General features: G+C 66.4%; 100 protein-coding genes, 9 tRNA genes and 1 other RNA gene (1 of these 110 cut by a window edge). 37 read left to right on the top strand and 73 right to left on the bottom strand.

The window, feature by feature from the left end; genetic code table 11:
* The 4 genes from FCE95_RS01190 to FCE95_RS01175 form a co-directional block, all read right to left on the bottom strand.
* Positions 1-6,383: the start of a cadherin domain-containing protein gene (locus FCE95_RS01190; protein ID WP_137265176.1), read on the bottom strand. The gene continues 6,955 nt to the left of window position 1, outside the view; 6,383 of the gene's 13,338 nt are visible here — the first part of the coding sequence; its start codon is at positions 6,381-6,383; its stop codon lies off the left edge, out of view.
* A gap of 3 nt (positions 6,384-6,386) precedes the next feature.
* Positions 6,387-7,055 (bottom strand): hypothetical protein, encoded by a 669-nt coding sequence (locus FCE95_RS01185; protein ID WP_137265175.1) that lies wholly within the window; start codon positions 7,053-7,055, stop codon positions 6,387-6,389.
* Positions 7,056-7,141: 86 nt separating this feature from the next.
* Positions 7,142-8,539, bottom strand: a complete 1,398-nt coding sequence (locus FCE95_RS01180) for an HlyD family type I secretion periplasmic adaptor subunit (protein WP_137265174.1) — start codon at positions 8,537-8,539, stop codon at positions 7,142-7,144.
* Positions 8,540-8,561: 22 nt separating this feature from the next.
* Positions 8,562-10,727, bottom strand: coding sequence for a type I secretion system permease/ATPase (locus FCE95_RS01175; RefSeq protein WP_137265173.1), 2,166 nt, complete (start codon positions 10,725-10,727; stop codon positions 8,562-8,564).
* 569 nt (positions 10,728-11,296) lie between these two features.
* On the opposite strand from FCE95_RS01175, the gene FCE95_RS01170 reads away from it, so the two are divergent.
* Positions 11,297-13,816 (top strand): TonB-dependent receptor plug domain-containing protein, encoded by a 2,520-nt coding sequence (locus FCE95_RS01170; RefSeq protein WP_137265172.1) that lies wholly within the window; start codon positions 11,297-11,299, stop codon positions 13,814-13,816.
* Positions 13,817-13,933: 117 nt separating this feature from the next.
* On the opposite strand, the gene FCE95_RS01165 is transcribed toward FCE95_RS01170, so the two are convergent.
* On the bottom strand, positions 13,934-16,837 hold the full coding sequence (locus tag FCE95_RS01165) for an EAL domain-containing protein (RefSeq protein ID WP_223266729.1): 2,904 nt from the start codon (positions 16,835-16,837) through the stop codon (positions 13,934-13,936).
* Between the two features lie 161 nt (positions 16,838-16,998).
* Between FCE95_RS01165 and FCE95_RS01160 the strand changes: the two genes are divergently transcribed.
* The 6 genes from FCE95_RS01160 to gnd all read left to right on the top strand — a co-directional run bounded on the left by FCE95_RS01160 (position 16,999) and on the right by gnd (position 22,568).
* Positions 16,999-17,553 carry an RNA polymerase sigma factor gene (locus FCE95_RS01160; protein WP_137265171.1) on the top strand — a complete coding sequence of 185 codons (555 nt, stop codon included), beginning with the start codon at positions 16,999-17,001 and terminating at the stop codon, positions 17,551-17,553.
* Positions 17,550-18,515, top strand: coding sequence for a hypothetical protein (locus tag FCE95_RS01155; RefSeq protein WP_137265170.1), 966 nt, complete (start codon positions 17,550-17,552; stop codon positions 18,513-18,515). Before FCE95_RS01160 ends, FCE95_RS01155 begins: the two co-directional genes overlap by 4 nt.
* On the top strand, positions 18,512-19,120 hold the full coding sequence (locus FCE95_RS01150; RefSeq protein WP_137265169.1) for an IMPACT family protein: 609 nt from the start codon (positions 18,512-18,514) through the stop codon (positions 19,118-19,120). The genes FCE95_RS01155 and FCE95_RS01150 overlap by 4 nt, the downstream gene beginning before the upstream one ends.
* A 185-nt stretch (positions 19,121-19,305) precedes the next feature.
* Entirely contained in the window at positions 19,306-21,078 is a 1,773-nt protein-coding gene (locus FCE95_RS01145; RefSeq protein WP_137265168.1) for an ABC transporter transmembrane domain-containing protein, read from the top strand.
* Between the two features lie 21 nt (positions 21,079-21,099).
* Positions 21,100-21,519 (top strand): VOC family protein, encoded by a 420-nt coding sequence (locus FCE95_RS01140; protein WP_137265167.1) that lies wholly within the window; start codon positions 21,100-21,102, stop codon positions 21,517-21,519.
* A 143-nt stretch (positions 21,520-21,662) separates the two neighbouring features.
* The gene (gene gnd / locus FCE95_RS01135) at positions 21,663-22,568 is read left to right on the top strand and encodes a phosphogluconate dehydrogenase (NAD(+)-dependent, decarboxylating) (RefSeq protein WP_137265166.1); all 906 of its coding nucleotides are present in this window, start codon (positions 21,663-21,665) and stop codon (positions 22,566-22,568) included.
* A 103-nt stretch (positions 22,569-22,671) separates the two neighbouring features.
* Here gnd and FCE95_RS01130 read toward each other — a convergent pair whose 3' ends face one another.
* The 9 genes from FCE95_RS01130 to FCE95_RS01090 form a co-directional block, all read right to left on the bottom strand.
* A complete protein-coding gene (locus tag FCE95_RS01130; protein WP_137265165.1) occupies positions 22,672-24,300 on the bottom strand; it encodes an isovaleryl-CoA dehydrogenase in 1,629 nt (542 codons plus the stop codon).
* A 116-nt stretch (positions 24,301-24,416) separates the two neighbouring features.
* Complete coding sequence (locus FCE95_RS01125; RefSeq protein ID WP_137265164.1) at positions 24,417-24,623, bottom strand: cold-shock protein; 207 nt, start codon at positions 24,621-24,623, stop codon at positions 24,417-24,419.
* A gap of 237 nt (positions 24,624-24,860) precedes the next feature.
* The gene (locus FCE95_RS01120) at positions 24,861-25,619 is read right to left on the bottom strand and encodes an S-methyl-5'-thioinosine phosphorylase (RefSeq protein ID WP_137265163.1); all 759 of its coding nucleotides are present in this window, start codon (positions 25,617-25,619) and stop codon (positions 24,861-24,863) included.
* Between the two features lie 113 nt (positions 25,620-25,732).
* Positions 25,733-26,290, bottom strand: a complete 558-nt coding sequence (locus tag FCE95_RS01115) for a hypoxanthine-guanine phosphoribosyltransferase (protein WP_137265162.1) — start codon at positions 26,288-26,290, stop codon at positions 25,733-25,735.
* Positions 26,287-27,303 (bottom strand): beta-N-acetylhexosaminidase, encoded by a 1,017-nt coding sequence (gene nagZ / locus FCE95_RS01110; RefSeq protein WP_425481288.1) that lies wholly within the window; start codon positions 27,301-27,303, stop codon positions 26,287-26,289. Before nagZ ends, FCE95_RS01115 begins: the two co-directional genes overlap by 4 nt.
* A gap of 36 nt (positions 27,304-27,339) precedes the next feature.
* Complete coding sequence (locus FCE95_RS01105; RefSeq protein WP_137265160.1) at positions 27,340-27,858, bottom strand: CYTH domain-containing protein; 519 nt, start codon at positions 27,856-27,858, stop codon at positions 27,340-27,342.
* Between the two features lie 114 nt (positions 27,859-27,972).
* Positions 27,973-29,304, bottom strand: a complete 1,332-nt coding sequence (gene rlmD, locus FCE95_RS01100; protein WP_137265159.1) for a 23S rRNA (uracil(1939)-C(5))-methyltransferase RlmD — start codon at positions 29,302-29,304, stop codon at positions 27,973-27,975.
* Between the two features lie 440 nt (positions 29,305-29,744).
* On the bottom strand, positions 29,745-30,353 hold the full coding sequence (locus tag FCE95_RS01095; RefSeq protein ID WP_223266728.1) for a DUF1318 domain-containing protein: 609 nt from the start codon (positions 30,351-30,353) through the stop codon (positions 29,745-29,747).
* Between the two features lie 35 nt (positions 30,354-30,388).
* The gene (locus FCE95_RS01090; RefSeq protein ID WP_137265158.1) at positions 30,389-32,407 is read right to left on the bottom strand and encodes a translocation/assembly module TamB domain-containing protein; all 2,019 of its coding nucleotides are present in this window, start codon (positions 32,405-32,407) and stop codon (positions 30,389-30,391) included.
* A gap of 15 nt (positions 32,408-32,422) precedes the next feature.
* Between FCE95_RS01090 and FCE95_RS01085 the strand changes: the two genes are divergently transcribed.
* The gene (locus FCE95_RS01085) at positions 32,423-33,151 is read left to right on the top strand and encodes a response regulator (RefSeq protein ID WP_137265157.1); all 729 of its coding nucleotides are present in this window, start codon (positions 32,423-32,425) and stop codon (positions 33,149-33,151) included.
* A 103-nt stretch (positions 33,152-33,254) separates the two neighbouring features.
* On the opposite strand, the gene recO is transcribed toward FCE95_RS01085, so the two are convergent.
* The 9 genes from recO to rpoE form a co-directional block, all read right to left on the bottom strand.
* Complete coding sequence (gene recO / locus FCE95_RS01080; protein WP_137265156.1) at positions 33,255-33,995, bottom strand: DNA repair protein RecO; 741 nt, start codon at positions 33,993-33,995, stop codon at positions 33,255-33,257.
* 164 nt (positions 33,996-34,159) lie between these two features.
* Positions 34,160-35,068 (bottom strand): GTPase Era, encoded by a 909-nt coding sequence (gene era / locus FCE95_RS01075; protein WP_137265155.1) that lies wholly within the window; start codon positions 35,066-35,068, stop codon positions 34,160-34,162.
* A gap of 77 nt (positions 35,069-35,145) precedes the next feature.
* Positions 35,146-35,832 (bottom strand): ribonuclease III, encoded by a 687-nt coding sequence (gene rnc, locus FCE95_RS01070; RefSeq protein WP_137266396.1) that lies wholly within the window; start codon positions 35,830-35,832, stop codon positions 35,146-35,148.
* The gene (locus FCE95_RS01065; protein WP_137265154.1) at positions 35,825-36,208 is read right to left on the bottom strand and encodes a DUF4845 domain-containing protein; all 384 of its coding nucleotides are present in this window, start codon (positions 36,206-36,208) and stop codon (positions 35,825-35,827) included. The genes rnc and FCE95_RS01065 overlap by 8 nt, the downstream gene beginning before the upstream one ends.
* Positions 36,209-36,231: 23 nt before the next feature.
* Positions 36,232-37,026 (bottom strand): signal peptidase I, encoded by a 795-nt coding sequence (gene lepB, locus FCE95_RS01060; protein WP_137265153.1) that lies wholly within the window; start codon positions 37,024-37,026, stop codon positions 36,232-36,234.
* A 143-nt stretch (positions 37,027-37,169) separates the two neighbouring features.
* Positions 37,170-38,963: a translation elongation factor 4 gene (lepA, locus tag FCE95_RS01055; protein ID WP_137266395.1), complete on the bottom strand. Its 1,794-nt coding sequence runs from the start codon at positions 38,961-38,963 to the stop codon at positions 37,170-37,172.
* Positions 38,964-39,207: 244 nt separating this feature from the next.
* Positions 39,208-40,758, bottom strand: a complete 1,551-nt coding sequence (locus FCE95_RS01050) for a DegQ family serine endoprotease (protein WP_189644601.1) — start codon at positions 40,756-40,758, stop codon at positions 39,208-39,210.
* A gap of 69 nt (positions 40,759-40,827) precedes the next feature.
* Complete coding sequence (locus FCE95_RS01045; RefSeq protein ID WP_137265152.1) at positions 40,828-41,706, bottom strand: sigma-E factor negative regulatory protein; 879 nt, start codon at positions 41,704-41,706, stop codon at positions 40,828-40,830.
* Entirely contained in the window at positions 41,703-42,320 is a 618-nt protein-coding gene (rpoE, locus tag FCE95_RS01040; RefSeq protein WP_137265151.1) for an RNA polymerase sigma factor RpoE, read from the bottom strand. The genes FCE95_RS01045 and rpoE overlap by 4 nt, the downstream gene beginning before the upstream one ends.
* 274 nt (positions 42,321-42,594) lie before the next feature.
* Here rpoE and FCE95_RS01035 point away from each other — a divergent pair, with 274 nt between their 5' ends.
* On the top strand, positions 42,595-44,646 hold the full coding sequence (locus FCE95_RS01035) for a 3-hydroxyacyl-CoA dehydrogenase NAD-binding domain-containing protein (protein WP_137265150.1): 2,052 nt from the start codon (positions 42,595-42,597) through the stop codon (positions 44,644-44,646).
* Positions 44,647-44,764: 118 nt separating this feature from the next.
* Here FCE95_RS01035 and FCE95_RS01030 read toward each other — a convergent pair whose 3' ends face one another.
* From FCE95_RS01030 to fabD, 10 genes are all read right to left on the bottom strand, one after another.
* A complete protein-coding gene (locus FCE95_RS01030; RefSeq protein ID WP_137265149.1) occupies positions 44,765-45,124 on the bottom strand; it encodes a PilZ domain-containing protein in 360 nt (119 codons plus the stop codon).
* Complete coding sequence (locus tag FCE95_RS01025) at positions 45,121-46,089, bottom strand: DNA polymerase III subunit delta' (protein ID WP_137265148.1); 969 nt, start codon at positions 46,087-46,089, stop codon at positions 45,121-45,123. Before FCE95_RS01025 ends, FCE95_RS01030 begins: the two co-directional genes overlap by 4 nt.
* Positions 46,086-46,730: a dTMP kinase gene (gene tmk, locus FCE95_RS01020; protein WP_137265147.1), complete on the bottom strand. Its 645-nt coding sequence runs from the start codon at positions 46,728-46,730 to the stop codon at positions 46,086-46,088. Before tmk ends, FCE95_RS01025 begins: the two co-directional genes overlap by 4 nt.
* Positions 46,727-47,791 carry an endolytic transglycosylase MltG gene (mltG, locus tag FCE95_RS01015; protein WP_137265146.1) on the bottom strand — a complete coding sequence of 355 codons (1,065 nt, stop codon included), beginning with the start codon at positions 47,789-47,791 and terminating at the stop codon, positions 46,727-46,729. Before mltG ends, tmk begins: the two co-directional genes overlap by 4 nt.
* Positions 47,788-48,630: an aminodeoxychorismate lyase gene (pabC, locus tag FCE95_RS01010; RefSeq protein WP_137265145.1), complete on the bottom strand. Its 843-nt coding sequence runs from the start codon at positions 48,628-48,630 to the stop codon at positions 47,788-47,790. The genes mltG and pabC overlap by 4 nt, the downstream gene beginning before the upstream one ends.
* A complete protein-coding gene (locus FCE95_RS01005) occupies positions 48,627-49,979 on the bottom strand; it encodes an aminodeoxychorismate synthase component I (protein WP_137265144.1) in 1,353 nt (450 codons plus the stop codon). Before FCE95_RS01005 ends, pabC begins: the two co-directional genes overlap by 4 nt.
* Before the next feature lie 151 nt (positions 49,980-50,130).
* Positions 50,131-51,369, bottom strand: a complete 1,239-nt coding sequence (gene fabF, locus FCE95_RS01000; RefSeq protein WP_137265143.1) for a beta-ketoacyl-ACP synthase II — start codon at positions 51,367-51,369, stop codon at positions 50,131-50,133.
* Between the two features lie 177 nt (positions 51,370-51,546).
* Positions 51,547-51,786 (bottom strand): acyl carrier protein, encoded by a 240-nt coding sequence (gene acpP / locus FCE95_RS00995; protein WP_137265142.1) that lies wholly within the window; start codon positions 51,784-51,786, stop codon positions 51,547-51,549.
* A 121-nt stretch (positions 51,787-51,907) separates the two neighbouring features.
* A complete protein-coding gene (gene fabG / locus FCE95_RS00990; protein ID WP_137265141.1) occupies positions 51,908-52,651 on the bottom strand; it encodes a 3-oxoacyl-ACP reductase FabG in 744 nt (247 codons plus the stop codon).
* A 116-nt stretch (positions 52,652-52,767) separates the two neighbouring features.
* Positions 52,768-53,724 carry an ACP S-malonyltransferase gene (fabD, locus tag FCE95_RS00985; protein ID WP_137265140.1) on the bottom strand — a complete coding sequence of 319 codons (957 nt, stop codon included), beginning with the start codon at positions 53,722-53,724 and terminating at the stop codon, positions 52,768-52,770.
* A gap of 139 nt (positions 53,725-53,863) precedes the next feature.
* Between fabD and FCE95_RS00980 the strand changes: the two genes are divergently transcribed.
* A complete protein-coding gene (locus FCE95_RS00980) occupies positions 53,864-54,016 on the top strand; it encodes a hypothetical protein (RefSeq protein WP_137265139.1) in 153 nt (50 codons plus the stop codon).
* 130 nt (positions 54,017-54,146) lie between these two features.
* Here the strand turns inward: FCE95_RS00980 and FCE95_RS00975 are convergent, their stop codons facing one another.
* The 3 genes from FCE95_RS00975 to FCE95_RS00965 all read right to left on the bottom strand — a co-directional run bounded on the left by FCE95_RS00975 (position 54,147) and on the right by FCE95_RS00965 (position 55,955).
* Positions 54,147-55,142: a beta-ketoacyl-ACP synthase III gene (locus tag FCE95_RS00975; protein ID WP_137265138.1), complete on the bottom strand. Its 996-nt coding sequence runs from the start codon at positions 55,140-55,142 to the stop codon at positions 54,147-54,149.
* Positions 55,143-55,217: 75 nt separating this feature from the next.
* Positions 55,218-55,412, bottom strand: a complete 195-nt coding sequence (gene rpmF, locus FCE95_RS00970; RefSeq protein ID WP_137265137.1) for a 50S ribosomal protein L32 — start codon at positions 55,410-55,412, stop codon at positions 55,218-55,220.
* 30 nt (positions 55,413-55,442) lie between these two features.
* Entirely contained in the window at positions 55,443-55,955 is a 513-nt protein-coding gene (locus tag FCE95_RS00965; RefSeq protein ID WP_137265136.1) for a YceD family protein, read from the bottom strand.
* A gap of 155 nt (positions 55,956-56,110) precedes the next feature.
* On the opposite strand from FCE95_RS00965, the gene FCE95_RS00960 reads away from it, so the two are divergent.
* Both FCE95_RS00960 and FCE95_RS00955 read left to right on the top strand, forming a co-directional pair.
* Positions 56,111-56,452, top strand: coding sequence for a hypothetical protein (locus FCE95_RS00960; protein WP_137265135.1), 342 nt, complete (start codon positions 56,111-56,113; stop codon positions 56,450-56,452).
* 3 nt (positions 56,453-56,455) lie between these two features.
* Entirely contained in the window at positions 56,456-57,025 is a 570-nt protein-coding gene (locus FCE95_RS00955) for a Maf family protein (protein ID WP_137265134.1), read from the top strand.
* Between the two features lie 83 nt (positions 57,026-57,108).
* Here FCE95_RS00955 and FCE95_RS00950 read toward each other — a convergent pair whose 3' ends face one another.
* Positions 57,109-58,968: an ArnT family glycosyltransferase gene (locus FCE95_RS00950; protein ID WP_137265133.1), complete on the bottom strand. Its 1,860-nt coding sequence runs from the start codon at positions 58,966-58,968 to the stop codon at positions 57,109-57,111.
* 44 nt (positions 58,969-59,012) lie between these two features.
* On the opposite strand from FCE95_RS00950, the gene FCE95_RS00945 reads away from it, so the two are divergent.
* From FCE95_RS00945 to FCE95_RS00930, 4 genes are read left to right on the top strand one after another with little or no spacing between them, the layout of a single operon-like run.
* Positions 59,013-59,966 (top strand): AAA family ATPase, encoded by a 954-nt coding sequence (locus tag FCE95_RS00945; RefSeq protein ID WP_223266727.1) that lies wholly within the window; start codon positions 59,013-59,015, stop codon positions 59,964-59,966.
* A 3-nt stretch (positions 59,967-59,969) separates the two neighbouring features.
* Positions 59,970-60,935 carry a DUF58 domain-containing protein gene (locus FCE95_RS00940; RefSeq protein WP_223266726.1) on the top strand — a complete coding sequence of 322 codons (966 nt, stop codon included), beginning with the start codon at positions 59,970-59,972 and terminating at the stop codon, positions 60,933-60,935.
* Complete coding sequence (locus FCE95_RS00935; protein WP_137265132.1) at positions 60,922-62,856, top strand: transglutaminase TgpA family protein; 1,935 nt, start codon at positions 60,922-60,924, stop codon at positions 62,854-62,856. Before FCE95_RS00940 ends, FCE95_RS00935 begins: the two co-directional genes overlap by 14 nt.
* On the top strand, positions 62,853-63,365 hold the full coding sequence (locus tag FCE95_RS00930; RefSeq protein ID WP_137265131.1) for a Slp family lipoprotein: 513 nt from the start codon (positions 62,853-62,855) through the stop codon (positions 63,363-63,365). The genes FCE95_RS00935 and FCE95_RS00930 overlap by 4 nt, the downstream gene beginning before the upstream one ends.
* Before the next feature lie 122 nt (positions 63,366-63,487).
* On the opposite strand, the gene FCE95_RS00925 is transcribed toward FCE95_RS00930, so the two are convergent.
* From FCE95_RS00925 to dnaX, 4 genes are all read right to left on the bottom strand, one after another.
* Positions 63,488-63,838 carry a histidine triad nucleotide-binding protein gene (locus FCE95_RS00925; RefSeq protein ID WP_137265130.1) on the bottom strand — a complete coding sequence of 117 codons (351 nt, stop codon included), beginning with the start codon at positions 63,836-63,838 and terminating at the stop codon, positions 63,488-63,490.
* A 107-nt stretch (positions 63,839-63,945) separates the two neighbouring features.
* A complete protein-coding gene (gene recR / locus FCE95_RS00920; RefSeq protein WP_137265129.1) occupies positions 63,946-64,542 on the bottom strand; it encodes a recombination mediator RecR in 597 nt (198 codons plus the stop codon).
* Positions 64,543-64,640: 98 nt separating this feature from the next.
* The gene (locus tag FCE95_RS00915; RefSeq protein WP_137265128.1) at positions 64,641-64,961 is read right to left on the bottom strand and encodes a YbaB/EbfC family nucleoid-associated protein; all 321 of its coding nucleotides are present in this window, start codon (positions 64,959-64,961) and stop codon (positions 64,641-64,643) included.
* A 5-nt stretch (positions 64,962-64,966) separates the two neighbouring features.
* The gene (gene dnaX / locus FCE95_RS00910) at positions 64,967-66,685 is read right to left on the bottom strand and encodes a DNA polymerase III subunit gamma/tau (protein WP_137265127.1); all 1,719 of its coding nucleotides are present in this window, start codon (positions 66,683-66,685) and stop codon (positions 64,967-64,969) included.
* A 125-nt stretch (positions 66,686-66,810) separates the two neighbouring features.
* Here dnaX and FCE95_RS00905 point away from each other — a divergent pair.
* Positions 66,811-66,903, top strand: a tRNA-Ser gene (locus FCE95_RS00905).
* A 107-nt stretch (positions 66,904-67,010) separates the two neighbouring features.
* Positions 67,011-67,107, top strand: an RNA gene (gene ffs / locus FCE95_RS00900) — signal recognition particle sRNA small type.
* A gap of 352 nt (positions 67,108-67,459) precedes the next feature.
* Here the strand turns inward: ffs and FCE95_RS00895 are convergent.
* The 6 genes from FCE95_RS00895 to FCE95_RS00870 form a co-directional block, all read right to left on the bottom strand.
* Positions 67,460-67,879 carry a molybdenum cofactor biosynthesis protein MoaE gene (locus tag FCE95_RS00895; protein ID WP_137265126.1) on the bottom strand — a complete coding sequence of 140 codons (420 nt, stop codon included), beginning with the start codon at positions 67,877-67,879 and terminating at the stop codon, positions 67,460-67,462.
* A 100-nt stretch (positions 67,880-67,979) separates the two neighbouring features.
* Positions 67,980-68,222 carry a MoaD/ThiS family protein gene (locus tag FCE95_RS00890; protein ID WP_137265125.1) on the bottom strand — a complete coding sequence of 81 codons (243 nt, stop codon included), beginning with the start codon at positions 68,220-68,222 and terminating at the stop codon, positions 67,980-67,982.
* Positions 68,219-68,710 (bottom strand): cyclic pyranopterin monophosphate synthase MoaC, encoded by a 492-nt coding sequence (moaC, locus tag FCE95_RS00885; RefSeq protein ID WP_137265124.1) that lies wholly within the window; start codon positions 68,708-68,710, stop codon positions 68,219-68,221. The genes FCE95_RS00890 and moaC overlap by 4 nt, the downstream gene beginning before the upstream one ends.
* Positions 68,711-68,864: 154 nt before the next feature.
* Entirely contained in the window at positions 68,865-69,887 is a 1,023-nt protein-coding gene (moaA, locus tag FCE95_RS00880; protein WP_137265123.1) for a GTP 3',8-cyclase MoaA, read from the bottom strand.
* The gene (locus tag FCE95_RS00875; protein WP_137265122.1) at positions 69,884-70,642 is read right to left on the bottom strand and encodes an MBL fold metallo-hydrolase; all 759 of its coding nucleotides are present in this window, start codon (positions 70,640-70,642) and stop codon (positions 69,884-69,886) included. The genes moaA and FCE95_RS00875 overlap by 4 nt, the downstream gene beginning before the upstream one ends.
* Positions 70,642-71,397: a 3-deoxy-D-manno-octulosonic acid kinase gene (locus tag FCE95_RS00870; protein WP_137265121.1), complete on the bottom strand. Its 756-nt coding sequence runs from the start codon at positions 71,395-71,397 to the stop codon at positions 70,642-70,644. Before FCE95_RS00870 ends, FCE95_RS00875 begins: the two co-directional genes overlap by 1 nt.
* Before the next feature lie 42 nt (positions 71,398-71,439).
* Between FCE95_RS00870 and FCE95_RS00865 the strand changes: the two genes are divergently transcribed.
* Positions 71,440-72,468, top strand: a complete 1,029-nt coding sequence (locus tag FCE95_RS00865) for a glycosyltransferase family 9 protein (RefSeq protein ID WP_137266391.1) — start codon at positions 71,440-71,442, stop codon at positions 72,466-72,468.
* A gap of 109 nt (positions 72,469-72,577) precedes the next feature.
* Positions 72,578-73,429 (top strand): DUF2306 domain-containing protein, encoded by an 852-nt coding sequence (locus FCE95_RS00860; protein WP_223266725.1) that lies wholly within the window; start codon positions 72,578-72,580, stop codon positions 73,427-73,429.
* 5 nt (positions 73,430-73,434) lie between these two features.
* On the opposite strand, the gene FCE95_RS00855 is transcribed toward FCE95_RS00860, so the two are convergent.
* A complete protein-coding gene (locus FCE95_RS00855) occupies positions 73,435-73,842 on the bottom strand; it encodes a DUF6165 family protein (protein WP_137265120.1) in 408 nt (135 codons plus the stop codon).
* A 109-nt stretch (positions 73,843-73,951) separates the two neighbouring features.
* Between FCE95_RS00855 and FCE95_RS00850 the strand changes: the two genes are divergently transcribed.
* Both FCE95_RS00850 and FCE95_RS00845 read left to right on the top strand, forming a co-directional pair.
* A tRNA-Ser gene (locus tag FCE95_RS00850) sits at positions 73,952-74,042 on the top strand.
* 375 nt (positions 74,043-74,417) lie between these two features.
* Positions 74,418-75,122: a PP2C family protein-serine/threonine phosphatase gene (locus FCE95_RS00845; RefSeq protein ID WP_137265119.1), complete on the top strand. Its 705-nt coding sequence runs from the start codon at positions 74,418-74,420 to the stop codon at positions 75,120-75,122.
* A 217-nt stretch (positions 75,123-75,339) separates the two neighbouring features.
* Here the strand turns inward: FCE95_RS00845 and dnaQ are convergent, their stop codons facing one another.
* The 3 genes from dnaQ to FCE95_RS00830 all read right to left on the bottom strand — a co-directional run bounded on the left by dnaQ (position 75,340) and on the right by FCE95_RS00830 (position 77,334).
* On the bottom strand, positions 75,340-76,071 hold the full coding sequence (gene dnaQ / locus FCE95_RS00840; protein WP_137265118.1) for a DNA polymerase III subunit epsilon: 732 nt from the start codon (positions 76,069-76,071) through the stop codon (positions 75,340-75,342).
* A gap of 133 nt (positions 76,072-76,204) precedes the next feature.
* Entirely contained in the window at positions 76,205-76,663 is a 459-nt protein-coding gene (gene rnhA, locus FCE95_RS00835) for a ribonuclease HI (protein WP_137265117.1), read from the bottom strand.
* 17 nt (positions 76,664-76,680) lie between these two features.
* Positions 76,681-77,334, bottom strand: a complete 654-nt coding sequence (locus FCE95_RS00830) for a methyltransferase domain-containing protein (RefSeq protein WP_137265116.1) — start codon at positions 77,332-77,334, stop codon at positions 76,681-76,683.
* Positions 77,335-77,374: 40 nt separating this feature from the next.
* Between FCE95_RS00830 and gloB the strand changes: the two genes are divergently transcribed.
* The 3 genes from gloB (at position 77,375) to FCE95_RS00815 (ending at position 80,255) form a co-directional block, all read left to right on the top strand.
* Entirely contained in the window at positions 77,375-78,148 is a 774-nt protein-coding gene (gene gloB / locus FCE95_RS00825; RefSeq protein WP_137265115.1) for a hydroxyacylglutathione hydrolase, read from the top strand.
* Positions 78,145-79,278 carry a lytic transglycosylase domain-containing protein gene (locus tag FCE95_RS00820; RefSeq protein WP_137265114.1) on the top strand — a complete coding sequence of 378 codons (1,134 nt, stop codon included), beginning with the start codon at positions 78,145-78,147 and terminating at the stop codon, positions 79,276-79,278. Before gloB ends, FCE95_RS00820 begins: the two co-directional genes overlap by 4 nt.
* Before the next feature lie 182 nt (positions 79,279-79,460).
* Positions 79,461-80,255, top strand: a complete 795-nt coding sequence (locus FCE95_RS00815) for an enoyl-ACP reductase FabI (RefSeq protein ID WP_137265113.1) — start codon at positions 79,461-79,463, stop codon at positions 80,253-80,255.
* Between the two features lie 159 nt (positions 80,256-80,414).
* Here FCE95_RS00815 and FCE95_RS00810 read toward each other — a convergent pair whose 3' ends face one another.
* From FCE95_RS00810 to FCE95_RS00760, 11 genes are all read right to left on the bottom strand, one after another.
* Positions 80,415-82,394 (bottom strand): SurA N-terminal domain-containing protein, encoded by a 1,980-nt coding sequence (locus tag FCE95_RS00810; protein ID WP_137265112.1) that lies wholly within the window; start codon positions 82,392-82,394, stop codon positions 80,415-80,417.
* A gap of 113 nt (positions 82,395-82,507) precedes the next feature.
* Positions 82,508-82,584 (bottom strand) — tRNA-Asp (locus tag FCE95_RS00805).
* 137 nt (positions 82,585-82,721) lie between these two features.
* Positions 82,722-82,796 (bottom strand) — tRNA-Val (locus FCE95_RS00800).
* 38 nt (positions 82,797-82,834) lie between these two features.
* A complete protein-coding gene (locus FCE95_RS00795) occupies positions 82,835-83,107 on the bottom strand; it encodes an HU family DNA-binding protein (RefSeq protein WP_137265111.1) in 273 nt (90 codons plus the stop codon).
* A gap of 402 nt (positions 83,108-83,509) precedes the next feature.
* On the bottom strand, positions 83,510-85,933 hold the full coding sequence (lon, locus tag FCE95_RS00790; RefSeq protein WP_137265110.1) for an endopeptidase La: 2,424 nt from the start codon (positions 85,931-85,933) through the stop codon (positions 83,510-83,512).
* A 430-nt stretch (positions 85,934-86,363) separates the two neighbouring features.
* Positions 86,364-87,650: an ATP-dependent Clp protease ATP-binding subunit ClpX gene (clpX, locus tag FCE95_RS00785; RefSeq protein WP_137265109.1), complete on the bottom strand. Its 1,287-nt coding sequence runs from the start codon at positions 87,648-87,650 to the stop codon at positions 86,364-86,366.
* 129 nt (positions 87,651-87,779) lie between these two features.
* Positions 87,780-88,415, bottom strand: coding sequence for an ATP-dependent Clp endopeptidase proteolytic subunit ClpP (gene clpP, locus FCE95_RS00780; protein ID WP_137265108.1), 636 nt, complete (start codon positions 88,413-88,415; stop codon positions 87,780-87,782).
* Between the two features lie 164 nt (positions 88,416-88,579).
* Complete coding sequence (clpP, locus tag FCE95_RS00775; RefSeq protein ID WP_137265107.1) at positions 88,580-89,206, bottom strand: ATP-dependent Clp endopeptidase proteolytic subunit ClpP; 627 nt, start codon at positions 89,204-89,206, stop codon at positions 88,580-88,582.
* Between the two features lie 244 nt (positions 89,207-89,450).
* A complete protein-coding gene (gene tig / locus FCE95_RS00770; RefSeq protein WP_137265106.1) occupies positions 89,451-90,743 on the bottom strand; it encodes a trigger factor in 1,293 nt (430 codons plus the stop codon).
* A gap of 178 nt (positions 90,744-90,921) precedes the next feature.
* Positions 90,922-91,006 (bottom strand) — tRNA-Leu (locus FCE95_RS00765).
* Between the two features lie 67 nt (positions 91,007-91,073).
* A complete protein-coding gene (locus tag FCE95_RS00760; protein ID WP_189644600.1) occupies positions 91,074-91,622 on the bottom strand; it encodes a tetratricopeptide repeat protein in 549 nt (182 codons plus the stop codon).
* A gap of 123 nt (positions 91,623-91,745) precedes the next feature.
* Between FCE95_RS00760 and pip the strand changes: the two genes are divergently transcribed.
* Positions 91,746-92,699 (top strand): prolyl aminopeptidase, encoded by a 954-nt coding sequence (gene pip / locus FCE95_RS00755; protein WP_137265104.1) that lies wholly within the window; start codon positions 91,746-91,748, stop codon positions 92,697-92,699.
* Positions 92,700-92,757: 58 nt separating this feature from the next.
* On the opposite strand, the gene arr is transcribed toward pip, so the two are convergent.
* The 3 genes from arr to FCE95_RS00740 form a co-directional block, all read right to left on the bottom strand.
* The gene (gene arr, locus FCE95_RS00750; RefSeq protein WP_137265103.1) at positions 92,758-93,159 is read right to left on the bottom strand and encodes an NAD(+)--rifampin ADP-ribosyltransferase; all 402 of its coding nucleotides are present in this window, start codon (positions 93,157-93,159) and stop codon (positions 92,758-92,760) included.
* Between the two features lie 192 nt (positions 93,160-93,351).
* A tRNA-Lys gene (locus FCE95_RS00745) sits at positions 93,352-93,427 on the bottom strand.
* A 21-nt stretch (positions 93,428-93,448) separates the two neighbouring features.
* Positions 93,449-93,525 (bottom strand) — tRNA-His (locus FCE95_RS00740).
* Positions 93,526-93,715: 190 nt separating this feature from the next.
* On the opposite strand from FCE95_RS00740, the gene FCE95_RS00735 reads away from it, so the two are divergent.
* Entirely contained in the window at positions 93,716-94,525 is an 810-nt protein-coding gene (locus FCE95_RS00735; RefSeq protein WP_137265102.1) for a helix-turn-helix domain-containing protein, read from the top strand.
* Between the two features lie 55 nt (positions 94,526-94,580).
* On the opposite strand, the gene FCE95_RS00730 is transcribed toward FCE95_RS00735, so the two are convergent.
* The 4 genes from FCE95_RS00730 to FCE95_RS00715 form a co-directional block, all read right to left on the bottom strand.
* The gene (locus FCE95_RS00730) at positions 94,581-95,537 is read right to left on the bottom strand and encodes an alpha/beta fold hydrolase (RefSeq protein WP_137265101.1); all 957 of its coding nucleotides are present in this window, start codon (positions 95,535-95,537) and stop codon (positions 94,581-94,583) included.
* 105 nt (positions 95,538-95,642) lie between these two features.
* Positions 95,643-96,737, bottom strand: coding sequence for an ABC transporter substrate-binding protein (locus FCE95_RS00725; RefSeq protein ID WP_223266724.1), 1,095 nt, complete (start codon positions 96,735-96,737; stop codon positions 95,643-95,645).
* Positions 96,738-96,814: transfer RNA gene (locus FCE95_RS00720), tRNA-Arg, on the bottom strand.
* Positions 96,815-96,846: 32 nt separating this feature from the next.
* Positions 96,847-96,923 (bottom strand) — tRNA-Pro (locus FCE95_RS00715).
* A 148-nt stretch (positions 96,924-97,071) separates the two neighbouring features.
* Here FCE95_RS00715 and FCE95_RS00710 point away from each other — a divergent pair.
* The gene (locus FCE95_RS00710) at positions 97,072-97,827 is read left to right on the top strand and encodes a Bax inhibitor-1/YccA family protein (protein WP_317616464.1); all 756 of its coding nucleotides are present in this window, start codon (positions 97,072-97,074) and stop codon (positions 97,825-97,827) included.
* 122 nt (positions 97,828-97,949) lie between these two features.
* On the opposite strand, the gene FCE95_RS00705 is transcribed toward FCE95_RS00710, so the two are convergent.
* Positions 97,950-99,275: a Na+/H+ antiporter NhaC family protein gene (locus FCE95_RS00705; RefSeq protein WP_137265099.1), complete on the bottom strand. Its 1,326-nt coding sequence runs from the start codon at positions 99,273-99,275 to the stop codon at positions 97,950-97,952.
* A 314-nt stretch (positions 99,276-99,589) separates the two neighbouring features.
* Between FCE95_RS00705 and FCE95_RS00700 the strand changes: the two genes are divergently transcribed.
* The gene (locus FCE95_RS00700; RefSeq protein ID WP_137265098.1) at positions 99,590-100,180 is read left to right on the top strand and encodes a hypothetical protein; all 591 of its coding nucleotides are present in this window, start codon (positions 99,590-99,592) and stop codon (positions 100,178-100,180) included.
* Positions 100,181-100,212: 32 nt separating this feature from the next.
* Positions 100,213-100,629: a DUF3574 domain-containing protein gene (locus FCE95_RS00695; protein ID WP_137265097.1), complete on the top strand. Its 417-nt coding sequence runs from the start codon at positions 100,213-100,215 to the stop codon at positions 100,627-100,629.
* A 104-nt stretch (positions 100,630-100,733) separates the two neighbouring features.
* Here FCE95_RS00695 and FCE95_RS00690 read toward each other — a convergent pair whose 3' ends face one another.
* The 3 genes from FCE95_RS00690 to grxC all read right to left on the bottom strand — a co-directional run bounded on the left by FCE95_RS00690 (position 100,734) and on the right by grxC (position 102,661).
* Entirely contained in the window at positions 100,734-101,747 is a 1,014-nt protein-coding gene (locus tag FCE95_RS00690) for an isocitrate dehydrogenase (protein ID WP_137265096.1), read from the bottom strand.
* 246 nt (positions 101,748-101,993) lie between these two features.
* The gene (locus FCE95_RS00685; RefSeq protein WP_137265095.1) at positions 101,994-102,392 is read right to left on the bottom strand and encodes a carboxymuconolactone decarboxylase family protein; all 399 of its coding nucleotides are present in this window, start codon (positions 102,390-102,392) and stop codon (positions 101,994-101,996) included.
* Positions 102,389-102,661: a glutaredoxin 3 gene (gene grxC / locus FCE95_RS00680; protein WP_137265094.1), complete on the bottom strand. Its 273-nt coding sequence runs from the start codon at positions 102,659-102,661 to the stop codon at positions 102,389-102,391. The genes FCE95_RS00685 and grxC overlap by 4 nt, the downstream gene beginning before the upstream one ends.
* A gap of 170 nt (positions 102,662-102,831) precedes the next feature.
* Here grxC and FCE95_RS00675 point away from each other — a divergent pair, with 170 nt between their 5' ends.
* The 7 genes from FCE95_RS00675 (at position 102,832) to FCE95_RS00645 (ending at position 112,361) form a co-directional block, all read left to right on the top strand.
* Positions 102,832-104,481, top strand: coding sequence for a M48 family metalloprotease (locus FCE95_RS00675; RefSeq protein ID WP_484496911.1), 1,650 nt, complete (start codon positions 102,832-102,834; stop codon positions 104,479-104,481).
* A 94-nt stretch (positions 104,482-104,575) separates the two neighbouring features.
* The gene (phoB, locus tag FCE95_RS00670) at positions 104,576-105,277 is read left to right on the top strand and encodes a phosphate regulon transcriptional regulator PhoB (RefSeq protein ID WP_137265092.1); all 702 of its coding nucleotides are present in this window, start codon (positions 104,576-104,578) and stop codon (positions 105,275-105,277) included.
* A 70-nt stretch (positions 105,278-105,347) separates the two neighbouring features.
* On the top strand, positions 105,348-106,682 hold the full coding sequence (gene phoR / locus FCE95_RS00665; protein ID WP_137265091.1) for a phosphate regulon sensor histidine kinase PhoR: 1,335 nt from the start codon (positions 105,348-105,350) through the stop codon (positions 106,680-106,682).
* On the top strand, positions 106,679-108,772 hold the full coding sequence (gene ppk1, locus FCE95_RS00660) for a polyphosphate kinase 1 (protein WP_137265090.1): 2,094 nt from the start codon (positions 106,679-106,681) through the stop codon (positions 108,770-108,772). Before phoR ends, ppk1 begins: the two co-directional genes overlap by 4 nt.
* A complete protein-coding gene (gene ppx, locus FCE95_RS00655; protein WP_137265089.1) occupies positions 108,769-110,301 on the top strand; it encodes an exopolyphosphatase in 1,533 nt (510 codons plus the stop codon). Before ppk1 ends, ppx begins: the two co-directional genes overlap by 4 nt.
* 367 nt (positions 110,302-110,668) lie before the next feature.
* Positions 110,669-111,820 (top strand): glycosyltransferase family 4 protein, encoded by a 1,152-nt coding sequence (locus FCE95_RS00650; RefSeq protein ID WP_137265088.1) that lies wholly within the window; start codon positions 110,669-110,671, stop codon positions 111,818-111,820.
* Positions 111,798-112,361: a phosphatase PAP2 family protein gene (locus FCE95_RS00645; RefSeq protein ID WP_137265087.1), complete on the top strand. Its 564-nt coding sequence runs from the start codon at positions 111,798-111,800 to the stop codon at positions 112,359-112,361. Before FCE95_RS00650 ends, FCE95_RS00645 begins: the two co-directional genes overlap by 23 nt.
* The last annotated feature ends 93 nt before the right edge of the window (positions 112,362-112,454 follow it).

Below are 112,454 nucleotides of genomic sequence, written 5' to 3'. Positions count from 1 at the left end.
AACAGCGTGTCCTCGCCCGCACCGCCCGACAGCACGTCGTCGCCGGCGCGGCCGTCGAGCACATCGTCGCCGCCCAGGCCCAAGAGGCGGTTGGCGCGCGCATCGCCGAACAGGATGTCGCCGAAACCGTCGGAACCGGTCACGTTTTCGATGGTGCTGACGCCGCCGGTGGGGATGACGATGACGTCGCCCGCCGCGTGGCCGCCCGATGCGGTGCCCGCGGCCAAATCGATGGTCACCGACGCATTCGAGCCGGCGTAACGGATGGTATCGCCGTAGGCCTTGCCCGCCTGGATCGGCGCGGCCAGGCTCAGGCTGTCGCTGCCGCCATCGAGCACATCCGCTCCGGCGCCGCCTTCCAGCGTGTCGTCGCCGTCGCCGCCGCTGAGGCTGTCGTCGCCATAGCCGCCGGACAGCACGTCGTCGCCAGCCAAGCCGTTCAACGTGTCGGCAACGGCACCCGAACCGCCGACCAGGAAATCGTCGGCGTCCGTGGCCGCTTCGCCTGCGAACTTGAGATGCGCGAGCTCGACGCTCAGGCCATCGCTCAATTGCAGCAGCTCGACGCTGCGGCCGTTCAAATAATGGCCGACGATTTGCGCACTGCCGACCGCTGCCGATCCGGAAGCGTTCAGCACAGCCACTTGCAGATCGTTGCCGATTTTTTGCAGCCTCAGGTCTGACAGGCTGAGGCCTTCGTCCATGAGCAGCGTGTCGATGCCGTCGGCGTCGCCTCCCAGCACGGCTTCTGCGCCGCTCCCGTCCAGTCCGTAGAAACCCTCGCTGATCGAGTCGTAGCCGCTGCCGCGTCCGAACAGGTAGGTGTCGCTGCCGCCGCCGCCGTACAAGGCGTCCATACCGGCGCCGCCGTCGAGCTGGTTGTCGCCGTCGTCGCCGCCCAAGCGATCGTCGCCGGCGCTGCCTTGCAGGCCTTCGATGCTGTCGTACGCGTCGTTCGTGGCATCGCCGGTATTCGCGCTTCTCGCCGAAGCGCTCAGATAGGCCCTGACGCCGATAGCGCTGGAAGCGTAGGAAGCGACGTCGTCGCCTTCCCCGCCGAACAGGATGTCGGCGCCGGCGCCGCCGTCGAGCGTGTCGTTGCCCGTTCCTCCGAACAGGATGTCGATGCCGGCGCCGCCGTTCAACGTGTCGAATCCGGCATTGCCCGCGAGGATGTCGACGTCGTCGCCGCCGCTGATGGTGTCGTTGCCACCGTTGCCGGTGATCCAATCCTGGCCTGCGGTGCCCGCGATCGTGTCGTCGCCGTCGCCGCCGCCGTCGAGATTCATGGCGCTCACGGCGTGCCGGCCCGTGGCCGCGAACACGAAGTTCTCGATCGGAGCGCCGAGCGAATACCAGTTCTTGATGGTGATCCTATCGGCGGTCTGGTCGAAGCCGAACGCGCTGCCGTTTTCGGACACGGCGATCTGCAGATCGTCGCCCGCCTTCTTCAGCATCAAGTCCTGGATGCCGATGCCGACGCCGAACTCGAGCGTATCGATGCCGGAGTTCGAAGCGATCGCGCCGCCCACCGCGCCGGCGTGGCGTTTGAGGATTTGGTTCTCGTCGTCCCAATCGTACTGGCCGAGCCACTTGGAGCCGTCGAAATACACCACTCCGTTCTTGGCGACGGTGCCGTTCGACTGCAGGACGTAACCGTTGACGTAGCTGCCGTTCTGCCAGACCTGGTCCCAGTTGGCGACGTAATCGTCCATGACCGTGTCCTGGCCGTCGCCGCGCGAATAGCGGAATACGTCGTCGCCGGCGCCGCCGACGATTTCGTCGTTGCCGCGGCCGCCGACGACGATGTCGGAGCCGGTGCCGCCGTAGACGCGATCGTCGCCGTCGTCGCCGAACGCGGTGTCGTGACCCGCGCCGCCGATGACTTGATCGTTGCCCGAGCCGCCGAGCACCCAGTCGTTGTCGCCGTCGCCGGCCACGAAATCGTTGCCGCCGCCGCCGATGCCGAAGTCGTTGCCGGCCAGGCCGCGGATCTGATCGTCGCCAGCGCCGCCGTAGAGGAAATCGGCGCCGTAACTGCCCAGGATCACGTCGGACTCGCCGGTGCCGATGACGAAGGACGTCATATCGCCCAGCCGGATTTCCTCGCCGTCGGCGAAGCGCAGCCATTCGATGCGGCGGGTGCTTTCGAACCAGTCCTTGACCGTCAAGCTGTCGCCGCTGGGAATTCCGTTGCCGTTCTGGTCGATGAACATCAGCGAGATGACCAGATCGTTGCCCGATCTGCGCATCTGCAGGTTCTGCATCGTGATGCCGGTGCCGAAGACGATCGCGTCCTCGCCGCCTTTGACAGAGCCGTCGACTTCGTATTCGCCGCCGCCGGCCCAATTGCGCGCCAGCGAACCGTTGTCGATCTGCTGCACGCGCCAGAAGATCGAGTCGCGGGAAATGCCGGCGGTGCCCGCCGGATCCGATTCGTCGAAGACCGCGTCCTGGCCGTCGCCGAAACCGAACAGGTATTGGTCCGAACCCGCGCCGCCGAGGATGGCCGCTTCGCCGCCGGCGCCGGAGTCGTTGCCCGCGCCCGCTTCGAGGATGTCGCCGCCCGCGCCGCCGACGAGCCGATCGTTGCCGTCGCCGCCGCGCAGCCAATCCGAGCCCGTACCGCCGTAAAGCCTGTCGTTGCCGTCGCCGCCGTCGAGGTAGTTGCCGCTGCCTCCTGCGACCGATGCCGCCGCGCCTTCCGCGGCGCGGTCGCTCGCGGCGAACGCGGGGGCCGCGACGTTGCCGGAGAAAAGAACGTCGTCGCCGGCCTGGCCGAACAACCAATCGTCCAGCGCGCCGCCCACCAAGGTGTCGTTGCCGTCGCCGCCGAGCACGTCGTTGCCCAAGTCTCCGGCGCGCACGAAGTCGTCGCCCGCCCCCGCATCGACCAATGCGGCGATCCTGATCTTGTGCGACCCCGTGGCGGCATGGCCGTCGATCGTCAATCCCGATGCGTTGGCGATCGTATCCTTCTGCACGACGATGCTGTCGGCGCCCGCCGTACCCAACACCAGCTCCTTGTCGGCGCCGAGGACGGTGTCGGCGACATCGCCGATCACCTTGCCCTGGCCGTCGACGAACAGGAACACGCGCTCGCGTTCTTCGTAGTTGATGTAGGCGATGAGATTGGCGGGCGTGGCGGCCACGCCGTTGATCGCACCGTCCACGGCTTCGTCCAAGAAGACCGCCCAGCCGCCGATCCAGTCGGCCGAACCGCGCTTGTTCAGGCCGAGCTCCTCGACGCGCGCAAAGGTCAGCACCCATCCCGCAGTAAAAGCCGATTCCGGCTGCGCGGCGATCAATTGATCGACTTGGTCTTTCGTCCTCAGGTACCTCGCGTAGTCCTGCGCGATGGCGATGTCGCCGAACAGAGCTTCGGTCGAGAAATGCGCGCCGTTGGACATGATCCCGTCGAATTGGCCGTCGGCCTGGTCCAGCGCCGCGGCGATCGCGCGCTTGACGTAGGTTTCTCCGCCCGCCAGCTGGTTGAGCAGGCTTCTTACGGAGAAATACGAGCCGTAGTTGATCAACGCCGCTGCATCGCGGGTCTTGAAGGTGATGTTGCCCGAATTCCGGTAGACGTAATCCTTGCCGTAGGTGCCGTAGCCGCCGAAGCCGGCCACGTAGCCGTTCACCACCTGCGATCCGGAAGCGGCGACGATCGAATTCAGGACGCCCGCCGCGCTGGCCGCGATCTGAGCCGCACCCGTCTTCGAACCATGGTGCCTGGACCAGATGTTGCCGACCGAGAACGTCTGCCGCTGCGCATCCCACACCACTTCGGCGCCGGATTTCGGCTTGCTGCCGAAAGATTCGCCCAGCAATCCGCCCAGCACGTAGCCGAGGAAGGCGCCGACCAGCGCGCCGATGGGTCCGCCGGCCCAGCCGTAGGTCGCGCCGATCTTGGCGCCCGCGGCGGCGCCGATGGCGGTGCCGAGTTGCGCGCCGATCTGGCCGCTGACCGTCTCCAGATCGATCACCTGCGAGGCGAGCTTGGTGCCTAGGTACGAGGCGATGATGGTGAGCGGGTTGATGTTCGACAACCCGTCGAACGCGTGCTCGATGCCGTTGGTGGCGATGTTGGTGATGATCTTCGAAAGATAGGCGTTGGCCACGTTTTGGCCGACGACCGCGAGCTCGCCTTCCAAATTCAACGCGTCGAAGATCTCCGCGGTCAATATCGAAGAGATCGCGCCTGCACCGGCGGAAATCAGGTTCGCCTTGAGTTCGGCGGGCAGATCCTGCACCGCTTCGTTGAATTTTTGCGAGGCGGTCAGATCCTGCCCGGGCGCCACGCCTTCCGGATCGCGCCAGAAGTTGTCGATGATTTCGCCGATGTTGCCGACGATCGTGCTGAGCAGAGCGCTGGCGCCGACGCGAGCGGCGATGTTGTCGCCGCCGATCTGGTTGCCGAGGATGGAGCCGAACATCGAACCGATCTGTTCGCCGGTGATGATCGCGTTCGGATACTCGATATTGATCTCCGGCTCCGTCAACAGCATGTCGAACGGCTGGCCCGGCGTGCTCCGGTACGTAGCGGTGACCACCGAGCCGGAGCCGGTCCGTTTGATCTCCACCCAGGCCGGATTGGCTGCGCCGCTACCCGGCGCCCAGAAGACGCGCGAAGTGACGTAGTCGCCGGCCGTGCCTTCGTGCCCGTCGTTGAGGAAATAGCTGGCTTCGTCGATGCGGCTGCCGTCGGCGTTGTAGATGTGCCGCTGCACCACCTTGCCGTCAGGGTCGATCAGACGGGCCATGAGCTCCTCGACGCTCATGCTGCCGGATACGTCCCCGATCGAAGCCATGCCGCGGGAAGGGTTGAACGTCAATGTCTCGCCCCAAGCGAGCAGAGCGTCGGAACTGATGGTGTTGGATACGCCTTTCGAGGTTTCGGTGATCTCCAGCGTGCGGTCCGCATGGATCTTGAATTGAGCCTCGCCGGTGTAAGTTTTGACCTCGCCCCCCTGCTCCACCACCACTTCCACGCGGCGCGCGAAGTTCTGGGTGTCGTCCGGGATCACCCGATAGGACACCGTCAGCTGGTGATTCAGATCGACGAGCACTTGGCCTGCTTGGGCGCCGCTGCCGATCCATATGTTGTTCTCGGGCGAAATTGCCACCGTGCCGACGGTCAATCCGGTCGGATCGACCAGCCGCATCTGCCCGGGACTGACCGCAGCGGTCTGGAACAGCATCGCCTTGCCGTTGAACATGCCCGCCACGTAACCGGAGGCGTTGGTGGCCAACTGGGTTTCGCCGTCGGCCAACAGATCGCGCGGATCGGAAATCGGCAGCAGCACGCGGGTGAACGCCGCGGCGTCGGTCGCGTTGCCGTACAGTTCCTGCAGATAGGCGGGATTGACGTTCTGGGCGGCGGCGATCGCGCTCAGCGATTCGTTCGCGTTGCCGACCAGGTGCACGCCTTCGCGGTGCAGACTGACGTTCACATCGTTGATGAGCGCCGTCAGCTCGCGGTCCATGTCGGCCAAACGAGAAAGCATGTTCTCACTTCGCAGGACGTTGCGCTTGTCGTCGATGTCGGCTTTGTACTTGAGCAGAGCGTCGGCGATCTTGAAAGCTTCGGCGGGGGTAATCGCGCTGCCGTCTTGGGTGTGGCTGCCGAATATCAGCGCACGGGTCAGCGCGCGGTTGTCGCGGAAAGGGCGGCCGCTGCCGCCGCCGTTGTCGGTGAAGCCCAAAATCACGAAAGCTTCTTCGTAGTCGCCCGCGCGGAAGGCCGACGCTGCGGCGTTCCTGCGGGTGTAGATGTTGAGCTGGCGGGTGCCGAAAACGCCCTGATACTGGGCATCCACGAGCATCGCCTTTTCGATCGAATCGGGGATGTTGGCGCCGGCGAAAGGCGCCAAACGCTGCTCGTAGCGCGGCAGGATCGCGCTATAGAGCCGGACCGCTTCGTCGTAAGTGATGGTGAAGCCGGCGGCATTCAGCCTGGTCGCGGCCGTCGGACCGGTGATTTCGTTGTTCTGCAGCTGGCGCAGGATCGCCAGGATCGCAGTATCGTCGGCGTCGACGATGCCCGCCGCCGTCAAGTCTGCGATGAGCGTGGTGCGGTTCTGGTAGAGATCGTAGCCGAAGCCTATCGCCGCGTAGCCTTCGCCGTCGATGTCTACGTGGCCGACATAGTTCAGGTTGACGAACAATCCCGCTTGTTCGTGGCCCAGCATGGCGAACATCAGCCGGTCGTAGTCCGTCAGCGAGGCATCGTTGTCCACTCGGGCCATCACCGCGTCGAATTGGGCGCCGGTCATCGCACGGGTCGACACGTAGCGTTCGCGCAATATGGCCAGCGCGCGATCGTAGGCCGCGGCATCCGTTCCCAACCCCGTGTGCTGATTGTTGCTTATGGTGCGCGGCATTTTCTATTCCTTAAATGTCGAAACGCGTTCAATGTCCAGCCCGTAGCTGCGTGGGCACTCGTGATAACTGATTCCCTGCTTTTCCAACATCGCGATCACGACGCGCGGCCTGGTCGTGACCACCGCCATTCCCCGTTCGAACGCGGCCAAACGCGCATAGCGAAGGTCCTGCGACAACGAATGGGTGAAAGCCGGCACCTCTTTCCTGCACGACTGGCAGGCGTACCAATAACGGATGTCCGAGCCGCGTATCCCGTAGCGCGGAAGGTGCCGGACGATGTCCTGGCCGCCCCGCGTCGAACGGAAGAAATCGTCGGCCGCCTTCCCGTATTCCAAATAAAAAAGCGCCGTCGACAACGCTTTCAGCTTCGGGTCGGCCTGCATCGGCGCGGACCTGGCGAGATTGCTGAAGCGGCGCGATTCTTTCCACGCGCCTTCGACGAAGTACTCGTGTTCTGACACGAAAAGGTCGCTTTGCCCCAGGCTCAGCTTGCCCGCGTCGTCGTACAGCGCGAATCCGGAACCGAGCACGTATCGGCTCTGTCCGCAGTCGAAGCAAAAATCGGTGTATTTGACCCAATGGGCGACGTAACGGCCGCCCTCGGCGTCTTCCTCCTGTTCGCCGGCGGCGGCACCGCGGCTCAATTTTTCGGGCAGCAGATGCGCGGCCACGATAGGACAGAGGGGGTCTTCCGCCGCATTGCACGCGAATGAAGCCAACGCGATCGCGAATGCGATCGACGCGATCGGCGACCGCCTCACCGCTCCCGCCCCGCTTCCTGTACGCGCCGGGCCAACGGCGACAGCAGGTATTCGATGATGCGGCGATCGCCGGTCTTGATCTCCGCGGTCGCGGCCAAACCCGGCGCGAGCGGCGTACGCTTGCCGCCGATCTCGATCCACGCTTGCTGCAGGCGCACGCGCGCCGGATAAAGCAGCCCTTCCTTCTCGGTCTGCACGGCGTCGCGGCCGATATGTTCAACCACGCCGTTGACCACGCCGTAGCGGGTGAACGGATACGCTTCGAGCTTCACTTCGACCGGCTGGCCGGCATGGATGAAGCCGGCGTCCTTGTTGGGCACCATCGCATCGACGATCAGCTCGCCGTCGTTGGGCACCACCACCATCAGCGGATCGGCGGGTTTGACCACGCCGCCGATCGTGTGCACCTGCAACTGCTGCACGACGCCGGCCACCGGCGCGGACAGCACCGTGCGACCGGCCTTTTCGTTCGCCTTCTTCAGTTCCTCGCTGCGCAGGGCGCGGGCCGCTTCGGCTTCGGTCAGCGCATCCAGCGCTTCGCGCGCGAATTCGCTTTCGGTCTTGCCCAATTGTTCGACCACGGCGCGCTCGCCGGCGCGCGATTTGGCGCTTTCTTCGCGCCGGATCGCCAGATCCTGGCGCATGCCCACCAGGCGCTCCTTCACTTCCGACACCTGCAGCTTGGGCACGTAGTCGTTCTTGCTCAGGGATTCGAGCTTGGCGTGCTGGTCGGTGACCAAGGGCAACTGCTCTTCGAGCTTGGCCACTTCGGCTGCGACCATGCCTGCGTCGCCGTGGCGCTGGGCGAGCTCCTGGCGCAAACCCGCGCGCGAGGTTTCGTATTCGCGGATCTTGGCTTGCACCAAAGCCGCTTGTATTTCGGCGATCGGCGCCGGCGCCTCCGGCGGCGCGCGGAAGGTATTGCCCTTGCCGGAGGCGTAGTCGACCAGGGCGCGGGTTCGGGCTACGTCGATCTCGGCGGTGATCAGCGCCTGGCGCGCCTGTTCGACCTCGGCCTTGCTGACCGTGGGATCCAGTTCGATCAAAGGCTGTCCGGCGACTACGCCTTGTCCTTCCACGACGTGGATCGCGCGCACCACGCCGTAGTCCGAAGGCTGGATGGTCTTCACGCTGCCGCGCGGCGTGACCTTGCCGCTGGCCGAAGCGACCATGTCGATCTTGCCCAGGCACGCCCAAATCAACGCAAGCGCCAGGAACGCGATCAGCGCCCACAGCACGGCGCGGCCGGCCGGATTGGGCGGCGTCTCCAGTATTTCCAAAGCCGCCGGCAGAAACTCGGTTTCCGCCGTGGCCGCGCGGCTGCCCGCCTGTTCGCGATCCAGCCGCAAACTTTCGCGCAGCACTCCCCAATGCCGTTTAACGCCTTCCCACATCCTTGCGCGCCTTATGCCGGTGTCAGGACAACTTTCCCATCGCCGGCGCGGGCGCCGGCAATCCCATTTGCTTGGTGTAGAGCGACGCATAGCGCCCGCCGCTGCGCAGCAGCTCCTCGTGCGTGCCGGCTTCGACGATGCGGCCGCGCTCCAAGGTGACGATCCGGTTCGCCAAGCGCACCGCCGAAAGCCGGTGCGCGATGATGATCACCGTGCGGCCCGCGGCCATCTGGCGCAGGTTCGTCTGCACGATCTCCTCGCTCTCCGCGTCCAGCGCCGAGGTCGCCTCGTCGAAGATGAGGATGCGCGGATCGGTCGCCAGCGCCCGCGCGATTGCGATGCGCTGGCGCTGCCCGCCGGACAGGTTGCCGCCGCGCTCGTCGATCGGCGTGTCGTAGGCTTCCGGCAATTCCAGGATGAAGTCGTGCGCGCCGGCCAGCTTCGCCGCTTCGATCACTTTCGGCATCGGCATCGCCGGATCGGCCAAAGCGATGTTTTCGCGCACGCTGCGGTTGAACAGCAGGCTTTCCTGCAACACCACGCCGACCTGGCGGCGCAGCCAGGACGGATCGACCATCGACAGATCGACGCCGTCCACCAGCACGCGTCCGCGCTCGGGCGTGTGCAAGCGCTGGATCAGTTTGGTCAGCGTGGATTTGCCCGAACCGGAAGGCCCGACCACGCCGATGATCTCGCCCGGAGTCACCTCCAGGCTGACGTCGCTGAGAATCTCGGGGCCGTCGGGCCGGTAACGGAAGCCGATCCGCTCCAGGCTGATCCTGCCTTCCATGTCGGGCAAGCTGGCGCGCGATGGCGACACCGTCGGTTCGGCGGGCGAATTGAGGATGTCGCCCAGCCGGTCCACCGCGATCCGCGCTTGCTGGAAATCTTGCGCCAATTGCGCCAAACGCAGCACCGGACCGGCCACCTGCCCCGCCAGCATGTTGAACGCGACCAATTCGCCGACGGTGAGCTTGCCGCCGATGACCAAGCGCGCGCCGAAGAACAGCAGCGCGACAGTGGCGAGTTTATGGATCAGCTGGATCGCCTGCGAGCCCCAATTGGCGATCATCCGCGCCTTGAAGCTGGACTGGATATAGCCCGCCAGCTGCCGCTCCCAGCGGTTCTGCATCTGCGGTTCGACCGCCATCGCCTTCAGCGTTTCCACGCCGGTGACGGCTTCCACCAGGAACGATTGGTTCTCGGCGCCGCGGATGAACTTCTCGTCCAACCGGCGCCGCAGCATCGGTCCGACCACCGCCACCACGATCGCGTACAACGGCAACGTGATCAGCACCACCAGCAGCAGCGCCGGGCTGTAGAGCCACATCACGGCGAGGAACACGATCGCGAAGAACAGGTCCAGCACCACCGTCTGCGCGGACGAGGTGAGGAATTCGCGGATGGTTTCCAGTTCGCGCACGCGCGCCACCGAATCGCCGACCCGGCGCGCCTGGAAATAGGCCAGCGGCAGATGGGTCAAGTGCGAGAACAGTTTCGAGCCGAGTTCGGCGTCGACGCGGCTGGTGGTGTGCGAGAACAGGTAGGTGCGCAAGCCGCCCATCATCACGTCGAACAGCGAAACGACGAGCAGGCCGATGGCCAGCACTTCGAGCGTGGTGATGCCCTTGTGCACCAGCACCTTGTCGATCACCACCTGGAAGAACAGCGGCGTGATCAGCGCCAATATCTGCAGGAAGAACGAAGCCAGCAGCACGTCGCGCAGCAGGCGCCGGTATTTGACCAGGGCCGGAATGAACCAGCTGATGTCGAAAGCGCGCGCGGCGCCGGCCACGCGCTCGCGGGTGGTCATCAAAATCAGCTTGCCGGCGTAGCCTTCGGCGAATTCCTCGCGCGCCATCGCGACCGGGCGTTCGTGCGAGGGGTCGAAAACCAGCACCTGCCGGTCGTCGGCTTTCAGCAGCAGCGTGTAGCGGCCGCTGGACAGCAAGGCGATCGCGGGCAGCGGATGGCGATCGAGCTTCGCGGGCGCAGCGTCGACCAGGCGCGCCTTGACGTCCAGCTTCTTGGCCAGGCGCAGCAAGTCCTGGGGCTCGGGAGCAGCGCCGCCCTTGCCCAACAAATAACGAAGTTGATCCGGATCGGCGGGCTTGCCCAAATAGCCCAGCAGCGCCACGAAACAGGCCAGCGCATCGTCTCCTGCGACGGCGGACTCTACGTCCGCCACCGTCCCTGGTTCTTGTTCCCCCTGCACAGCATCCCCCCGATGCCAAAGGCGCCTTCCTGATGGCGCACTAAAAAATCATACCCCTTTCGGGGAAACCGTAAACCCTGTTCGCACCGTGCTGCGTACCGTTCGACACATCCTGTCGCGCCCTGCCTCCATCGATCCGGCAGGCCGCCCATACGCAGACACGCGAGCGGACGAAATCCGGAACGCCGAATGCATGCCCGTCGGTTGCCGCCGTGCCCGACAGCCATCCGTCCTGTGAGTGCCGCCTCAGACCGGAGCCAGAACCGACCTCCGACCGCGTCCCTGACCTTCATCGGCCGGAACCACTCCTTCTTCTTGCGTACGGCTCGGCTGCATCGGCGAAGTGCTGCCGATTTCACATTTCATCGTTTCGGGGTGGGCGACAGGGGCTTGTAACCGTTTGCACCCGAGATTTCCGGTTTCCCACCCGTGGAACGGAGTGTTACAACCTGGTGACGGGGGATCCGGAAAAGCAGGCGTGGCCCGATGCATCGGATGCGGGCAGGGGCTGCGCTTTTCACGACCGACATGAGGATTCCCCGATGCCCAGCTCCCGCCATTTCGTTGCACCTACCCTCGCCGCCTTGCCGGTCGCCCTCGCGGCCGCGCTGGCGTTGCCGGCCTACGCTCAGGACACCCCCGAAACCGCCCGCACCAAACCGACCCAGCTCGAGGCCGTTACCGTCACCGGTTCGCGCGTGCAAGGCCGCACCGCGGAAGAGACCGCCGCACCCGTGGACATCATCGGCCAAGAGGAATTGGCCAATACCGGCGCGATGGAAGTCGGCCAAGCGCTGCAACTGCTGGAGCCGAGCTTCAACTTCTCGCGCACCACGGTCAGCGACGGCACCGACGTCATGCGTCCGGCCACGCTGCGCGCGCTGGGCCCCGACCAGGTGCTGGTGCTGGTGAACGGCAAGCGCCGCCACCAGCAGGCGCTGGTGAATGTGCAGCAGACCATCGCCCGCGGCTCCGCAGGCACCGACCTCAACGCCATTCCGGTCTCGGCGATCGAGCGCATCGAAGTGCTGCGCGACGGCGCCGCGGCGCAATACGGTTCCGACGCCATCGCCGGCGTCATCAACATCATCCTCAAGAACCAGACCGACCACACCGACGTGTCGATCATGGGCGGCGAAACCTTCAAGGGCGACGGGCGCGTGCTGCACGGCTCGGTCAACACCGGCTTCGCGCTCGGCGACAGCGGCTTCATCAACCTCACCGCCGAATACCGCGACCGCGGCGAGACCAACCGCGCCGGCAAGGCGACCACCAACCTGCTGGGCTGGTACGACCAGGCGCAGTTCGACGCCGGCCGCCGCGACGTCAAGCTGCACCTGGGCGACGCCGACACCAAAGACGCGTATTTATGGATGAACGGCGAATACCCGATCGGCGCCGGCGCGCTGTACTGGTTCGGCGGCCTGTCGCAGCGCGAAGGCGATTCGTTCGGCTTCTACCGCGGCCCGCACGACAATCGCACCATTCCGCAGATCTACCCCGACGGCTTCCTGCCCAACATCATCACCACGGTCGACGACGCTTCGCTCGCGGTCGGTTATCGCGGCCCGCTGAGCGACGACTGGGACTGGGACGTTTCGATCAACCACGGCCGCAACAAATTCGCCTTCGAGGAACGCAGCACCGCCAACGTGAGTTGGTACTACGAACCCAAGCCCGGCGGCGGCATCTACGCCGAAACGCCGACCTCGGCCGACACCGGCGCGCTCGAATTCCGGCAGACGACCTTCAACCTGGATTTCAGCGGGCAAGTGCCCGGCTTCAACGGCAATCCGCTGTACTTGGCCACCGGCTTCGAGTGGCGCAAGGACCAGTATTTGATGGAAGCGGGCGATCCGGTGTCCTACACCTACGGCCGCACCAACGATCCCAGCGTGCCGATCTTCGGCCAGACCGGCGATCCGGCGTCCTCGGGCACCCAAGGCTTCCCCGGCTTCACGCCGGCCACCGAAGTCGACGACGGACGCCGCAGCATGGCGGTCTATCTCGACGCCGAAACCAACCTGACCCAGAAGCTGTTGCTGGGCGCGGCCGTGCGCTACGAGGACTACTCCGACTTCGGCAATACCACCAAGGGCAAGCTCTCGCTGCGCTACGACGCCAACGACGTGTTCGCTTTCCGCGGCACGATCTCCACCGGCTTCCGCGCGCCCAGCGTGCAGCAGGCCTTCTTCAGCCAGGTGTCGACCAACCTCAACGGCGGCGTGCTGACCGAAGTGCTGACCGCGCGCAACAACAGCGACGTGGCCCGCGCGCTCGGCATTCCGGCGCTGAAGGAAGAAACCTCCTTCAGCAAATCGTTCGGCATCGTCTTCAAGCCGATCGAGAATTTCTCGATCACCGCAGACATCTTCCGGATCGATATCGAAGACCGCCTGGTCTATTCGGAAGGCATCACCCCCGAGTCCACCGGCACCGACGGCCTACCCTGCACGCCGACCAACACCAACTGCCCCATCGCCCGCGCCCTGGCTCCTTTCCGCGCCGGCGTGGTGCAGTTCTTCACCAACGCGATCGACACCAGCACCACCGGTTTGGACATCGTCGCCAACGCCAGCCACAAGCTGAAGAACGGCAGCAACCTCAACCTGACCGCCCTGTTCCACTTCAACAAGACCGAAGTCACCGACGTGCATTCCGAGTCGCCGATCATCCCCGAATCGTCGATTTTCGGCACCGTCCAGGAAACCCTGATCGAGAAGGGACAGCCGCGCGAGCACCACGTGCTGCAGGGCGTCTGGAGCGACGACAAGTGGGAAGTCACCGTCCGCGAAAACTATTTCGGCGAAGTCTCGGGCCTGGGCTTCGGGCCGTACGAGGCGGACGGCAAGTGGCTGGCCGATCTGGCGGTCGCCTACAAGTTCACCGACAAGATCAAGTTGACCGTCGGCGGAAACAATATTTTCGACGTCTATCCGAGCAAGTGGGATCCGAACGCCGGCTTCCCGTTCCCGCAGCTGGGCTTCGTCTACGGCTGGGAAACGATGCCGTTCGGCATGAACGGCGGCAGCTACTACGCCAGGCTGGATTTCCGGTTCTGAGCGCAGAGCGGCGCAGGTCCGCCTGCGCCGCTCTTGTAGAGTCGAGCCTGCTCGACTGTCTTTACACCGTGTGCGAGAAGCATAAGCAGTCGAGCAGGCTCGACTCTACAAAAACGATTAGCCGCGTTGCGTCGCCGGCACGGGATGGCCGAACAGGTAGCCCTGCCCGTATTCGCAACCCAAGTCGCGCAACGCTAAGCGTTGCGCATCGGTCTCGATGCCCTCGCCGATGGTCTCGATGCCCAATGCGCTGGCCAGGGCGAGGATCGCGCGCGTCACCGCCATGCTTTCCGGGCTGGATTCGCCGTGCAGCCCGGCGACGAAGCTGCGGTCGATCTTGAGCGTGGCGATCGGGAAATTGTGCAGGTAAGACAGCGCCGAAAAGCCGGTGCCGAAATCGTCCAGTTGGGCCAGCACGCCGTGGTCGCGCAAGGTGCGCAGCATGCGCAAGGCGCGCGGCGCGTCGTCGAGCAACGCGACTTCGGTGATTTCGATCCGCAAGCGGCGCGAATCGGCGCCGCATACGTCGAGCATGCGCAGCAGGCGGTCGGCGAAATCGGCGGAGCGGAAATGGCGCGGCGAGACGTTCACGGACACGTAGCCTTCGCCGCCGGCCGAAAGCTCCATCGCCACCTGCTGATAAAGCATCCAGTCGACCTGCTCGATCAGGCCGCTGTCCTCGCCCAGGCCCATGAAATCGCCGGGCGCCAGCACGCCGCGCTGTTCGTGGTTCCAGCGCAGCAGCGCCTCGTGGCCGATGACCTTGCTGTCGGACAAGCGCACGATCGGCTGGTACCAGGGCTCGAAATCGTCGCGGTTGATGGCGCGGCGCAGATCGGCTTCCAGATCGAGCAGGCGCATCGCGTGTTCGCGCATGTGCTCGTCGAACACCGCGCTGCGGCCGCGGCCGAGCGCCTTGGCGCGGTACATGGCGGCATCGGCGTCGCGCAGCAATTCCTCGCCGCTGCGGTAGCGCGGCTGCCACATGGCGATGCCCAAGCTGGCCGCGGGAAACAGTTCGCGCCCGGCGATCCACACCGGCGCGCCGAGCGCGCGCAGGATGCGTGCCGCCAGTTTCTCCGCGGCTTCTGCGCCTTCGACGCCTTCGACCAGCACCGCGAACTCGTCGCCGCCCAGCCGCGCCACCACGTCGTCGGGACGCACCGCGGAGACGATCCGGCTGCCGGCCTCGACCAGCATCTCGTCGCCGGAAGCGTGGCCCACGCTGTCGTTGACCAGTTTGAAGCGGTCCAGGTCGAGGAACAGCACCGCGAACTTGAAGGCGGGATCGTCGATCGCGCGCGCGATCGCCTCGTTCATCCGGTCGAGCAGATGCGCGCGGTTCGGCAAGCCGGTCAAGGCGTCGTGCAGGGCCTGGTGGGTCAGGCGCCGCTCCGCGCGCAAGCGCTCGCCGATCTGGGCGAGCAGCTTGTGGTTGCTCTCCTCCAGCTCGCGGGTGCGTTCGTCGACGCGCTGTTCTAATTCCAAATGCGCCGCTTTCAGGTCGTCCTGCGCCAGTTTGCGCTGCAGGCTGCTGCCGATCTGATGGGCGACGAAAGTCATCAGTTCTTGGTCGCGCAAGGTGAAGCCGACGCCTTCGTGGTAACTCTGCACGGTGATCACGCCGACCACGGTTTCTCCGCGAAACAACGGCACGCCGAGCCAGCAGTACGCCTGCTCGCCGAAACTGCGCACCTTGCCCTCCGCTTCCAGCGTGGCGATGTCGGCGCGATGCGCGAGCAAGGGCTGCCCTGTGGCGAGCACGTATTCGGTCAGGCCCGAGGACAGGCGCCGGGTCTTGCGCTGGCTTTCGCGCTCGTCGACCGAATACGGGAATTCCAGATGGCGGCCGTCGGCGGAGAGCATGGCGATGTAGAAATTGCGTGCGTACAGCAATTCGTCGACCACGGCATGGGCCTGGGCGTAGAAGCGCTCCAGGCTGTCGGCGTTCGCGGTGAACTCGGCGATCTTGTACAACGCCCGCTGCAGCTCCTCGCCGCGCTGCCTCTCGATGATCTCGGCTTGCAGCTCCTCGTTGGCGCGCTGCAGTTCGCGGGTGCGCTCGCCCACCCTCCGCTCCAGTTCGACTTGCGCGTACTTGCGGTCGAGCGCGGTTTGGATGTGCTGGGCGACGAATTCCAGCAGCACCCGGTCCTCGTCGCTGTAGCTGGCGGGATGGTCGTAGCTCTGCACCACGATCGCGCCGCTGACCCGGCCTTCGCGGCGCATCAGCACGCCGAGCCAGTCTTCGCTGTCGGGGCCGTGCTCGGGATCGCGCACGATGCCCAGCTTGTCGCGGATTTCTTCCGAAGGCCCGCGCAGCGGCTCGCCGTGCAGCAATAGGCCGACGGTGAGGCTGCTGGGCATGTCGCCGATCGGGATCGCGCGGTCGGGTTCGGACTTGAACGCGTCGATCTGGTCGGCGAAGTACAGGAAGCGCAGCGTGCGCGCCGCGTCGTCGTACAGCACGATGTAGAAGTTGCGCGCGTACATCAGGCGGCCGACCACGCTGTGGATCCGGCGCAGCATGTCCTGCATCTCCAGGCCCGAGCCGGCCAGGTCGGCGATTTCGTACAAAGCCTGCTGCAGACGTTCGGATTTCTGCAGCGATTCGATCCGCGCCTGCGCCCGGATCGACGCCAACGTCGCCGACACCGTGCGCCGGACCAAGGCGAGCCAAGCCTGTTGCGAGGCGACCGGCAAAGCTTCGGCCAGGGCCGCGGCGATCGCGATCCGGGTTTCGTCGTCGGCGGTCCAGGTTTCCAGGATTTCGTCGCTGGCCGCGGTGACGGCCTCCCCGGCCAGGAGCCGGGCCGAGCGGTCCATCAGATGGGCGGCGCCCGCCGTGGCGGCATTGCCCTCGCGGCCGCTGGCGTCGCGCCAGCGCACGACCAGCCGGGAGCCGGTCGGCAGGGTTTCGACCAGCATGCCCGCCAAGCCGGAACTCGGTACGCCCAGCTGCGCCAGTAGCCCTTCGTCGGCCATCCGTTCGACCCGCTGCGGTGTCAGGCCCCCTGCCATGCCACTAAGGATAACGTGCGCCGCCCCGGACGAACGGCCAACCCCATCCCTGTTTCGCAACCGTTCTTTTGTTCATGTACTGCCTTTCGCCCGCCGTCGCGGGGTGGGCCATGCCGTGCGCCGACTTCCCGGCAACGGCCTCTGCGCTTACCCTGCGCGTCATGGATGCAGCCACGGAACCCAGCGACGACGCGCTGATGCTCGCTTATGCGGGCGGCGACGTCGCCGCGTTCGAACGGCTGTACGCGCGCCATCGCGGCCGTTTGTATCGCTTTTTGCTGCGCCAGGCGCGCGATTCGGCGCTGGCGGACGAGATGTTCCAGGACGTGTGGCAACGGGTGATCGCCGCGCGCCAGCAATGGAAGCCGGATGCGGCGTTTTCGACCTGGCTGTTCCGGATCGCGCACAACCGCATGAACGACCACTGGCGCGCGCAGAAGCACCGGCCCGCCGCGCCCGACGATGCGGACGAACGCGCGGCGCGCGTACCCGACCCTCACACGCCGGAGCGCACGCTTTCCGAATTCGAACAGCGCCGGCGCCTGCAGTTGGCGTTGGACGAGCTGCCCGACGAGCAGCGCGAAGTGCTGACGTTGAGATTGGAGCAGGAACTGACTTTGGAGGAGATCGGCAGCATCACCGGCGTGGGCCGGGAAACCGTCAAGTCGCGGTTGCGCTACGCGATGGACAAGCTGCGCTCGAGATTGCACGAATGAACACCGGTCCCGGACAACCCGATCGCGAACCGCTGACGCCGGAAGAGCGCGAGTGGGCGCAGCGCCTGTCGCGGCTCGGCCCCAGCGCCGGGCCGCCGTCGGCGATCGACGCGCGCATCCTCGCGGCCGCGCACGACGCGGTCGCGAAGCGCCCGCCCGCGCGCGATCGCGGCCGGCGGCGTTGGCCGCTCGCGCTGGGCGTGGCCGCATCGCTGGCTTTGGCGGTGGGCATCGCCTGGCGTCTACGGCCCATGCCCGAACTGGCGCCTGCGCGCGACGAAGCCGAGGTCGCCGCCGCTCGCACGGTCGGCGGGCCGGCGCCGCCCGCGGAGCCGATGTACGGGCCGGCGCCGGCGACGGTCCGCATCGAGCCGCCGCCTCCACCGCAGGAAGCCAAGCGCGAGTCGAAGGAACAGGACAAGCCGGAAATCCCGGAGCAAGCACGGCCGACGCCGATCGTGCTCGACGACCTGCGCGCCAACGATGCGGCCATGGCTCCGCCGGCTCCCGCCGCGCCGCCTCCCCCGCCCGCGCCGGCGCCGATAGCCGCCGAAGCCGCGGCGGCCACTGCCGCCGCGAATGCCGACATGACGGCCGGCGCTGCGGCATCGGCCCAGGAAAGCGAGCGGATGCAGAAAGCCGCCGAGGCGGTTTCGGCGCAACGGGCGAAGACGATCGAATCGCCGGAAGTTTCTCGCCGCGAAGCCCAGGCGCAGAAACAAGCGGCCGACGCCGATATCGACATCGCCGGCAGCGACGACGGCGACGAACCGCCCGCTTACGCCAATTCGCCGCAGGTCCGCGAAGCGTGGTTGCGGCGCATCCGCGAGCTGATCGCCGAAGGCAATCTGCAGCAGGCCCACGACAGCCTGGACGAATTCCAACGGCGCTATCCGGATCAACCGTTGCCGGAAGACCTGAAGCAATTCGAGCAATCCAAGCACGGCTCATTGCTGCCGTGAGCCTGGATACGCTGGCCGCATCGGCCACGCATGCCATCGAGGTCAAACGCAGCCGTTTCCTGGCCCAAGCCGCGCCGGTCGAATCGCCCGCAGCGGCGCTGGCTTGGCTGGCCGAAATCGCCGACGCCGACGCCACCCATAATTGCTGGGCCTACCGAATCGACGCGGAATACCGTTCCAGTGACGACGGCGAGCCGGCCGGCACGGCCGGACGGCCGATCCTGGCCGCGATCGACGGACAAGGCTTCGACCGGGTGATGGTGGTGGTTACCCGCTGGTACGGCGGCACGAATTTGGGGGCGGGAGGCTTGGTCCGCGCTTACGGCGGCGTCGCGGCCGAATGCCTGCGCCGCGCGCCGCGGCGGCCGTTGATCGCGATGGGCGTTCTGGATTTGGCCTGCGGATTCGCCGACAGCGCGGAGGTTTATGCGGCCATCGCTGCGTTCGGCGCGGACAAGCAGGAAGAGCGGTTCGACGCCGAAGGCGTCTTTTTCCGGCTTTCGATGCCCGCAGATCGGATCGAAGCCTTGAAAGCGCGGTTGCGGGACGCCACTCGGGATAGGGTGCGGTTTGTGGCGATTGAATCGAGCGCACGTTCCCGTTAGCCGTCGTTTCCGCGAAGGCGGAAATCCAGTGACTTCGCTTTGCTCGCGTAATGGCGATTTTTAAGCACCCCCAATAAGAGCAAGGGCAAAATGGGTTCCAGCTTCCGCTGGAATGACGGCCAGGAGCGTAAGTCACCGGACCCGCCTTCGCGGAAATGACGACTGAAAAGGCGAAGCGAAAAGCAATGTCGGAAACGGACGCCAAAACCCCAACGAACAAACCCAAACCCCGCCTCGGCACGCTGCGCGCGCTGTGGCCGTTCGTCATGCGCCAACGCGGCTTGTTCGCCGCCTGGCTGGTGGCGTTGGCGGTGGCTTCGGCGGCGACGCTCAGCTTCCCGGTCGCGGTCAAGCGCATGGTCGATTTCGGTTTCCAGAGCGGAACCAACATCGACCGCGAATTCCTCTACCTGTTCGGCGTGGCGGTGGTGCTGGCGCTGGCCAGCGCAGCGCGCTTCTTCTTCGTCTCGCTGCTGGGCGAACGCGTGGTGGCGGACTTGCGTCAGCGGCTGTACGCGCACTTGATCGGCCTGGACGCGAGCTTCCACGACCGCAACCGCAGCGGCGAACTGATTTCGCGGCTGACCGCCGACGCCGAATTGCTGCGCGGCGTGGTCGGTTCGGCCATGTCGGTGGCCTTGCGCAGCAGCGTCACCGTGGTCGGCGCGTTGGCGATGATGTTCGTGACCCAACCGCGCTTGGCGGCCTATGCGCTGGTCGGGATTCCGCTGACGGTGCTGCCGGTCGTTCTCGGCGGGCGCCGCATCCAGAAAATATCGCGCACCAGCCAAGACCGCGTCGCCGACGCCAATGCGCTAGCCACCGAAACCTTGGGCGCGGTGCGCACCGTGCAGGCGCATGCGCGCGAGCCCTACGAACGCGGCCGTTTCGGCAACGCGATCGCGGTGGCGGTCGGCACCGCGCGCAAGCGCATCCGCTGGCAGGCCTTGATCACCGCGGTCGCGATCACTCTGTTCTTCGGCGCGATCATCCTGGTGCTGTGGTCCGGCGCGCACGACGTGATCGCCGGACGCATGACCGCCGGCACGCTCGGCCAGTTCGTGCTGTATGCGCTGATCGGCGGCGGTTCGGTCGGCGCATTGGCCGAAGTCTGGAACGATCTGCAGCGCGCGGCCGGCGGCATGGGCCGGATCAACGACTTGTTGGGCGAAAGCCCGGATATCGTCGCACCCGCCTCGCCGCAGGCGTTGCCGGCCACGGTGCGCGGCGAAATCGCCTTCGACGACGTCACTTTCCGCTACCCGATGCGGCCGGATCTGCCGGCGCTGGAGCATTTCGCGTTGCGCGTGGCGCCCGGCGAAACGGTCGCCTTGGTCGGGCCGTCCGGCGCCGGCAAGAGCACGGTGTTCTCACTGCTGCTGCGCTTCCACGATCCGCAATCGGGCACGGTGTCGGTGGACGGCGTCGACATCTGCGACGCCGATCCGGCCGCGCTGCGCGAACGGATCGCGCTCGTGCCGCAATCGCCGACCATCTTCGCCGCCAGCGCCCGCGACAACATCCGCTACGGCCGCCTGGACGCCGACGACGCGGCCGTCGAAGCCGCCGCGCGATCGGCCGAAGCACACGACTTCCTCTCCGAACTGCCCAAAGGCTACGACGAGGAACTCGGTGAACGCGGCGCGCGCCTGTCCGGCGGCCAGCAACAACGTGTCGCCATCGCCCGCGCCTTGCTGAAGGATGCGCCGATCCTGCTGCTGGACGAAGCGACTTCGGCCCTGGATGCGCAAAGCGAACGCGCCGTGCAGCACGCCTTGGAGCGGCTGATGGCCGGCCGCACCACGCTGGTGATCGCGCATCGCCTGGCCACGGTTTTGAAGGCGGATCGGATCGTGGTGATGGATCGCGGGCGGATCGTCGCGGAAGGCTCTCACGCGGAATTGATCGCGCAGGGCGGACTGTACGCGGAGTTGGCGAAGCTGCAGTTCCTTGATTGAAACTTGTCGGGGGAGCGGATCATGAAACCGCGCATCACAGTCCTCACCCTGGGCGTCGAAGACCTGGAAATATCGCTGCGTTTCTACCGGGACGGTTTGGGGTTGGCGACCGAAGGCATCGTCGGCACCGAATTCGAATACGGCGCCGTCGTGTTCATTCCTTTGCAGTCTGGCCTGCAGCTCGCGCTGTGGCCGCGCGAGAGCATCGCGCACGATTCCGGCGTCCCCGTCGGGGCCGGCGGCGATCCTACGCGCATGACGATCGGCCACAACGTCGCTTCGAAAAGCGAGGTCGACGCCGCAATGGTTGAAGCCGAAAAAGCCGGCGCCAGGATCGTCAAGGCCGCACAAGCTACTTTCTATGGCGGCTATTCAGGCTATTTCCAGGACCCGGATGGGCATCTCTGGGAAATCGTTTGGAATCCGCAGAGAGCGGAGTGAACGCGTAATGGCTGCAGCTGCAGCCCAGCGAAGCGCAGCGACCAGAAGGGTATCGCAGGTTCCGGACTGAACGTCCACCCCTGTGACCGCGGCTTTGTGCTGGGCGTGGGAGAATCCGCCTAATCCAGCGGACAGGACAGATGATGGACATCGGAATGATCGGCCTCGGCCGCATGGGCGCGAACATGGCCGAACGGCTGCTGCGCGGCGGCCATCGCGTGCATGGCTTCGATGCGGTGGAAGCGGCGCGCGACGCGGCCAAGGCCCGCGGCATCGCGCCGGCCGAATCCTTGCAAGCCCTGATCGCCGCCCTGCCCTCGCCGCGCGCGGTTTGGCTGATGGTGCCGGCCGGCGCCATCGTCGACGACACGATCGCCGCGCTGCGGCCTTTGCTGGCGCGAGGAGACATCGTGATCGACGGCGGCAATTCCCGTTACCAGGATTCGATGCGCCGCGCCGAATCGCTCGCCGCGGACGGCATCCGTTACGTCGATTGCGGGACCAGCGGCGGCGTGTGGGGCCTGCAGGAAGGCTATAGCCTGATGCTCGGCGGCGACGAGGCGGCGATCGAAGCGCTGCATCCCATCCTGAAAACGCTGGCGCCTTCCGCCGACCAAGGCTGGGGCCGGGTCGGCCCTTCCGGCGCCGGGCATTTCGCGAAGATGGTCCACAACGGCATCGAATACGGCCTGATGCAGGCCTATGCCGAAGGCTTCGCGATCCTGCAGCGCAAGCAGGATTTCGCCTTCGATCTGCACCAAGTCGCCGAGATCTGGCGCACCGGCAGCGTGGTGCGTTCGTGGCTGCTGGATTTGACCGCCGATGCGCTAGCCAAGAATCCGACGATGGAGGGCATCGCACCCTGGGTGTCCGATTCGGGCGAAGGCCGCTGGACCGTCGCCGAGGCGATCGCGCTCGACGTGCCGGCGCCGGTGATCACCTTGTCGCTGCTGGAGCGGCTACGCTCGCGCGACGACGATTCTTTCGCCGACAAGCTGCTGTCCGCGATGCGCAACCAGTTCGGCGGGCACGCGGTGAAGAAGGAATAGCGAGTCCGCCGCTTTTCGTAGAGTCGAGCTTGCTCGACTGGCTTCGATAAAATCCATAGCCGTCGAAAAGCAGTCGAGCAAGCTCGACTCTACAGAAGCGAGGTCAGGAGCCTATGCGGACCAGCACGGCTTCGAACGCGTCCGCCTGCGGCCGCAGCGTGCCGAAGGCCAAGCCGCGCTCGCCGTCGAGCCTGCTCGTGCAGAACAAATCCGCCATCGGACTGTCCGCCCGCAACAGCGTCGCGGCTTGCAACGCCAAAGCCAACTCTTCGACCAACAGCCGCGCGCCGGCTTCGGCGACGTCTCCGCTCGCGAGCGATGCGCGCAAGGCCTGGGTCGCGGCGTCCAGCGCGGGATGCCGGCCGCTCACGGCCGCCAATTCGGCCAACACCGCATCGCCGGTTTCCGGTTCCCGCGCCAACGCGCGCAGCACATCCAGGCATTGGATGTTGCCGCTGCCTTCCCAAATGGAATTCAACGGCGCCTGCCGGTACAGCCGCGGCAGGATCGATTCTTCGACATAGCCCGCGCCGCCCAAGCATTCCTGCGCTTCGTTGACGGAGGCCGGCGTGCGTTTGCAGATCCAATATTTCCCGACCGCGGTGGCGATGCGGGCGAACGCGGCTTCGCCCGCGTCGCCGGGCGCCGCATCGACCGCGCGGGCCACGCGCATCGACAAGGCCAGCGCCGCTTCGGATTCGATCGCCAGGTCGGCGAGCACGTTGCGCATCAGCGGCTGATCGACGAGCGGCTTGCCGAAAGCCTTGCGATGACGGACGTGGTGCATCGCCTGCGCCAAGGCCATGCGCATCTCCGCGGCCGAGCCGAGCATGCAATCCAAGCGCGTCAGCATCACCATCTCCAGGATCGTGGCGATGCCGCGGCCTTCGTCGCCCACCCGGTAGGCGACCGCCTCCTGGAATTCGACTTCGCTCGACGCGTTGGACCAATCGCCCAGCTTGTCCTTCAGCCGCATCAGGGCGAACGCGTTCTTGGCGCCGTCCGGCAGGCGGCGCGGCAACAGGAAACAGCTCAATCCGCCCGGCGCTTGCGCCAATACGAGGAACGCGTCCGACATGGGCGCTGAAAAGAACCACTTGTGCCCGACCAGCCCGTACTCGCCGTCCGCGGACAGCGGCGTCGCGACGGTCGTGTTGGCGCGCACGTCGCTGCCGCCCTGTTTTTCGGTCATGCCCATGCCGAGGGTGACGCCGGACTTCTGCGCCATCGGCACGTCGCGCGGGTCGTAGCGCGAAGCGGCGACCTTGTCGATCCATTCGCGCAAGACGGGCGCGCGCCGCAAGGCCGGCACCGCGGCGTGGGTCATCGTCAACGGGCAACTGGTGCCTGGTTCGATTTGATGATGCAGATACGACAACGCCGCTCGCGCGACATGCGCGCCGGGCTGCGGTTCGGCCCAGGACAAGCCGGCGACGCCGTGCTCGATCGCCGCCTGCATCAGCCGGTGGTAGTTCGGATGGAACTCGACCGTATCGATGCGATGGCCGAAACGGTCGTGAGTGCGCAGCCGAGGTTTGTCGCGATGCGCGTCGAAACTCAGCCGATAGAGTTCGTCGCCGGCCAGCGCGCCGTAGGCCGCGAGCCTGTTCTCGAAGGCCGCCGCGCCTTCGCGCACCGCGGCTTCGCGCAAGGCGGGATCGGTGGCCCACAAATCCCGCGGCGCGAACTCCGGCGGCTGGTTGTCCACGGTGTGCGTCTGGAACGGAGGCATCGGCGGCTCCGGCGGGTTTGCCCGGATTCTCGCGCATCCGACGTGACGCCGGCCGCATCGGCCGAAAAAAACCCCGCGACGTGCGCGGGGTCAGGAATGACTCGTTCGGCCGGCGATCACTGCGCCGGCACGACCCCGGCGGCTTGCGCGCCCTTGGGGCCCTGCACCACTTCGTAGCCGACGCGCTGGCCTTCTTGCAGGCTGCGGAAGCCCTGGGCGTTGATCGCCGAGAAGTGCACGAATACGTCGGAGCTGCCGTCCTCGGGCGCGATGAACCCGAAGCCTTTGGCGTCGTTGAACCATTTCACGGTGCCGTACTGCATAGCTTTCCTGACCTCATGATGGATACGGTTCGCGCGGCGGCGCGTGGGGCAGCCGGGCCGCGCGGCAGGAGTATGCAAACGGGCGGGCGTCCTGGCAATCGCCCCGCCGGGAGGGCTGGGGCACCCCAAGAGGCGCCGGCTTTTGTGGGAGCGGCTTAGCCGCGAGCTCTTCCTTTAGGTCAGAACGCCTTGCGGAAAGGGCTCGCGGCTAAAGCCGCTCCCACAAAAAGCGAAGGCTCAGGCCGCTTCGGCCAGGAGGGCGGCGACCAAAGCCGGCAGGTGCGCGGACGCGGCCGCCACATGGGCCAGCACGTCCTCGAAAGTGATGACTTCGTCCGGATTGGGGCCGGCGCCCGCCGCCCAGTTGGCGACGATCGCCAGGCAGGCGTAGTCCAAGCCGAGCTCGCGCGCCAAGCCCGCTTCGGGCATGCCGGTCATGCCAACCAGATCGCAGCCGTCGCGCTTCATCCGCGCGATTTCGGCCTTGGTTTCCAGGCGCGGGCCTTGGGTCGCGCCGTAGCAGCCGCGCCCGACCACCGTGACGCCCGCGCGTCCCGCCGCGGACAGCACGCGTTCGCGCAGCGAGAGCGTGTACGGATCGCCGAAATCCACGTGCAGCACTTCGCTGCCCGGCTCTTCGCTCAAGGTCGAGACGCGGCCCCAGGTGTAATCGATCAGCTGATCCGGGCAAGCCAGCACGCGCGGACCGAAGGCTTCGGTGATGCCTCCGACGGTGTTGATCGCCAGCACTTTCGTCGCGCCCAACGCTTTCAGCGCGGCGAGGTTGGCGCGGTAGTTGATCTTGTGCGGCGGCAGCGAATGGCCCTCGCCGTGACGGGCCAAGAAGGCGACGCGCTTGCCGGACAGCGTGCCGACGCGGATCGGGCCCGAAGGCGGGCCGTAAGCGGTCACCGGCTGGTGCGCTTCGGCGTCTTCGAGTTGGGCCAGCGAGTAGACGCCGGTGCCGCCGATGATGGCGAGGGAAAGGTCGATCATGTCGTTCTCGTGTATTTCTTGTTTTTAGACACGGATCAATTCCGATGAATTCGGATAAAAATCAAATCCGTTGAATCGGTTTTCGATCCGTTCTGATCCGCTTCGATCCGCGTCTAGGCTTTTAACGCGTAGATCGCAGGCAGGTTGCGGCCCTGCTCCTGGAAATCCATGCCGTAGCCGAACACGTAGCGATCGGGCACTTCGACGCCGACGTATTCGGCCTCGATCCCCTCCACGCAGCGGTCGTGCACCTTCACCGCGAGCACCGCGACGCGCACGTCGCCCGCGCCCTGGTCTTCGCACCATTGCTTGATCGCCAGCAAGGTGTGGCCTTCGTCGAGGATGTCGTCGGCCAGCAGCACGCGGCGGCCGCGCATCGGCGTGGCCGGACGGTGCAGCCAGGCCAAGCGTGCGCCGGTGGTTTGGCCGCGGTAGCGGGTCGCGTGCAGATAGTCGAATTCCAGATCCAAGCCGCGCTCGCCCAAGGCGAAGGCCAACTGCGAAGCGAACGGCATGCCGCCGTGCATCACGGTGATGTAGAGCGGCGGCAGGCCGCCGTCGTAATCGGCGCGGATCTCGTCGGCGATGCGTTCGATCGCGTTTTCCAGGGTTTCGCGGCTGTGGATCAGTTCCGCTTCGGGCAGCACGTCGGCCAGTCGTATCGGAGTCATGCCACGCCCCCGGCGTCGCCGGCGAGGCGCGATTGCGCCTGGCCGTAGCGGGTTTCGGCCAGCAAGCCGTCCCAGCCCATCGCGCCGCGGCCGATCAGGCCGATCAAGGCCATCGTGTTGAGCCGGCGCCCCTGCACCGCCGCCAGCGATTCTTCGACCAATTCGGGATGGCAGACCAGCACCACGTCGCAGCCCGCGTCCAGGTGCGCATCGACGCGTGCCTTGATGCCGCCGGCGGAATAAGCGGCCTTCATGCCGATGTCGTCGGAGAACACCACGCCGCGGAAGCCCATTTCCCTGCGCAGGACGTCCTGGATCCAAATCGACGAGTATCCCGCCGGCTCCGGCGCCACTTGCGGATAGGCGATGTGCGCCATCATCACCGCGTCGGCGCCGGCTTCGATGCCGGCGACGAAAGGCACTAGGTCGCGGCGGCGCATTTCGTCGAGCGAACGGTCGTCGCTCGCGTTGTCGTAATGCGTGTCCTCGCGCACCGTGCCGTGGCCCGGGAAATGCTTGAGCGTGGCGGCCATGCCGGCCGCGTGCATGCCGCGCACGTAGGCGCGGGTGAATTCGGCGACCACCGCCGGATCTTCCGAGAAGGAACGGTTGCCGATGGCCAGGTTGCCGTGGCCGACGTCGACCACCGGCGCGAAGCTCAAATCTACGCCGCTGGCGCGCACTTCGCTGGCCATCAGCCAAGCGTGCTCCTGGGCCAGTTCGAGCGCGGCGACCGGATCGGCGGCGTACATCCGCCCGACTTCTTCCAGCGGCGGCAGCGCGCTGTAGCCTTCGCGGAAACGCTGCACGCGCCCGCCTTCCTGATCCACGCAGATCAACTGCGGCCGCGGCGCGGCCTCACGGATCGCGGCGGACAGCTCGGCCACCTGCGCGCGCGAAGCGAAATTGCGCTTGAACAGGATTACGCCGGCGCAGGCGTCGTGCTGCAGCCAGTCGCGTTCCTGCGGTTTGAGTTCGGTGCCGGCGACGCCGATCACGAGCATTGCGGAAATCTCCTTGCCACGGTCTCGCAGCGTACGCCTCGCACGCTACACGATATCGGCGGCCGAGCGCTCGGTTTCGCTCCATTGCGAATACGGCCGGGACGCCAGGGCCAGATTGTAATAGCGCGCGAGCTCGGTGACCTCCGCGCCGGCCCAGACCGGCTTTTCGAAGGCTTCGCCGACCGATTCCAGCTCCAATTCGGCCACGACCAGGCCCGCGTTGTCGCCCAGGAATTCGTCGACTTCCCAAACGTGGCCGGCGTGGTTCACGTAATGCCGGCGTTTTTCGACGGTGCCGCCGACGCACAGCGCCAGCAGCGCGCGGGCGTCGCCGGCCGGGATCGGATAGTCGAATTCCTGGCGGCTGGCGCCCAAATCGCGCGATTTCAGGTTCAGGAAAGCGCCGTCGCCCGATATCCGGACCCGCACCGAGGCCTTCTGCGCGCCGCTGTCCATCGCCGCCTGGTCGTTGATATAGCCCTGCGCCATCGGCACGGACTTGTAGGCGGCCTGGCGCCAGCCGTCGCCGGTCACCAGGAATTTGCGTTCGATTTCGATGGGCATGATCTTGATTCTTGTAGGAGCGGCTTCAGCCGCGAGCTCTTGACGTCAGATCGCGCATGCTTGCGGGAAGAGCTCGCGGCTGAAGCCGCTCCCACAAGAGCATCGTATGCGCCGCTATTTGGGCTCGAACATCGCGATCGATTCGACGTGCGCGGTGTGCGGAAACATGTCCATCACGCCCGCGCTGCGCAGCTTCCAGCCGCGTTCGTTCACCAGATAGCCCGCATCGCGCGCCAGAGAAGCGGGATGGCAGCTGACGTATACGATCCGCTTCAATCCTTTCAGCGGCAATTGCTTGAGCACCGCGTCCGCACCCGAGCGCGGCGGATCGAGCAGCAGGCGGTCGAAACCGGCGCGCATCCAGGCGTGTCCGCTCAAATCCTGGGCCAGATCGGCGGCGTGGAATTGAGCGTTCGCCAGACCGTTGCGCGCGGCGTTTTCTTTGGCTCTGGCCACCAGACCGGCCTCGCCTTCGACGCCGACGACTTCGCGCACGGCGCGCGCCAGCGGCAAGGTGAAATTGCCCAATCCGCAGAACAGATCGAGCACCCGCTCGTCGGCGCGCGCATCGAGCAATTGCAGCGCCAACGCGATCATCTTCCGATTCAGGCCCGCGTTGACTTGGATGAAATCCAGCGGCTTGAACGCGAATTCCACATCCCAGTCCGGCAAACGGAAAGACAATTGCGGCGCTTCGGGCCACAAGGCGTGCACCGAATCCACGCCGCCCGGCTGCAGGAAGACGGCGAAGCCATGTTCTCGTCCGAATGCGACCAAAGCGTTGCGATCGGCTTCCGACAGCGGCAGCAGATGGCGGAAAACGAGCGCGATGCCGCTGTAGTCGGGCGTGGGATCGCCGGCGATGAATTCGATCTGCGGAATGTCGCGGCGGCCGTCCATGCCGTCGATCAGCGCCGAGAGCGCGGCGATGCGCTGGCCGATTTGCGGGATCACGGTGTGGCAGATCGACAGATCGGCGACGAAGCGCGGATCGGCTTCGCGGAAGCCGACCAGGGTCTTGTCCTTCTTTTCAACGCGGCGCACCGAGAAGCGCCCCTTGCGGCGATAACCCCAAGCCGCATCGGTGAGCGGCGGCAGCAAGGTTTCCGGCGTCACGTGGCCGATCCGTTCGAAGTTCTCCAGCAGCACGCGCTGCTTGGCCAGGATCTGCTTGGCCTCGTCCAAATGCTGCAGCGCGCAGCCGCCGCAGGTGCCGAAATGCGGACAACGCGGTTCGACGCGATCGGGCGAGCGTTCCAGCACTTCCAGCGTCGTCGCCTCGTCGAAACTGCGCGAGCGTGCGGTCTGCTTGGCCATCACTTTTTCGCCGGGCAGCGCGCCGGCGACGAACACGGCCTTGCCGTTCTCGCGGCGGGCGACGCCGCGGCCGTCGTGGCTCAGGTCGAGGATGTCGACGGGGAAAGGGGTCTGATCGATCTTGGCCACGTGGCGAAACTGCGCGCGCGAAAACCGGCATTCTCGCAGAATTCAGGCGAAAACCGGCCCAGACCGACCGACCACACGCAGCGACACGCAAAAAACTGGCCGTTTTGCGCAACCATCACCCCAGGCCCGCCAGCGACCAAACAGCGAAGCGATGCCAATACGAACGGCCCGCCATCGAACTACGGACCGAGACCGAGAATCGGCGTGCTGTCCAGCTACAGCGCCCGGCAGATCAAGACGCGCGACTTCACGCACCGCCGTTGAATTTAGGCACTTTCTTTGGTTACTTTCTTTATGCCAGTAAAGAAAGTGACCCGGGCAAAAGCCCGAAAACCTTTATCCATGCGATGAGTCGCATCGCAACCGACCAGTTCGTCGGATAGCCTGGATCCCGGCTTGCGCCGGGATGACGAGCAAAAAAAGTGTCGACTCTACGGAGCTTATTTCTGCTTCCAGGCACCGCCTGAGTCCTGATACCACCAGCCACCGCGCGCACTGTCGGCCCACTGCCGGGCGAACACGCTGCGGATCTGCGCTTCCCATTCCGGGTGCTTGTTGGCCACGGCGATTTCGCGATACACCGCCTTGGCGTCGCGGTTCTGCTCGGCCACGGCCTGGTTCACCGCGACCCGCTCGCCGAGCGCGATCTTGGACGCGTCGCGCACTTCGATCTCGCCGTCGTTGCCGAACCCCAGCGCGCCGGAATCGAAATGGGCGCGCAGGCTGCCGTCGAAGCGCGAAGCCATGCGCGATTGGATCGCCTGGATCGCCGGCGTCTTGATCGTGATGTCCGGCGAGGATTGCGCGTACGCCGGCGAAATGCCCAACAGCGTCAGCGGATCGAACCCCGGCGACGGACCGTGCGCATCGGCCATGCCGCCGCCGTCCGGCTTCGCGGGCGCGCTTTGCGGCGCATCCTCGCCGATCACTTTTTCGACGAATTCCTTGGCCGCTTCTTTCGCTTCGGCCGCGGGGAAATAGACATTGATGGTCACGCAGGCGCTGAGCGCGAGCGCGGCGGCCACCGGCATTCCGAACCAACGACGCATAGCTGTTCTCCTGCTGAAACGAAAAGAAGTCGCGATCATTCGAAAACGGGTTTGACGTCGCCTTTGCCGACCGCCGCCAGGCGTTCGACCAGGGTCGGCCAATCCACCCGCCGATTGAAGCCGACCACGTCCAGGCGCGGAACCCCCGCCCCTTCGACGATAGTAAATCCGTCGCCGGCTGAACGCAGACCGCCCATTTCGCAGACTTCGTTCTGCAGGCGGCAGGAAATGCCGATCCGGGCGTAGCCGAAATCGTCGAAGAAGCCGATCAAGCGGCCCTGCAGGCTGCCGACGAAGGAGGCGTCGCCGACGCTGGAGATGTTCTGCACGGCGCGCTGGCTGATCCGCTGGCGCACGCCCGCCGCGGGCACGGTGCGGAATTCCGCGTCGAATTCCGCCGGACTCCAATCGACCAGGCGCAAACCGGCGATGCGACCGTCGAGGCGGCCGCTGATGCTGCCGAAATCGAATACGCCGGTCAGCGCCTGCAGGTCCAAGCCCTGCAATGCGATGTCGGCCGACAGCGTCGGCGCGACGCCGAACGGCCGCTCCATCGACAGCGACGTGGCGCGCACCGTGCCGCCGAACAATTGCAGGTCCAGGCCGCCGTCGAAATCGATGCGGTCGTCGGCGTAGCGGGCGCGCGGCAGATTGCCGCTGAGCTCGCCGCTGAAGGCCGGCAGCCCCAGCGCGGCGGAGACTTTGCCGAAATCGATGCGCGCCAGGTTCATGCCGAATTCGATCCGCATCCCGGCGCCGCCCGCGGGCGGGCGCAATTCCATCGCTTCGAAACCGACCCTGCCGCCGAGCATCGGCATCGCCGCCGGCTGCCGCAGGCGCAGCACGCCGTCGCGGCTTTCGAACGGCAGCGCGATCGCCCCGAAATCCAACCCCTGCAATTGCCCGCTGCGCCAACGCAATTCGCTGGCCGTGGGCGGGCCGGCCGAGAAGCGCACATCGCCGTCCAATCCGTCGAAAGCGAAACGCTGCTGCGCATCGCGCAAAGCGACGCCGTGCAAGCGCGCATCGGCGGCGCTCAATTCCGCGCCGGCGATGCGCAAGCGCGCGTCGATCGCGCCGCTCATCCCCAACTCGCTCAAACCGACCAGGCCGAGCCAGCCGGACAAATAGCGTTGCCGCAGCGGCGCGATGTCGCGGCTGGATATTTCCAGCGCCAAATCGCCGATGCCGCCGTCGACCGTCAAGGCGCCGCCGCCGGCGAGCCGCAAGACGTCGCCGTCGCGCCACTCGATCCGCGGCAAGCGCCAAGGGCCTGCGCCGGAACGCGCCGCTTCGATGCGCAGCTCCACCGGCGAGGCCGGCAAAGCGACGTAGGCGTTGCCGGCCAGGAATTCGCCCTTGCGAAGCTTGCCGTGGACGGCGATGCGGGTGTCCGGCGCCTGCGTCCGATAATCGATGTCGAGATCGCCGGACACGTTTTCGGCGGCGATCGTGCCGTCCGGCGTGTCCAAGCCGAGGTTCGAAACCGCGATCCTGCCGGCGATGCGCAGCGGTTTGCGCTCGGGCGCCTCTACGGTCAATTTGCCGTCGAGCCGCCCCTGCTTCAGGCGCCCGCCGCTCCAGGCCTGGCTCGACAGGGCTTGCACCCAGGCGACCGGGACCCGGGTCAGGTCGAGCGCCGTCGCGTCCGGAGCCGCCGCCTGCCGGCGCAGCGCGAAACGGGCCTCGCCTTGGCTCAAGGCGACGTCGGTCGTGGCCACGCCTAGGTCCACGGCTAGCCGCATCGGCCGCGACCGGCCAGCACGCAGCGTGCCGTCGCAACGCCAGCCGCCCTGCCCGTCGCGCGTCAGCGGGCAGCGCCAGGTCACGTCGGCATAACGGTAGCCCAGGTCCGGCGCGGCGATGCGCCGGGCCGTCAAGGTCAGCTCGCCCTGCGCCGCTTGCGCCGGCCAATCCAGCCGGACCGTCACGCCCTCCAAGGTCGCCACGGGCGTGCCGACCCGCGCTATGTTGGCCGTCAAGATGCGCGCCGGCGTCGGCCCGATACAGGCCAGCAACAGCCAAGGCAGCAGGCGTAACATCGGTTTCGGCATGGAGGGAGCATAACGATGCAGGATGCGAATGCGATGAAGCCGCGCTTGCTGCTGGTCGAAGACGACCCGGCCAGCCGGGCGTTCATGGCCGCGGTCATCGCCCAGTTCCCGGCCGATGTGGACACCGCCGGTTCGGTCGGCGCCGCCGCGACCTTGGCGACCACACGCTCCTACGCTTTGTGGCTGTTCGATTCGCGCCTGCCCGACGGGAGCGGCATCGATCTGCTGATCCGCCTGCGCAAGCAAGGCGACACAACCCCGGCGGTGGCGCACACCGCCTCGCGCGATCCCGACGAGCACGCGGCGCTGGCGCAAGCCGGTTTTCTCGCCACCCTGATCAAACCCTTCGCGGCCGTGGAATTGCGCGACGCGATCGCCGCGGCGATCGGCCCCGCGCCCGTCGCGCTGGCGCCGGCGGCGGAACCGGATCCCGGATCGTCGGTGTGGGACGACGAAAGCGCGCTCGCTGCGATGAACGGCAGCCAGGAGCACGTGACGATCCTGCGCGAATTGTTCCTGTCCGAACTGCCGGCGCAGCGCGATGCGGTGCTGGGCGCGCTCGACCGCGGCGACAACGACGCCGCCCGCGATACCTTGCATCGATTGAAGGCGAGTTGCGGGTTCGTCGGCGCGTCGCGGCTGAAGGCCGCAGTGGAGCGGCTGGACGCGGCTGCAGCGGATGCCGCCGCAGCGGAATTTTTCGCGGATGCCGTGCGGCGTACGCTTGCGACGAGCGCTTCTTGATTTTGTGGGAGCGGCTTTAGCCGCGAGCTCTTCCCGCAGGATCGCTGCCAAATGATCGGGACGCTCGCGGCTAAAGCCGCTCCCCCAAAAAGCAGAATCTCGCTCAGGATTCGGCGATGCGCGGCTTGGTCCGCGCCAATTGCGCGATCAGTTCCCAGGATTTCAACCCCCGCCCGCCCAGATGGTGCGCCAGCACCGCGCGCATCGGCCGGCGCAGGCTGGCGAGGTCGTCGGCGGAAGGCTGCAGATCCTGGGCCAAGGCGAGCAAGGCGCGGCCGGTGGCGGCTTCATCGCGGTCGCGCTGGCCGCGATCGCTGAGCAGTCGGCGCGGCCCCTGCTCGGGGTCGATCCGGTAGCGCGCCGCCGGGTCGATCGGCTCGCCGTCGCCGTCTTCGCCGAAAGCGAAACCGAAGCCGAGCGCTTCCAGCAGTTCGCGTTCGAAGCGGCGCAACGTCCAGGCCAAGGGGTCGCTGCCGGCCAATCGTCCGCGCGCCGTTCCGTAAGCCCGGTACAACTCGGGATGCGGATCGTTGCGCGGCGCCAAACGCAGCACGAGTTCGCTGACGTAGAAGCCGGCCAAGGCCGCGTCGCCGGCCAGCCGCGGCGCGGCGTCGAGCGCTTCGGCGGAATTCAAGCGCGCCAACTCGCCGCGCTGCACCGCATCGATGCGGATGTGCTGCAACGGCTGCAGCGCCGCCCGCAGCGGGTGCCGCTTCGGCCCTTGCACGCCGCGCGCGACCAGGCCGATGCGGCCGTGCTTCTCGCACAACAACTCGACCAGTAGGCTGGTTTCGCGCCAAGCGCGCGCGTGCAGCACGTAGGCCGGTTCGTTGTCGATGCGCATGAACGCCGTGCCTCGCCTTTTAAGCCGTCATACCCGCGAAAGCGGGAATCCAATGGCTTGGCTTTTCTCCCCGCACACAGAAACGATGGCGAGAGCAAGAGCGAAAGTCACTGGATTCCCGCCTTCGCGGGAATGACGGCTTAAAGCGGCCGGAGGACTCCGGGTCAATCGTGATAACCCAAGGTACGCAACGCCGCCTCGTCGTCCGACCAGCCCTCGCGGACGCGCACCCAGGTTTCGAGGAAAACCTTGCGGCCGAACAAAGATTCCATATGCGAACGCGCCTGCGTCCCGACTTCGCGCAAGCGCGCGCCGCCTTTGCCGATCACGATCGCCTTTTGGCTGTCGCGTTCCACCCAGATCACCGCTCCGATCCGCAGCAATTCGCCTTCTTCGACGAAGCGCTCGATCTCCACCGTGGCCGCGTACGGCAATTCGGCGCCGAGCTGGCGCATCAGCTGCTCGCGGACCATTTCGCCGGCCAGGAAACGTTCGCTCTTGTCGGTGATCTCGTCTTCGCCGTACATCGGAGGCGCTTCGGGCAGCAGCTTCAGCAAGTCCGCGACCAATGCGTCCAGGCCGCTGCGCTTCAGCGCGGAGATCGGATGCACGCTGGCGAAGTCCCGGCCTTGCGCCGCTTTCGCCAGATAAGGCAGCAGCGCGGTCTTGTCGCGCAATTTATCGACCTGGTTGACCGCCAGCACCACCGGCACCTTCGCTTGCTTCAAGGCGTCGAACGCGAGCGCGTCCTCTTCGTCCCAGCGCCCGGCTTCGACCACCAAAATCGCCGCGTCGACGCCTTCCAGCGCACCGCGCGCGGCGCGGTTCATCCAACGATGCATCGCCGAGGCGGTGGACTTGCCTTGTTCGCGATGCAGGCCCGGCGTATCGACCAAGGCGATCTGGCCTTGCGGGAACGTGGCGATGCCCAGCAAGCGATGGCGGGTGGTCTGCGGCCGCTTGGAGGTGATGCTGACCTTGGCGCCGACCAGCGCGTTGACCAGGGTCGATTTGCCGACGTTCGGGCGGCCGATGACGGCGACGCTGCCGGCGCGATGAAAAGTGGGATCCATGCGCGGATTGTCCGCCGCGCCGGGCGGCGGAGCAAATCTTGTGGGAGCGGCTTTAGCCGCTCCCACAAAAACCGCGCCTACGGCGCAGACAGCAGATGCTGCAAAACGCCCTCGGCGGCGGCCTGCTCGGCGGCGCGGCGGGAACCGCCCTCGCCCTCCGCCGACAGTTCCGCGTCGCTGAGCCGGCAGCGCACGCGGAACACCTTGGCGTGATCGTCGCCGCTTTCGGACACGGCCTCGTACACCGGCAGCGCGCGTTGCCGCGCTTGCAGCCATTCCTGCAAACGGGTCTTGGCGTCCTTCTCCACTTTGCCGGCCGGGAGTTCTTCGATCGCATGCGCGAACCACGGCATCACCGCCGACCGGCAGGCTTCGTAACCGGCGTCGAGATAGATCGCGCCGACCAGGGCTTCGAGCGCATCGGACAAAATAGAGTCGCGGCGATGGCCGCCGGATTTCATCTCGCCCGGCCCCAGGATCAAGGCGCCGCCCAGGTCCATGCCGCGCGCGATGCCCGCCAGCGAGGATTCGCGCACCAGTTCCGAACGCGCCCGGGTCAGCGCGCCTTCGTCGGCTTTGGGCCAACGCGCGTACAGCGCTTCGGCAATGAACAAGCCGATCAGCGCGTCGCCCAGGAATTCGAGCCTTTCGTTGTGCGGCGCGCCGGCGCTGCGGTGGGTGAGGGCCTGCTTGAGCAGGCCGGCGTCCCGGAAGGCGTGGCCCGCGAAGAGCTCGCCTCCGGGATCGCGGTCCGGATCAGGAATCGGCGTCACCGGCGCGGGTCAGTTCTTGCACGGCGTCGAATTTGCCGACCACGTCGAGGTTGTAGATCATCGACTTGCGGACTTCGTAATTCACTTCCATCTTCCAGCCGCGTTCGCCGCGCGTCAGCTTGACGTTCTCCGGCTTCACGTTGTCCGAATAGTTGATGTACAGCCGGCGGAAGAACAGATCCTGGATCTTGGCCGGATCGGCGGTGGCGATGCCCGGTTCGTTGGCCAAGCCTTTCAGCGCGGACTTGACGCTGTAGTACTCCTGGTACATCGGGAAGAGCTTCATGCCGATATAGGCGAAGAAGCCGGCCACCGCCAGAACGACGAGGAACCCGATGAAGGTGATGCCGCTTTGCGTGCGTTTCATGCCTTCCCCTTGTCTGATGACGCTTACGGAATGTTCGAGCCGATCCGCGAGAAATCGACGCCGCCGGCGCTCTTGTCGAAGTTCATCCAGACCAGGAACGCCTTGCCGCGCAGGTTGGACTCCGGCAGGAACCCCCAGAACCGGCTGTCCTCGCTATTATCACGATTGTCGCCCATGACGAAATACTGGCCGGGCGGCACGGTCCATTCTCCCTCGCCTTGGACCGCAAAAAACGGCAAGTCCTCACGTTCCAGCACCGGATGCGGCCGGCCGGGGAGCTCCTCGGTCAGCAGGGTCGCCCCGGTCATGTCGCTGCCCTGGCCCTTGCCGATGTAACGGCCCACCGGGCGGTAGGCGAAAGGCTTCCCGTTCACGTAAACGGTGTTTTCGCGGTAGGCCACCGTGTCGCCGGGCAGGCCGATCACGCGCTTGATCCAGTCCTGCTCGGGGTGATGCGGCGGCTTGAACACCACCACGTCGCCGCGCTGCGGTTCGTTCAAGGCGAGGAATTTCTTGTTGGTGATCGGCAGACGCAGGCCGTAGGTGAACTTGTTGACCAGGATGAAGTCGCCGATTAGCAGGCTGGGCATCATCGAACTGGACGGGATCCTGAACGGCTCGGCGACGAAGCTGCGCAGCATCAGCACGATCAGCAATACCGGGAAGAAGGCTCGCGAATAGTCGACGACCACCGGCTCCTTGGCTTCCAGCAAGCCTTCGTTGCGGAGCCGCGCCTTGGCGAAGAACAGTTTGTCCAGCAGCCAAATGATGCCGGTGGCGAAGGTCAGCACCACCAAACCGATTTCGAACCAACGCATGCCTGCTCCTGCTGATGCTAAAGCCCCTCTCCAGGGAGAGGGGGCCGGGGCCACCTTCTCCCGAAGGGGCGAGGAAAATCAAGGGCTGACCGTCATTCCGTACGCATTCCGCGGACCATTTCGGCCCTGGAATGCGGCCGGATTCACTTGTTGTCCACCTGCAGCACCGCCAGGAACGCTTCCTGCGGGATCTCCACCCGCCCCACCTGCTTCATCCGCTTCTTGCCTTCCTTCTGCTTCTCCAGCAGCTTCTTCTTGCGCGTCGCGTCGCCGCCGTAGCATTTGGCCAGCACGTTCTTGCGCAGCGCCTTGACCGTGGTGCGGGCGATGATCTGCGAGCCGATCGCGGCTTGGATCGCCACGTCGAACATCTGCCGCGGAATCAACTCGCGCATCCGCTCGGTCAGATCGCGGCCGCGGCGATCGGCGTGCTGGCGGTGGGTGATGATGCTCAGCGCGTCGACCTTGTCGCCGTTGATCAGCGTGTCCACGCGCACGAACGGGCCGGCGTCGAAGCGCAGGAAATGGTAGTCCAGCGAAGCGTAGCCGCGAGACACCGACTTCAGCCGGTCGAAGAAATCCAGCACCACTTCGGCCATCGGCAGCTCGTAGCTGATCTGCACCTGGCTGCCGAGATAATTGATGCCGACCTGGCTGCCGCGCTTCTCCTCGCACAGCGTGATCACGTTGCCGACGTAATCGGGAGGGGTCAGGATGTTGGCGCGGATGATCGGCTCGCGGATCTCCTCGACCAGATTCATCTGCGGCAGCTTGGCCGGGTTGTCGAGCGGCATCACCGTGCCGTCGGTCTTCAGCACTTCGTAGATCACTGTCGGCGCGGTGGTGATCAGGTTCAGATCGTATTCGCGTTCGAGGCGCTCCTGCACGATCTCCATGTGCAGCATGCCCAGGAAGCCGCAGCGGAAGCCGAAACCCATCGCTTCCGAGCTTTCCGGCTCGAAACGCAGCGCGGCGTCGTTCAAGCGCAGTTTTTCCAGCGCCTCGCGCAGCGCCGGATAGTCCTCGGCGTCGACCGGGAACAGGCCGGCGAATACGCGCGGCTGCATTTCCTGGAAGCCGGGCAGCGGCTTGGGCGCTGGATCGGCGGCTAGGGTCAAGGTGTCGCCGACCGGCGCGCCGTGCACGTCCTTGATGCTGGCGTGGATCCAACCCACTTCGCCCGCGCCGAGCTTGGGCAGGTCCTTGCGCTTGGGCGTGAACACGCCGACTTTGTCGACCAGGTGGGTGCGCCCGGTCGACATCACCAATATCTTGGTGCCGGGCACGATCTCGCCCTGCATCACCCGCACCAGCGAGACCACGCCGAGATAATTGTCGAACCAGGAATCGATGATCAGCGCTTGCAGTTTGTCGGTATCGCGCGGCTTGGGCGGTGGAATGCGGTGGACGATCGCTTCCAGCACGTCGCCGACGTTGAGGCCAGTTTTTGCGCTGATCGCGACGGCATCTTCGGCGTCGATGCCGATCACCGCTTCGATTTCCTTCTTCACCCGGTCGACGTCGGCCGTGGGCAGGTCGATCTTGTTGAGGATCGGCACCACTTCCAGCCCCTGCTCCACCGCGGTGTAGCAGTTGGCCACCGACTGGGCTTCCACGCCCTGGGCGGCGTCCACCACCAGCAGCGCGCCCTCGCAGGCGGCCAGCGAGCGGCTGACTTCGTAGCTGAAGTCGACGTGGCCGGGGGTGTCGATGAAATTGAGCTGGTAGGTCTGCCCGTCTTTCGCCTTGTACGGCAGCGACACGGACTGGGCCTTGATAGTGATGCCGCGCTCGCGCTCGATCGGGTTCGAGTCGAGCACCTGCGCCTCCATCTCGCGGGCTTCGAGCCCGCCGCAGAGCTGGATGATGCGGTCGGCCAGGGTCGATTTGCCGTGGTCGACGTGGGCGATGATGGAGAAGTTGCGGATATTCCGCATCGGATCGGACATGGGGGCGGCGGCTACGGCCGACTCGCGGCCCTTCTGAGAGACAACGCGGCATTATCGCATGCCGCATGCCTTTACCCTCTCCCCTTGCGGGAGAGGGACAGGCCCAAAGGGCCAGGGAGAGGGTTCGGCTGGTGGATCGCCTCAAGCCAACGTCAAAAGCACGCTCGCTACGCTTCGCGTCCCCCTCTCCTGCCCTTCGGGCATCCTCCCCCACGAGGGGGAGGAAACAGCATCACTCTTCGTCGCTATCGTCGCCCGCACCCGCCCGCGGCGTCACCGCCACGAACTGCGTCGCCTGCCCGCGCCGGACCAGCAGCATCACCGTCTGGCCCTGCTTCACGTCGCGCAATTGCTGGTTGAGCCCCGCAGCGCTGGCTACTTTGTTGCGGCCCACCGCCAGGATCACATCGCCCGGGCGCAAGCCCGCGCTGCGCGCGGCCAAGCCTTCGACGCGGGCGATGCCTACGCCTTCGCCGGATTGCAGGCCCAACTGGCGGCGGTCGTCGGCGTCGAGATCCTGGCCGACGATGCCGAGCGGATTGCTAGACGAGGCGGAAGGCGCCCTGCTCGGCGACGCATCCAGACCGGCATTCGCGCCAGCCTGGGCATTGCTCTTCAACGCGGTCAGCGTCACCGGAATTTCGACGGTCTTGCCGTCGCGGTAGACGCCCACTTGGATCCGCGTGCCGGGCGCGATAGAGCCGACGATCAGCGGCACGTCGCTGGCCTCGTTGATAACGGTGCCATTCACCGTGCGGATCACGTCGCCCGGCTGCAAGCCGGCTTTTTCGGCCGCGCTGCCGGTTTGGATGTCGCTGACCAGCGCGCCGCGCGTATCCGGCAGGTTGAAGCCCTTCTTCGCATCGTCGGTGACCGGACCGATCACGACGCCGATCTGGCCTCGCGTGACCTTGCCCGTCGTCTTCAGCTGCTGCACCGCGTTCATCGCGGTATCGATCGGAATGGCGAAACTGACGCCCATGTAGCCGCCGGAATTGCTGAAGATCTGCGAATTGATGCCGACGACTTCGCCGCGGGTGTTCAATAGCGGACCGCCCGAATTGCCGCGGTTGATCGCCACGTCGGTCTGGATGAAAGGCACGTACTGCTGGCCCGCGTAAGGGTTGGCGCGCTGCACGGCGCTGACGATGCCGGCGGTGACCGAATGATCCAAGCCGAACGGCGAACCGATCGCGACCACCCACTGCCCCGGCTTCAACAGCTTGGAATCGCCGGTTCGGAGGAACGGCAACGACGACGCATTGATCTTCAACAACGCGACATCGGACTCCTGATCGCTGCCGACGACCTTCGCCGTGAACTCGCGCCGATCCGACAATTTCACCTTGACGTCGTCCGACCCTTCCACGACGTGATGGTTGGTCAATACGTAACCGTCGGCCGAGATGATGAAGCCGGTGCCCATCGACACGCCGCCGCGGCCTTGCGGACCGGGGCTCGGCATGCCGGGCATGCCTGGGCCGAAGAAACGGCGGAAGATTTCCGGAATGTCCTCGTCGTCGTACGGCGCTTGTTGCTGCATCGCCGTGCGGCGCGGCTTCACCCCCGCTTCGATGTTCACCACCGCGGGACCGACCTGTTCGACCAACTGAGTGAAATCCGGCAATCCGGAAACCAGTTGCGGCGACGAAGGCGGCGTGACGGCAGTCGGCTGCGCGGCGCTATTGGACTGCGCGGTGGCATTGGGCAATGCGACGACGACGGCGGTGGCGACGGCGGCGCCGAGCGACATCGCGGCGAGCGGACGTAGCGAACGGATCATCGGGGACTCATCCTCGACAAGGAGTGGAAAGATGGGGATTGGAACCGCAAGCGGACGAAACGTTCCCGATCAGCGCTGCGGCGCTTCCTCGGCGCCCTGCACCGCGTCGCCCGACGGCTGCGGCGCATGCACCGGAACGCGCGGCTGGAACGGGTAATAAGCGCCGTTGGTTCCGTAGTCGACGCTCAAAGCGCTGCTGCCGGACAGTTGCGGCAAGGTCGCGCTGGGCCAAGGCCGGCTGGGCGCAGCGGCCTGGGAAGCGAACGGGTCTTTGGAAGCGACCAAAGCCGATGACGAAACGGCGGACGAAGCCGTCGCATCGTTCACCGCGACCGCGACGATGGGCGGATCGGCGTTCTCGCGCGCTGCGCGCAAAGCGGCGCGCTGGCTTTGCGAGCGCGTCGATGCGCGACGGTTGGCGACGCGGCGCGGCACTTCGGCCACGGCCACGGTCGCCGCTGCGAGCGTGGCGGCCGGCGTCGGATCGGGCACCGACGGCGCGGCGGGTTCCGGCGCTTGCGCGGGCGGCATCGAAGCGGCGGCGACGATCGGCGCGGACTCGGTATCGGGAATCGCTCCCGACGGCGTCTGCTGGCGCGCCATGAACAAAGCGATCAGGGCCACCGAAGCGGCGAGCGCGCCGCCACCCCAGCGCGCCCAACGCGGCGACTGCGTTGCGGGCGGGCGTGCGGCGGCCGGTTCTGCGGCGATCGCGGCCGCGACGCGCTGCGAGAAATCGGAAGGCAACGGCGCCGCCGCGCGGCCGCGCAAGCTCTCGCCGATCATCTGCCAGCGTTCCCAGCAACCGCCCAGCTCGGCATCGTGCTGCAGCCGCCGCAACAGGAAACGCGCTTCCTCGGGCGGCAGGTCGCCGTCCATCAGCGCGCACAATTGCTGGCGGTAGTGGATTTCCATCCTATCGATGCCGCGGGAGTTGTTTTCGGTCATTGGCGGGCACTTCGCTTGGGTTCGTTGTCCAGCAGCGGCTGCAATTCCGCATCGATCGCTTCGCGCGCGCGGAAGATCCGCGAACGCACCGTGCCGATGGGGCAATCCATCCGCTGCGCGATCTCTTCGTAACTCAGGCCATCCACCTCGCGCAGGGTGATGGCGGTACGCAATTCTTCCGGCAATCCATCGACCACGCGCATCACCGTTCGTTCAATTTCCTGGCGCATCAGTTCGCGCTCGGGCGTATCGGTGTCGCGCAACCGGATGCCGGACTCGAACTGCTCGGCGTCGGCCGCGTCGATGTCGTCGGTCGGCGGCCGGCGGTTGTGCGATACCAGGTGGTTCTTGGCGGTATTCACTGCAATACGGTGCAACCAGGTATAGAACTGCGCGTCGCCACGAAAGCTCGCGATCGCCCGGTAGGCGCGCAGGAAGGTTTCCTGCGCCACGTCCTGGGTTTCGCTCCAGTCGGAGATGTAGCGCCCGATCAATGCGCCGATCCGATGCTGGTATTTGCGTACCAGCAAATCGAACGCCGCGCTGTCGCCGCGCTGCACGCGCCTGACCAGCTCGTGGTCCAACAACTCTTGCGATGAATCCTTATCGGCCATCGGGCCGGCGCTCCTTAAAGCCCGGCTCTATGGCTGGGCGGTATGACCTTTGGCATGGGGAAAAGTTCCACGACAACGGAAACGGGGGTTCGAGCATGGGGCAATCGATCCGATCCGGCCATGGGTCCGCAGGGCCTGCGAGGGCTCTAGATGGCGTCGAAACGGGCTTTTTCCATTCCCGACGACCGATTCCCCAAAACCGCCGCGTGTTGACGCCGTCGGAACATCCTCTGGATGATAACGGTTCCATACCTGACTGAATGGCCCTATCCCCATGATCGAAGGGTTAGCTGGACTGCGCTTCAGCCACTGGCAAGCCGAGGCCCGCCCGGACGGCGTGCTGGTGCTGTCGTTCGACCGCGCGGGCGAATCGGTCAATACCTTCGCCCAGGACGTGCTGATCGAACTGGACGCCTTCCTGGAGCGGATCGCGCTGGACCCGCCCAAGGGCCTGGTGATCCGCTCGGCCAAGGCCAAGGGCTTCATCGCCGGCGCCGACATCCGCGAATTCCAGGAATTCGACGAGAAAGGCACCATCGGCGACTCGATCCGTCGCGGCCAGCAAGCCTTCCAACGCCTGGCCGAGCTGCCCTGCCCCACGGTCGCCGCGATCCACGGCTTCTGCATGGGCGGCGGCACCGAAATCTCGCTGGCCTGCCGTTACCGCGTGGCTTCGAACGATCCCTCGACCCGGATCGGCCTGCCCGAAGTGAAGCTGGGCATCTATCCCGGCTGGGGCGGCAGCGTGCGCCTGCCGCGCTTGGTCGGCGCGCCGGCGGCGATGGATATGATGCTGACCGGCCGCACTCTGTCGGCTTCGGCGGCGAGAGCGATCGGACTGGTCGACAAAGTCGTCGATGCGTCGGCACTGGTCGACGCCGCGGCCGAACTGGCGCTGCGCGGCACCCAGCGGCCGTTCAAGCAGCGTTTCCTCGCCTGGATCACCAACACCTGGCCGGCGCGGCAATTGCTGGCGCCGATGCTGGTCAAGCAAGTCGCGCGCAAGGCGCGCAAGGAACACTACCCGGCGCCGTACGCGCTGATCGAAACCTGGCGCCGCAGCAGCGGCGGTATCCAGGCGCGGCTAGCCGCCGAGCGCAAATCGGTGGTGAAGCTGGCCGGCACGCCGACCGCGCGCAACCTGACTCGCGTGTTTTTCCTGCAGGAACGCCTGAAAGGCATCGGCGGAAAAGATTCGGGCATCCGCAACGTGCATGTGGTCGGCGCCGGCGTGATGGGCGGAGACATCGCCGCATGGTCAGCCTACAAAGGCTTCGAAGTGACGCTGCAGGACCGCGAGCAGCGTTTCATCGACGGTGCGATGGCGCGCGCCCAGGAATTGTTCGCCAAGAAAGTGAAGGACGATGCGAAGCGGCCGGAAGTCGCGGCGCGGTTGAAGTCCGACTTGAACGGCGACGGCGTGCCGAACGCGGACCTGGTGATCGAAGCGATCATCGAACAAGCCGAAGCCAAGCGCGATCTGTACGCGACCGTCGAACCGCGGCTCAAGCCCGATGCGTTGCTGACGACGAACACTTCGTCGATCCCCTTGGTCGAGCTGCGCGAACACATCCAGCGGCCCGCGCAATTCGCCGGCCTGCACTACTTCAATCCGGTGGCGCTGATGCCGCTGGTGGAGATCATCCACCACGACGCGATGGCGCCGGAAACCGAAAAGCGCCTGGCCGCGTTCTGCAAGGCGCTGGACAAACTGCCGGTGCCGGTCGCGGGCACGCCGGGTTTCCTGGTGAACCGCGTGCTGTTCCCGTACATGCTGGAAGCGGTCACCGCTTATTCGGAAGGCATCCCGGGACCGGCCATCGACAAGGCCGCGGTGAAGTTCGGCATGCCGATGGGGCCGATCGAATTGATCGACACCGTGGGCCTGGACGTCGCTTCCGGCGTTGGCCGGGAATTGGCGCCCTTCCTCGGCCTCGCCATTCCCGCCGCACTGGCCGCGCCGCCCGAACAAGGCAAGCGCGGCAAGAAGGATGGGCAAGGCCTGTACGCGTGGGAAAACGGCAAGCCGAAGAAGCCGGAATTGCCGAAGGACTACAAAGCGCCGGAAGATCTGGAAGACCGTTTGATCCTGCCGCTGCTCAACGAAGCGGTCGCCGCATTGCACGATGGCGTGGTCGCCGACGCCGACCTGCTCGACGCCGGCGTCATCTTCGGCACCGGCTTCGCGCCGTTCCGCGGCGGCCCGATCCAATACGTCCGCGAAGCCGGCGCCGATGCGCTGCTGGCCAAGCTGCAAGCGTTGCAGGCGAAATACGGCGAACGTTTCGCGCCGCGGCCGGGGTGGGATTCGCCGAGGTTGCGGTGACCCCTGCTTTTGTAGGAGCGGCTTTAGCCGCGAGCTCTTCGCTTCAGACCATTGCGACCCGACCGTAGAGCTCGCGGCTAAAGCCGTTCCTACAAAAAGCCTGCGAATCGGGCGGAGATCACATCGTGTGCGTCGGCTTGTCCGCGTTGAGCGTGCCGGCGAGCAGCGCTTCGATCTTGCCTTTCACCGCATCGCCCTCGGCGGTCTCGGCGAATTGCACGCCGATGCCGGCGGTGCGGTTGCCTTGCGCGCCCGGCGGAGTGACCCAAACGACCTTGCCGGCGACCGGCAGGCGCTCGCTGGATTCGGGTAGGGTCAGCAGCAGGAACACCTCGTCGCCCAGGAAATAGCGCTTGGGCGTCGGCACGAAGATCCCGCCTTGTTTGATGTACGGCATGTACGCGTGGTACAGCGCCGCCTTGTCCTTCACCGCCAGCGACAGGATGCCCTGCCGCGCGCCCGCGCCCGTCGAACTCATCTTCCGCTCCCCGCCGTCCGTGCGGCGTCGCCGCGCCACGACAACAATAGATCCGCGACCGCCAAGTCCGCACGCACCGTCGTTCGCAACAGGTCGCGGGTGCGGTTGGCCGCATCGAACCACGCGGCCAGACTGCGCGTTCGGGCCGGATCGGTCAAGCCGGCCGCCTCGGCCAGGACCAGGTCCGCGGCGAAGCGCAGGCGCAAGCCGGCGTCTTCGTCGGCGGTCCAACGCTGGGCGGTTTCCAGCGCAGCGATTTCGCCCCGGCGCAGACGCGTCAAGTCGTTGGCGACCTCGCGCCGCAGCTTCAGCGCGCCGTCGCGCAGCCAGGCGTCGGCCAAACCGGGATGGCCGCGCGCAGCGTCGAGAGCTTCGGCCGCCGAGGTTTGCGGGTGCCCTTGCGCCGCAAGCCACGCGGTCGCTTCGGCTTGCGGCGGCAAACGGAACTCGAGCTTCTGGCAGCGGCTGCGGATGGTCGCCGGCAAGCGCGCCGGATGCGCGCTGACCAGCCACAGATAACGGCCCGGCACCGGCTCTTCCAGCGTCTTCAGCAAAGCGTTGCAGGCGGCGTGGTTGACGGCGTCGGCCGGATCGATGATCGCGACCTGCGCTTCGCCGTACTGCGGCGTGAGCGTGAGCTTTTCCGATAGCTCGCGGATCTGCTCGATCACGATCTCGGTGCGCATCCGCGTGCCTTCGCGATTGGGCACGAACGAGACGACGGCGAAATCCGGATGCGTGCCCGCGGACAGCAGCTGGCAGGCGCGGCATCGTCCGCACGGCTCGCCGTCGGCGCCGCGATCGCGGCACAGCAAGCGCCGGGCCAGGCGTTCGGCCACGGCGCGCTTGCCCAGATTGGCCGGGCCGCAGAACAGCAACCCATGCGCCAGGCGGCCGGCGTCGATCGACTCGCAAGCCTGGTCGTAGATGCGCTGTTGCCAGGGCGCGAAACCCGAAACCCTCATCGCGACGATTCCCGCAAACGCAACAGATGCGCCACGGCCTCGGCCGCGACCCGCTCGCGCGGCCGCGCGGCGTCGATCACCCGGAAACGTCCGGGATCGGCTTCGGCCCGCATCAAGAACACGCCGCGCGCGCGCGCGAAGAAATCCTCCTGCTCGCGCTCGATCCGGTCGGGCCACAAATCGCGACTGCTGGTGCGCACGCGGCCTTCGTGCACGTCGATGTCCAACAACAAGGTCATCGCCGGCAAGATGCCGACCGCGCGGCGTTCGAGTTCGGCGATGAATTGCGCATCCAGGCCGCGGCCGCCGCCCTGATAGGCGTAACTGGAATCGGTGAAGCGGTCGCAGATCACCCAAGCGCCGCGCTGCAGCGCCGGCAGGATGGTCCGCTTCACGTGCTGCGCGCGCGCGGCGAAAACCAGCAGCAGTTCGGCTTGCGGCACCGCCGCCTCGTGCTGCGGGTCGAGCAGCAAGCCGCGGATCTCTTCGGCCAGCGGCGTACCGCCGGGTTCGCGGGTGCAGACCACGTCTTCGCCCGCGGCTTCGAGCGCATCGCGCAACGCGGCGATCACCGTGGATTTGCCGGCGCCCTCGCCGCCTTCCAAGGTGATGAAGCGTTCCTGCACGGCCAATCCGGTCATTTCGGCGTCGCCGTCGGCGCAGCCTGTTGCCGTTGCCGGTAACGCTGCACGTATTGCCGCACCGCGACTTGATGCTCGTCCAGCGTGCGCGAAAACGCGTGCCGGCCGCTGCCGTCGCCGAGCGCGACGAAATACAGAGCGTCGCCCGGCGCCGGATTCGTGGTGGCGCGCAAGGCCGCCACGCCCGGCATCGCGATCGGGGTGGGCGGCAACCCGGCGCGGGTGTAAGTGTTGTAAGGCGTGTCGGTGGTCAGGTCCTGGCGGCGGATGTTGCCGGCATAGCTGCTGCCCATGCCGTAGATCACCGCCGGGTCGGTCTGCAGCAGCATGCCCAGCTTCAAGCGGCGCGCGAACAAGCCGGCGATCTGCGGACGCTCTTCGGCGATGCCCGTTTCCTTCTCCACGATCGAAGCCAAGATCAGCGCCTCGTCGGCGCTGCGCAAGGGCACGTCGGCGGCGCGGCCGTTCCAGGCTTCGGTCAAGGCCTTGTCCATCGCGGCGTAGGCGCGCTTGAGCACCTGCAAATCGCTGTCGCCGCGGTTGTATTGGTAGGTTTCCGGCAGGAAGCGGCCTTCCGGATGCTGGCCGGCGTGGCCCAGAGCCTTCATCAGCGCCGCATCGTCGAGTTGCGCGGTTTCCTGTTTCAAAGGCTGCGCCTTGGCCAGCGCCGCGCGCAGTTCGCGGATGTTCCAGCCTTCGACGATGGTGAAGCGGTAGCCGATCACTTTGCCGTCGCGCATCGCCGCGAGCAGCTGGCGCGGCGTAGCGCCGGGCTGCAAAGCGTATTCGCCGACCTGGAGCCGGCCCGCCGCGCCGATTTGCTTCGCCAGCAACTGCCATTCGACGTCCTGCCCGTCGCTCACGCCGGCCGCGCGCAGTTTGCGCAGCACTTGCGGGAACGAGTCGCCGCGTTCGACCGACAAGGTCTCGCCCGCATCGATCCCCGACACCGGCGCATCGGCGAAGCCGGTATAGCGCTGCCACAACCCGTAAGCAGCGAAGCCGGCCAGCAGAGCCGTGATGACGAACAGCAGGCCGAAGCGGCTTTTTTTCTTGCTCAAGCGAGGATTCCTCGTTGCGGGTCCGCGAACATGGGCGCGGCGGCGGCCAGGCGTCCGCGCAACGCCGACACTTGCGGATGGGGCGCCCAGGCGCGTTCGCCGAGCCGGGCGACGGTGAGGATACCGCGCACCGCATTGCAGAGGAAAATCGTCTCGGCTGACTCCAGTTGCGCCGGCAGCAGGCGGATCTCTTCGGCGCGCAGATCGGACAGGGCCCAATCGCGGCAGATGCCGGCCACGCCGCAGCGGTCGAGCCGCGGGGTGGCCCAGCGCCCGTCGATCAGCGCGAATACGTTGGCCGCCGTCGCGCTCACCGCATGGCCTTCGGTATCCAGCATCAGGCCCTCGTCCGCATCGCGATCCGCGGCGGCGTCGTCCTGCCATTCGGCGCGTGCCAGGACTTGTTCGAGCCGGTTGCAATGCTTCAGCCCGGCCAGCGCAGGCTGGATCGCGAGCCGCGTCGCGCACCAGCGCAGCGTCAGACCTTGCATGGGGGAAGACGGCAATGGATGCAGCGAAAGTATCCAGGACGGCTCGGCGTCCATCGGCGGCGAATACCCGCGCCCTCCGCTGCCGCGGGTAACGATCAGTTTCAACACGCCGGCGTCCGCGCCTTCGAGCAGCGCTGCGGCTTGGCTGCGGACGAAATTTCGGTCCGGCAGCGCCAGGCGCAAACGCGCCGCGCCTTTCGCCAATCTCGTCCAATGCGCGTCCCACCACGGCACGCCGCCGCGATGCGCGCGCATCGTTTCGAACAAGCCGTCGCCGTACGCCAGGCCGCGATCGTCCGCGGCGATGGCTTCGGCCCGGCGCTCGCCGACGAAGACGCGAGCGTTCATGGCGCCGCCTCCAGCGCGCGGAGCATGCCGCGCGCCTTGGCGCGGGTTTCGTCGAGTTCGCGCTGCGGGTCCGAGTCGGCGACGATACCGGCGCCGGTGCGGAAGCGCAGCTCGCCGCCTTCGATCTCGCCGCTGCGGATCAGGATGTTCAGATCCATGTCGCCGTCGCGGTTCAGCCAGCCCATCGCGCCGGTGTAGGCGCCGCGACCGACGGCTTCCAACTCGGCGATGATCTGCATGCAACGCACTTTCGGACAGCCGGTGATGGTGCCGCCCGGAAATACGGCGCGGATCGTTTCGCCCGGCGTCGTATCGGCGCGCAAACGGCCGCGCACGTTGCTGACGATATGGTGGACGTGGGCGTAGCTTTCCACGCTCATCAATTCGTCGACTTCGACGCTGCCGGGCACGCAGACCCGGCCCAGGTCGTTGCGCTCCAAGTCGATCAGCATCACGTGCTCGGCGCGTTCTTTCGGATGGCCGACCAGCTCGCGGATCCGCGCCGCGTCGTCGTCGCCGTCGAAGCGCGGACGGGTGCCGGCGATGGGTCGGGTTTCGACGATGTCGCCACGCACCGACACCAGCCGCTCCGGCGACGAGCTCGCCACCGCCCAGCCGTCGCCCGCGAACAAACCGGCGAAAGGAGAAGGATTGGCGCGGCGCAGTTGCGCGTACAGCGCGGCCGGATCGAGCGCGCCGTCGAACTTCGCCCGCCACGCGCGGGACAGGTTCACTTGGAATACGTCGCCGGCGGCGAGATATTCGAGGATGCGTTCGACGCCCGCGGTGAACCGCTGCGGCTCGTCCTCGATCAATTCGGCGGGAGGGCGCCAGCGGATATCCGACGTGAACGCTGCGGCCGCGATGTCCGATGAGATGCGGTCCAGCATCGCCCCCCGCCCGCTTTCGGCGAGCGCGATGCAATCGCCGGTCGCGCGGTCGCGCAACACGGCGGCGGGGCAGCGCAATGCGAGCGCGACCGGAAGCGCGCCGGGTGCGGCGGGCAGGCGCAGCACCGGTTCGACCTGTGCGGCGAGTTCGTAGGAGAGGAACAGCGCCCAACCGCCGTGGAAGGGCCAGCGCGGCTCTTCGCGCGAGATCCGTTCGCGGCGCCAGGCTTCGTCCAGTGCCGCCAGGAAATCCTCGCCCGCGGCGCTGCCGTCGCCGCAACGCGTTTTGCCGTCGCGGTGCAGCGTCAGCGATTCGCCGCTCGCGGCCAGCAACAAATCCCAGCGGCCTTGCGCGGTGCCGCTGGCGGCGGATTCGAGCAATAGCGGATAGCGCGACGGCGCGTGCCGGTGCAGGGCCAGCAGGTCGGTATCCGGAGGGAGTGCGCGGGTGACCAGCATTCGCTTTTTAGCCGATGTCCCCGTCGGGGCTGGAATTGTAGAGTCGAGCCTGCTCGACTGCTTTGCTTTGTCTGCCGAAAGATACGAAGCGATCGGAGGCGACGCGCGCCCTCACCCAACCCTCTCCCGCAAGCGGGAGAGGGCTTCAAGATCAAACGCGCTTGAACACCAGGGTGCCGTTGGTGCCGCCGAAGCCGAACGAATTCGACATAGCGATATCGACCTTCTTCTCGCGCGCCTCGTTCGGCACGTAGTCCAGGTCGCAGCCCTCGGACGGATTCTCCAAGTTGATCGTCGGCGGAATCACGCCGGCATGGATCGCCATCGCCGAGAACACCGCTTCCACGCCGCCGGCGGCGCCGAGCAAGTGGCCGGTCATCGACTTGGTCGAGCTGACCATGGTCTTGTAGGCGTGTTCGCCGAGCGCGGCCTTCACCGCCATCGTCTCGGCCAAGTCGCCGGCCGGCGTCGAGGTGCCGTGCGCGTTGATGTAGCCGATCGCCGAAGCGTTCAAACCGGCGTCCTTGATCGCGTTGCGCATGCAACGCGCGGCGCCGTCGCCGTTCTCGCTGGGCGCGGTCATGTGGTAAGCGTCGCCGCTCATGCCGAAGCCGACCAGCTCGCAATAGATCTTCGCGCCGCGGGCCTTGGCGCGTTCGTATTCCTCCAGCACCAGGATGCCGGCGCCGTCGCCCATCACGAAGCCGTCGCGGTCCTTGTCCCAGGGACGCGAGGCTCGGTGCGGATCGTCGTTGCGGGTGGACAGCGCCTTCATCGAGCAGAAGCCGCCGACCGACGTGGGCGTGGTCGCGTATTCGGCGCCGCCGGCGATCATCGCGTCGGCCTCGCCGTACTGGATCATGCGGAACGCGAGGCCGATGTTGTGCGTGGCCGTGGTGCAGGCGGTGACCGCGGCGATGTTCGGGCCCTTGGCGCCGGTCATGATCGACACTTGTCCGGCGATCATGTTGATGATGGTGCTGGGCACATAGAACGGCGAGATCTTGCGCGGCCCGCCCTCGGCCCACTTCAGCGTGGTCTCTTCGATGCCCTTCAGGCCGCCGATGCCGGCGCCGATCGCCACGCCGATGCGTTCGGCGTCGGCTTCGTTGATGTCCAGTCCGGCGTCGGCGATGGCCATCATCGAAGCGGCCACGCCGTAGTGCACGAACGGATCCATCTTCTTGATGTCCTTCGGCGCGATCCAGGCCGCGGCGTCGAAATCCTTCACTTGGCCGGCGATGCGGGTGGAGAACGCGGAGGCGTCGAAATGGGTGATCGGGCCGATGCCCGAACGGCCGTTGACGATGCCGTCCCAGCTCGACTTCAGGTCGTTGCCCAGCGGGGACAGGATGCCCAGACCGGTGACGACGACGCGACGCTTGCTCATAACCTGCTCCTGACGGATTCGTTGCTGCTTGCCCGTACGGCGGCGGATGCGCCGCCGCAAACGCACAGGGCCGCGTTCGCGGCCCCGTGGCTTGTCACGGCCGGCCCGCGGTTCGGAAACTGCGGACGCGGTTCTGCATTGGGTGGCTGGCCGGAATCCGGCCCGCTCGGCCGGACATCAGGCCTTGACGTGGGCCTTGATGTAATCGATGGCCTGCTGCACCGAAGTGATCTTCTCGGCCTCTTCGTCCGGGATCTCGCACTCGAACTCTTCTTCGAGCGCCATCACCAGCTCCACGGTGTCGAGCGAGTCGGCGCCGAGATCGTCGACGAACGAAGCGCTGTTGGTGACTTCCTCTTCCTTGACGCCGAGCTGTTCGACCACGATTTTCTTGACGCGTTCTTCGATGCTGCTCATGGGTGCTTGCTCCTCCCGGGAGACTGTTTCAGGGCATAGTGTAGTGGAAAGGCGGCCGCCGCGCGCTAGGTCCCGCGGCCAGCCGATTCAATGATTTACGGCCGGATTTTATGTCCCGGCGTCAGGGCATGTACATGCCGCCGTTGACGTGCAGGGTCTCGCCGGTGATGTAGCTCGCGCCCGGGCCGGCGAGGAAGGCCACGGCGCGGGCGATGTCGGCCGGCTCGCCCAGGCGGCCGAGCGCGATCTGCTTGGTCAACGCATCCTTGGCGTCTTCGGGCAGATCGCGGGTCATGTCGGTGGCGATGAAGCCCGGCGCGACCACGTTGACGGTGACGCCGCGCGAACCGATTTCCTTGGCCAGCGACTTGCTGAACGCGATGATGCCGGCCTTCGCGGCGGCGTAGTTCGCCTGGCCCGCGTTGCCGGTGACACCGACCACCGAAGCGATATTGATGATGCGGCCCTTGCGCGCCTTCATCATGCCGCGCATCACCGCCTTCGAGGTGCGGAACACGCTGCTCAGGTTGGTGTCGAGGATCGCCTGCCAGTCTTCGTCCTTCATCCGCATCAGCAGATTGTCGCGGGTGATGCCGGCGTTGTTGACCAGGATGGAGACCGGGCCGAATTCCTTGCCGATGCCTTCGATCAGCGCCTCGATCGCGGCGCCGTCGACGACGTCGAGCTTGCGGCCGTGGCCGCCCGCGGTCTTCAGCCGCTCGCCGATCGCCTGCGCGCCGGAGTCGGTGGTGGCGGTGCCGATCACGGTCGCGCCCAATGCGGCCAACTCGTCGGCGATGGCCGCGCCGATGCCGCGGCTGGCGCCGGTGACCAGTGCGATTTCGCCTTGCAATGTCGTAGTCATGCCGTCTCCAAAAGCGGTTTTAGACGCGGATCAAATCGGATAAAAACGGATAAAGCATTTCCATATTCAAAAGCTTTATCCGCGGTTATCCGATTTGATCCGTGTCTAAAAAAGATTTATTTCCAATCCGCCCACGCGGTCTCGAATTCGCCGGGCGTACCCAGCGGCCGCGCGTCCAGCGACTTGTCGATGCGCTTGACCAAACCGGTCAGCACCTTGCCCGGACCGCATTCGCCGACGCGGGTCGCGCCGCGCGCGGCCAGCGCCTGCACGCAATCGGTCCAGCGCACCGGCAAGTACAGCTGGCGCACCAAAGCGTCGCGGATCGACTGCGTGTTGTCGCGCGCTTCGGCATCCACGTTCTGCACGACCGGAATCGACGGCGCCTGCCAGGCGAGTCCGGCCATCGTTTCGGAAAGCCGGTTCGCCGCCTCGCGCATCATCGGCGTATGCGAAGGCACGCTCACCGCCAGCTTGACGGCTTTGCGCACGCCGCGCTCGGCGAGCATCGACAGCGCGCGCTCGACCGCTTCGGCGTCGCCGCCGATCACGATCTGGCCCGGCGAGTTGTAGTTGGCGGGCACCACCACTTGGCTGCCGGAAGCCTTTTCGCAGACTTCCTTCACCAACGCGTCTTCGGCGCCGATGACGGCGGCCATCGCGCCGGTGCCGGGCGGCGCCGCTTCCTGCATCAGTTGTCCGCGGATGCGCACCAGATGCGCGCCGTCGCGCAGCGACAGCGCGCCGGCGGCGACCAGCGCGGCGTATTCGCCCAAACTGTGGCCGGCCAACGCGGCCGGTTGAGCGCCGCCCTGCTCCTGCCACACGCGCCAAACCGCGACGCCTGCGGCGAGCAACGCCGGTTGCGTGTATTCGGTGCGGTTGAGCATGTCTTCCGGGCCGCCTTGCGACAGCGCCCACAGATCGACGCCTGCGCCGTCGGAAGCCTCGCGGAAGGTCCCGTGGACGGTCGGATGCATTTCCGCCAATTCGGCGAGCATAGCCAGCGATTGCGAGCCTTGGCCCGGGAATACGAAAGCCAGCGATGGGTCGGTGCGGTGCTGAGCGGTCACGGGAGCATCCGTGGAGGGCCGGCGCGCATGATAAGGGCGAAAGCGGGGCCTCGTCTGTACCCGTGCGTATCGTGCGATCACGCCATCGTCACCGCGCGCTTACCGCAGCTCTGTTGGCATATGCGCAGGAGGCGACGTCATGATCCGCAAACTGGCATCCGGCGAATACCGTTTGTATTCGCGCAAGACCGATCCGCGCACCGGCAAGCGGCGCAATCTGGGTACGTTCAAGACGCGCGCCGCGGCTGAGAAGCATGAGCGCGAAGTGCAGTATTTCAAGCGGCAGGGATAATTGCTGTTGCCCCCTTTGAAAAGGGGGGCGAATCGCCCGAAGGGCGATGGGGGATTTGCTTTTGCCGTTGCTCTGCATCAAGAACAACAGCAAATCCCCTTTGATCCCCTTTTTCAAAGGGGGAAACAGCTTAGTAGCGCAGCAGCGCGCTGCCCCAAGTGAAGCCGCCGCCGAAGGCTTCCAGCAGCACCAGCTGGCCGCGCTGGATCTTGCCCGAGCGCACCGCTTCGTCCAGCGCCAGCGGCACCGAACCCGAAGACGTATTGCCGTGCTTGTCGACGGTGACGACGACGCGATCCATCGGCATGTCCAAGCGCTTGGCGGTGGCTTCGATGATGCGCAGGTTGGCTTGGTGCGGAATCAGCCAATCCAATTCGTGGCGGTCGATGCCGTTGGCTTCCAAGGCTTCGTCGACCACCGAATCCAAGGCTTTGACCGCGTGCTTGAACACTTCGCTGCCGGCCATGTTGATGCGCACGCCGGCGCGCGGCTCTTCCGGCTTGAAGCCGACGGATACGCCGACCGGGCCCCACAACAACTCTTTCTTGCCGCCGTCGGCGTGCAGATGGGTGCTGAGGATGCCGGTTTCGGTGTCGGCCTTCAGGACCACGGCGCCTGCGCCGTCGCCGAACAGCACGCACGTGGCGCGTTCGGTCCAATCCACCATCCGGGTGAGCGTTTCCGAGCCGACCACCAGCACCGTTTTCGCGGCGCCGGAGCGGATGAACTTGTCGGCGACGGTCAGCGCGTACAAGAAGCCGGAGCATGCCGCATTGACGTCGAACGCAGGACAGCCGTTCGCGCCCAAGCGGTGCTGGATCAAGCAGGCGGTGGACGGGAAGACGAGGTCCGGCGTGGTCGTGCCGAGCACGATCAAGTCCAGTTCCTGCGCCGAAACGCCGGCCGCTTCCAATGCGCGGACCGAAGCGTGATAGGCCAAATCGCCGGTGGTCTCGCCCTCGGCGGCGATGTGGCGCTCGCGGATGCCGCTGCGCGAGACGATCCATTCGTCGCTGGTGTCGACCATCTTGGCGAGGTCGTCGTTGGTCAGCACCTTCTCCGGAAGGTAGCTGCCCGTACCGGCGATACGCGCATAGACGCGGCCGTTCGGATCAGGATCGCTCATCAGGTTCCCCGCAAATCGTCGGCCCAGCTTGGCCGGAAGTGAAGCGATGCGTCGTGACCGGGGTCACGGCGGCGATCAATCTTCTTCGACGACCTTGGTCTTGCTCTCCACGACTTTCTTGCCGCGGTAGTAACCGTCGGCGGTGACGTGGTGGCGCAGGTGGGTTTCGCCGCTGGTCGGATCGGTGGCGAGCTGCTTGGCGCTCAGCGCGTCGTGCGAACGGCGCTGGCCGCGGCGGGAAGGGGAGACTCGGGATTTCTGCACAGCCATGGGAACGCTCCAGCTACAAATCGTTGAATATCAGTTGTTCTTGCCTTTCAGGGCCGCCAACGCCGCGAACGGGTTGGCCTGCGCCTTCTCTTCTTCTTGCGGCGCCCAGTCGCGTTCGACCGACTCCGACTGCGGATCCACCGGCACCAAGGGCACTGCCAGGATCAGCTCGTCCTCGATCAGCTCCGCCGGCCGCAGCTCGCCGTCTTCGGGCACCAGCCACGGTTCGTAACCCGGCGGCATCGCCGCTTCGTCCGCCTCGTCCCTGATCAAGCCCAGCCGCTGCACGATCTTCACCGGATGCAGGAACCGATGCAGGCCGCGCTGGCATTCCAGCGGCAGCTCCGCATCGATCCGCAATTCGACGTAGGGCACTTGCAGCGCGTCGCGATCGAACTCGAGGACGTAACCGACCTCGCCTTCGGCGTCGACCAGACCGTCCTTGAGCCGACCGAACGACGCCAAGGGCAACCGGCCTTCGAAACTCCGCCGCGCCGCCACCATGCGCCATGCGTCCAGCACTTCGGGCAAACTCGCGGACATAAGCCGCGGAATTTTAGGGGTCGCCCCCTGCTCTGTCAAACCCAAGCCCGTGTTTGGACAGGGAATTTGCCCTGCCCGGGCGGGCGCGGCAGACTGGCCGCCCACTTCAGCCCGCCCGGCCCGCCGTGACCCTCATCCTCCTTATAGCGGCGGCTGTGGCCATCGCCTCCGGCGCGGTCTACCTGATCCGCCGCCGGCCCAGCCCGGGCGGCCGCCGCCAGCAGGCGGTCGGCAAGGTCCTGGACGCTGCGGACGCGCTCGAGGCGCGGCTGCGCGACGCCCGTTCCGAGATCGAGGCGGTCGCCGGCGACGAAGAGGCCGAACCGGTCCGCGAGGCTCTGCGCGAAATGCTGCGCCAGCGCCTGTGGCTGCAGCAGCACGGCGAAGCGGCCAGCCTGGACGAGCTGGACGCGGTGCGCGACTCGATCGACGCCGCCCGGGTCAAGATCGAGCAGCAATTGCTGCGAATCGAACGCGCCCGCGCCCCGCTGCACTGAGCCATGAGACTGATCCTGGCATCCACCTCGCCCTACCGGCGCGAGCTGCTGGCGCGGCTGGACCTGCCTTTCGAAACCCTGTCGCCGCAAGTCGACGAAACTGCCATCCCTGGCGAAGCCCCGCCGGAAACCGCGCGCCGGCTCGCGGCGGCCAAAGCCGCGGCGGTAGCGCGGCGCGAACCCGATGCCTGGGTGATCGGCTCCGATCAGGTCGCCGAGCTCGACGGTGCGGCGCTCGGCAAACCGGGCGGACGCGAGGCGGCGGTCGGGCAATTGTCGGCGATGTCGGCGCGGGCGGTGCGTTTCGCCACCGCTGTCACCTTGCAGCGCGACGAAGAACGTTTCCACGCGCTCGATTCCACTTTGGTGCGGTTTCGGCCGTTGTCGCTCGAAGAGATCTCGCGCTACGTCGATGCCGAAAAGCCGTTCGATTGCGCAGGCAGCTTCAAGTCGGAAGGCTTGGGGATCGCCCTGTTCGACGCGATCGAGTCGCGCGATCCGACTGCCTTGATCGGGTTGCCGTTGATCGCCGTCGCGGGTTTGTTGCGCAAAGCAGGATTTGCTCTGCCTTAGCCGTTCGTAGAGTCGAGCCTGCTCGACTGCTTGTGATCTTCGGCCAGAAAGAGCAGTCGAGCAGGCTCGACTCTACAAGAGCCTCAGCGGGCGATCTGGATAGGCTGATCGCGCCACGCCTCGACGCTGCCGTCGCGTCCGTGCAGGCGCAAGCCCAGCCAGTGCCGGCCCGGCGCGAAACCCGACGCGTCGACGCTCGCCTTGAACCCGACGTTCGGATGCTGCGGGTCGTTGGATATCCGCCAGAACTGCGCGACGCCGGGATTGGCGGCGCCGTAGTCCGCTTGCGCCACCGGCTTGCCGTCGAGCGTGATTTCCACGCGCGCCAGACCGACGCCGTCTTTGAAGGCCCAACCGGCGACTTCGAAACGGTTTCCGACTCGTGCGCCGCTCGCGGGCGCATCGAACCAAGCCATCGCAGGCGCCGTGCACGGCGCCGAAGCGGCCGGGCGTTGCGCGGGCAAGTCGAACAGAAGGAAGCGTTGCGCGCCATGGTCGACTTTCACCGTCGCCGACGGCGGCGGCAACGGACCGACTTGCACGCACAGCGAGTGGTAGTGATCGAGCAAGCGCTTGTATTGGACTTCCGAAGCGGCGACCACCAGCAGCGCGGGCGTCGGTTTCGCGCCGGGCGCGACGGCATACGCCAGACTCCACAGCCGCAATTGCGGAGCGCGGCCGTGGCGATGGTTGAGCGGGTGATCCAGCACGCGGATGTCCGGGTCGTTCAAGGCGAAACCCAGTTCGGCGCCGAGTTTGAAATTGTCGGCGACGACCCGCGTGCCGGGCGGCATCGCCTTCAACCGGCGGCGCACCGCCTCGCGCACTTCGTCCCAACCGGCGAAATTGGCCGGATACCATTTCTCCGCAGCGGCGTGCGCGCGCAGCGCCGGCAGCGAAACGGCCGCGTAGTACGACAAGCCCAAGGCCAATCCCGCCGCGAGCAACATCCACGCGGCGCGGCGCCAAAACCGCGGCCACGCCGCCAGCACCGCCGGCGTCAGCGGCAACAGCGCGAGATAACCCGACAGCGGCCAATGGAAACTCACCCGTTCGTTGTCGGCGAAAAATCCCAGCACGAAAAAACCCGCCACCGACGCCGCGCCGCAAAACGCGAAATACCGCACGGCCGGCGATGCGTCGCGCAGGCCGCGCCGCGCGGCGAGCGCCATCGCGACGAACAGCAGCGGCGTCGCCAACAGCAGCTGGATCGCGATGAACCACATCCCGTCCCAGTGCACGGTCCAGGGATGCCGATCGACCAATTGGAAACGCAGCCCCGCATCGGCGTTGTCGACGTTCCAAGCCACCAGCGGCCACCAGGCCAGCGCGCCGATGGTCAGCGCCACCCACACCCGCGCATCGCGCAGCGCGCGCCGGCCTTCGGGCAGCCACAGCAGGGCTAAGGCGCCGACGCCGACGACCGCGGCGAAGCGGTAATGGCTCAACGCGCCTATCGCCAAACCCAAGGCGAGCTGCAAGGCCGTGCCCGCGTCCACGCCGCGCAACAAGCGCGCGCCGGCATCCAGGCATACGACCGATGCGAGCGCCAACGGCACGTCCGGCAGCGCGAGCACGCCCAGTGTGCCCGCCAGCGGCAGCAGCACGGCGAGACTGGCGGCTTGCCAGCCGCGCGTTTCGCCGAATTCGCGCGCGGCGATCTTGCCGATGCACCAAGGCAACAGCGCGGCGATCGCCAAAAACGGCCAACGCAAAGCCCAGGCATGCTGGCCGCCCGTCTCCACGCCGATCCGCGTCAGCCACGCGGTCAGGCCGGGCAGATCGGAATAGGCCGCGGCGAGGTGGCGCCCTTCCTGCCAATAGAAGGCTTCGTCGACGAACAACGGCAAGCGCGCGGCCAAGGCGCACTTGAGCGCCGTCGCGCCGATCCACAGCGCGATGAAGACGTTCCGTGACCGTCGTCCGTACTCGTCTTCCCGCATTCGCCCGCGCCCCGCTACACTGGCCAAAATCGCTCGAGGCGCGCATGTCGGCACTGCCCCAACCCGCGAACATGCTAACCGACGCGCTGCGCGACTCGCTCAAGCGCGCGCAGGCCCAAGTCAACGACCTGGTGCTCGGCAAACCGCAGGAAGTGCGCCTGGCCTTCGTCGCGCTGCTGTCCGACGGGCATTTGCTGATCGAAGACTTGCCCGGGCTGGGCAAGACCACCCTGGCGCACGCACTGGCGGCGACGCTGGGTTTGGGTTTCCAGCGCCTGCAGTTCACCTCCGATTTGCTGCCGGCGGACATCGTCGGCGTGTCGGTCTACGACGCCCAAGCGCGGCGCTTCGAATTCCACGCCGGGCCGGTGTTCGCCAACATCGTGCTGGCCGACGAAATCAACCGCGCGCCGCCGCGAACGCAGAGCGCGCTGCTCGAGGCGATGGCCGAACACCAGGTCACCGTCGACGGCAGCACGCACCTTCTGCCGCAGCCGTTCTTCGTGATCGCGACGCAGAATCCGGTCGACTTGGCCGGCACCTACCCGTTGCCGGATTCGCAGTTGGATCGTTTTCTGCTGCGCCTGACCTTGGGCTACCCGGGCGCCGAAGCCGAACGCGCCCTGCTGACCGGCGCCGACCGGCGCGATTTGATCGCCAAAACCCTGCCGGTGCTTTCGGCGGACGACGTGCTGCAGCTGCGGCGCGCGGTGGAAGAGATCCACGCCAGCGACGCGCTGATCGGCTACGTGCAGGCGCTGCTCGCGCGCAGCCGCCAGCACCCGGGCGTGCGGGTCGGCTTGTCGCCGCGCGCCGGCTTGGCGCTGCTGCGCGCCGCGCGCGCCTATGCGCTGCTGCTGGGACGCGGCCATGTGTTGCCGGAAGACGTGCAAGCGCTGTTCGCGGCGATCGCCGCGCATCGGCTGGTGGCCGAAGCCGAGGCCGGCAACGGCGCGGCGTTGGCCAAATCGATCCTGCTCGCCGTGCCCGTGGACTGAAACGTGATCGGAGCTTGGCGCCAAAGGCTTTGGCGGCGCCTGCAAGCCTGGGCGCGGCCGCGTACGCACGAATCGCTGCCGGTGGCGATCGACCGCAAGCGCGTGTATGTGCTGCCGACGCCGTTCGGCTTGTTCTTCGCGCTGCTGCTCGCCGCGATGGGCTTGGGCGCGCTGAACTACAACAATAATCCGGCGCTTCTGCTCGCGCTGCTGCTGGCCGGCACGGCGATGGCCAGCCTGATCACCGCGCATCTGCAATTGTCCGGCTTGCGCATCGACGCCCTGTCCGCCGAACCGGTCGCCGCGGGCGAACCGCTGCTGCTCAAACTCAGCGCCAGCGCTCGCGACGGACGCCGGCGCCGCGGTTTGAGTTTGCGCCACGGCGAAGCCGCCTCCGCGTTGTCGCTGGACGATCTGGGCGAAGCGCTGTTGCCTCTGCCGACCGAACGCCGCGGCTGGCTCGACCTGGAACGCATCCGCATCTCTACGCAGCGCCCGTTGGGCCTGGCCATCGCTTGGAGCTGGATCTGGCCCGAACAAGCCTTGCTGGTCTATCCGGCTCCCGAAACGCAGGGCCCGCCGCTGCCCACCCAAATCAGCGACACCGGCGCGGCGCGGCTGAATCCCGCCGGCGACGACGTGCACCATCTGCGCAACTACCGCCGCGGCGATCCGCAACGCGCCGTCGCCTGGAAACCGTCGGCGCGGCGCGACACCTTGCTGGTGCGCGAATACGAACAGCCGCGCAGCGCGGAAGTGATCCTGGATTGGCAAAGCCTGGCGCCGCTCGCCTACGAGCACCGCATCCGCCGCTTGGCGCACTGGGTGGACCAGGCCGAACGCGAAAACCGCCGTTATCAACTGCGCCTGCCCGGCCAGCCCGCATTGGGTCCCGGACAAGGTCCCGCGCATCGGCACGCTTGTCTGCGCGCGCTCGCTTTGTTGCCGCACGCCGATGGCGCTCGATAACGCCAGCCGACGCTGGGCGCTGCTGGCGATGGCCGCCTGCCTGCTGCCGCTGTTGCTGCAGTTGCCGGGACAAGTCGGAGCGGCGATCGCAGGGTTGGCGGTCGTCGTCGCCGCGCTTTCTTGGCGGCGGCCGATGCCGGGTTGGTTGCGTTTTCTGCTGGCGCTGGCGGTGGTCGCGCTGGTGCTGAAAATGTCGCGTTTTTCGATCGGACGCGATACCGGCTGCGCTCTGCTGGCGGCGATGCTCGCGATCAAGCCCTCCGAAACCGCAGCGCTGCGCGATGCGCGCAGTCTGGTCGGGTTCGCGCTGTTCGGTCCGTTCGCGACCTTCCTGCTCGATCAAGGGCCGGCTTCGATGGGCCTGGGGCTGATCGGCGTCACCCTGGCCTTGCTCGCGCTACGGCGTTTCGCCGATGCCGAAGCGGATCTGCCGGCGAGCGCTGGCTCGGCCTGGCGCGAATTGCTGTCGGTCTGGCGTTTGATCGCCATCGGCCTGCCGCTCGCGCTGGCCGCTTTCTGGCTGTTTCCGCGCATCGGTTCGCCCTTGTGGGGCGTGCCCGAACGCGCTTTGGCCCGGCCCGGCCTTTCAGAGCGGATGAGTCCGGGCGAATGGATCGATCTGCTCGCCGACGATGCCCCGGCGCTGCGCGTGCATTTTTTCGGCCCCATGCCGCCGGCCGAACAAATGTACTGGCGCGGCCCGGTGCTGTGGGACTTCGACGGCCGCACCTGGACGCAACCGCAATGGCTGCGCGGACTGCCCGCCGCGGAAACGCGGCGCAGCGGCGCCGCTTGGGATTACGAACTCGAATTCGAACCGACCGACCGCAGGCAATTGGTCGCGCTGGAACTGCCGAACGCCGCGCCCGAGGGCGCGCGCCTGTCCGGCGACTACGGCCTGTACGCCGAGCGCGTTTTGAGCACCGTCACGCGCTGGCGGATGCGCTCGACCCCGCCGGCGGCGTTCGAACCCGAATTGAAAGCGCTGCTGCGCCAGGCCGCCTTGCGTCTGCCGCAGGGCTACAACCCGCGCACGGTGGCGCTGGCCCGGCAATGGCGCGCCGAAGCGGGTTCTAACGACGCCGCCATCGTGCAGCGGGCGCTGGACTGGATCCGCAAGGACTTCGCCTACACGCTGGACACGCCGTTGCTGGGCCGGCATTCGGTCGACGAATTCCTGTTCGATCAACGCGCCGGCTTCTGCGAACATTTCAGTTCTTCGTTCGTCGTGCTGATGCGCGCGGCCGGCATACCGGCACGGGTGGTCACCGGTTATGTCGGCGGATACCGCAATCCTTTCGGCGATTACTGGGTCGTGCGGCGGATGGATGCCCACGCCTGGGCCGAAGTCTGGCTGCCGCAGCGCGGCTGGGTGCGCGTGGACCCTACCGCCGCGGTCGCGCCCGAGCGCATTTACGACACGCTGGAAGACCGCGCTGCGGGCGACTTCGCCGGACTGAGACAGGTGCTGGACGCGGGCGACTGGCTGCGCCGCGGCTGGAACGAACTGGTCTTGGGCTTCGACGCGACGCGCCAGCAGCGAATGCTGCAGCCGCTGGGCATCGACAAACTCGATGCGGGCGACTTGATCGCATTGTTCGCAGCGCTGGCCGCGCTGGCGCTGGGTTGGATGGTATGGCTGATCGCGCACAGCGAGCGCGAACGCGATCCGCTGCTGCGCGCTTGGCGCCGGCTGGGCGCGCGCTATGCGCGATTCGGCCTGCAGCGCGAACCGCACGAACCCGCGCTCGACTGGGCCGAACGCGTCTTCCGCCGGCGGCCGCAGGAAGGCGCTCTGCGCACGCTCGCACAACGTTTCGCCGAATCGCGCTACGCTGTAGCCGACGCCGCCGGGCGCCGCGAACTGATCCGCGCGCTGCGGGCGCATCGCCCCGCGTCTCTTCGAGGGAACGACCGATGAAAACCGCCCTGTTCTTCCTCGCCGTCGCCGCCGCCGGATTGACGGGAGGCTGCGCTACGGTCCCTGCTCCGCTGCACGGCGACGTCGTCGACATCAGCCCCGCGCAGGCGCGCGACGTGGGCCGTCCGGGCTTGCCGGTGCGCTGGGGCGGCCGCATCGTGTCGGCGCGCGCGCAAGGCGACCGGACTTGCTTCGAATTGATCGGCAGCCAGTTATCGGTTTACGGAAGGCCCAAGCACATGTACGACGACGGCAGCGGCCGCTTCGTCGCCTGCGGCCCGGGCTACTACGATCCGGCGGTGTATCTGAAGAACCGCGAATTGACCGTGGTCGGCCACCTCGACGGTTTCGAAGCGCCATGGGCCGGCAGCCACGGCTATTCGCGGCCGCGCGTGGCGGCCGACAGCGTGCATCTGTGGCCGGAAGCGCCGCATCAGGATCCGCGTTACCCCTACAGCAAGCGTCCGTGGCCGTGGGCCGGCTGGGGCTGGGGCGACAGCCGCTATTGATTCCGCCTTTTGTTGCGCTTTTGTGGGAGCGGCTTCAGCCGCGAGCTCTTCAGGATCGCTGCACGCCAGCAAAAAGAGCTCGCGGCTGAAGCCGCTCCCACAAAAAGCCGTCTCGCAAAAAACTAGACAGGCGTGCCGAAACGCCCCAACGCCGCGCCGGCCAGCAGATGCAGATGCAGTTGGAACACGGTCTGGCCGGCATCCGCATTGCAGTTCATGACGATCCGATAGCCGTCCTGGTCGAAGCCTTCCCGCTTGGCGTATTCGGCCGCCGCGAACGCCAGCCGGCCGATCGTTTCGGCCTGATCGGCGCGCAGATCGTTCAACGTGGCGATCGAAACCTTGGGCACGAACAGCACGTGCACCGGCGCCTGCGGCGCGATGTCGCGGAAAGCGATCAGGTGCTCGTCTTCGTAGACGATGTCGGCGGGGATTTCGCGATGGATGATTTTGTGGAAGATCGTGTCGGACATTTTTCGCTCCTCTTTGCTTTGCGGGAGCGGCTTCAGCCGCGAGCTCTTTCCTCAAGATTGCCGCAATCCGCACGAAAAAGCTCGCGGCTGAAGCCGCTCCCACAAAATCAGGACGGCATCTCGGTACGGCTGCCGAACGCGTGCGACAGCGTGCCGCGGTCCACGTATTCCAACTCGCCGCCCAGCGGCACGCCGTGCGCCAGCCGGCTCGGCCGCACGCCGTGCTTGCGCGCGAGCTGCGCCAGATAGTGCGCGGTCGCCTCGCCTTCCACGGTAGGATTGGTGGCGATGATCAATTCCTTGACTTCGCCTTCGGCGAGCCTCGCCGCCAGCTTGTCCAGGCCCAGTTCGTTCGGGCCGACGCCGTCCAACGGACTGAGCCGTCCCTGCAGCACGAAATACAGGCCGCGATAGCCGGTGGCCTGCTCGATCGCCAGCCGATCGGCCGGGGATTCGACCGCGCACAACTGATGCGCGTCGCGCGCCGCGCTGGCGCAGATCGGGCAGATTTCGGTTTCGGCGAAGTCGCGGCAACGCGCGCAATGGCCGATGCGTTCGATCGACTCGGCCAGGGTTTCGGCCAAGCGCTTGCCGCCTTCGCGCTCGCGTTCCAGCACATGGTAGGCCATGCGCTGCGCGCTCTTCTGGCCGACGCCGGGCAGGACGCGGAGGGCTTCGATCAGTTGTTCGAGAAGCGAAGACATATGTTTTAGCCGTCATTCCCGCATAGGCGGGAATCCAGCGACTTCTTTAGGTTCCGCAGAAGCAAAATGGATCCCAGCTTTCGCTGGGATGACGATTGCTAGAACGGCAACTTCATGCCGGGCGGCACCGGCATGCCCGCCGTCGCCGCGCCCATGCGCTGCTGCGATTCGGCATTGACCTTGTTGACCGCGTCGTTGAATGCGGCGGCGATCAGGTCTTCGGCCATCTCCGGATCCGACAGTACGCTCGGATCGATCCGCACCTTGCGGCATTCCATGCGGCCGCTCAGGGTCACGCTGACCATGCCTCCGCCGGCGTTGCCGGTCACTTCCAGCTTGGCCAGCTCTTCCTGGGCGCGCTGCAGGTTTTCCTGCATCTTCTGCGCCTGCTGCATCAATTGGGCGATGTTTCCACGCATGTCGTTCACTCGTCGTAAGGTCGGATGGAATCGGGCACCACTTGCGCGCCCTTCTGGATCAGATGCTGCACGGCGGGATCGGCCATGAACGTCTCTTCGGCCGCCGCCTGGCGCGCGTCGCGTTGGCGCGCGTTGCGCTGGTGCAGGGTTTCGCCTTGGCCGGCTTCGGCTTCGAAGCGGATTTGCGGCACGGCGCCCAACTGCGGAGCCAAGGCATCGGCCAATTGCTTGACCAGCAGCGGCGAGCGCAGGTGCTCGTCGCTCGCGGGCAGCGAAAGCCGCAGCACTTCGTCCGCATAGCCGACGAAAGAGGCGTGCGAAGCCAACTCCCGGGCTGGGCCTTTCAACGCGAGCGAAGCCACCAATTCCAGCCAGCGTTCGCTGTCGACTTCGACGCCGCGCGTAGCTGCGGGAGGTGCGGCTTTCGGCGGTTCGACGGGCGGCGCCGGGCGCGGGGCCGCGACAGGAGCTGCCGGCGCTGGCGAAGGCGGCGCCACGGGCGGCGCAGCGACGGCTTCGCGCTTGGCGTCTTGCATCGACAACGCGGCCTTCGCCGCAGCGGCGGCGGAGGTCTTCGGCGCAGGCGTTGCGGATGCGGCGCCGCCGCCGGAAACCGCGGCGGCGCCCGCCTCGGCCGGACGGAACGCCAGCATGCGTAGCAGGCTCATCTCGAAGCCGGCGCGCGGACTGGGCGCCAACGGCAGATCGCGGCGCCCGTTCAAGGCCATCTGGTACCAAAGCTGCACCAACTCCGGACGCAGGCCGCCGGCCAGCGCTTCGACGTCGACCGCATCGGTCTCGATGCCGGCGCCGGGCACCAATTGCTTCACTTGGATCCGATGCAGGCCGTCGGCCAGCGCATCGAGGAGGCTGCCCCAGTCGGGCGAGAATTCGGCCAGCGCCGCGGCTTCGGCCAGCAAGCGTTCGCCGTCGCCGGCGGCCAGCGCCGCGAGCAATGCGCCGACGCGAGTGCGGTCGACCGTGCCGAGCATCGTCGCCACCGCCGCATCGGCCAATACGCCGCCGGCGTCGTTCGCGCCGCTATAGGCGATGGCCTGGTCGAGCAGCGACAAACCGTCGCGCAGGCTGCCGTCGGCGGCCTTGGCCAATTGCCGGATCGCGCCCGGTTCGGCGCCAATGCCTTCGGCCGCGAGGATCTTCGCGATCTGCCCGGCGATCTGCTGCTCGTCCAAGCGCTTCAGATTGAACTGCAGGCAGCGCGACAGCACCGTCACCGGCAATTTCTGCGGATCGGTGGTGGCCAGCAGGAATTTCACGTGCTCCGGCGGCTCTTCCAGCGTCTTCAGCAGCGCGTTGAAGGCCGACTTGGACAGCATGTGGACTTCGTCGATCAGATAGACCTTCACCCGGCCGCGCGAAGGCATGTACTGGGCGTTGTCGATCACCTCGCGGACGTCGTCCACGCCGGTGTTGGAGGCCGCGTCGATTTCCAGCAGGTCGATGAAGCGGCCGGCGTCGATCGCCTGGCAGGTCGGGCATTCCCCGCAGGGTTCGGCCGAGGTGCCGCGCTCGCAGTTCAGCGATTTGGCGAAGATGCGGGCGATGGTCGTTTTGCCGACGCCGCGAGTGCCGGTGAACAGGAAAGCGTGGTGGACGCGGCCGGTATCCAACGCATTGGTGAGCGCACGGACCACATGCTCCTGCCCGACCAGTTCGGCGAAACGTTTGGGACGCCACTTGCGGGCGAGGACGAGGTAGGACATGGCGTCCATTCTGCCATGCGGCCATCGCAGCGGCCGCGACGGCCCGGGCTCGCTTGTCCCAAATGCCCGCCACGGCTAGAATTTGCGCCCCTGAGCGTCGCCCCTGGCTTCCTTCAGGTTCCAGCGGAGAGGTGTCCGAGTGGTTGAAGGAGCACGCCTGGAAAGTGTGTAAGCGTCTAAACCGCGCTTCGGGGGTTCGAATCCCCCTCTCTCCGCCATATGCGAGTCCTTTCGCAAGAGCCTGGCCACCCATGGCCAGACTTTTCAATGCAAAAGCCGACACACATCGGTGATCGCAGCGGAAGGGCCGTTTTCTATGGTGGCCCCGTCGGCCCCTCGCGACGCTAGGTCGAAAATCCCGCCAGGGCCGGAAGGCAGCAACGGTATCGATCGACGCGGGTGCCGAGGTCAGCCGGCGGGGTCATCGCCATTTGATCTTCTCGAAAACCGTTGCCATCCGTGGCGCGACGTTCCTATCTCCATAGCGTCCGGCCCGGCCATCCATGGCCGGGCGTTCGCATCGGCGCGCGCCAGTGGCGCGCAAACGCCGATGCTCACCCCGCCAGGGCCGGAGGGCAACAACGGATCGACGCGGGTGCCGATGTCAGCCGGCGGGGTCATCGCCATTTTGGCTCTCTCGCTTGCTTGAGCCCTCTCCCGCTTGCGGGAGAGGGTTGGGTGAGGGCAGCCCGCCGCGACGAATTTTCGAAGCGATTTGCGACTCCGCGCGCCTCATCCGGCGCTTCGCGCCACCTTCTCCCGCGAGCGGGAAAGTCAGCCGTCTGGATGCAACCACCCCGCATCCCCTCCCGCGTACCGCTCGTGCTTCCAGATCGGTACGCGCGCCTTCACCTCGTCGATGATGTAACGGGATGCGGCGAAGGCCGCGTCGCGGTGCGCGGCGGACACGCCGACCCAGACCGCCAGGTCGCCGATGGCCAGATCGCCGATGCGATGCACGCAACGGGCGTCGACGATTTCGAACTTGGCCAACGCTTCGTCGATCACGCGCTCGCCCTCGGCCTCCGCGAGAGCGGCATAGGCTTCGTAGCGAAGTCCGAGTACGGCGCGCCCTTCGTTGTGATCACGCACCCAACCTTCGAAGCTCGAGAAGGCGCCCGCTCGTGCGCCGAGCAGCGCCGAACGCAGAGGTTCGATATCGAAGGGCGCATCGGACAATCGGAAGCGCGGCATGCTCTTGAGCCGTCATCCCCGCGAAGGCGGGGATCCAGTGGCTTGGATTCTGCCTTTTCTCGCGCGCGGGCAAAAGCGAAAGTCGCCCGATGGCGGGAAATCAACCGCCGCTGACAGGGGGAATGAACGCGACTTCGCTGCCTTCGCGCAAACCGTCGTTCCAATCGGCGAAGGCGCCGTCGACGGCCACCCTCAAGCGAGCGATGGGAAGAACGAAGCCATGCCGGCCACGCAACTCCTCGTACAGGCTGCGCAAGTCCGCGGCATCGGATTCGACCGCCTCGGCAGAGCGTCCGGCGGCATCGCGCAAACTGGCGAAATAGAGCACCGTCGCCCGCGTCATCGCCCCGCCTTCCCGAAATCGCGCTTGCCGCCGCGTTTGCCGAGCAGCTTGGCCGGGCCGAGCACGATCGCGTGCGACAAGGCCTTGCACATGTCGTACACGGTCAACGCCGCGACCGTGGCGCCGGTCAGCGCTTCCATTTCGACGCCGGTGCGATCGGTGGTTTTCACCAGGCATTCGATAGCGAGTTCCCGCTCGCCGCTCCAATCGATGGCGATGCGGCAGCCGTCGATCGGCAGCGGATGGCAGAACGGGATCAGTTCGTGGGTGCGCTTGGCCGCCATCGTGCCGGCGACGATCGCGGTTTCGGCGATGGCGCCTTTCGCGCTTTTCAGGCCGTTCTTACGCAGTTGCGCAGCGACGTCGGCCGGAAAGCGGACGCGGCACTCGGCGACGGCTTCGCGGGACGTGACGGCTTTGCCGGACACGTCGACCATGGCGGGCATGCCGTCTTTGTCGAGGTGGGTCAGTTTACCCTTGCGTTTCATGCGTTCGCTTTGCAGCCGTCATTCCCGCGAAGGCGGGAATCCAGTGATTTTGATTTTCGCGTTAATCCGATCGAAGAGCAAAACACCTCTTGCTTAGGGGCGAAGGCCTAAGTCGCTGGATTCCAGCCTTCGCGGGAATGACGGCATAAAGCGACTAACCCCCGATCAGATACATCTCGACGTGCTTGCGCGAAGCGCCCGCCTCGCCGCGCAATTCGCTGTAGCGATCCGCACGCCGCGACCAAAGATCGCCCACCTGCTCCGCGAACGCCGTCTCGCCGAGCTTCAGCCACGGTCGCAAATCCCTGCCCTCGCCCGCGAACAAACAGGTGTAGAGCTTGCCGTCCGCCGAAATGCGCGCGCGATGGCAATCGCCGCAGAACGGCGCGCTGACCGAGCTGACGAAACCGACCTCGCCCTGCACGTCCTCGAAGGCGTAGCGCGAAGCGACTTCGCCGCGGTAATTCGGATCCAGCGGCCGCAACGGCCAGCGCGCGTGGATCCGATCGCGCAGTTCCGCCGAAGGCACGACGCGCGCCCGGTCCCAACCGTTGCAGGTGCCCACGTCCATGTATTCGATGAAGCGGACGATGTGGCCGCTGCCGCGGAAGCGTTCGACCAAGGCCAAGGCTTCGCCGTCGTTGACGCCGCGCTGGACGACGCAGTTGAGCTTGATCGGCGCGAAGCCGGCGCGTTCGGCCGCTTCGATTCCCGCGAGCACGTCGGCCACTTCGCCGCGCCCGCCGGACAAAGCGCGGAACAGGTCCGGATCCAGCGCATCCAAACTCACCGTCAGCCGCCGCAAACCGGCATCGCGCAATGCGGCCGCCTGTTTGGCCAACAACGAGCCGTTGGTGGTCAGCGCCAGATCGTCGATGCCCTCGATCGCCGCCAAGCGCTCGATCAACCGCGGCAGATGCTTGCGCAGCAGCGGCTCGCCGCCGGTCAGGCGCAGCTTGCTCACGCCCAATCGGACGAAGCCGCGCACCAAAGTCTCGATCTCGTCGAAATCCAACCGCGAAGCGGCATCCAGGCCATGGTCCTCGGCGATGCGGTCGGCGGGCATGCAGTACGGGCAGCGGAAGTTGCAGGCGTCGATCACCGACAAACGCAGGTCGCGCAGCGGCCGGCCGAACGCATCGACCGGAGATACCGCATTGCGCAACACCGCATTCATGCCGATTCCGACCTCGGTGCCGTGGGTTCGTCCAGCGCCAGCGTTTCGCCCGGACGGGCGACCCGATAGCCGCGCGCGGCCAGCGCATCGCCGTCGTCGCGGCTGGCGTAATGATAGAGCACGCAGCGTTCGAGCAGCTCGCGCGGGTATTCGCGCTCCAGATCGTCGATGCCGCTGTGCGAGGGGTTGCCGTGCAGTGCGCAGTCGTGGGCGATACGCTCGCCGGCGTCGGCGAACTTGGCCAACGCCTCCGGGATCGGCCGCGTGTCGCCGGTCCAGACCAGGCTGCCGCGCAAGCGCAGGCCGAAAGCGGTCTCCGGCCAATGATGGCGGGTGGCGAACGTTTCCAAGCGCAGGCCGTCATGCCAGAACGCGGCACCGACCGGGATCACTTGAAACGCGTCCCAGAAGTTGGCGCCGCCTTCGGCCAGCGCGTTCGGATAGTCGCCCACGCGCTGGTGCAGCAGCGGCACCACGCTCGCCGGCACGTACAGGCGCATGCGGCCGCGGCGCGACGGGTCGAAATAATTGGCCACGAACAAGCGTTCGAACCCGGCGATGTGGTCCAAGTGGGTATGCGTCACGAACAGCGCGCGCGGCGAGTCGCCGTAGTGCGCTTGGTAGGCGGTCAAGCCTTCGCCGCCGCAATCGATGGTGAGCCACGGCGCGCCGTCGCGTTCGATGGTGGCCATCGGCGAACCGAGCTCGACCGCCGAGGCATTGCCCACGCCGTGGAAACGCAAAGTCCAACCCATCAGTAACCCCGGCTCCAGGTGTTGTCGTAGGCTCGGCGCAGGCGCGCGAAATCGGCATCGACGTCGGTTTCGGCGCGTTCGCCGCGCAATTTCATCAACGAGCGGCGCAAGCGCGACAGATTGCCTTCGCGCCAACCGGTGGCCGGTATGCGCAATCGGCTGCGGTCGAGATCGATCGCCCAGCCGTTGCCGCGGCTGTCGAACAGCAAGTTGGTGGCGTTCAAATCGGCGTGGTCCAAGCCCGCGCGGTGGAAGCGCGCGATCAGCCGCCCGGTCTCTTCCCAAGGCGCATCGTGTCCGGCGGTGGCGGCGCGCTCGGCCAGCGAGCGCGCGCCTTCGATCCGATCCAGCAATATCGCCGCGCGATACCCCCAGCCTTCGCGCACGTATTGCGCGGCGATCGGGCGCGGCACCGGCAAGCCGTGGCGGATGAGTTCGCGCAGCAAGCGGAATTCGGCGAAGCTGCGCGCCCGCTCGCTGCCGCGCCAGAGGTGGCGATCGCGGCTGAAGGCCGCCGCCCAGCCGCCGCGCAGATAGTGGCGCAGCACCGCCGGGCCGAACGGCGTATCGGCGAACCAGGCGCCGCCGCGGCCGCCGCTGCTCACCGGCCGGGCCTTTTCGCCCCAATGCGAAGGCGCGAACCAATCGGGGTCGGCTTGCCGCATGCGCGTGCCGTCGAACAGAATCGCGCCATAGCCCTGTCCGCGCTCGTCGCGGAACGGCGTCAGGCCTTCGGTGGCGTCGAACCCGGTCACCCAACGAGTCTAACAATCCCAGTGCCCCCATCGCCGTCGCCGCTGCGTTCCATCTGCCTCTTGCGCCTGTCCGCGCTGGGCGACGCCACCCACGTGGTGCCGCTGGTGCGCACCCTGCGCCGCGCCTGGCCGGAGGCGGACCTGACCTGGATCATCGGCAAAGGCGAATTCAAGCTGCTGGAAGGTCTGGACGGCGTCCGCTTCGAGGTCTACGACAAGAACGCCGGCCTGAAGGGCATGTTCGACCTGCGCAAGCGCTTCGCCGGCCGCCGTTTCGATGCCTTGCTGCAGATGCAGGTCGCGGCGCGCGCCAATCTGTTGTCCGCTTTCGTCCCCGCCGTGCGCCGCATCGGCTACGACCGCTCGCGTTCGAAGGATCTGCACGGCCTTTTCATCGACGAACGCATTCCCGACCGGCCCGGCATCCACGTGCTGGATGCGATCGGCAGCTTCTGCGAGCCGCTCGGACTGAAGCAGACCGAGGTGGTCTGGGATCTGCCGGTACCGGACGAGGCGCGGGCTTGGGCGCAGGCGCAATGGCCGGAAGACGGCCGCCCTTCCCTGCTGATCTCGCCTTGCTCCAGCCACACGCTGCGCAATTGGCGCGCGGACCGCTATGCCGCGGTCGCCGACCACGCGGCCGCGCAAGGCTGGCGCATCGTCCTGTGCGGCGGGCGCAGCGCGCTGGAGCGCGACACCGCCGACGCGATCGTGGCCGCCATGCGCGCGCCGGCGCTCGACCTGGTCGGCAAAGACACGCTGAAGCAATTGCCGGCGCTGCTGGAGCGCGCCGATCTGGTCATGGCTCCGGACTCGGGGCCCATGCACATCGCCAACGCGATGGGCACGAAGGTGCTGGGCCTGCACGCCGCCAGCAATCCGCCGCGCAGCGGGCCGTATTCGGACCGGACGTTCTGCGTCGACCGTTACGACGACGCCGCGCGCAAATACCTGGGCAAACCGGCGTCGGCGCTGAAGTGGGGCACGAAGATCGAATACGAGGGCGTGATGGATCTGGTGACCGTGGACGATGCGGTCGCAGCCTTCGAGCGCTACCGCCAAAGCCGATAGCGGAACGTCCATCCCCGCCTTCCGGCACCCCTGGCCGATAACCAACGCCGGTTCCGGCAGCGCCGCAGTTTCCGTAGCGTTTTCCGATTGCCCGACACGGAAGCCGCTCGTGAACGAAACCGTCGCCTTTCTCGCCCAACGCCCGATGACGTTGCCCGCCTGGCATGCCGCCGTGCGCTGGACCGGCGCGTCGCTGGCCGCGATCGCCTGGGCCAGCGGAGCGTTGTTCGCGCTTTACATCCTGGCTTTCTACGGCGGCGCATTGCTCGACGGCGCGACCGGGCAAGGGAATGCGAGCGAGCAAGCGCCGCGGATATGGGATCCCGCCACGCTGCGCGCCAGCATCGGGATCGGCATGCATCTGCTGGCCGGCACCGTGCTGCTATTGCTGGGCCCGATCCAACTGATCGCGCCGTTGCGCGCGCGCTGGCCGAAGCTGCATCGCTGGAGCGGGCGCATCTACGCATCGGCCGCGATCCTCGCCGGCGCCGGCGGGCTCGTCTTCATCGTGGCCAAGGGTACGATCGGCGGCACCGCGATGGACATCGCCTTCGCGATCTACGGGCTCGCCCTGATCCTGGCCGCCGGCAATGCCGTGCGGCATGCGCGCGCGCGGCGTTTCGACGCGCACCGCGCCTGGGCGATCCGGCTGTTCGCGCTGGTGATCGGTTCGTGGCTGTACCGGATCGAATACACCGCATGGCGCGTATTCGCCGGCGGCCTGGGCCACACCGCGACCTTCGACGGTCCGTTCGACACGGCGATGCTCTACTTTTTCTTCGTGCCGAACTTGCTGCTGGCCGAAGCCTTCCTGCGCGCCAGAAAGAGCGGCGCGGGTTGGGCGCAGGCGACGGCCGTTTTGGCGATGGCGGGCACGGCCGTCGCGCTGGCCGTGCTCACCTATCTCCTGACGCTGCGCGCCTGGGGTCCGCCGATCGCGGCGCGGCTATTCGGCGCTTGAACCGGTCAGGGCGCCGCGCCGGTCTTGTAGTCCTGGTAGGACTTCTCTTCGACGTAGCTGGAACCCAACGCCAGGTTGATATCCTTCTTGATCCGCGCGCGTTCGTCGTTCTCGAAGTAGACGCTGCGCGCCAGGCGGACGAACTCGGCGTCGAAAGCCTGCGCCTTTTCCTTGATGCGGATGTCGTCCTCGATCTCCCACAGGCGCTCGTTCACCGCCTTCAGCTGGGCGCGCAACTCGACGATGTCCTGCCCGGCGGCCGGATGCGCCATCCAGGTCTTTTCCAGCGCCGACAGCTCGTTGCGCACGTTGGCCAGCTTGGCGGGATCGGACATGCGCTCGGACTTGATCTGCAGGATCGCGATCTTGTCGAGCAACTCGCCGAAAGAGACGGGAACGAGGATTTCGGACATGGCTCGGACTCGGATGAGAGGCCGCCAGTTTAACCGCCCGCCTTGTCCGGCCAGGCGCGGCCCCGTATCATTGCGCCCCCGGCCGCGTCACGCCTGCTGTCGGGCCACCGGAGAGGTGGCAGAGTGGTCGATTGTACCTGACTCGAAATCAGGCGTACGTTCATAGCGTACCGTGGGTTCGAATCCCACCCTCTCCGCCAGACATAAAAAAAGCGCCCCTCGCGGGCGCTTTTTTATGTCTGGCGGAGGGTGGAACTTAATGAGGGCCCGGTTCGACAAATCGGCAGGATTGCCGATTTGCACGGCGAAGCCGCCCGAAGAGTGAGGGCCATGGATGGCCCGAATGCATCCACCCTCTTCCTTCTCAACGCCCGGAACCTTCACTGCATTCGACAAATTTATCCGGAACGAACCAGACCGAGCGATCCCTACTTACCCTATTTTCCGACCGCCCATACCCTCCGTTTCAGTCCGTTACATCCGCCTAGGGTCCGGCCCGCCTTGCTTCGCGTCCTGCCTGCCGCGATTATTCCGTTACCCGTCTGAAAGGCCCCCCTCACCAACATGACCGGCTCATGATCGAGTTTGGACACCTCACGCATGTCGGCCTGCGGCGCGAGCTGAACGAAGACACTTATTACGGCGACAGCGAGCTCGGCCTGTGGCTGGTCGCCGACGGCATGGGCGGCCATCAGTACGGCGAAGTCGCCAGCGCGCTGGCGCGCGAGACCATCGTTCGCGAGGTGCGCGAGGGCACGCCGCTGGCGCAAGCCATCCGCATCGCCGACGAAGAGATCATCCGCGCCTCCAAGCGCCGCAACGAAGCCTTGCCGATGGGCACGACGGTCGTGGCCGCGCGCGTGTCGGGCAGCCGCTTCGAGGTCGCCTGGGTCGGCGACAGTCGGGTCTATCTGTGGCGCGACGGCCAGCTGGCCCAACTGTCGCAGGACCACAGTTACGTGCAGGAACTGATCGCGCAGGGCGCCATCACCAACGAGCAGGCGCGCAGCCACCCGCACCGCAACGTGGTCACCCAGGCGCTGGGCGTGACCGACCCGCAGCAGCTCAACGTCGAAACCATGACCGGCGAACTGCGGCCGGGCATGCAGCTGCTGCTGTGCAGCGACGGGCTGACCGAAGAAGTCGACGATCGCGGCATCGCCCGCATCCTCTCGCACGGCGAATGCAGCGCGCAGGAATGCGTGGACGGCTTGGTCGCCGCGGCGCTGGACGGCGGCGGGTCGGACAACGTCACTGTGATCCTCGTCCGCCGCCATTGAGCGGTACGCCGCCGGGCTCGCTTTGCTTTGTAGAGCGGAACTTGCTCCGCTGCTATTGTCCTTCGTAGGAGCGGCTTTAGCCGCGAGCTTTCTCTCCGAAATCGCGACGATGCTGCGATTGAAGGAAAGAGCTCGCGGCTAAAGCCGCTCCTACAAGAACAAAGCAACGGCAGCGAAGCAAGCCCCGCTCTATAAGGCGAAGGGCGATGGGCCGGCCTCAGGCTGGAGCGAGTTCGGCCACAGGTTCGATTTCGAAAAGATCCCACACGCAACGCCCGCCCTTGCTTCGGATCTTGGCCAGGCGGGCTTCGTGCGCGACGATATCCGCTTCTTCGACATGCACGCGCGGCCGCGGGCCGGCGGTTTCGAAACGCCGTTCGACGACGGTTTGCGACATGGCCGCTGACGGGCTGTCGAAGCCGATCTCGCTCTGCCCGGCGGTCAGCGCCAGGTAGGCTTCGGCCAGTAGCTGGGCGTCGAGCAGCGCGCCGTGCAGTTGGCGGTGCGAATTGTCGACGCCGAGCCGCTTGCACAGCGCATCCAGCGAATTGCGTTGGCCGGGATAGCGCTGGCGCGCCAGTTCCAGCGAATCCTCCACGCCGGCGCGCTCGCGGATGCGGCCAAATTGCGCGCCCAGCCGCGACAGTTCCGAATCGAGGAACCCGACATCGAACGCCGCATTGTGGATCACCAATTCGGCGCCGTCGATGAAAGCCAGGAATTCCTCGGCGATCTCGGCGAACTTCGGCTTGTCGGCCAGGAATTCCCGGGTCAGCCCGGTGACTTCCTGCGCGCCCGGCTCGAATTCGCATTCCGGATTGAGATAGCAATGGAAGGTGCGGCCGGTGGGACGGCGTTCGAACAACTCCACGCAACCGATTTCGACGACGCGATTGCCCTTTTCCCAGGAGAGGCCGGTGGTTTCGGTATCCAGGACGATTTGGCGCATGCGGGCATTGTAACCATCGGAGCGGCGTAGGGTGGGCTTTGGCCCACCATCGTCATCCAATCGATCTTTCGAACAAAGAACGAAGCCGAATTCGTCGCGACATGAAAATGCGCATGGTGGGCCAAGGCCCACCCTACAATGTCGAAGCGGCTTGGCGCCGCTTAAACGCGACCGCCTCGGCGCGCGCCAATTCGTCGACGCGTTCGTTGTCCGGATCGCCCGCATGTCCTTTCACCCAGCGCCAATCGATCTTGTGGCGCAGCGTGGCCGCATGCAGGCGTTCCCATAGATCGCGGTTCTTCACCGGATCGCCGCCCGCGGTCTTCCAGCCGCGCCGCACCCAATTCGGCATCCACTCGCCGATGCCTTGCTGCACGTAGCGCGAATCGGTATGCAGCGCGACCTTGCACGGCTCAGTCAGCGCTTCCAGGCCCGCGATCGCAGCCATCAATTCCATCCGGTTGTTGGTGGTGAGCGTCTCGCCTCCGACCAGTTCGCGTTCGCGCTGGCCGTAGCGCAGCAACGCGGCCCAACCGCCTGGACCGGGATTGCCCAAGCAGGCGCCGTCGGTGTGGATTTCGATGGACTTCAAGCGATCGGCTTCCTCGATCAGTTCAGGGAATGGGTGGGCTGCCAGCGCAGCGCGGGTTGGCGGATGCGGGTCAGCGGAATCACCTGCTTTTCGCCGCGCAGCAGGTACGCCGCGCGCGCCCCGGCCCCGGTCTGCGGATCGGCCAAGGGGTGGGCGCGCCAGCGCGGCCCCAAACCGATCGAAACCGGCTCCGGTTGCAAGCCATGCGCGCGCATCCGGCGCCGCCAGGTGACCGGCTCGCAGCTGCGCAGGCCTTTGCCGGACCAGTGCCAGCGATACAGACCCAGCGGGTTCAGGGCGAAGACCCAAAGCCGGCCGCCCGGCACCAGCACCCGTACGCACTCGCTGAGCAGCGCCGATATCTCGTCGCCGCTTTCAGCCACGTGCTGCAGGACCACGGTTCCGATCGCTTCGCTGGCGATGGGCAAATCCGCGCCGCATCTGACATCTCCGCCAAAAACGCGGCCATTTCCTGCCAACCTCATGCAAAAACCGGTATCGCCGTCGACCATGGCATGTTCCGCGGCCAGCCAAAGGGTCGGCAAGCCGGGCCGTTCGTGCAAAGCTTGGCGGACCATGCCCTCCTCGCTTTGCAGCAAGGCTTGGCCTTCGGCGGTCTTGAACCAGGGGTGGCGGCCGTCGGGTTGACGGCTGGCGGAGCGGACGGGCATGGTCGGAATTCTGCGGGAAAAGCTTCCGGAGCGTCACCCGATGCGTTTGCAGGCCCTGCCCGCGTTCGACGACAACTACATCTGGGCCTGGATCGGCGACGGCGGCCGGGCCTTGATCGTGGACCCCGGCCAGGCCGAGCCGGTGCTGGCGGCCGCCGGACAAGGCCTGGTGCCGGAGGCCGTCCTGCTGACCCATCACCACGGCGACCACATCGGCGGCGTGCCGGAGCTGCTCGCACGTTGGCCGGAATTGCCGGTGCTGGCTCCGGACGACGAACGGATCGATGCCGCGACCGCCCGCATCGGCGGCGGCGATACCGGCGAGCTGCTGGGACGGAGCTTCGAAGTGCTGGCCATCCCCGGCCATACCCGCAGCCACATCGCCTTCCATTTCAAGGGCGACGACCCGCTGTTGTTCTGCGGCGATACTTTGTTCAGCCTGGGCTGCGGGCGGATGTTCGAAGGCACGCCTGCGCAGATGTTGGCTTCGCTGGACCGATTGGCCGCTTTGCCCGGCGGCGTTCGTGTGTGTTGTGGCCATGAGTACACCTTGGCCAACGCCCGCTTCGCCGCCGCGGTCGAACCCGGCAACGCCGCGCTGGCCGCACGCAGCGCCGAAGCGGCCGCATTGCGCGAACAGGGCCGGCCGATCTTGCCGAGCACCCTCGCCCAGGAACGCGCCGCCAACCCCTTCCTGCGCGTCGACGAGCCCGCGGTGAAGGCGACGATCGCGCAACGCTTGGGCCGCGAACCGGAAGGCCGGATCGAAACCTTCGCCGAACTGCGGCTATGGAAGGACGGGTTCCGCGCATGATCCGCGCCGGCCTGCTCGCAGTGGCGTTGACGGCGGCTGCGCCCGCGATGGCGCAAGCCGACGCTATTCCGATCGCGCAAACCGCACCGGCCGCCGAAGCGGGCCTCGCCACACGCAGCGGTTTGGACATCTACCGCCGCTTCCGCGAACACCTCGCCGATCCCAACTGCGAAGGGGATGCGGTCAGCGCGCGCTGGCGCCAGCATTTCGCATCGGCGCCGAAGAAATTGAGCAACCCCGACAGCGACGTGCTGCCGCTGTTCGGCTACGTCGTCGACGCGCTGATCGAAGCCGACTTGCCCACCGAATTCGCGCTGATCCCGTTCGTGGAAAGCGGCTACCAGCCCGGCGCGCGCAGCGCCAGCGGCCCGGCCGGACTGTGGCAGTTCATCGCCGTGACGGCGCGCAACCACCAAGTGCCGGTGCGCGCCGGTTACGACGGACGCTTGTCGCCGGTCGATTCCACCCGCGCCGCCGTGCGCTATCTGAAGACATTGCACGGCATGTTCGCCGGCGATTGGCGGCTGGCGGTGATGGCCTACAACGCCGGCGAGTACCGCCTGCTGCAATCGTTGCGGCGCAGCGGGCAGAACGCGCGCAATGCGCGGCCGGCCGAATTGGCGGGCTTGTCCGGCATCACCTACGCCTATGTGCGCAAGCTGCACGCGCTGTCCTGCCTGATGGAACAAGCCGACGACCGCGCCGAATGGCTGCGCGCGATCGACCGCCCTGTGCCGATACTTGCCGCGCAAACCTGGCCCGACGGCGCGAACAGCCTCGACGCCTGGGCGAAGTTGCGCGCACTCGATGCGGACGCGCTGAAGCGACTCAATCCGGCCTTCGCGCAAGGCCGCGGCGACCGCGAGCGACGCGTGCTGGCGCCGGCCAGCGGCGGCGCCCAGCCCGTGCTGGCCGAACTCGGCGATGCGAGCGCGGCGGCGGCGATGCCAATCCTGATCGCGCCCGCGACGGAGAAAACGGCCCCGCGGACGCACACGGTCGTGCGCGGCGATTCGTTGTCGAAGATCGCCCGCAAATACGACGTGGGCGTGGACGACCTGCGCAAGCGCAACGGACTCGACGCCAAGAGCGCGATCAAGCCCGGGATGGTGTTGAAGTTGGACGAATAGTCCCTTGTGGGAGCGGCTTCAGCCGCGAACTCTTCAAGATCCCGGCGACCCGGCAAAGCTCGCGGCTAAAGCCGTTCCCACAAAAAAGCGGCGACATACGGCGGCGTCCGTTCCCGAAAACTCGACTCCGCAGCCCCTCGGCGTCAAACTTGGCGCCTGCTCCGCAACCGACAAGGCTTCCCATGGGCTTCCTGCAAGGCAAGCGCGCGCTGATCACCGGCATCGCCAGCCAGCGTTCCATCGCCAACGGCATCGCCGAAGCGATGCGCCGCGAAGGCGCCGAACTGGCCTTCACCTATCAGAACGACAAGCTCAAATCGCGCGTCGAGGAAGCCGCCGCCGAGTACGGCTCGGACATCGTGATCCCGCTGGACGTCGCCGACGACGCCCAGATCCAGGCCTGCATCGCCGAACTGGGCAAGCGCTGGGACGGGCTGGACATCCTCGTGCATTCGATCGGCTTCGCCCCGCGCGAAGCGATCGAGGGCGGGTTCCTGGACGGCCTGACCCGCGAGAACTTCCGCATCGCACACGACATCTCCGCCTATTCGCTGTCGGCGCTGGCCAAGGCCGCGCGGCCGATGATGCAGGGCCGCAACGGCAGCATCCTCACGCTCAGCTATCTCGGCGCCGAACGCGCGCTGGCGAACTACAACGTGATGGGCGTGGCCAAGGCGGCGCTGGAAGCCAGCGTGCGCTATCTGGCGCTGAACCTGGGTCCGGAAGGCACCCGAGTCAATGCGATCTCGGCCGGCCCGATCAAGACGCTCGCAGCGGCGGGCATCGCCAACTTCCGCAAGATGCTCGGCCACGTCGAAAGCTATGCGCCGTTGCGGCGCAGCGTGACCATCGAGGACGTCGGCAACGTCGCCGCGTTCCTGTGCTCGGATCTGGCGGCGGGCGTGACCGGCGAAATCACTTACGTCGATGCCGGCTACAACATCCTCGGCATGACCGGCGTCGGCGACGAGCACTGACGCCATTCTTCTGCGCGGGGCGAATGCGCCCCGCACCTCGTAGGCGCGAATTTATTCGCGCGCTTTTTCGAAGAGCATGCGAATAAATTCGCACCTACGGAAATTCGAGAGCAGCGGGGCAAGCCCCGCTCTACAAAGCGGGCATCGCGAAAAGGCCGGTTACAGCCGGTCTTCCGCCACTTCCACTTTCATCCGCTTGCGCACGGCGTTGACGTAAGCCTGGGCCGCGTCGATGCCCTTCATTTGCGCCATCTGGCCGCGCATCTGATCGCGTTGCGCGGGCTGCAGAGCGTCCTTCGCTCCCGGCTCGACCTTGCTGACCGCGAACACCACGTGGCTGCCGTCCGCCAGATCGGCCTTGCCGGCCGACACCTTGCCGGCCGCAGGCTTGGCCACGGCGAAGATCGCCTGGTTCGCTTCCGGACTGGGAATCGGCGCACCGCGCGGCAGACCCGGGATTGGGGTCGCCTGCAGGCCTTGCGAAGCGGCCACCGCTTCCAAGGTTTCGCCCTTGGCCACGCGCGCCAGGAACGCATCGGCCGCGGCCGCGGAGGCTTTCTTCGTGCGGTCGGCGCGGATCGCGGCGACGATCCGGTCGCGCACGTCCGCCAGCGGCTGCGCGCGCTCGGGCTTGTGGTCGACCACGCGGATCAACACCGTGTGGTTCGGCGCGATTTCGATCGGGTCGCTGACCGTGCCGTCCTGCACCAGCGTTTCGGAGAACGCGGCGCGCTGCACGGCCGGATTGGCCGCCAGGCCGGTGCCGCCGCCGCGCGGGAACGGACCCAGCTTCTGCACCGGCAGATTCATTTCGCGCGCCGCGGGTTCCAGCGCGGTCGGATTCTTGTAGACCAGGTCGACCAAGCGGCCGGCCATGTCGTTGAAGGCCTTCTCGCGATCGGCTTCGGCTTGTTCCTGCGCCAACTGGTCGCGCACTTGTTCGAACGGAAGCTGCTGGCCGGTCTTGATCTGGCCGAGCTTGATGATGTGATAGCCGAATTCGGTCTTGACCGGGCCGCTGACCTGATCGGGCCGCATCGAGAACACCGCATCTTCGAACGGCTTGGCCAAACCCGCGCCCTTTTCGACGAAGCCCAGATCGCCGCCGGCGGCCTTCGAACCCGGGTCGTCCGAATTGGCGCGCGCCAATGCGGCGAAATCCACGCCCGGACGCTTGGCCTGGTCGGCGAGCAGCGTCGCCTTCTGCTCCGCGGCCTTCGCCGTCGCGGCGTTGGCCTTGGGATCGACCGCGATCAGGATGTGCGCGGCCTGGCGTTGCTCGGTCGCGGCGAAGCGCGCCTTCTCCGCATCGTAGCGGCGGCGCAATTCGGCCTCGTCGGCTTGCGGCACGGGCAGCGTGGCGGCGTTGAGTTCGACGTATTCGATGCTCGAGCTTTCGGGCGCGCGGTATTCGGCGGCATGCTCGCGATACCACTTCTGCATCTCGGCGCCGCTGACAGCGCCGGTGTCGGGCGCCGGCGCCGGCAACTGCACGACGGCGACGTCGCGCTTTTCGCCGAGCAGCGCCAGCATGCGGTCGAGTTCGGACGCGGTCACGAACGAGGATTCGGACAGGCGGCTGGGCACCTGCGATTGCAGCAGGCTCTCGCGCACCAATTGCTGGAACTGCAGCGGCGTACGCGGCGGATTTGTGGATTGCAGCGCCAGCTGGTAGCGCTGCGCATCGAACTTGCCGTCGACCTGGAACTCGGGGAGCGATTGGATGGTGTCGCGCACCTCGGCGTCGCTCACCACGATCCCGGCGCGGTCGGCGTTGATCCGCATGACGCGCTCGTCGATCAAGCGATCGAGCAACGCACGCTTGTTCTCCACGGTCTCGAACGCGCGCGCATCGAAGGCTTCGCCGGCCGCGGCGCGCTGCTGCTCGCGCTGTTGTTCGAAGCGGGTGCGGAAATCTTCGACGCTGATGTCTTCGTGCTTCCACACCCACCACTTCAACGGCCCCCAATTCGGCGCCGATGCCCACCATGTCGGCGGCGTGGACACGCGCGCGGCGAAGGTGTCGACCCGCTGCTGCAGGTATTGCTCGACGCCGAAGAAAGCGAAGGGGACGAGCAGCAGCGCCAGGATGACTTTGGCGATCCAGCTCGAGGACTTGTCGCGGAGGCTCTGCAGCATGGGCGGTCCGGGCCGTTGATTCACGTAGCCGCGCAGTTTAACCGCTCCTCACCCCCGGGCGCCGGATGGGCCGCAAAAAGCGAAGGCGCCCTTGCGGGCGCCTTCGGATGTAGTGGCGGAGTGGACGGGACTCGAACCCGCGACCTCCGGCGTGACAGGCCAGCATTCTAACCGACTGAACTACCACTCCGCTGTGTGAAGCTATTTTGCCCTGCTCTGTCCACTCTGCCAAGAAAAGAAGCTTTTCTTGGAAAGTCCGGCCATGGATGGCCGGGCTCTTGCGGAGGGACCCGCGTATGACGGGCTCTGGCAGAGGGACCTGCGTACTGGTGGGTGCTGAGGGTTTCGAACCCCCGACCCTCTCCGTGTAAAGGAGACGCTCTACCGCTGAGCTAAGCACCCGAGCGACCCGGCCGGCCCTAAGGCCCGCCGGGAGCCCGCTAGTTTACGGCATCCTTGAGGGCCTTGCCAGCCTTGAAGGCCGGATTCTTCGAGGCCGGGATATTGATCGGCTCATTGGTCCGGGGATTGCGGCCGGTGCGCGCGCCGCGCTTGCGCACGGTGAAGGTTCCGAAACCGACCAAGGTGACATCGTCCCCCTTCTTCAATGCCTTGCTGACCACGGCGATGAACGCATCGACCGCGCGGCCGGCGTCGGCCTTCGACAGATCGGATTCGCCGGCGACGGCATCGACCAATTCGCTTTTATTCATTATTCGAACTCCTGTGCGGTCTCTACCGCTGGATGATGTGGCCGGATATCTCCCCGTTGCGGCGATGCCGCAATCGCATCCGGACGGACGTGCCTCGATGCGCATCCACGGCGCGCATCTCGGTTGCCGTCGTTATACCAGCGCGATTTTGGGGGCGCAACACGAAAACCGCGAAAAAATACGGTTTTTCTCGGGCTTTTCGCCCATTTCGCGCTTGCGCGCGACGCGCGAGTGGTGTAGCCGACGGATGGTATCTCGCGATACCGCTTTAGTAGGAGCGGCTTTAGCCGCGAGCTCTTTCACAAGATCGCGATCATGCTGGAAGAGCTCGCGGCTAAAGCCGCTCCCACAAAAAAGAAGGCGCCCGGAGGCGCCATCTTTCTTTCGGATCGTCGCATCGCGTCAGTGCTTGACGTCCTGCTGCTTGATCACCTTCTCGTTCTCGCGCACCACTTCCTCGACGCCTTCGGTGACCACCTTCGGCGTCAACGGACGTTCGAGCGCCAGGTCCAGCACTTCGTCGATCCACTTCACCGGCACGATCTTCAGGTGCTGGGTGACGTTCTTCGGAATGTCGGCCAGATCCTTGCGGTTCTCATCCGGGATGATGACGGTCTTGATGCCGCCGCGCAGCGCGGCCAGCAGCTTCTCCTTCAGGCCGCCGATCGCGGTGATCTTGCCGCGCAAGGTGATCTCGCCGGTCATCGCCACGTCGGCGCGCACCGGCACCTTGGTCAACACCGACACCAGCGAAGTCGCCATGGCCGCGCCCGCGCTGGGGCCGTCCTTGGGCGTGGCGCCGTCGGGCACGTGCACGTGCACGTCGAGCTTCTGCAGGAAATCCAGCTCGATGCCCAGCCGCTCGGTGCGCGCGCGCACCACCGACAGGGCGGCCGAAGCCGATTCCTTCATCACATCGCCCAACTGGCCGGTCAGGATCAATTGACCCTTGCCCGGCACCAGGGTGGACTCGATCTGCAGCAGATCGCCGCCGACTTCGGTCCAGGCCAGGCCGGTGACCAGGCCGATCTCGTTGTCCTGCTCCGCGCGGCCGAAGTCGTAACGCTGCACGCCCAGGTACTTCTCCAGGTTCTTGGAGGTGACGCTGGTCGTCTTCTCCTTCGCCTTAGGGCCGGCCAGCGCGATCTCCTTGACCACCTTGCGGCTGATCTTGGCGATCTCGCGTTCCAGGTTGCGCACGCCCGACTCGCGCGTGTAATAGCGCACGATGTCGCGGATCGCGCTTTCGGCGATCTTCAGCTCGCCTTCCTTCAAGCCGTTCGCCTTCAACTGCTTGGGCACCAAATAGCTGGAAGCGATGTTGAGCTTCTCGTCTTCGGTGTAGCCGGGAAGGCGGATCACTTCCATGCGGTCCAGCAGCGGGCCCGGAATGTTCAACGAGTTCGACGTGGCGACGAACATCACCTCGCTCAGGTCCAGGTCGACCTCGAGGTAGTGGTCGTTGAACGCGTTGTTCTGTTCGGGATCGAGGACCTCCAACAGCGCCGAAGACGGATCGCCGCGGAAGTCCATCGACATCTTGTCGATCTCGTCGAGCATGAACAGCGGGTTCTTGCTGCCGGCCTTGTTGAGGTTCTGCACGATCCGGCCCGGCATCGAACCGACATAAGTGCGGCGATGGCCGCGGATCTCGGCCTCGTCGCGCACGCCGCCCAGCGACATGCGCACGAATTTGCGGTTGGTGGCCTTGGCGATCGACTGGCCGAGCGAGGTCTTGCCCACGCCGGGCGGGCCGACCAGGCACAGGATCGCGCCCTTCATCTGCTTCACCCGCGTCTGCACGGCCAGATATTCGAGGATGCGTTCCTTCACCTTCTCCAGGCCGTAATGGTCCGCGTCCAGCACTTCCTGCGCGACCTTCAGGTCCTTGCGGATCTTGCTGCGCTTCTTCCACGGCACGCCCAGCAGCCAATCCAGATAATTGCGCACGACCGCGGCTTCGGCCGACATCGGCGACATCTGCTTGAGCTTGTTGAACTCGTTCTTGGCCTTGGTTTCCACCGGCTTGGGCATGCCGGCTTCGGCGATCTTGCGCGCCAGCTCGTCCAGGTCGTTGGGCGCTTCGTCCAGCTCGCCCAGCTCCTTCTGGATCGCCTTCATCTGTTCGTTGAGGTAGTACTCGCGCTGCGACTTCTCCATCTGCGACTTGACGCGGCCGCGGATGCGCTTCTCCATCTGCTGCACGTCGATCTCGCCGTCGACGAAGCCGACCAAAAGTTCCAAGCGGTCGGCGATCTCGATCGTCTCCAGCAGCTTCTGCTTGTCGGACAAGCGCACGCCCAGGTGCGCGGCGATGGTGTCCGCCAGGCGGCCGGGCTCGTCGATGCCCGACAGGGTTTGCAGCAATTCCGGCGGCAGCTTGCGATTGGTCTTGACGTACTGCTCGAACAGCGACATCAGCGACCGTCCCACCGCCTCGACCTCGCGGCCTTCGCGCTGATCGGTGGAATCGATCACCACGCCGGTGCCGGTCAGCGAGCCGTCGCGCGAGACGACCTTGTCGACGCGCGCGCGTGCTACGCCTTCGACGAGCACCTTGATGGTGCCGTCGGGCAGTTTCAGCAGCTGCAGCACCTGCGCCAGCGTGCCGATCGAATACAGATCGTCGCCGGCCGGATCGTCGGTTTCGGCCGATTTCTGCGCGACGAGCAGGATGCGCTTGTCCGCCTCCATCGCCTGATCGAGGGCTTGGATCGATTTGTCGCGGCCCACGAACAACGGAATGACCATGTGCGGGAACACGACCACATCGCGCAGCGGCAGCACAGGCAGTTGCAGGGTTTCGTGTTCGGTGCGGTCGGGCATGAAAAACTCCGGGTAAATACGCGCTGCGGCCGCTGGGGCCGCCGTGGTCGATTTATGGGGTTGGCGCCGGAGGGATGCAAGCGCCGCGAGCGGACGGAAACGGGCATGTAACGCTGTAACCCTTACGGATCAGGCGTTTGCAGGGTATTTGAAACCTAGTGTTGCGCTGAGTGGTCATTTTCCTTCTCCCGCCGGGAGAAGGTGGCGCGAAGCGCCGGATGAGGGTTCGGGGAAGTGAAATTCGACCAACTCGCTGTATCAAGCGTCAGTTGACGCTTTAAATCGCGATCTTGAGCCGCGTCGCTTCGCCGGACCCTCACCCCAACCCCCGCTCCGCGCCCCGGCCCGCGTCAGCGGCGCGGGCGTTCAACCGCACGCGCGCCAGTGGCGCGCAAGCCATGCGGTTCACCCCGACGGAGAGGGCTTTGTGTCACTCGGCCGAAGCCACTTTCGGTTGTGCCGGGACGTTTTCGTAGATGAGATACGGCTCGGACTTGTGCTCGATCACCGATTCGTCGACGACGACCTTGCTGACGTTCTCCAGCGAAGGCAGTTCGTACATCGTATCCAGCAGCACCGATTCGACGATCGTGCGCAAGCCGCGCGCGCCGGTCTTGCGCTTCAGCGCCTTCTTGGCGATGGCCAGCAGCGCGTCCGGGCGGAACTCGAGTTCCACGCCTTCCATCTCGAACAGGCGCTTGAACTGCTTGCTGATCGCGTTCTTGGGCTCGGTGAGGATCTTCACCAGCGCCGCTTCGTCCAATTCCTCGAGCGTGGCGACCACCGGCAGGCGGCCGACGAATTCGGGGATCAAGCCGAACTTGATCAAATCCTCGGGCTCGACGTTGGCCAGCACCTTGCCGGTGTCGGTCTTGCGCTCGGAGCTCTTCACCTTGGCGCCGAAGCCGATGCCGCCGGCCTCGGTGCTGCGCTGCTGGATGATCTTGTCCAGGCCGGCGAACGCGCCGCCGACGATGAACAGGATGTTGCGGGTGTCGACCTGCAGGAATTCCTGCTGCGGATGCTTGCGCCCGCCCTGCGGCGGCACGCTGGCGATGGTGCCCTCGATCAGCTTAAGCAGCGCCTGCTGCACGCCTTCGCCGGACACGTCGCGGGTGATCGACGGGTTTTCGCTCTTGCGCGAGATCTTGTCGATCTCGTCGATGTAGACGATGCCCTGCTGCGCCTTCTCGACTTCGTAGTCGCACTTCTGGAGCAGCTTTTGGATGATGTTCTCGACGTCCTCGCCCACGTAGCCGGCTTCGGTCAGCGTGGTCGCGTCGGCGATGGTGAACGGCACGTTGAGCAAGCGCGCCAGCGTCTCGGCCAGCAGGGTCTTGCCCGAGCCGGTCGGGCCGACCAGCAGGATGTTGGACTTGGCGAGTTCGACGTCGTCGGCCTTCTGCCGGCTCTCGATCCGCTTGTAGTGGTTGTACACGGCCACGGCGAGCGTCTTCTTCGCGCGCTGCTGGCCGATGACGTACTGGTCCAGCACGTCCAGGATCTCGCGCGGCTTGGGCAGCGAGCTGCGCGCCGATTGCGACTTCTCCTCGAGCTCCTCGCGGATGATGTCGTTGCACAGCTCGACGCATTCGTCGCAGATGAACACGCTCGGGCCCGCAATGAGCTTGCGGACCTCGTGCTGGCTTTTGCCGCAGAACGAGCAGTACAGGATCTTGTTGCTGTCGCCGGAACGGCCTTGACGGTCTTCGGTCATGCCCCTATCGCCCACTCATTCATAACGTTACGGTTCCGAGAATAGCACCGGACGGGCGGATTGCGCCCGTCCGGAAGTCAGGATCGGCTCCCGGCGGCCCGAAGGCCGCTTCTGGAGCCGGAAAACGGCTCAGGCGGCCTGAACGGAGTCGTCCGGGCGCCGGTCGAGCACGTGGTCGATCAGGCCGTATTCGCGGGCCTGTTCGGCGCTCATGAAACGGTCGCGTTCCATGTCGCGCTCGATCTGCGCCAGCGGCTGGCCGGTATGGTCCACGTACAGCTGGTTCAAGCGCTGGCGCAGGTAAAGGATTTCGCGCGCGTGGATTTCGATGTCGGTGGCCTGGCCGCGCGCGCCGCCGGAGGGCTGGTGGATCATTACCCGCGAGTTCGGCAACGCGTAACGCTTGTCCTTGGCGCCCGCCATCAGCAGGAGCGAACCGGCGCTGGCCGCTTGGCCGACGCAGATCGTGCTCACGTCGGGCTTGATGTACTGCATGGTGTCGTAGATCGCCAGGCCCGCGGTGACCACGCCGCCGGGGCTGTTGATGTACAGGCTGATGTCCTTCTCCGGATTCTCCGATTCCAGGAACAGCATCTGCGCGATCACCACGTTGGCGACGTGGTCGTCGATCTCGCCGACCAGGAACACCACCCGCTCCTTCAACAGCCGCGAATAGATGTCGTAGCTGCGTTCGCCGCGGCTGGTCTGTTCGACCACCATCGGGACGAGGTTCAAAGCGGTAGTGCGGTCGTTCGTGTCGATCATTAGTGGCTCTTTGTTCTTTCCTTCTCCCACCGGGAGAAGGTGCCCGAAGGGCGGATGAGGGTTCGGCGAAGCGAGAGTTTCGAAGTTAGCGGCGCGGCCTGGAACAGACGCCGCTTCGCCGAACCCTCACCCCCACCCCTCTCCCGATGGGAGAGGGGCTCAAATCACGCGGGCTGGATGGTTTCCTCGGCGCGGCGCTCGAGCACCTGGTCGATCAGGCCGTACTCGCGCGCGGCTTCGGCGCTCTTGAAGTTGTCGCGCTCGGTGTCGTGGGCGATGGTCTCCAGCGCCTGGCCGGTGTGCTTGGCCAGGATCTCGTTCAAGCGCTGGCGCATGCTCAGGATCTCGCGGGCGTGGATGTCGATGTCCGTCGCCTGGCCTTGGAAACCGCCCAGCGGCTGATGGATCATCACCCGCGAATTCGGCAGCGCGTAACGCTTGCCCTTGGTGCCGGCGGCGAGCAGCGTGGCGGCCATGCTCGCGGCCTGGCCGATGCACATGGTGCTGACGTCGGGTTTGATGAACTGCATGGTGTCGTAGATGGCCATGCCCGCGGTGACGATGCCGCCGGGCGAGTTGATGTACAGGCTGATTTCCTTCTCCGGATTGTCGGCTTCCAGGAACAGCAGTTGGGCGACGATCACGTTGGCCATGTGGTCGTCGATGCCGCCGACCAGGAAGATCACCCGTTCCTTGAGCAGTCGCGAATAGATGTCGTACGCGCGCTCGCCGCGGCTGGTCTGTTCGACCACCATCGGCACCAGGTTCAGGGCTTTGATTCGGTTGTCCATTTTCGTTCGCACCGGCGAAAAATTCGGAAGATGCGCCCAAGTTGGGGCCGAAACGGCCGGAGCGCAAGTGGCAACGGTTTTTGCGGCAGGACGTAGCCCGGTAAGCGCAGCGCACCCGGGACCCGTCGCATGTCCCGGGTGCGCTGCGCTTACCCGGGCCACGTCCTCCCACTGTCCCAAAAAGCGACATCCCGGACGGGCCGGGATGTCGTTTCGCAAACTTAATCGGCGAGCCGGGCGTTTTTTATTGCCGGATCGCGTCGCTGAACGACAACGGCTGCTCGGTGTGCTGGGCGCGCTCGGCGATCCAGTCGATCACCTGCTCTTCCATCACCCGCGCCTGCAAACCGGCCATCAGCTGGCGGTCGTTGCGGTACAGCTCGACGACCTGCTCGGGCTCTTCGTAGGTCGAAGCGATCAGGCGCAGGGTTTCGTTCAAGCGGCGCGGCTCCAGGCGCAGATCGTTGCGGCGCGCGATCTCGCCCACCAGCAGGCCCACCAGCACGCGCTTGCGGGCCGCTTCCATATACGGACCCGGCGCCTGCTCGATGCGTTGGCCCTGTTGCGCAGCCTGCTGCGCGGCGTTGGCGGCCATCGCGCGGGCTTCGTTCTCGACCAGACGCGGCGGCATCTCGACCTGCGCGTAGGCGGCGACCAACTGCTCGCCCACTTCGCGGCGCAACCGGTTCATCAGCGCGCCCTTCAGCTCGCGCTCCAAGTTGCTGCGGATGTCGGCGCGGAAGCGCTCCATCTCGCCGCTCTTCACGCCGAAGCTGCGGATGAAAGCCTGATCGACTTCCGGCAGCTTGGCTTCGGCGATGTTCAGCGCCGTCACGTGCATCTTCGCGGCCTTGCCGGCCAGCTGCGCGACCGGCCAATCGGCCGGGAAATCGACGTCGACGACCTTCTCTTGATCCTTGGCCAAACCGGCCAGGGCCGATTCGAGCGGCGCGAACATCATGCCGGAACCGATTACGGTGCTGCCGCGCTCGGTGCCTTCGGCCGGCAGGCGCGCGCCGTCGGCTTCGGACCACATTTCGAGTTCGACCAGATCGCCTTCCTTCGCCGCGCGCTCGACCGGAATCCAGTCGCGGCGCTGCAGGCGCAGGTTCTCGATCATGCGATCGATGTCGGCCTCTTCCACTTCGGAAGTGTTGCGGACGACTTGCAGCTTGGCGACGTCGATGTCGCCGAAATCGGGCACCACTTCGAACGTAGCCACGTATTCCAGCTGGCCTTCGGCGGCTTCCTTGTTCGGCACGATCTGCGGATTGCCGGCGATGCGGAACGACTCGTTGCGCACGGCGTTGTCGAAGCCTTCGCGCAGCAGGTTGTCCACCACCTCGTTGCGGACCTGGTCGCCGAAGCGCTGTTCGATCACCTTGGCCGGCACCTTGCCCGGGCGGAAGCCCTTGATCTTCGCGTTGCGCGCGATCTCGCGCAGGCGGCCGCCGACCTCGCTGTCGATGCTCTCCGCCGGCAGGCGGAAGGTGATGCGGCGTTCGTGGTTGCCAATGGTTTCGACCGAGACCTGCATGTGCGCTCCTGCCGCCGCGGTTTATGGACCGCGGCGCGATGTTGGGGATTCGGACCGGATCGGCACCCGTTCAGCCTGGGCGCCCGATTCGGGCCAATCGAACGGATTATTTTGGCCGAAGACGGCGGCTACCGCCACTTTCGCCGTGAAAGGCGACGGGCGGCAGGAAGCCATCGGCTGGTGCGAAAGGCGGGACTCGAACCCGCACGCCTTGCGGCACTGGTACCTAAAACCAGGGCGTCTACCAATTCCGCCACTTTCGCTCGTAGCCGGTCTAGGCCGGCCTCGCCAGTTTAGGGGACCGGGCCCGCTTTTCGTAGGCGCAGCCGCTTAGCTAGAGCGCGGCTCCATCAACCGCAGTAGCGCCGAAGACGCCTGCTCCGCCCCTTCGGCCACCCCCGCTTCCGCGTAAAGCGTTCCCGCCTCGCGCCAGGAATCCACCGCGGCCTGGGGCCTTCCCTCTCGCTCGTCCAGCAGCGCCATCGGCCGCAACGCATTCGCCAAGTCCAGCGGCGGCGCCACGGGCTGGGCCCGATACAGGGCCAGAGCCTCATCGTAACAAGCGCGCGCCAAGCCCAATCGCTCCGAATGCCGGTGCAGATCGCCCAGATGGCGCAGCGCATGCGCCAAGGCCAAGGGCTCGCCCACGCGCCGCCGGCACGAGACGGCTTCTTCGTACAGGGGCAGCGCTCGGCCGTCCTGGCCCTGATCGCGCTCGATCTGGCCCCAGCCCATCAACGCCTCGGCCAACTCGGCCGGCGCATCGGCTTCCCGGGCCAAGCCGGCGGCTTCGACCAGGCTGCGCCGGGCGTCGGCCGGGCGGTCTTCGGCGCGGGCGCGCTTGGCTTGGTCGATCAAATCCCGAACGGTACTGGCCATGGGCCCTCCTCCCTGCCGGCCATCTCTGAGCGACCGGCCGATTCTACGCATGGACCGCCCTTCGGCGACGGCGCCTGTCGGACGGCGCCGTTATCCTCGATGGGACTAACGAGGAGACCGAGCGTGCGCGAGCTGTACCCCGAAATCGAGCCTTACGACCAGTTCCGCCTGCAAGTCGACGATCTGCACGAACTGCACGTGGAGCAATGCGGCAACCCCGACGGCCTGCCGGTCGTTTTCCTGCACGGCGGGCCCGGCGCGGGACTGTCGGCCTATCACCGCCGTTTCTTCGATCCCGCCCGCTACCGCGTCGTCCTGTTCGACCAGCGCGGCGCCGGCCGGTCCACGCCGCACGCCGAATTGCGCGACAACACCACTTGGCATCTGGTCGCAGACATCGAAGCGATCCGCGAGCGTTTGGGCATCGAACGCTGGGTCGTTTTCGGCGGATCCTGGGGCTCGACCCTGGCGCTGGCCTATGCGCAAACGCACCCGCAGCGCGTGTTCGGGCTGATCCTGCGCGGCATATTCCTGGGGCGTCCGCACGAAATCCGCTGGTTCAACGAGCTCGACGGATTCGCCCGCCACATCTTTCCCGAACGCTGGGCGCGCTATCTGGCGCACATTCCCGAGCAAGAACGCGGGGAGATGATCGAAGCCTATTGGCGCCGGCTGGACAGCGACGATCCCGACGTGCGCCTGGCCGCGGCGTTGGCCTGGGGCAATTGGGAAGGCGGCAGCACCACCTTGGTCCACGATCCGGACGAAGCCGGCACCCAGGAAGATCCGCGCGTCGCGGTCAGCGTGGCCCGCGCCGAAGCCCATTATTTCCGCCACGGCGTCTTCCTCGAACCGGGACAACTGCTGCGCGACGTCGGACGCATCCGTCACCTGCCGGCGACGATCGTGCACGGCCGCTACGACATGATCTGCCCGGTCGCGAACGCGTGGGAACTGAGCCAAGCCTGGCCGGAAGCGACGCTGCGCATCGTCCTGGCCGGGCACAGCGCGGCGGATCCGGCGATCGTGGATGCGCTGGTGACTGCGGCGGATGCGTTGCGGGATCGGTTTTCCTGATCGAAAAAAAACGCCCAGGAAATTCCCGGGCGCTCGAGTCTGCGGATACGCAGCGGTTTTATTCTTCGATCGCCACGACGCCGCGCCGGTTGAGGTCCGCGAGGTGATCGCGCATTTCCTTGAGCCGCTCGGGCGAATGGCCTTCCCATTCCGTTACTTCGCCGACAACGCGGAACGGGTCGCGCGAACGGTACGACTTCGTGGGATTTCCCGGGAACCTCTTATCGGTCAGGTTCGGATCGTCTTCGATGGTTCCCACGGGTTCCACGATGTAGATCCTTCCCTGCCCTTCGCCGACGGCCAGTTCGGCGCCCCAGATGGCCGCATCCAGGGTGGCGGACAGGTAAACGAAATTTCCCGGATTCCTTTTGCCGTAATTGGAGGCGTAGCCCGGTTCGATCAGGTCGCCCAGCTTCAGGTCGGCTTTGGTGCCGTGGTAGTAGGTCGGAGAATCGGTCATCGCATCGCTCCAGGTTTCCTGCCGTCTCGACAGGCCGGCGATGCTGCATCAGGCTCGGGGCCTTGCCGCAAGCCCCCGGGCGTTATATAAATTGGTTGTGGGGAGGCGCGCGGCGCCTCCTTTTTTGTTTGGCCGGCTTTTAGCCGGCGCAAAGAAAAAGGCACTTGGGATCGCTCCCAAGTGCCTCGTGTTTGGTGGGCCGTCAAGGATTCGAACCTTGGACCTATTGATTAAGAGTCAACTGCTCTACCAACTGAGCTAACGGCCCCGAACTTCTATTGTAACAAAATGGGGTGGCTGAGGGGACTCGAACCCCCGACAACTGGAATCACAATCCAGTACTCTAACCAACTGAGCTACAGCCACCGTAGACCGGCCATTGTAGCGCAGGCGATAACCGAATTTTAAGCGGTCCGCCCGAATCGGGCTCCACCCGCCGCATCCCGACCTCGGCGAAGCCTCGACACGGGCCGCCTCCAGCCCTGACTACCGGCCGTTGCCGCGCATCCGAGCTGCCCGCATAGTCTTCGGCCGCAACGCCCTGGCCCATCCGCCGATGACCGCAACCAAGCACGCTCCGATCGGCGCCCTGCTGCGCGAATGGCGCACGATGCGGCGCATGAGCCAGATGGACCTGGCGCTCGAAGCGGGCATCTCCACCCGCCATCTCAGCTATATCGAAACCGGAAAGGCGCAGGCGAGCCGGGGCTTGGTCGCCGGCCTGGCCGACGCCTTGGGCATGCCGCTGCGCGAGCGCAACACGCTGCTGCGCGCGGCCGGATTCGCGCCGCACTACTCCGAAACGCCGTTGGTGAAGCCCGAGCTCGACCGGATGCGCGATGCGATCGAATTCATCCTCAAGCATCAGGAACCCTACCCCGCCTTCGTCATCAACCGGCGCTGGGAAGTGGTGCTCGCCAACGACGCGGCGGTGCGGATGAACCGCTTCCTGATGAAGGAACGCCCGCTGCGGCATTCGAACATGATGCATCAGGTCTTCGACCCGGAGGATTTCCGGCCGGTGATCGTGAATTGGCCGGAAGTGGCGGGCCGGTTCATCAGCCTGCTGCACGAAGACATCGCGGCCGCGCCTTCCGATCCGGGGCCGCGGCAACTGCTCGGCGAGATCCTCGCCTATCCCGGCGTGCCCGAGCATTGGCGCCATCGCGACTTGGAAAGCGAACCGACGCCGATCCTCAACCTGGTTTTCCGCAGCGACGAGGGCGAAGTGCGTTTCTTCGAAACCATCACCACCTTCGCCGGCCCCAAGGACATCACCCTGGACGAACTGCGCATCGAATGCTCGTTCCCCGTCGACGACAAGACGGCCGAGCTTTGCCGGCGACTGCAGGCCGAAGCGGTCTAGCGAGGCCGCCGACGAACCGTCGTCCCCGGCGCAAACCGGGGTGACGAGCGAAGCCTCAAGTCCAAAGCTTGCGCGCTTCTTCGATGACGAGTTCCGGATATTCCTCCGGGAAGAAGAGCCTGGCGTTCTCCACGACGCGGACACCGCGCGAACCGGGGAACGTGCGGTCGAGCCAATACGCCGTTTCCACGGGAAACAGATCGTCGTCGCGCCCCCACACCATCCGCACCGGCTTGGCGAAGGCGCGTAGTTGTTCGCGCACGGCCAGCAGCGGATTGGGGAACATGTCCAGGCCGTATTCCTCGACTTGCTTGCGGCGCTTTTCGGGAGCGACCAGCGGGCGGAAATAGGTTTCTATGAGCTCGTGCGTCAGCAAGCGCTCGGGAGCGTGATAAGCGTTGCCAATCGCGTCGCGCGAGCGCGCCCACGCGTTGTCCGCGAGGCTCTTGTCGAACCACAACCGGCCTTCGCCGCGGCGCGCTTTCTCCAGGAACGGCATCAGCTTCGCCGGCGGGCTGTTGGTATCGACGTCGCCGTTGGTCAGCAGCATCGAACGGACGCGCTGCGGATGATAGGCGGCCATCAGCTGGGCGATGCCCGTCGAGCTGTCGTTGGCGACGATGTCGACATCGTCGATCTTCAAATGGTCGAGCAGCGCGACCACCATCGCGGTCTGCGCTTCCGGCGAAAGATCGGCGTCCGCCGCGACATCGGTATAGCCCAGCCCCATCAGATCGGGGGCGAGGCATCGCCGCTCGCCGGCCAACGCGGCCATCGGTCCGCGCCATTGGTAGCCGTTCAAGGGGTAGCCGTGCAGGAACAGCGCGACCGGCCCGCTGCCGCGTTCCACATAGGCGATCTTGCCCTGCTTGAGATCGGCGAAACGGCGCGCGGCGTGGAATTCCGCGGGAGTCCAGACCGCCGCATCGCCGCCGGCCGCCCAAGCCATGCGGGACGCGAGGGAAACGGCTGCCGCCGCGGGGAACAACATCAAGAATTCGCGCCGGATCATGCGATCTGCCTTCGGAAGGTGTCGGCCGCGAGTAAACAATCCTTCCTCGAATCGCTTCAATGACCAAAAAGGTCATGCGATCCATACACGGCAGTCTCCGCGCGCTCAACCGGCGTGCAGGATCCGGAAGCGGCCGGGTTTCGCCGGATCGCGGTCGACGACTTGGATGGGCGCCCAGGCCCATTGCCAAACGCCGATGCCCGGTACCCGGGAGAATCGGATCTGCCCGCGCGTGCCTTCGACCGAAACCTGCGCCCAGGCTTGGGCGATGCGCGCCCGATCCGTACCGTGAGAACGCAGCGCTTCGGCGAGGACCGCGATCGTGTCGTAACCCTCGAAAGCGACGAAGGAAGGCGCCCCGCCCAACCCTTCGCGCAAGGCCGCGTCGACACGGGCGCCGAGCGGGCCGAGGCGCTCGGGCAAGTAGCGCAAGAACGGAATCGCAGCGGCTTCGTCGCCGAGCAACGCCGCCCATTCGGCGAGCTCGGGTTGTCCGGCCGGCGCGCCGATCAGGGTGTCGGCGAGACGCGGGTCGCTGCGGACCGCTTTGACGATCGACACCGCCGGCTCCGGATAACCGACCAAAAGCAGCAGAGCCGTCGCGCGTTGGGCCACGAGTTCGCCGCGCACGTCCGCAGGCGCGAGCACGCCCATGTCGAATTCGACGACGCTGCCGCCGCGTGCAGCGAAGCGTTCGCGCAGGATGCGGACGCCGGAGGCCCAATAGACGCTCGGCGCGATGGCTGCGGCGATGCGGCTGTGGCCTGCGCCGAGCAGGAAATCCGCATAGATCCGCCAACCGCGCGACTGCGCCGGAGCGATGCGCGCGACCCATTCCGTCGGCCGTTCGGTGAGCGCGTCGAGCACCGCCGACGAACATAGGAACGGCAAGCCGAGCGCATCGGCGCGGACGGCGACGGCGCTAGCCACGACGCTGTGGTATTCGCCCGCCAAAGCGATCACGCCCAGATCGGCCAGTTCGTCCACGGCCGCTGCGGCCTTTTGCGGATCGGCCGCGGTATCCCGGACGATCAGCTCGAGCGGTATTCCGTCAACGCCACCGGCATCGTTGACATTGCGAACGGCGAGCTGCATTCCGACCAGCAAGTGTTGGCCCGCCTCGACCCAGCCGGGGCGGGTCAGCGGAGCGAGAGCGCCGATCTTGAGCGACGATGCTGGCTGTTTCGAAGAGTGAGTCAATGGCGCGCCCGACAGGACTCGAACCTGTAACCGCCGGCTTAGAAGGCCGGTGCTCTATCCGGTTGAGCTACGGGCGCCCGCGCCGGATTGTCGCATCACCGGGCCGGAATGGTCGGGGTAGAGGGATTCGAACCCCCGACATCCTGCTCCCAAAGCAGGCGCGCTACCAGACTGCGCTATACCCCGCCGGACGGTTCCGATCGACGGCCGCGACGCCGCGGCGCAGCTATTCTCGGAACCGTCGGCACCCCTGTCAAACCGCGACACGCCGCCACGCTCTGCGTGTATGCTCGGGTGGACGCGGCACGCGCCGCCACGAACCACAGGGGTTCCCATGATCCGCAGCGGCAATCCGGCACTGAAAGAATCCACTTTCCTCGACCTGGGCAGCGGGACCGTCGTATCCCGCGACGGCGGCGCGATGACCTTGAACGGCACCGCCACCAAGACCGGCATCCTGGTCCTGCTGGCCGTGATCACCGCCACTTTCGCCTGGCTGCAGGTCAGCAGCACGGCCGGCACCGGCAATTACGGCGTGTACGTCTGGGGCGGCGCCATCGGCGGCTTCGTCCTGGCCTTGGTCACCATCTTCAAGAAGGAATGGTCGCCGGTCACCGCACCGCTGTACGCGCTGGTGGAAGGCTTCTTCCTGGGCGCGATCTCGGCCGTGTTCGAATTGCGCTTCCCCGGCATCGTGTTCCAAGCGGTGCTGCTCACCTTCTGCACTTTGTTCGCGCTGCTGTTCGCGTACCGCTCGGGCCTGATCAAGGCCACCGAGAATTTCAAGCTGGGCGTGGTCGCGGCCACCGGCGGCATCGCGTTGGTGTATCTGGCGACGATCGTGCTGGGCTTGTTCGGCATCAAGATTCCGATGATCCACGACAGCGGCATCGTCGGCATCGGCTTCAGCCTGTTCGTGGTGGTGATCGCGGCGCTGAACCTGGTGCTGGACTTCGACTTCATCGAAAACGGCGTCGAACAAGGCGCGCCGAAGTACATGGAGTGGTACGGCGCGTTCGGGCTGATGGTCACCCTGGTGTGGCTGTATCTCGAATTCCTGCGCTTGCTGTCCAAGCTGCAATCGCGCTGATCGCACTCTCAAGCAGCGAAAAAGGGCGCCTCGGCGCCCTTTTTCATTTCGCATCTCGTAGCCCGGGTAAGCGAAGCGCACCCGGGGATTCGCGAGTCCCGGGTGCGCTTCGCCTACCCGGGCTACGGCTTCGCCGGATCGGCTAAAGCCACCGCACGCCGGCCGGGCCACAGCATGAAGCCGATCGTGATCGCGATCAGCAGCCAGCAGTAATGCGCCTTGCCGATCAGCGCGAGCGGCGACAAATGCGCCAGAGACGCCGCCAGCAGGATCTGCGCGCCGTAAGGCAGCAGGCTCTGCACGGCGCAGGCGAAGATGTCGAGCAAGCTGGCCGAGCGCGCCGGCGGCACGCCATGGCGCTGGGCGATGTCGCGCGCCAGGCTGCCGCTGATCAGCAGCGCCACCGTGTTGTTGGCGGTGAACACGTCCGTGGCCGACGCCAGCGCGGCGATGCTCCACTCGCCGCTGCGGCGGCCGGTGTTGCCGCGGGCCAGGCGCGAGATCTGCCGGGCGATCCATTCCAAGCCGCCGCTGGCCTTGGTCAAAGCGCCCAGGCCGCCGATGAGCAACGCCAGCAGCATCACTTCGAACACGCTTTCGAAACCGTCGTAAGCCGCTTCGGCGTAAGTCGCGGTGTCGAAGTCGGCGACCATTCCGTAACCGAACGCGCCGGCCACCACCAGGCCGATGCTCAGCACCACCAGCACGTCCCAACCGATCACCGCCAACACCAAGACCAGCACGTAAGGCAGCACCAGCCACGGCGAGACCTTGTCGTAGCTTTCCACCGGCGAGGCTTCGCCCAGATAAGCCAGCACGGCCAGGGTCAGCAGCGCGGCCGGCAATGCGATCTTGGCGTTCTCGCGGAATTTGTCGCGCATCGAACTGCCTTGCGTGCGCGCGGCGGCGATGGCGGTATCCGAAATCACCGACAAGTTGTCGCCGAAGGTCGCGCCGCCGAGCACGGCGCCGATCACCAACGCGCGATCCAGGCCCGAGGCTTCGGACACCCCCAGCGCGATCGGCGCCACCGCCGCGATCGTGCCCATCGACGTGCCGATCGCCAGCGACAGGAAACCGGCGACCAGGAACAAACCCGGCAGGATCAGCGCCGGCGGCAACGCGCCGATGCCCAGCGAGACCACCGCGTCGACCGCGCCGATCGCCTTGGTCACGTACGCGAACGCGCCCGCCAGCAGGAAGATCAGGCACATCTGGATGATGTTCGCGTCGCCGATGCCCGCGTACAGCGTGTCCATGGCCTTGATGCCGCGGCGATGGGCGATCCACAAAGCCAAGGCGAGCGCCGGTAGGATCGCCACCGGCGCGCGCAGTTGGTAGAAGCCCATCTCCTGGCCCTGCGCCGTGTAGTACAGGCCGGCGCCGAAGAACAGGCCCAGGAACAACAGCAGGGGGATCAGCGCGGAGGCGCTGGCACGCTTTTCCATCTCTTCATGCGGATATAGGGATTCGGTCGATTGTGCGGCGCAGCAAAGCGCGTGTCCAGCGCAAGGATGGAACGCGGCCGCCGCCGCCCTGGAACGATAAGCCGCGGCGCACCGCTTTCCGTCGCTCCGATCCCCTGCCGGATGTCGGGCAGGCGATGCCCACTGCCGCTACGGGCGCGGAAGGGCCGCGCCCAGCAAGCTGCCCGATCCCCCGCGATGCCTTTCCTGCCATGTCTCAAATCCTTTCCCCCTCCGTTTCTTCCCCTCATCCGGCTGCTCCCGACCTCGTCCCCCGCCTGTTGCGAGTGGCCTGGATGGGCGTGTTGCTGGGGGTGGCCGTCGAACTACTCGTCCTGCTGGCGCTTGGAATGGCCGGCAAGCTGCCGCCGCTGCTGACGATCCTCGCCGACACCGCGCAAAAAGTGACCTGGTCGACCCTGGTCTGCGCCGCGCTGGCCGCCGCGCAAACCTTGGTCCGCGTCCAGGCCTTGGGCATGGCGGCCGCCGGCCTGCTGGGCGCGCCGATCGCCCTGTTGCTGGCGCGTTCGGTGCATAAGGCGGTGAACGCCGCGCTCGACGCCGCTCCCGCCGCTGCGCAAACGGCGACGCCTTGGGTGCTCGCCGGATTGAAGGGCGTCGAATACGCCCTGCTCGGCCTGCTGCTGATCCGGCTCGCCAAGCGCGCCCGCGGCCTGGGCGCGCATGCCGCCGCGGGCGCCGGTCTGGGACTGGCTTTCTTCGGCGTACTGACCTGGCTGATGCCGCTGGACGGCGTGCAGCCGCAACTGCTGCGCGCGATCAACGAAGTGCTGCATCCGATGGGTTGCGCTTTGGTGATCTACTTCGGCGCGCAGTTCGGTTCGAAGTTGGGTGCGCGCGCGGGCGGAATCGCGGACGATAATTGAGCCGGCACGAACCGCACCTGGAGAGGTACCGCATGGACAGACGCTATTGGCTGGTTTGCGTTTTGGCGGGCGGATTGGCCGCCTGCGCCACTGCGCCCTTGCAGCCGATCCCGCAAGCCGGCACCGCCTGCAACGAACGGCGCTTGGACAAGCTGCTGTTCGGCATGAACAGCCCGGCCGGGCCGGTGGACGAGGCGCAATGGCAAGCCTTTCTCGCCGAAGTCGTCACGTCGCGCTTCCCCGACGGACTCAGCGTCTATAAAGCGCAGGGCCAGTGGCGCGGAGCGAGCGGGCAAGTCGAGCGCGAGGATTCGCGCGCGGTCGAGATCCTGCACGGCGACGACGCCGACGGCCGCAGGCGGATCGCGGAAATTTCCGCGGAATACAAGCGACGGTTCCAGCAGGAGGCGGTGCTGGTGATCAGCACCCGCGCCCAAGCCTGCCTTTGATTGATGTATGTGGGAGCGGCTTCAGCCGCGAGCTCTTCCCCGTCAAATCGCGGCGACGTGCAGCAAAAGAGCTCGCGGCTGAAGCCGCTCCCACAAAAATGCGGTTACAGGCGCCCGGCGATGGCCTTGGCGAACGACATCGTATTGCCCTCGCCGCCTAGATCCGGAGTCAACGAATCCTTGGCTTCCAGCGTGGCCACGATCGCGTGGCGCAAACGCGCGGCTTCGTCCGGCTTGCCGAGGTGGTCGAGCATCTGCCCCACCGCGAGCAGCAAGGCGCAAGGATTGGCGATGCCCTTGCCGGCGATGTCCGGCGCGGAACCGTGCACGGCTTCGAAGATCGCCGCGTCCGCGCCGATGTTGGCGCCCGGCGCCAGGCCCAGGCCGCCGACCAAGCCGGCGCACAGGTCGGAAATGATGTCGCCGAACAAATTGGTGGTGACGATGATGTCGAACTGCTCGGGCTTCATCACCAACTGCATGCAGCAGTTGTCGACGATCATCTCGTTGCACTGGATCTCGGGATATTGCGCGGCGACTTCGCGCGCCACCTTCAGGAACAGGCCCGAAGTCGACTTCAGGATGTTGGCCTTGTGCACCACCGTCACTTTCTTGCGGCCGGTGCTGCGCGCCAGGTCGAAGGCGTAACGAACGATACGCTCGGAGCCCTTGCGAGTGACCTTCTGGGTCAGGGTGGCGATCTGGCCGTCCTCGGACGTCATCTGGCCTTCGCCGATGTAGGCGCCTTCGGTGTTCTCGCGCACCGTGATCAGATCCACGCCCGAGGGGAAGCGCGACTTGGTGTTCGGGAAAGACTTGGCCGGACGCACGTTGGCGTACAGATCGAAGCGCTTGCGCAGCTCGACATTGATCGAGCTGAAGCCCTCGCCGACCGGCGTGGTCAGCGGGCTCTTCAACGCGACGCGGTTGCGGCGGATCGAATCCATGGTCGCGGCCGGCAGCAATTCGCCATGCTTCTCCAGCGCCGCCATGCCGGCGTCGGCTTCTTCGTACTGCAGGCCGAGCTTCATCGCGTCGAGCACGTACAGCGCGGCGTCCATGATCTCCGGGCCGATGCCGTCGCCGCGGATGACCGTGATGGTCTGGTTCTGTGTCATTGCAGGGGATTCCAGGCAGCGAGACGCCGCGCGTTGCGCGCGGCGCCGGGGAAAGTCAGCCGCAAATTATGCCGGAAAAGGCTTACGTTTTCAGCCGCGGGGGTCCAGAAGCGACTAAGCGTTGCCGTTTCCCCCTTTGAAAAAGGGGGACTAAGGGGGATTTGCTTTTGACGCGGACGTCGCGGCTGCGAGGACGCATAAATCCCCCTCGCTCCCCCTTTTTCAAAGGGGGAAGTCCTCCAGACGCTAGTCGTGACCGTGGACCTCGGGTGAAGCGGCCTCGCCCTGCTCCAGCCGATCCAGAAAATCCACAGCCCGGCGCAGATGCGGAATCACGATGCTCCCGCCCACCACCAGGCCGACCGAGAACGCCTCGAACATTTCGTCGCGGTTCACGCCCGCTTCCTTGCACTGCGCGACGTGGTAGCTGATGCAGTCGTCGCAGCGCAGCACCAGCGAGGCGACCAGGCCGAGCAGCTCCTTCGTCTTCACGTCCAGCGCGCCGGCCTGGTAGGTCTGCGTGTCCAGCGCGAAGAAGCGCCGCACTACCTGGTTCGGTTCGGCCAGGATGCGTTCGTTCATGCGCTGGCGGAACGCGGTGAATTCGGCGACGCGGTCTTTGCCCGCGGTCTCGTCGGCGCTCATTCCGCGGCTCCCGACAACAACGGCTCGAGCTTGCCGGCGCGATGCAGCGCCATCATGTCGTCGTAGCCGCCGACGTGGGTCTGGCCGATGAAGATCTGCGGGACGGTGGTGCGCCGGGTCAGGGCCATCATTTTTTCGCGCTGGGCCGGATCCATGTCGATCCGCACTTCGTTCCAGCTCAGTCCCTTGCTCTTCAGGAAATTCTTGGCGGCCACGCAATAGGCGCAGATGGCCGAGGTGTAGACGGTGATTTCGGGCTGCTGGCTCAAAGGAACTCCGCTGCAACTTTGCCGGTGGGTCTGCGGTCAATATGGGTCTGGCGGCGCGCCATTTCCACCCCCTGGCCGCGCCACGGATAGGATTAACGCCCGATTCACGCCGTCGCGGCCGCCGCCCGGCATCCTGCTGCACACTGTGTTGCGCCACCGTGGAGTCCGTCTTGCGTCGCACCCTGCCTTTCGCCGCTGCGCTTACCTTGGTACTGGCCGCCGGCCTCGCGCCCGCGCAGGACACGCGGCTGCCGGACATCGGCTCGTCCGCGGGCGAAGTGATCAGCCCGAAGGAGCAGTCCGAATACGGCGCGATGACGCTGGCCCAATTGCGCCATTACGACTACGTGCTCGAAGACCCGCTGATCGACGGCTGGCTGCAGTCGATGGGCAACCGCCTGGCCGCAGCCAGCGAACAACCCAAGCAGCCCTTCACCTTCTTCATGCTGCGCGACCGGCAGATCAACGCTTTCGCCACGCTCGGCGGCTACATCGGCGTCAACGCCGGCCTGGTGCTCACCGCGCGCAGCGAGGACGAAGTCGCGGGCGTGCTCTCGCACGAGATCGCGCACGTCACCCAGGCGCACGTGCTGCGCGCGGTCGAACGCGCCAAGAAGGACAGCATCCCGATCCTGTTGGCCATGCTCGGCGCGATCGCCGTGGCGCAATCCAGCGGCGGCAATTCCAGCGACGACGCGACCATGGCCGCGGTGATGTCGGCGCAAGGCCTGATCGCGCAGCGCCAGATCGACTACACCCGCAGCAACGAAGCCGAGGCCGACCGCATCGGCATCCGTACTCTGTCGCGCAGCGGCTACGACCCGGAAGGCATGGCTTCGTTCTTCGAGCGCATGCAAGCCGCCAGCCGCGGCAACCAGGGCGGCGATCGCGACCGCGCGCCCGATTACCTGCTCACCCACCCGGTCACTTCGCTGCGCATCACCGAAGCGCGCGAACGCGCCGCCAAGCTGCCCAAACCGACCGTAGCCAGCGCCGACGCCGGCATGATCAGCAGCAACCCGCTGCTGCCGGGCAGCCTGCGCCTACCGACCGCGCCGACGCGCGGGGCCACCGGCCAGTTCGATTGGGCTCGCGAACGGCTGCGCGCCTTCAGCGCCAACACGCCGGCCGCGGCGATCGCCGAATACGAACGCATCGGCCGCGGCCAAAGTAACGGCCTCAACGACGCGCAGCGCTACGGCCTGGCCGTGGCCCGGCTCCTGGCTGGCCAGGGCACGGGCGCGGCTTCCGAGTTGACGCCGTTGCTAGTCAAACATCCGGGCGACTTGTGGATCACCTTGGCCTTGGCCGAAGCCGAAGCCCGCAGCGGTAATGCCGCGGCTGCGGACAAGCGCTTCGAGGCCTTGGTCGACAGCCTGCCCAGCAACCGCGCCGTGGCGCTGACCTATGCCAAGGTGCTGGGCGAACGCAATACGCCGGCTTCGGGCAAGCGCGCGCAGGCGATCCTGCGGCCGCTGTTGGCCCGATCCTCCGAAGATCCGCTGTTCCAGCAGACCTTCGCCCGCGCCAGCGAGATCGCAGGCGATTCCGTCCGGGCCGGCGAGGCCTATGCCGAGGCGGCCTATCTCAACGGCCGGCCCGAACAAGCCCTGATCCAACTCAATACCCTGAAGAAGCGGGCCGATTTGGATTACTACGCCCGGGCGCGGATCGACGCGCGGATCGCGGCGATCACGCCCACGGTGCTGGAACTGCGCCGGCAAGGGGTGAAGGACGAAGTGCTCAACCGCCGGCTCGACGACCACCCGGAAGCCAGACGCGACCGCACCCGGGAAGGTTTCGACGCGTCCTACCGGTAGGGCGCCTGTAACATGGTCATGAGACCGTAATAAAAGCGTAGTCTACTGGCGCTGCACCCCTCGCCAAGGACGCCCGCGGGCGCCCCCGACCGCAATGCAAAAGAAAATCCTGATCGTCGACGACGAGCCCGCCATCCGCGACATGGTCGCCTTCGCCCTGCGCAAGGGCGAGTTCGACCCGATCCACGCCGGCGACGCGCGCGAAGCGCAATCGGCCATCGCCGACCACGTGCCCGACTTGATCCTGCTCGACTGGATGCTCCCCGGCACCAGCGGCCTGGAACTGGCCCGGCGCTGGCGCAAGGATCCGCTGACCCGCGAGATCCCGATCATCATGCTCACCGCGCGCGGCGAGGAGAACGACCGCGTCGGCGGCCTGGAAGCCGGCGTCGACGACTACGTGGTCAAGCCCTTTTCGGCGCGCGAACTGCTGGCGCGGATCCGCGCGGTGATGCGCCGCTCGCGCGAGGACGACGAAGACGGCAGCGTCGCGATCGGCGCATTGCGCATCGACGGCGCCGCGCACCGCGTGTTCGCCGAAAACGGCGGCGCGCCGTCGCCGGTGCCGATCGGGCCCACCGAATACCGCTTGCTGCATTTCTTCATGACCCATCCGGAACGCGTCTACACGCGCTCGCAGTTGCTCGACCACGTGTGGGGCGGCAGCGTGTACGTGGAGGAGCGCACCGTGGACGTGCACATCCGCCGCCTACGCAAGACCCTGGAACCGCACCAGCTCGACGGCATGGTGCAGACCGTGCGCGGCGCCGGCTACCGGTTCTCGGCGGCGCTGTGACCGCCGGCGGGACCGGCGGAACGGCACGCGGATAACCCTTCCCCCTTTCCCACCCTGTCACAATCCACGCATGCCTCCCCGCGCCCAAAACGCCTGGTTCCGCACCCTCGGCGCCCTCGTCGCCGTACTCGGCGCGGCGACGTTGCTGGGTTTGGCGATCGGCTACGTCTGGCCGGTGCTCACCGCGGCCGCGTTGGGTATCGTCGCTTGGCACTACTGGAAACTGCGCGACGTGCTGATGCGGCTCACCGCGCGCCAGCGTCTGGCGCCGCCCAGGGGCGAAGGGATCTGGAACGAACTCGACCGCCTGCTGCACCGCGGCCAGGCAGAAATGCGCGGACGCAAGCGGCGTTTGCTGGACATGCTGCGCGCCTACCGCGCCGCAGCCGCCGCGCTTCCCGACGCGGTCGTGGTGGTGGAACGCAACAGCCAGCGCGTGCAGTGGTTCAACGAAGCCGCCACCGCCCTGCTCGGCCTGGAATACCCGCAAGACATCGGCGCGCCGATCGGCCAGCGCCTGCACAACCTGCCGATCTCGCGCTGGCTGGCCTTGGGCCGCAACGCCGAACCGCTGATGGACGCGCCCTCGCCGGTCAACGCCGAGACGCGGATCAGCCTGCGCTTGATCCCCTATTCCGAGGAGTTGTGGCTGCTGGTCGCGCGCGACGTCAGCAAGCTCATGCGGCTGGAGCAAGTGCGCCGCGACTTCGTCGCCAACGTCTCGCACGAGCTGCGCACGCCGTTGACCGTGGTCCACGGCTATCTGGAGATGCTGGACCCATCCGAAAAGCCGGAATGGGCGCCGATGCTGGCCGAGATGCAGCGCCAGTCCCAGCGCATGACCCAATTGGTCGAGGACCTGCTGACATTGTCACGATTGGAGGCGCAGGATCGGCTTCCCGACGAAAGCGTGGCGATGGCGCCGATGATGACCACACTCAAGCGCGAGGCCGAAGCGCTGAGCCAGCAGCGCCATCACATCGTGGTCGAAGACAACGCCCAGTTGGACCTGTGGGGTTCGACCAAGGAATTGCACAGCGCCTTCTCCAACCTGGTCGCCAACGCGGTGCGCTACACCCCGGCCGGCGGCAGCATCGGCATCCGCTTCGAACGCGACGGCGAAGGCGCCGTGCTGCGGGTCAGCGACACCGGCTACGGCATCCCCGCCGCGCACCTGCCGCGCATCACCGAACGCTTCTACCGCGTCTCCACCAGCCGCACCCGCGAAAGCGGCGGCACCGGGCTGGGGCTTTCTATCGTCAAACACGTGCTGAACCTGCACCAGGCCCGGCTCGAGATCCAGAGCGAGGTCGGCCGCGGCAGCACTTTCTCCTGCCATTTCGGCGCCGAGCGCGTGCACGCGCGCGAACACGCCTCTCAACCTTTGTTGGCCACCGGCAAATGAACGCACAAGTCGATCTGCAGGTTCCTTCGCCCGATCTGGACGCGCTGCGCGATCCCGGTCTTTATTTCAACCGCGAACTGTCGCAGCTCGACTTCAATTTCCGCGTGCTGGCCCAGGCCCAGGACGCGCAGGTGCCGCTATTGGAACGGCTGCGCTATCTGTGCATTTCCTGCACGAACCTGGACGAATTCTTCGAGATCCGCGCGGCGACGGTGCGCCATGCGCAGGATTTCGGCATGGTCTCGGCGCACGACGGCCTGTCGCCGGCGACGGTGCTCAAGCAGATCCACGACCGCGCGGCCGAACTGGTCGACGCGCAATACCGCTGCTGGAACGAAGACCTGCGCCCGGCGCTGACCGAAGCCGGCATCCGCGTGCTGGGCCGCAATTCCTGGAACGCGAAGCAGTCGCGCTGGCTGCGCGCCTATTTCCGCGACGAGATCATGCCGGTGCTGTCGCCGCTGGGACTGGATCCGGCCCATCCGTTCCCGAAGATCCTCAACAAGTCGCTCAACATCGTGGTCGTACTGGAAGGCAAGGACGCGTTCGGACGCGCCGGCCATCTGGCGATCGTGCGCGCGCCGCGCTCGCTGTCGCGCATCATCCAACTGCCGCAGGACATCTCCGGCGGCGAGAACGACTTCGTGCTGCTGTCGTCGGTGCTGTCGGCCTTCGTCGAAGAACTGTTCCCGGGCATGGACGTGAAAGGCGCCTACCAGTTCCGGGTGACGCGCAATTCCGAGCTGATCGTCGACGAAGACGAAGTCGAGAACCTGGCCCTGGCCCTGCGCGACGAACTGGTCGGCCGCGGCTATTTGCGCGCGATGCGGCTGGAGATCGCCGAAGACTGCCCGGCGCCGATCGTGCGCATGCTGCTGGAGAATTTCGACCTGCCCGAGAACGCGGTCTACCGGATCAACGGCCCGGTCAACCTCAACCGCGTCATCCAGATCTACGACCTGGTGCAGCGTCCCGACCTGAAATTCGTGCCGTTCCAGCCGCGCGTGCCGTCCGGCACCGAGTCGCTGTTCGAACGCATCTCGGGCGGAGACATGATGCTGCATCATCCGTACGACTCGTTCGTGCCGGTGCTGGAGCTGGTGAAGCAAGCCGCCAGCGATCCCGGCGTGCTGGCGATCAAGCAGACCCTATACCGCACCGGCCGCGAATCGCAGATCGTCGAGCACCTGGTCCAGGCGGCGCGCAACGGCAAGGACGTGACCGTGGTGGTCGAGCTGCGCGCGCGCTTCGACGAAGAAGCCAACCTGGCCTTCGCCGACCGCCTGCAGGAAGCCGGCGTGCAAGTCGTGTACGGCGTGGTGGGCTACAAGACCCACGCCAAGATGCTCCTGATCGTGCGCCGCGAAGGCCGCAAGCTCCGCCGCTACGTGCACATGGGCACCGGCAACTACCACAGCGGTACCGCGCGCGCCTATACCGACATCAGCCTGCTCACCGCCGATCCGGAGATCGGCAGCGACGTCCACCAGATCTTCCAGCAGATTTCCGGCTTGGCGCCGGCGATCGAACTCAAGCGCCTGCTGCAATCGCCGTTCACCTTGCACACCGGCGTGCTCGAGCGCATCGAACGCGAAGCGCGCCACGCGCGCGAAGGCCGGCGAGGCCGGATCATCGCCAAGATGAACGCGCTGAACGAGCCGCAGGTGGTGCGCGCGCTGTACGCGGCCTCGCAAGCCGGCGTGCAGATCGACCTGATCGTGCGCGGCGCCTGCACGCTGCGGCCCGGCGTTCCGGGCGTATCCGAAAACATCCGCGTGCGCTCGATCGTCGGCCGGTTCCTCGAGCACAGCCGCGTCTATTGGTTCGGCAACGACGGCGAACCGGATTTGTTCTGCACCAGCGCCGACTGGTTGGAGCGCAATTTGCTGCGCCGGGTCGAGACCGCATTCCCGATCCTGGACCCGGAACTCGCCGCGCGCGTGCGCGAGGAAGCGCTGGACAACTATCTGGCCGACAACCTCAACGCTTGGGAACTGCGCGCCGACGGCGGCTACCGCAAGCTGTCGCCGCAGGACGGCGCTGCGCCGCATTCCGCGCAGACCTCGTTGTTGGCTAAAATCTGCGGATGAGTTCGAACCCCGCAATCGCCTCCGCGCCGCCTCTCAAGGACGGCGACATGCTCGCCGCGATCGACCTGGGTTCCAACAGCTTCCACATGGTGGTCGCGCGCTACACGCTCGGCCAATTGCGCATCGTCGACCGGCTGCGCGAAACCGTGCGCCTGGCCGAAGGCCTGGAAGGCAAAGGCGGCTTGAACGCCGAAGTGAAGCAGCGCGCGCTCGATTGCCTGGCGCGCTTCGGCCAGCGCATCCGCGACATCCCGCCGCAGCGCGTGCGCGCGGTGGCGACCAATACCGTGCGCCAGTTGTCGGCGCCGCAATCGTTCCTGGTGCCCGCCGAAACCGCGCTCGGCCACGCCATCGAAGTGGTGTCCGGCCGCGAAGAAGCGCGCTTGGTCTATCTGGGCGTGGCCCATGCGCAGCCGCCCAAGCCGCAGCAGCTGCGCTTGGTGATCGACATCGGCGGCGGCTCCACCGAATGCATCATCGGCAGCGGTTTCGATGCGATCGAACGCGAAAGCCTGCAGGTCGGCTGCGTCGCCAGCACGCGCCGCTTCTTCGGCAACGGCAAATTGTCGAAAAAACGCTGGCGCGAAGCGTTGACCGAAGTCGCGGCCGAATTCCAGCAGTTCACCGTCGCCTACCGCACGCTCGGCTGGCACGAGGCGCTGGGTTCTTCCGGCACCAACAAGGCCATCGGCGACATCTGCGCGGCGATGAAGCTGACCAAGGGCGCGGTGACCGCCGAAGCTTTGCCGGTGGTGCGCGATCGCCTGCTGCAGGCCGAGCGCATCCAGGACATCGACCTGCCCGGCTTGTCCGACGAGCGCCGGCCGATCATCGCCGGCGGCTTGCTGATCCTCGAAGCCGCGTTCGAAGTGCTGGGCCTGCAGCGCATGGCCGTCAGCAAGGCCGCGCTGCGCGAAGGCGTGCTGTACGACATGCTCGGCCGCGGCGGCGCCGACGATCCGCGCGAAGCCTCGGTGGCGGCGTTGATGCAGCGCTACGGCATCGACACGCAACAAGCCGCGCGGGTCGAACAAACGGCGCTGGCCTTGTTCGAGCAGGCGGCCGAAGCCTGGTCGATGGACGCCGACGACGCGCACATGCTCGGCTGGGCCGCGCGCCTGCACGAAACCGGCCTGGCGATCGCGCACAGCCAATACCACGTGCACGGCGCCTACGTGCTGGAGAATTCGGACATCGCCGGCTTCTCGCGCCAGGAGCAGCAGGTGCTCGCTTCGCTGGTCCGCTCGCATCGCCGCAACGTATCCAAGAGCGCGTTCGACGCCCTGCCCGACCGCCTGCTGCTCAGCGCCAAACGCAAGGCCGCGCTGCTGCGCTTGGCGGTGTCGCTGCACCGTTCGCACGACGCCGACCCGATTCCGAAGCTCGACCTGAGCGTCAACGGCGAACGCATGGAATTGGTGCTGTCGCGCTCTTGGGTCGACGCGCGGCCGCTGCTGCGACAGGACATGCTGGGCGAAGTCGAAGGCCTGGCCGGATTGGGGATCGGCTTCAAGCCGTTCCTGGCTTAATACTTTTGTAGGAGCGGCTTTAGCCGCGAGCTCTTCCCCTCACGTTCGCGCGACCTGATCGAGAAAGCTCGCGGCTAAAGCCGCTCCTACAAAGAAGCAGGGCCTAGGGTCCGCCCCAGGATTGACGCCCGCCGCAGGACCCGGAAATTAGGCCCCGGCGATGCGGATCCTTGGCAGGGCGGCATCCCGGCACCCCGCGTCGAGGCGCATGCGTCCCCCAACGTATGCGCCTCTTTTATTGCACCGCTTTTTATTGCCGGCTGAACGCCGGAACCGCTGTCATGCGGCGGTCACCGGCATGCAACAGGCGTTTCATGGCGCCCGCGCAGCATCTGCGGAACGTCCGGCAAGAAGCCGGGGAATCCGCATGCGCTACGCCATCGTCACCGAGACGTACCCGCCCGAGGTCAACGGCGTCGCGCTGACCGTTCGCGGACTCGAGGAAGGTTTGCGCGCGCGCGGGCACGAAGTCGCGGTGGTGCGTCCCCGCCAAGCCGGCGAAAAAGACTCGAAAGCGCTGCACGAATTGCTGGTCCGCGGCGCACCGCTGCCGCGCTATCCGGGGCTGCGTTTCGGCTTTCCCGCCACCCGCAAACTCGCTGCGGCTTGGCGAGACTCGACGCCGGACGCGATCTACATCGCCACCGAAGGCCCGCTGGGCTGGTCGGCGCTGCGCGCGGCACGGCGTCTGGGCATCCCGGCCGCGACCGGCTTCCACACCCGCTTCGACGAATACATGCGCGACTACGGCGCGGCCTTTCTGCAGCGCACCGCGCTGGGCTGGATGCGCCGCTTCCACAACCGCGCCGACGCCACTTTGGTGCCGACCCGCGAACTCGCCGATTTCCTGCGCGGAGAACGTTTCGAGAACGTGTTCCGGCTGCCGCGCGCGGTCGATACGTCGTTGTTCGATCCGGCCAAGCGCGATCCCGAACTGCGCCGCGCTTGGGGCGTCGGCGACGACGGCCTGGCGGTGATCTATCTGGGCCGGATCGCGCCGGAAAAGAATCTGCAACTGGCCGTGCGCGCGTTCCGCGAGCTGCAGAAGCGGCAGCCGCAAGCGCGCTTCGTGTGGGTGGGCGACGGCCCGTCGCGGCAGAAATTGGCCCAGGAAAACCCGGATTTCGTGTTCTGCGGCGTGCAGCGCGGCGCGGACGTGGCGCGGCATTTCGCCAGCGGCGATCTGTTCCTGTTTCCGAGCCGCACCGAGACCTTCGGCAACGTCACCCTCGAAGCGATGGCCAGCGGCCTGCCGACCGTCGCCTTCGATTACGGCGCGGCGCGCGAATACCTGCGCCACGGCGTCCACGGCGCGGCGATCCGCGACGGCGACGACGAAGGCTTCGTTTCCGCCGCCGCCCGCCTCGGCGCCGATCGCGAGTTGCGCGCGACGATGGGCGCGGCCGCGCGCCAGGCCGTGGCCATGCTGCGGCCCGAACAGGTCGCCGCCGATTTCGACGATGCGCTCACGCGCTTGGCCGACACCAGGAGGGCTTATGCATCCGCTGCCTCGGCGTGAACCGTTCGCTGCCCGCGGACGGCGTTTGGAATCGCATTGGTGCCTGCGCGCGAACCATTGGGCCGACCGCCAAGGCGCGCGCGCCTATTTCGCGGCGATCAGCCGCTTGGGCGACGGCATGTTCTGGTACGCGCTGATGGCTGCGATGGTGCTGTTCGACGGCTACGAAGGCCTGAAAGCCTCGGCGCACTTGGCCGCCACCGGCGTGGTTTCGCTCGGCTTGTACAAGCTGCTCAAGGGCTGGACCAAGCGCCCGCGTCCCTGCGCTTCGGATCTGCGCATCCGCGCTTGGGTCGCACCGTTGGACGAATTCAGTTTCCCGTCCGGGCATACGCTGCACGCGGTCGCGTTCACGCTAGTGGCGCTGGCTCACTATCCGATGCTGGCTTGGGTGTTGATCCCGTTCACCGCCAGCGTCGCGGTGTCGCGCATCGTGCTGGGGCTGCATTATCCGAGCGACGTGCTAGCAGCGACCGGCATCGGCACGCTGCTGGCCAGCCTCTCGCTGTGGCTGGTGCCCGGCGTATCCCTCTTCGCCTGATCCGCGTTCTTTTCGTCCGATCCGCCTTGGTAGAGTCGAGCCTGCTCGACTGCTCTCGTTCCATTGCGATAAAAGCAGTCGAGCAGGCTCGAC

The organism is Luteimonas gilva, from assembly GCF_005239095.1.
Lineage (GTDB): Bacteria > Pseudomonadota > Gammaproteobacteria > Xanthomonadales > Xanthomonadaceae > Luteimonas_C > Luteimonas_C gilva.
Note: the sequence above shows the minus strand (reverse complement) of the source record. Positions and strands in the feature narration are given on the sequence as shown.

What these genes read in the sequence shown, in the direction of transcription:
- FCE95_RS01180 (WP_137265174.1), bottom strand. Translation starts at nt 8,539, where the DNA reads ATGTGGGAAGGCGTTAAACGGCATTGGGGAGTGCTGCGCGAAAGTTTG.
- FCE95_RS01170 (WP_137265172.1), top strand. Translation starts at nt 11,297, where the DNA reads ATGCCCAGCTCCCGCCATTTCGTTGCACCTACCCTCGCCGCCTTGCCG.
- FCE95_RS01165 (WP_223266729.1), bottom strand. Translation starts at nt 16,837, where the DNA reads ATGGCAGGGGGCCTGACACCGCAGCGGGTCGAACGGATGGCCGACGAA.
- FCE95_RS01160 (WP_137265171.1), top strand. Translation starts at nt 16,999, where the DNA reads ATGGATGCAGCCACGGAACCCAGCGACGACGCGCTGATGCTCGCTTAT.
- FCE95_RS01155 (WP_137265170.1), top strand. Translation starts at nt 17,550, where the DNA reads ATGAACACCGGTCCCGGACAACCCGATCGCGAACCGCTGACGCCGGAA.
- FCE95_RS01145 (WP_137265168.1), top strand. Translation starts at nt 19,306, where the DNA reads ATGTCGGAAACGGACGCCAAAACCCCAACGAACAAACCCAAACCCCGC.
- FCE95_RS01140 (WP_137265167.1), top strand. Translation starts at nt 21,100, where the DNA reads ATGAAACCGCGCATCACAGTCCTCACCCTGGGCGTCGAAGACCTGGAA.
- gnd (WP_137265166.1), top strand. Translation starts at nt 21,663, where the DNA reads ATGGACATCGGAATGATCGGCCTCGGCCGCATGGGCGCGAACATGGCC.
- FCE95_RS01130 (WP_137265165.1), bottom strand. Translation starts at nt 24,300, where the DNA reads ATGCCTCCGTTCCAGACGCACACCGTGGACAACCAGCCGCCGGAGTTC.
- FCE95_RS01125 (WP_137265164.1), bottom strand. Translation starts at nt 24,623, where the DNA reads ATGCAGTACGGCACCGTGAAATGGTTCAACGACGCCAAAGGCTTCGGG.
- FCE95_RS01120 (WP_137265163.1), bottom strand. Translation starts at nt 25,619, where the DNA reads ATGATCGACCTTTCCCTCGCCATCATCGGCGGCACCGGCGTCTACTCG.
- FCE95_RS01115 (WP_137265162.1), bottom strand. Translation starts at nt 26,290, where the DNA reads ATGACTCCGATACGACTGGCCGACGTGCTGCCCGAAGCGGAACTGATC.
- FCE95_RS01105 (WP_137265160.1), bottom strand. Translation starts at nt 27,858, where the DNA reads ATGCCCATCGAAATCGAACGCAAATTCCTGGTGACCGGCGACGGCTGG.
- FCE95_RS01095 (WP_223266728.1), bottom strand. Translation starts at nt 30,353, where the DNA reads ATGCGTCGTTGGTTCGGAATGCCGGTGGCCGCCGCGCTCGCGCTCAGC.
- FCE95_RS01090 (WP_137265158.1), bottom strand. Translation starts at nt 32,407, where the DNA reads ATGCCGAAACCGATGTTACGCCTGCTGCCTTGGCTGTTGCTGGCCTGT.
- FCE95_RS01085 (WP_137265157.1), top strand. Translation starts at nt 32,423, where the DNA reads ATGCAGGATGCGAATGCGATGAAGCCGCGCTTGCTGCTGGTCGAAGAC.
- recO (WP_137265156.1), bottom strand. Translation starts at nt 33,995, where the DNA reads ATGCGCATCGACAACGAACCGGCCTACGTGCTGCACGCGCGCGCTTGG.
- era (WP_137265155.1), bottom strand. Translation starts at nt 35,068, where the DNA reads ATGGATCCCACTTTTCATCGCGCCGGCAGCGTCGCCGTCATCGGCCGC.
- FCE95_RS01065 (WP_137265154.1), bottom strand. Translation starts at nt 36,208, where the DNA reads ATGAAACGCACGCAAAGCGGCATCACCTTCATCGGGTTCCTCGTCGTT.
- lepB (WP_137265153.1), bottom strand. Translation starts at nt 37,026, where the DNA reads ATGCGTTGGTTCGAAATCGGTTTGGTGGTGCTGACCTTCGCCACCGGC.
- lepA (WP_137266395.1), bottom strand. Translation starts at nt 38,963, where the DNA reads ATGCGGAATATCCGCAACTTCTCCATCATCGCCCACGTCGACCACGGC.
- FCE95_RS01050 (WP_189644601.1), bottom strand. Translation starts at nt 40,758, where the DNA reads ATGATCCGTTCGCTACGTCCGCTCGCCGCGATGTCGCTCGGCGCCGCC.
- FCE95_RS01045 (WP_137265152.1), bottom strand. Translation starts at nt 41,706, where the DNA reads ATGACCGAAAACAACTCCCGCGGCATCGATAGGATGGAAATCCACTAC.
- rpoE (WP_137265151.1), bottom strand. Translation starts at nt 42,320, where the DNA reads ATGGCCGATAAGGATTCATCGCAAGAGTTGTTGGACCACGAGCTGGTC.
- FCE95_RS01035 (WP_137265150.1), top strand. Translation starts at nt 42,595, where the DNA reads ATGATCGAAGGGTTAGCTGGACTGCGCTTCAGCCACTGGCAAGCCGAG.
- FCE95_RS01030 (WP_137265149.1), bottom strand. Translation starts at nt 45,124, where the DNA reads ATGAGTTCGACGGGCGCGGGCGCGCGGCAGGGCATCCTGTCGCTGGCG.
- FCE95_RS01025 (WP_137265148.1), bottom strand. Translation starts at nt 46,089, where the DNA reads ATGAGGGTTTCGGGTTTCGCGCCCTGGCAACAGCGCATCTACGACCAG.
- tmk (WP_137265147.1), bottom strand. Translation starts at nt 46,730, where the DNA reads ATGACCGGATTGGCCGTGCAGGAACGCTTCATCACCTTGGAAGGCGGC.
- pabC (WP_137265145.1), bottom strand. Translation starts at nt 48,630, where the DNA reads ATGAACGCTCGCGTCTTCGTCGGCGAGCGCCGGGCCGAAGCCATCGCC.
- FCE95_RS01005 (WP_137265144.1), bottom strand. Translation starts at nt 49,979, where the DNA reads ATGCTGGTCACCCGCGCACTCCCTCCGGATACCGACCTGCTGGCCCTG.
- fabF (WP_137265143.1), bottom strand. Translation starts at nt 51,369, where the DNA reads ATGAGCAAGCGTCGCGTCGTCGTCACCGGTCTGGGCATCCTGTCCCCG.
- acpP (WP_137265142.1), bottom strand. Translation starts at nt 51,786, where the DNA reads ATGAGCAGCATCGAAGAACGCGTCAAGAAAATCGTGGTCGAACAGCTC.
- fabG (WP_137265141.1), bottom strand. Translation starts at nt 52,651, where the DNA reads ATGACTACGACATTGCAAGGCGAAATCGCACTGGTCACCGGCGCCAGC.
- FCE95_RS00980 (WP_137265139.1), top strand. Translation starts at nt 53,864, where the DNA reads ATGATCCGCAAACTGGCATCCGGCGAATACCGTTTGTATTCGCGCAAG.
- FCE95_RS00975 (WP_137265138.1), bottom strand. Translation starts at nt 55,142, where the DNA reads ATGAGCGATCCTGATCCGAACGGCCGCGTCTATGCGCGTATCGCCGGT.
- rpmF (WP_137265137.1), bottom strand. Translation starts at nt 55,412, where the DNA reads ATGGCTGTGCAGAAATCCCGAGTCTCCCCTTCCCGCCGCGGCCAGCGC.
- FCE95_RS00965 (WP_137265136.1), bottom strand. Translation starts at nt 55,955, where the DNA reads ATGTCCGCGAGTTTGCCCGAAGTGCTGGACGCATGGCGCATGGTGGCG.
- FCE95_RS00955 (WP_137265134.1), top strand. Translation starts at nt 56,456, where the DNA reads ATGAGACTGATCCTGGCATCCACCTCGCCCTACCGGCGCGAGCTGCTG.
- FCE95_RS00950 (WP_137265133.1), bottom strand. Translation starts at nt 58,968, where the DNA reads ATGCGGGAAGACGAGTACGGACGACGGTCACGGAACGTCTTCATCGCG.
- FCE95_RS00945 (WP_223266727.1), top strand. Translation starts at nt 59,013, where the DNA reads ATGTCGGCACTGCCCCAACCCGCGAACATGCTAACCGACGCGCTGCGC.
- FCE95_RS00935 (WP_137265132.1), top strand. Translation starts at nt 60,922, where the DNA reads ATGGCGCTCGATAACGCCAGCCGACGCTGGGCGCTGCTGGCGATGGCC.
- FCE95_RS00930 (WP_137265131.1), top strand. Translation starts at nt 62,853, where the DNA reads ATGAAAACCGCCCTGTTCTTCCTCGCCGTCGCCGCCGCCGGATTGACG.
- FCE95_RS00925 (WP_137265130.1), bottom strand. Translation starts at nt 63,838, where the DNA reads ATGTCCGACACGATCTTCCACAAAATCATCCATCGCGAAATCCCCGCC.
- recR (WP_137265129.1), bottom strand. Translation starts at nt 64,542, where the DNA reads ATGTCTTCGCTTCTCGAACAACTGATCGAAGCCCTCCGCGTCCTGCCC.
- FCE95_RS00915 (WP_137265128.1), bottom strand. Translation starts at nt 64,961, where the DNA reads ATGCGTGGAAACATCGCCCAATTGATGCAGCAGGCGCAGAAGATGCAG.
- dnaX (WP_137265127.1), bottom strand. Translation starts at nt 66,685, where the DNA reads ATGTCCTACCTCGTCCTCGCCCGCAAGTGGCGTCCCAAACGTTTCGCC.
- FCE95_RS00895 (WP_137265126.1), bottom strand. Translation starts at nt 67,879, where the DNA reads ATGCCGCGCTTCCGATTGTCCGATGCGCCCTTCGATATCGAACCTCTG.
- FCE95_RS00890 (WP_137265125.1), bottom strand. Translation starts at nt 68,222, where the DNA reads ATGACGCGGGCGACGGTGCTCTATTTCGCCAGTTTGCGCGATGCCGCC.
- moaC (WP_137265124.1), bottom strand. Translation starts at nt 68,710, where the DNA reads ATGAAACGCAAGGGTAAACTGACCCACCTCGACAAAGACGGCATGCCC.
- moaA (WP_137265123.1), bottom strand. Translation starts at nt 69,887, where the DNA reads ATGAATGCGGTGTTGCGCAATGCGGTATCTCCGGTCGATGCGTTCGGC.
- FCE95_RS00875 (WP_137265122.1), bottom strand. Translation starts at nt 70,642, where the DNA reads ATGGGTTGGACTTTGCGTTTCCACGGCGTGGGCAATGCCTCGGCGGTC.
- FCE95_RS00855 (WP_137265120.1), bottom strand. Translation starts at nt 73,842, where the DNA reads ATGTCCGAAATCCTCGTTCCCGTCTCTTTCGGCGAGTTGCTCGACAAG.
- FCE95_RS00845 (WP_137265119.1), top strand. Translation starts at nt 74,418, where the DNA reads ATGATCGAGTTTGGACACCTCACGCATGTCGGCCTGCGGCGCGAGCTG.
- dnaQ (WP_137265118.1), bottom strand. Translation starts at nt 76,071, where the DNA reads ATGCGCCAAATCGTCCTGGATACCGAAACCACCGGCCTCTCCTGGGAA.
- FCE95_RS00830 (WP_137265116.1), bottom strand. Translation starts at nt 77,334, where the DNA reads ATGCCCGTCCGCTCCGCCAGCCGTCAACCCGACGGCCGCCACCCCTGG.
- gloB (WP_137265115.1), top strand. Translation starts at nt 77,375, where the DNA reads ATGCGTTTGCAGGCCCTGCCCGCGTTCGACGACAACTACATCTGGGCC.
- FCE95_RS00820 (WP_137265114.1), top strand. Translation starts at nt 78,145, where the DNA reads ATGATCCGCGCCGGCCTGCTCGCAGTGGCGTTGACGGCGGCTGCGCCC.
- FCE95_RS00815 (WP_137265113.1), top strand. Translation starts at nt 79,461, where the DNA reads ATGGGCTTCCTGCAAGGCAAGCGCGCGCTGATCACCGGCATCGCCAGC.
- FCE95_RS00810 (WP_137265112.1), bottom strand. Translation starts at nt 82,394, where the DNA reads ATGCTGCAGAGCCTCCGCGACAAGTCCTCGAGCTGGATCGCCAAAGTC.
- FCE95_RS00795 (WP_137265111.1), bottom strand. Translation starts at nt 83,107, where the DNA reads ATGAATAAAAGCGAATTGGTCGATGCCGTCGCCGGCGAATCCGATCTG.
- lon (WP_137265110.1), bottom strand. Translation starts at nt 85,933, where the DNA reads ATGCCCGACCGCACCGAACACGAAACCCTGCAACTGCCTGTGCTGCCG.
- clpX (WP_137265109.1), bottom strand. Translation starts at nt 87,650, where the DNA reads ATGACCGAAGACCGTCAAGGCCGTTCCGGCGACAGCAACAAGATCCTG.
- clpP (WP_137265108.1), bottom strand. Translation starts at nt 88,415, where the DNA reads ATGATCGACACGAACGACCGCACTACCGCTTTGAACCTCGTCCCGATG.
- clpP (WP_137265107.1), bottom strand. Translation starts at nt 89,206, where the DNA reads ATGGACAACCGAATCAAAGCCCTGAACCTGGTGCCGATGGTGGTCGAA.
- tig (WP_137265106.1), bottom strand. Translation starts at nt 90,743, where the DNA reads ATGCAGGTCTCGGTCGAAACCATTGGCAACCACGAACGCCGCATCACC.
- FCE95_RS00760 (WP_189644600.1), bottom strand. Translation starts at nt 91,622, where the DNA reads ATGGCCAGTACCGTTCGGGATTTGATCGACCAAGCCAAGCGCGCCCGC.
- arr (WP_137265103.1), bottom strand. Translation starts at nt 93,159, where the DNA reads ATGACCGATTCTCCGACCTACTACCACGGCACCAAAGCCGACCTGAAG.
- FCE95_RS00735 (WP_137265102.1), top strand. Translation starts at nt 93,716, where the DNA reads ATGACCGCAACCAAGCACGCTCCGATCGGCGCCCTGCTGCGCGAATGG.
- FCE95_RS00730 (WP_137265101.1), bottom strand. Translation starts at nt 95,537, where the DNA reads ATGATCCGGCGCGAATTCTTGATGTTGTTCCCCGCGGCGGCAGCCGTT.
- FCE95_RS00710 (WP_317616464.1), top strand. Translation starts at nt 97,072, where the DNA reads ATGATCCGCAGCGGCAATCCGGCACTGAAAGAATCCACTTTCCTCGAC.
- FCE95_RS00705 (WP_137265099.1), bottom strand. Translation starts at nt 99,275, where the DNA reads ATGGAAAAGCGTGCCAGCGCCTCCGCGCTGATCCCCCTGCTGTTGTTC.
- FCE95_RS00700 (WP_137265098.1), top strand. Translation starts at nt 99,590, where the DNA reads ATGGGCGTGTTGCTGGGGGTGGCCGTCGAACTACTCGTCCTGCTGGCG.
- FCE95_RS00695 (WP_137265097.1), top strand. Translation starts at nt 100,213, where the DNA reads ATGGACAGACGCTATTGGCTGGTTTGCGTTTTGGCGGGCGGATTGGCC.
- FCE95_RS00690 (WP_137265096.1), bottom strand. Translation starts at nt 101,747, where the DNA reads ATGACACAGAACCAGACCATCACGGTCATCCGCGGCGACGGCATCGGC.
- FCE95_RS00685 (WP_137265095.1), bottom strand. Translation starts at nt 102,392, where the DNA reads ATGAGCGCCGACGAGACCGCGGGCAAAGACCGCGTCGCCGAATTCACC.
- phoB (WP_137265092.1), top strand. Translation starts at nt 104,576, where the DNA reads ATGCAAAAGAAAATCCTGATCGTCGACGACGAGCCCGCCATCCGCGAC.
- phoR (WP_137265091.1), top strand. Translation starts at nt 105,348, where the DNA reads ATGCCTCCCCGCGCCCAAAACGCCTGGTTCCGCACCCTCGGCGCCCTC.
- ppk1 (WP_137265090.1), top strand. Translation starts at nt 106,679, where the DNA reads ATGAACGCACAAGTCGATCTGCAGGTTCCTTCGCCCGATCTGGACGCG.
- ppx (WP_137265089.1), top strand. Translation starts at nt 108,769, where the DNA reads ATGAGTTCGAACCCCGCAATCGCCTCCGCGCCGCCTCTCAAGGACGGC.
- FCE95_RS00650 (WP_137265088.1), top strand. Translation starts at nt 110,669, where the DNA reads ATGCGCTACGCCATCGTCACCGAGACGTACCCGCCCGAGGTCAACGGC.
- FCE95_RS00645 (WP_137265087.1), top strand. Translation starts at nt 111,798, where the DNA reads ATGCATCCGCTGCCTCGGCGTGAACCGTTCGCTGCCCGCGGACGGCGT.